At 61.3% G+C, this 113,569-nt stretch carries 104 protein-coding genes and 2 tRNA genes (1 of these 106 cut by a window edge); 50 read left to right on the forward strand and 56 right to left on the reverse strand.

Going from position 1 to position 113,569, the window contains the following annotated elements; all coding sequences use genetic code 11:
* Positions 1-13 precede the first annotated feature (13 nt).
* A complete protein-coding gene (locus tag KYK83_RS06385) occupies positions 14-571 on the forward strand; it encodes a TlpA family protein disulfide reductase (protein ID WP_234036408.1) in 558 nt (185 codons plus the stop codon).
* Here the strand turns inward: KYK83_RS06385 and KYK83_RS06390 are convergent.
* The gene (locus tag KYK83_RS06390) at positions 514-1,779 is read right to left on the reverse strand and encodes an FAD-dependent oxidoreductase (protein WP_222827732.1); all 1,266 of its coding nucleotides are present in this window, start codon (positions 1,777-1,779) and stop codon (positions 514-516) included. The genes KYK83_RS06385 and KYK83_RS06390 overlap by 58 nt on opposite strands.
* A gap of 42 nt (positions 1,780-1,821) precedes the next feature.
* A tRNA-Val gene (locus tag KYK83_RS06395) sits at positions 1,822-1,897 on the reverse strand.
* Positions 1,898-1,982: 85 nt separating this feature from the next.
* Between KYK83_RS06395 and KYK83_RS06400 the strand changes: the two genes are divergently transcribed.
* A complete protein-coding gene (locus KYK83_RS06400; protein ID WP_222827612.1) occupies positions 1,983-2,960 on the forward strand; it encodes an asparaginase in 978 nt (325 codons plus the stop codon).
* 1 nt (position 2,961) lies between these two features.
* Here the strand turns inward: KYK83_RS06400 and KYK83_RS06405 are convergent, their stop codons facing one another.
* From KYK83_RS06405 to fmt, 3 genes are all read right to left on the reverse strand, one after another.
* Positions 2,962-4,074 (reverse strand): zinc-binding dehydrogenase, encoded by a 1,113-nt coding sequence (locus tag KYK83_RS06405; RefSeq protein ID WP_222827613.1) that lies wholly within the window; start codon positions 4,072-4,074, stop codon positions 2,962-2,964.
* An 83-nt stretch (positions 4,075-4,157) separates the two neighbouring features.
* Positions 4,158-4,907, reverse strand: a complete 750-nt coding sequence (truA, locus tag KYK83_RS06410) for a tRNA pseudouridine(38-40) synthase TruA (protein WP_222827614.1) — start codon at positions 4,905-4,907, stop codon at positions 4,158-4,160.
* Positions 4,904-5,812: a methionyl-tRNA formyltransferase gene (gene fmt / locus KYK83_RS06415; protein ID WP_222827615.1), complete on the reverse strand. Its 909-nt coding sequence runs from the start codon at positions 5,810-5,812 to the stop codon at positions 4,904-4,906. Before fmt ends, truA begins: the two co-directional genes overlap by 4 nt.
* Before the next feature lie 53 nt (positions 5,813-5,865).
* Between fmt and recR the strand changes: the two genes are divergently transcribed.
* The 5 genes from recR (at position 5,866) to KYK83_RS06440 (ending at position 10,303) form a co-directional block, all read left to right on the forward strand.
* Positions 5,866-6,462: a recombination mediator RecR gene (gene recR / locus KYK83_RS06420; RefSeq protein ID WP_222827616.1), complete on the forward strand. Its 597-nt coding sequence runs from the start codon at positions 5,866-5,868 to the stop codon at positions 6,460-6,462.
* A gap of 62 nt (positions 6,463-6,524) precedes the next feature.
* Positions 6,525-7,091, forward strand: coding sequence for a peptide deformylase (locus KYK83_RS06425; protein ID WP_196846607.1), 567 nt, complete (start codon positions 6,525-6,527; stop codon positions 7,089-7,091).
* 219 nt (positions 7,092-7,310) lie between these two features.
* Positions 7,311-8,762 carry a DNA recombination protein RmuC gene (locus tag KYK83_RS06430; RefSeq protein WP_222827617.1) on the forward strand — a complete coding sequence of 484 codons (1,452 nt, stop codon included), beginning with the start codon at positions 7,311-7,313 and terminating at the stop codon, positions 8,760-8,762.
* 108 nt (positions 8,763-8,870) lie between these two features.
* On the forward strand, positions 8,871-9,944 hold the full coding sequence (locus KYK83_RS06435; protein WP_196846605.1) for a PAS domain-containing protein: 1,074 nt from the start codon (positions 8,871-8,873) through the stop codon (positions 9,942-9,944).
* Positions 9,941-10,303 (forward strand): response regulator, encoded by a 363-nt coding sequence (locus KYK83_RS06440; protein ID WP_103022629.1) that lies wholly within the window; start codon positions 9,941-9,943, stop codon positions 10,301-10,303. Before KYK83_RS06435 ends, KYK83_RS06440 begins: the two co-directional genes overlap by 4 nt.
* A 13-nt stretch (positions 10,304-10,316) precedes the next feature.
* On the opposite strand, the gene KYK83_RS06445 is transcribed toward KYK83_RS06440, so the two are convergent.
* From KYK83_RS06445 to KYK83_RS06475, 7 genes are all read right to left on the reverse strand, one after another.
* The gene (locus KYK83_RS06445; protein WP_222827733.1) at positions 10,317-11,120 is read right to left on the reverse strand and encodes a TrmH family RNA methyltransferase; all 804 of its coding nucleotides are present in this window, start codon (positions 11,118-11,120) and stop codon (positions 10,317-10,319) included.
* 19 nt (positions 11,121-11,139) lie between these two features.
* A complete protein-coding gene (locus KYK83_RS06450; protein WP_222827618.1) occupies positions 11,140-11,418 on the reverse strand; it encodes an HPr family phosphocarrier protein in 279 nt (92 codons plus the stop codon).
* A complete protein-coding gene (locus KYK83_RS06455) occupies positions 11,415-11,840 on the reverse strand; it encodes a PTS sugar transporter subunit IIA (protein ID WP_103022631.1) in 426 nt (141 codons plus the stop codon). The genes KYK83_RS06450 and KYK83_RS06455 overlap by 4 nt, the downstream gene beginning before the upstream one ends.
* 71 nt (positions 11,841-11,911) lie before the next feature.
* Positions 11,912-12,808 carry an RNase adapter RapZ gene (rapZ, locus tag KYK83_RS06460; RefSeq protein WP_103022742.1) on the reverse strand — a complete coding sequence of 299 codons (897 nt, stop codon included), beginning with the start codon at positions 12,806-12,808 and terminating at the stop codon, positions 11,912-11,914.
* Between the two features lie 11 nt (positions 12,809-12,819).
* Entirely contained in the window at positions 12,820-13,260 is a 441-nt protein-coding gene (locus KYK83_RS06465; RefSeq protein WP_222827619.1) for an HPr kinase/phosphorylase, read from the reverse strand.
* The gene (locus KYK83_RS06470; RefSeq protein ID WP_196846602.1) at positions 13,257-14,822 is read right to left on the reverse strand and encodes a sensor histidine kinase; all 1,566 of its coding nucleotides are present in this window, start codon (positions 14,820-14,822) and stop codon (positions 13,257-13,259) included. Before KYK83_RS06470 ends, KYK83_RS06465 begins: the two co-directional genes overlap by 4 nt.
* Positions 14,822-15,568 (reverse strand): response regulator transcription factor, encoded by a 747-nt coding sequence (locus KYK83_RS06475; protein ID WP_103022743.1) that lies wholly within the window; start codon positions 15,566-15,568, stop codon positions 14,822-14,824. The genes KYK83_RS06470 and KYK83_RS06475 overlap by 1 nt, the downstream gene beginning before the upstream one ends.
* 189 nt (positions 15,569-15,757) lie before the next feature.
* Between KYK83_RS06475 and KYK83_RS06480 the strand changes: the two genes are divergently transcribed.
* A complete protein-coding gene (locus KYK83_RS06480) occupies positions 15,758-17,356 on the forward strand; it encodes a phosphoenolpyruvate carboxykinase (RefSeq protein ID WP_346729425.1) in 1,599 nt (532 codons plus the stop codon).
* A gap of 140 nt (positions 17,357-17,496) precedes the next feature.
* On the forward strand, positions 17,497-18,342 hold the full coding sequence (locus KYK83_RS06485) for a glutaminyl-peptide cyclotransferase (protein WP_248284296.1): 846 nt from the start codon (positions 17,497-17,499) through the stop codon (positions 18,340-18,342).
* 31 nt (positions 18,343-18,373) lie between these two features.
* Here the strand turns inward: KYK83_RS06485 and KYK83_RS06490 are convergent, their stop codons facing one another.
* The 3 genes from KYK83_RS06490 to KYK83_RS06500 all read right to left on the reverse strand — a co-directional run bounded on the left by KYK83_RS06490 (position 18,374) and on the right by KYK83_RS06500 (position 22,340).
* A complete protein-coding gene (locus KYK83_RS06490) occupies positions 18,374-19,933 on the reverse strand; it encodes a DUF1570 domain-containing protein (RefSeq protein WP_222827621.1) in 1,560 nt (519 codons plus the stop codon).
* A 72-nt stretch (positions 19,934-20,005) separates the two neighbouring features.
* A complete protein-coding gene (locus KYK83_RS06495; protein WP_222827622.1) occupies positions 20,006-21,859 on the reverse strand; it encodes a DUF885 domain-containing protein in 1,854 nt (617 codons plus the stop codon).
* A 37-nt stretch (positions 21,860-21,896) separates the two neighbouring features.
* The gene (locus tag KYK83_RS06500) at positions 21,897-22,340 is read right to left on the reverse strand and encodes a DUF3597 domain-containing protein (RefSeq protein WP_248284297.1); all 444 of its coding nucleotides are present in this window, start codon (positions 22,338-22,340) and stop codon (positions 21,897-21,899) included.
* Between the two features lie 2 nt (positions 22,341-22,342).
* Between KYK83_RS06500 and KYK83_RS06505 the strand changes: the two genes are divergently transcribed.
* The gene (locus KYK83_RS06505) at positions 22,343-22,591 is read left to right on the forward strand and encodes a hypothetical protein (protein ID WP_248284298.1); all 249 of its coding nucleotides are present in this window, start codon (positions 22,343-22,345) and stop codon (positions 22,589-22,591) included.
* Between the two features lie 2 nt (positions 22,592-22,593).
* Here the strand turns inward: KYK83_RS06505 and KYK83_RS06510 are convergent, their stop codons facing one another.
* Positions 22,594-23,253 carry an energy transducer TonB gene (locus KYK83_RS06510; protein WP_222827623.1) on the reverse strand — a complete coding sequence of 220 codons (660 nt, stop codon included), beginning with the start codon at positions 23,251-23,253 and terminating at the stop codon, positions 22,594-22,596.
* A gap of 150 nt (positions 23,254-23,403) precedes the next feature.
* Positions 23,404-24,060 (reverse strand): alpha/beta hydrolase, encoded by a 657-nt coding sequence (locus tag KYK83_RS06515; RefSeq protein ID WP_103022639.1) that lies wholly within the window; start codon positions 24,058-24,060, stop codon positions 23,404-23,406.
* Positions 24,061-24,239: 179 nt separating this feature from the next.
* On the opposite strand from KYK83_RS06515, the gene KYK83_RS06520 reads away from it, so the two are divergent.
* The 4 genes from KYK83_RS06520 (at position 24,240) to KYK83_RS06535 (ending at position 28,679) form a co-directional block, all read left to right on the forward strand.
* Positions 24,240-25,232 carry a cysteine desulfurase family protein gene (locus KYK83_RS06520; RefSeq protein ID WP_248284316.1) on the forward strand — a complete coding sequence of 331 codons (993 nt, stop codon included), beginning with the start codon at positions 24,240-24,242 and terminating at the stop codon, positions 25,230-25,232.
* A gap of 86 nt (positions 25,233-25,318) precedes the next feature.
* Positions 25,319-26,395 carry a cysteine desulfurase family protein gene (locus tag KYK83_RS06525; protein ID WP_222827624.1) on the forward strand — a complete coding sequence of 359 codons (1,077 nt, stop codon included), beginning with the start codon at positions 25,319-25,321 and terminating at the stop codon, positions 26,393-26,395.
* Positions 26,392-26,718: a 2Fe-2S iron-sulfur cluster-binding protein gene (locus KYK83_RS06530; protein ID WP_222827625.1), complete on the forward strand. Its 327-nt coding sequence runs from the start codon at positions 26,392-26,394 to the stop codon at positions 26,716-26,718. The genes KYK83_RS06525 and KYK83_RS06530 overlap by 4 nt, the downstream gene beginning before the upstream one ends.
* Before the next feature lie 104 nt (positions 26,719-26,822).
* Complete coding sequence (locus KYK83_RS06535) at positions 26,823-28,679, forward strand: DUF885 domain-containing protein (protein WP_222827626.1); 1,857 nt, start codon at positions 26,823-26,825, stop codon at positions 28,677-28,679.
* 104 nt (positions 28,680-28,783) lie between these two features.
* On the opposite strand, the gene KYK83_RS06540 is transcribed toward KYK83_RS06535, so the two are convergent.
* On the reverse strand, positions 28,784-29,341 hold the full coding sequence (locus KYK83_RS06540; RefSeq protein ID WP_222827627.1) for a type 1 glutamine amidotransferase domain-containing protein: 558 nt from the start codon (positions 29,339-29,341) through the stop codon (positions 28,784-28,786).
* A 97-nt stretch (positions 29,342-29,438) separates the two neighbouring features.
* On the opposite strand from KYK83_RS06540, the gene parC reads away from it, so the two are divergent.
* Entirely contained in the window at positions 29,439-31,739 is a 2,301-nt protein-coding gene (parC, locus tag KYK83_RS06545) for a DNA topoisomerase IV subunit A (protein WP_222827628.1), read from the forward strand.
* A 124-nt stretch (positions 31,740-31,863) separates the two neighbouring features.
* Here parC and KYK83_RS06550 read toward each other — a convergent pair whose 3' ends face one another.
* The 6 genes from KYK83_RS06550 to KYK83_RS06575 all read right to left on the reverse strand — a co-directional run bounded on the left by KYK83_RS06550 (position 31,864) and on the right by KYK83_RS06575 (position 36,770).
* Positions 31,864-32,424 carry a hypothetical protein gene (locus tag KYK83_RS06550; protein WP_222827629.1) on the reverse strand — a complete coding sequence of 187 codons (561 nt, stop codon included), beginning with the start codon at positions 32,422-32,424 and terminating at the stop codon, positions 31,864-31,866.
* Positions 32,425-32,654: 230 nt separating this feature from the next.
* Positions 32,655-33,833: a CCA tRNA nucleotidyltransferase gene (locus tag KYK83_RS06555; protein ID WP_222827630.1), complete on the reverse strand. Its 1,179-nt coding sequence runs from the start codon at positions 33,831-33,833 to the stop codon at positions 32,655-32,657.
* On the reverse strand, positions 33,833-34,432 hold the full coding sequence (locus tag KYK83_RS06560) for a CoA pyrophosphatase (protein WP_222827631.1): 600 nt from the start codon (positions 34,430-34,432) through the stop codon (positions 33,833-33,835). Before KYK83_RS06560 ends, KYK83_RS06555 begins: the two co-directional genes overlap by 1 nt.
* Positions 34,429-34,977: a DUF1285 domain-containing protein gene (locus KYK83_RS06565; RefSeq protein WP_222827632.1), complete on the reverse strand. Its 549-nt coding sequence runs from the start codon at positions 34,975-34,977 to the stop codon at positions 34,429-34,431. Before KYK83_RS06565 ends, KYK83_RS06560 begins: the two co-directional genes overlap by 4 nt.
* A 27-nt stretch (positions 34,978-35,004) precedes the next feature.
* The gene (locus tag KYK83_RS06570) at positions 35,005-35,532 is read right to left on the reverse strand and encodes a GNAT family N-acetyltransferase (RefSeq protein WP_222827633.1); all 528 of its coding nucleotides are present in this window, start codon (positions 35,530-35,532) and stop codon (positions 35,005-35,007) included.
* A 50-nt stretch (positions 35,533-35,582) separates the two neighbouring features.
* Entirely contained in the window at positions 35,583-36,770 is a 1,188-nt protein-coding gene (locus KYK83_RS06575) for a PQQ-dependent sugar dehydrogenase (protein WP_222827634.1), read from the reverse strand.
* Between KYK83_RS06575 and rnhB the strand changes: the two genes are divergently transcribed.
* The 4 genes from rnhB to KYK83_RS06595 all read left to right on the forward strand — a co-directional run bounded on the left by rnhB (position 36,769) and on the right by KYK83_RS06595 (position 41,290).
* Entirely contained in the window at positions 36,769-37,395 is a 627-nt protein-coding gene (gene rnhB, locus KYK83_RS06580) for a ribonuclease HII (RefSeq protein WP_222827635.1), read from the forward strand. The genes KYK83_RS06575 and rnhB overlap by 2 nt on opposite strands.
* 210 nt (positions 37,396-37,605) lie before the next feature.
* Complete coding sequence (locus KYK83_RS06585; protein WP_222827636.1) at positions 37,606-38,745, forward strand: site-specific DNA-methyltransferase; 1,140 nt, start codon at positions 37,606-37,608, stop codon at positions 38,743-38,745.
* Between the two features lie 99 nt (positions 38,746-38,844).
* On the forward strand, positions 38,845-39,834 hold the full coding sequence (locus KYK83_RS06590) for a GGDEF domain-containing protein (protein WP_196846585.1): 990 nt from the start codon (positions 38,845-38,847) through the stop codon (positions 39,832-39,834).
* A gap of 133 nt (positions 39,835-39,967) precedes the next feature.
* Positions 39,968-41,290 carry a chloride channel protein gene (locus KYK83_RS06595; RefSeq protein ID WP_248284299.1) on the forward strand — a complete coding sequence of 441 codons (1,323 nt, stop codon included), beginning with the start codon at positions 39,968-39,970 and terminating at the stop codon, positions 41,288-41,290.
* A gap of 145 nt (positions 41,291-41,435) precedes the next feature.
* Here KYK83_RS06595 and KYK83_RS06600 read toward each other — a convergent pair whose 3' ends face one another.
* Positions 41,436-44,486 carry a pre-peptidase C-terminal domain-containing protein gene (locus KYK83_RS06600; RefSeq protein ID WP_222827637.1) on the reverse strand — a complete coding sequence of 1,017 codons (3,051 nt, stop codon included), beginning with the start codon at positions 44,484-44,486 and terminating at the stop codon, positions 41,436-41,438.
* Positions 44,487-44,706: 220 nt separating this feature from the next.
* Between KYK83_RS06600 and KYK83_RS06605 the strand changes: the two genes are divergently transcribed.
* Both KYK83_RS06605 and folP read left to right on the forward strand, forming a co-directional pair.
* Positions 44,707-45,018, forward strand: coding sequence for a hypothetical protein (locus KYK83_RS06605; RefSeq protein ID WP_222827638.1), 312 nt, complete (start codon positions 44,707-44,709; stop codon positions 45,016-45,018).
* A 263-nt stretch (positions 45,019-45,281) separates the two neighbouring features.
* Positions 45,282-46,397: a dihydropteroate synthase gene (gene folP / locus KYK83_RS06610; RefSeq protein WP_222827639.1), complete on the forward strand. Its 1,116-nt coding sequence runs from the start codon at positions 45,282-45,284 to the stop codon at positions 46,395-46,397.
* Between the two features lie 20 nt (positions 46,398-46,417).
* Here folP and KYK83_RS06615 read toward each other — a convergent pair whose 3' ends face one another.
* Positions 46,418-47,836, reverse strand: a complete 1,419-nt coding sequence (locus KYK83_RS06615) for a sigma-54-dependent transcriptional regulator (RefSeq protein ID WP_103022658.1) — start codon at positions 47,834-47,836, stop codon at positions 46,418-46,420.
* 186 nt (positions 47,837-48,022) lie between these two features.
* On the opposite strand from KYK83_RS06615, the gene KYK83_RS06620 reads away from it, so the two are divergent.
* The 14 genes from KYK83_RS06620 (at position 48,023) to KYK83_RS06685 (ending at position 60,036) form a co-directional block, all read left to right on the forward strand.
* Positions 48,023-48,148, forward strand: coding sequence for an aa3-type cytochrome c oxidase subunit IV (locus KYK83_RS06620; RefSeq protein WP_196846581.1), 126 nt, complete (start codon positions 48,023-48,025; stop codon positions 48,146-48,148).
* Positions 48,149-48,152: 4 nt separating this feature from the next.
* Positions 48,153-49,280: a Re/Si-specific NAD(P)(+) transhydrogenase subunit alpha gene (locus KYK83_RS06625; protein WP_222827640.1), complete on the forward strand. Its 1,128-nt coding sequence runs from the start codon at positions 48,153-48,155 to the stop codon at positions 49,278-49,280.
* Positions 49,281-49,366: 86 nt separating this feature from the next.
* On the forward strand, positions 49,367-49,951 hold the full coding sequence (locus KYK83_RS06630) for a fasciclin domain-containing protein (RefSeq protein WP_222827641.1): 585 nt from the start codon (positions 49,367-49,369) through the stop codon (positions 49,949-49,951).
* Positions 49,952-50,076: 125 nt separating this feature from the next.
* Positions 50,077-50,361 carry an NAD(P) transhydrogenase subunit alpha part 2 gene (locus tag KYK83_RS06635; protein ID WP_006833497.1) on the forward strand — a complete coding sequence of 95 codons (285 nt, stop codon included), beginning with the start codon at positions 50,077-50,079 and terminating at the stop codon, positions 50,359-50,361.
* On the forward strand, positions 50,361-51,896 hold the full coding sequence (locus KYK83_RS06640) for an NAD(P)(+) transhydrogenase (Re/Si-specific) subunit beta (protein WP_222827642.1): 1,536 nt from the start codon (positions 50,361-50,363) through the stop codon (positions 51,894-51,896). Before KYK83_RS06635 ends, KYK83_RS06640 begins: the two co-directional genes overlap by 1 nt.
* 1 nt (position 51,897) lies before the next feature.
* Positions 51,898-52,242 carry a hypothetical protein gene (locus tag KYK83_RS06645; RefSeq protein ID WP_221597771.1) on the forward strand — a complete coding sequence of 115 codons (345 nt, stop codon included), beginning with the start codon at positions 51,898-51,900 and terminating at the stop codon, positions 52,240-52,242.
* A gap of 53 nt (positions 52,243-52,295) precedes the next feature.
* Entirely contained in the window at positions 52,296-53,489 is a 1,194-nt protein-coding gene (locus tag KYK83_RS06650; protein ID WP_222827643.1) for a parallel beta-helix domain-containing protein, read from the forward strand.
* Positions 53,486-54,514, forward strand: coding sequence for an SO2930 family diheme c-type cytochrome (locus KYK83_RS06655; protein WP_222827644.1), 1,029 nt, complete (start codon positions 53,486-53,488; stop codon positions 54,512-54,514). The genes KYK83_RS06650 and KYK83_RS06655 overlap by 4 nt, the downstream gene beginning before the upstream one ends.
* 171 nt (positions 54,515-54,685) lie before the next feature.
* Positions 54,686-55,375 carry an aspartate/glutamate racemase family protein gene (locus KYK83_RS06660; RefSeq protein ID WP_103022664.1) on the forward strand — a complete coding sequence of 230 codons (690 nt, stop codon included), beginning with the start codon at positions 54,686-54,688 and terminating at the stop codon, positions 55,373-55,375.
* Positions 55,376-55,489: 114 nt separating this feature from the next.
* Complete coding sequence (locus KYK83_RS06665) at positions 55,490-56,650, forward strand: deoxyguanosinetriphosphate triphosphohydrolase (RefSeq protein ID WP_222827645.1); 1,161 nt, start codon at positions 55,490-55,492, stop codon at positions 56,648-56,650.
* Positions 56,643-57,344, forward strand: coding sequence for an NAD(P)H-binding protein (locus tag KYK83_RS06670; RefSeq protein WP_222827646.1), 702 nt, complete (start codon positions 56,643-56,645; stop codon positions 57,342-57,344). Before KYK83_RS06665 ends, KYK83_RS06670 begins: the two co-directional genes overlap by 8 nt.
* Positions 57,345-57,362: 18 nt before the next feature.
* A complete protein-coding gene (locus KYK83_RS06675; protein ID WP_222827647.1) occupies positions 57,363-57,812 on the forward strand; it encodes an ABA4-like family protein in 450 nt (149 codons plus the stop codon).
* A gap of 71 nt (positions 57,813-57,883) precedes the next feature.
* Entirely contained in the window at positions 57,884-59,434 is a 1,551-nt protein-coding gene (locus KYK83_RS06680; RefSeq protein WP_222827648.1) for a fatty acid--CoA ligase, read from the forward strand.
* The gene (locus KYK83_RS06685; RefSeq protein WP_222827649.1) at positions 59,431-60,036 is read left to right on the forward strand and encodes a DUF938 domain-containing protein; all 606 of its coding nucleotides are present in this window, start codon (positions 59,431-59,433) and stop codon (positions 60,034-60,036) included. Before KYK83_RS06680 ends, KYK83_RS06685 begins: the two co-directional genes overlap by 4 nt.
* 47 nt (positions 60,037-60,083) lie before the next feature.
* On the opposite strand, the gene KYK83_RS17405 is transcribed toward KYK83_RS06685, so the two are convergent.
* The gene (locus tag KYK83_RS17405; RefSeq protein WP_255407954.1) at positions 60,084-60,212 is read right to left on the reverse strand and encodes a hypothetical protein; all 129 of its coding nucleotides are present in this window, start codon (positions 60,210-60,212) and stop codon (positions 60,084-60,086) included.
* 116 nt (positions 60,213-60,328) lie between these two features.
* On the opposite strand from KYK83_RS17405, the gene KYK83_RS06690 reads away from it, so the two are divergent.
* Complete coding sequence (locus KYK83_RS06690; protein ID WP_222827650.1) at positions 60,329-60,559, forward strand: hypothetical protein; 231 nt, start codon at positions 60,329-60,331, stop codon at positions 60,557-60,559.
* A 13-nt stretch (positions 60,560-60,572) separates the two neighbouring features.
* On the opposite strand, the gene KYK83_RS06695 is transcribed toward KYK83_RS06690, so the two are convergent.
* The gene (locus KYK83_RS06695; protein WP_196846568.1) at positions 60,573-62,099 is read right to left on the reverse strand and encodes a TadA family conjugal transfer-associated ATPase; all 1,527 of its coding nucleotides are present in this window, start codon (positions 62,097-62,099) and stop codon (positions 60,573-60,575) included.
* 247 nt (positions 62,100-62,346) lie between these two features.
* Between KYK83_RS06695 and glmS the strand changes: the two genes are divergently transcribed.
* Positions 62,347-64,170, forward strand: a complete 1,824-nt coding sequence (gene glmS, locus KYK83_RS06700; RefSeq protein WP_222827651.1) for a glutamine--fructose-6-phosphate transaminase (isomerizing) — start codon at positions 62,347-62,349, stop codon at positions 64,168-64,170.
* A 229-nt stretch (positions 64,171-64,399) separates the two neighbouring features.
* Complete coding sequence (locus tag KYK83_RS06705; protein WP_222827652.1) at positions 64,400-66,604, forward strand: putative bifunctional diguanylate cyclase/phosphodiesterase; 2,205 nt, start codon at positions 64,400-64,402, stop codon at positions 66,602-66,604.
* Positions 66,605-66,636: 32 nt separating this feature from the next.
* Here KYK83_RS06705 and purQ read toward each other — a convergent pair whose 3' ends face one another.
* Both purQ and purS read right to left on the reverse strand, forming a co-directional pair.
* Complete coding sequence (gene purQ / locus KYK83_RS06710; protein ID WP_222827653.1) at positions 66,637-67,314, reverse strand: phosphoribosylformylglycinamidine synthase subunit PurQ; 678 nt, start codon at positions 67,312-67,314, stop codon at positions 66,637-66,639.
* Positions 67,314-67,547: a phosphoribosylformylglycinamidine synthase subunit PurS gene (gene purS / locus KYK83_RS06715; RefSeq protein WP_222827654.1), complete on the reverse strand. Its 234-nt coding sequence runs from the start codon at positions 67,545-67,547 to the stop codon at positions 67,314-67,316. Before purS ends, purQ begins: the two co-directional genes overlap by 1 nt.
* Before the next feature lie 271 nt (positions 67,548-67,818).
* On the opposite strand from purS, the gene KYK83_RS06720 reads away from it, so the two are divergent.
* A complete protein-coding gene (locus tag KYK83_RS06720) occupies positions 67,819-70,029 on the forward strand; it encodes a TonB-dependent receptor (protein ID WP_222827655.1) in 2,211 nt (736 codons plus the stop codon).
* Positions 70,030-70,085: 56 nt separating this feature from the next.
* Here KYK83_RS06720 and KYK83_RS06725 read toward each other — a convergent pair whose 3' ends face one another.
* Positions 70,086-72,962 (reverse strand): M16 family metallopeptidase, encoded by a 2,877-nt coding sequence (locus KYK83_RS06725; protein ID WP_222827656.1) that lies wholly within the window; start codon positions 72,960-72,962, stop codon positions 70,086-70,088.
* A gap of 124 nt (positions 72,963-73,086) precedes the next feature.
* On the opposite strand from KYK83_RS06725, the gene KYK83_RS06730 reads away from it, so the two are divergent.
* Positions 73,087-73,968: a diacylglycerol/lipid kinase family protein gene (locus tag KYK83_RS06730; RefSeq protein ID WP_222827657.1), complete on the forward strand. Its 882-nt coding sequence runs from the start codon at positions 73,087-73,089 to the stop codon at positions 73,966-73,968.
* Here the strand turns inward: KYK83_RS06730 and purC are convergent, their stop codons facing one another.
* The 8 genes from purC to infA form a co-directional block, all read right to left on the reverse strand.
* Positions 73,969-74,772 (reverse strand): phosphoribosylaminoimidazolesuccinocarboxamide synthase, encoded by an 804-nt coding sequence (gene purC / locus KYK83_RS06735; protein ID WP_103024888.1) that lies wholly within the window; start codon positions 74,770-74,772, stop codon positions 73,969-73,971.
* Between the two features lie 114 nt (positions 74,773-74,886).
* Positions 74,887-76,194: a cation:proton antiporter gene (locus KYK83_RS06740; RefSeq protein ID WP_196846562.1), complete on the reverse strand. Its 1,308-nt coding sequence runs from the start codon at positions 76,192-76,194 to the stop codon at positions 74,887-74,889.
* A 130-nt stretch (positions 76,195-76,324) separates the two neighbouring features.
* A complete protein-coding gene (locus tag KYK83_RS06745; protein WP_248284300.1) occupies positions 76,325-77,443 on the reverse strand; it encodes a DUF2279 domain-containing protein in 1,119 nt (372 codons plus the stop codon).
* A gap of 362 nt (positions 77,444-77,805) precedes the next feature.
* Positions 77,806-77,880, reverse strand: a tRNA-Phe gene (locus tag KYK83_RS06750).
* Positions 77,881-77,972: 92 nt separating this feature from the next.
* The gene (locus tag KYK83_RS06755) at positions 77,973-78,161 is read right to left on the reverse strand and encodes a DNA gyrase inhibitor YacG (RefSeq protein ID WP_222827658.1); all 189 of its coding nucleotides are present in this window, start codon (positions 78,159-78,161) and stop codon (positions 77,973-77,975) included.
* Positions 78,151-79,143, reverse strand: a complete 993-nt coding sequence (locus KYK83_RS06760; protein ID WP_346729426.1) for a ribonuclease E/G — start codon at positions 79,141-79,143, stop codon at positions 78,151-78,153. The genes KYK83_RS06755 and KYK83_RS06760 overlap by 11 nt, the downstream gene beginning before the upstream one ends.
* Entirely contained in the window at positions 79,097-79,672 is a 576-nt protein-coding gene (locus KYK83_RS06765; protein WP_222827659.1) for a Maf family protein, read from the reverse strand. The genes KYK83_RS06760 and KYK83_RS06765 overlap by 47 nt, the downstream gene beginning before the upstream one ends.
* A 6-nt stretch (positions 79,673-79,678) precedes the next feature.
* Positions 79,679-79,924, reverse strand: coding sequence for a translation initiation factor IF-1 (infA, locus tag KYK83_RS06770; RefSeq protein WP_007163491.1), 246 nt, complete (start codon positions 79,922-79,924; stop codon positions 79,679-79,681).
* Between the two features lie 204 nt (positions 79,925-80,128).
* Between infA and KYK83_RS06775 the strand changes: the two genes are divergently transcribed.
* Positions 80,129-83,077: a TonB-dependent receptor domain-containing protein gene (locus KYK83_RS06775; RefSeq protein ID WP_222827660.1), complete on the forward strand. Its 2,949-nt coding sequence runs from the start codon at positions 80,129-80,131 to the stop codon at positions 83,075-83,077.
* Between the two features lie 28 nt (positions 83,078-83,105).
* Here the strand turns inward: KYK83_RS06775 and KYK83_RS06780 are convergent, their stop codons facing one another.
* Entirely contained in the window at positions 83,106-84,290 is a 1,185-nt protein-coding gene (locus KYK83_RS06780) for a BaiN/RdsA family NAD(P)/FAD-dependent oxidoreductase (protein WP_222827661.1), read from the reverse strand.
* A gap of 1 nt (position 84,291) precedes the next feature.
* On the reverse strand, positions 84,292-85,614 hold the full coding sequence (locus KYK83_RS06785) for an APC family permease (RefSeq protein WP_248284301.1): 1,323 nt from the start codon (positions 85,612-85,614) through the stop codon (positions 84,292-84,294).
* 28 nt (positions 85,615-85,642) lie between these two features.
* On the opposite strand from KYK83_RS06785, the gene uvrC reads away from it, so the two are divergent.
* Both uvrC and KYK83_RS06795 read left to right on the forward strand, forming a co-directional pair.
* Positions 85,643-87,601, forward strand: coding sequence for an excinuclease ABC subunit UvrC (uvrC, locus tag KYK83_RS06790; protein ID WP_222827662.1), 1,959 nt, complete (start codon positions 85,643-85,645; stop codon positions 87,599-87,601).
* Between the two features lie 167 nt (positions 87,602-87,768).
* Positions 87,769-88,305, forward strand: coding sequence for a hypothetical protein (locus KYK83_RS06795; RefSeq protein WP_222827663.1), 537 nt, complete (start codon positions 87,769-87,771; stop codon positions 88,303-88,305).
* A 30-nt stretch (positions 88,306-88,335) separates the two neighbouring features.
* On the opposite strand, the gene KYK83_RS06800 is transcribed toward KYK83_RS06795, so the two are convergent.
* A complete protein-coding gene (locus tag KYK83_RS06800; protein WP_222827664.1) occupies positions 88,336-90,024 on the reverse strand; it encodes a M28 family metallopeptidase in 1,689 nt (562 codons plus the stop codon).
* Positions 90,025-90,094: 70 nt separating this feature from the next.
* A complete protein-coding gene (locus tag KYK83_RS06805) occupies positions 90,095-92,011 on the reverse strand; it encodes a DEAD/DEAH box helicase (protein WP_222827665.1) in 1,917 nt (638 codons plus the stop codon).
* 267 nt (positions 92,012-92,278) lie between these two features.
* On the opposite strand from KYK83_RS06805, the gene KYK83_RS06810 reads away from it, so the two are divergent.
* The 5 genes from KYK83_RS06810 (at position 92,279) to KYK83_RS06830 (ending at position 99,942) form a co-directional block, all read left to right on the forward strand.
* On the forward strand, positions 92,279-95,167 hold the full coding sequence (locus KYK83_RS06810; RefSeq protein WP_222827666.1) for a TonB-dependent receptor: 2,889 nt from the start codon (positions 92,279-92,281) through the stop codon (positions 95,165-95,167).
* Positions 95,167-96,180: a phytase gene (locus KYK83_RS06815; RefSeq protein WP_222827667.1), complete on the forward strand. Its 1,014-nt coding sequence runs from the start codon at positions 95,167-95,169 to the stop codon at positions 96,178-96,180. The genes KYK83_RS06810 and KYK83_RS06815 overlap by 1 nt, the downstream gene beginning before the upstream one ends.
* A gap of 94 nt (positions 96,181-96,274) precedes the next feature.
* Positions 96,275-96,826: a sigma-70 family RNA polymerase sigma factor gene (locus tag KYK83_RS06820; RefSeq protein WP_346729427.1), complete on the forward strand. Its 552-nt coding sequence runs from the start codon at positions 96,275-96,277 to the stop codon at positions 96,824-96,826.
* Positions 96,819-97,577, forward strand: coding sequence for an anti-sigma factor (locus tag KYK83_RS06825; RefSeq protein WP_222827669.1), 759 nt, complete (start codon positions 96,819-96,821; stop codon positions 97,575-97,577). Before KYK83_RS06820 ends, KYK83_RS06825 begins: the two co-directional genes overlap by 8 nt.
* Before the next feature lie 241 nt (positions 97,578-97,818).
* Positions 97,819-99,942, forward strand: a complete 2,124-nt coding sequence (locus KYK83_RS06830; RefSeq protein ID WP_103024871.1) for a hypothetical protein — start codon at positions 97,819-97,821, stop codon at positions 99,940-99,942.
* Between the two features lie 88 nt (positions 99,943-100,030).
* On the opposite strand, the gene KYK83_RS06835 is transcribed toward KYK83_RS06830, so the two are convergent.
* The 8 genes from KYK83_RS06835 to hisG form a co-directional block, all read right to left on the reverse strand.
* A complete protein-coding gene (locus tag KYK83_RS06835) occupies positions 100,031-100,960 on the reverse strand; it encodes an acyl-CoA thioesterase (protein ID WP_222827670.1) in 930 nt (309 codons plus the stop codon).
* 56 nt (positions 100,961-101,016) lie between these two features.
* Positions 101,017-101,895: a cupin domain-containing protein gene (locus KYK83_RS06840; protein ID WP_222827671.1), complete on the reverse strand. Its 879-nt coding sequence runs from the start codon at positions 101,893-101,895 to the stop codon at positions 101,017-101,019.
* On the reverse strand, positions 101,892-103,067 hold the full coding sequence (locus tag KYK83_RS06845; RefSeq protein ID WP_222827672.1) for a GNAT family N-acetyltransferase: 1,176 nt from the start codon (positions 103,065-103,067) through the stop codon (positions 101,892-101,894). Before KYK83_RS06845 ends, KYK83_RS06840 begins: the two co-directional genes overlap by 4 nt.
* A gap of 125 nt (positions 103,068-103,192) precedes the next feature.
* Positions 103,193-105,358: a sodium-translocating pyrophosphatase gene (locus KYK83_RS06850; protein WP_222827673.1), complete on the reverse strand. Its 2,166-nt coding sequence runs from the start codon at positions 105,356-105,358 to the stop codon at positions 103,193-103,195.
* 147 nt (positions 105,359-105,505) lie between these two features.
* Positions 105,506-106,339 (reverse strand): thiamine-phosphate kinase, encoded by an 834-nt coding sequence (gene thiL / locus KYK83_RS06855; protein ID WP_222827742.1) that lies wholly within the window; start codon positions 106,337-106,339, stop codon positions 105,506-105,508.
* Between the two features lie 23 nt (positions 106,340-106,362).
* A complete protein-coding gene (gene nusB, locus KYK83_RS06860; protein WP_103024864.1) occupies positions 106,363-106,815 on the reverse strand; it encodes a transcription antitermination factor NusB in 453 nt (150 codons plus the stop codon).
* Complete coding sequence (gene hisD, locus KYK83_RS06865; RefSeq protein WP_222827674.1) at positions 106,812-108,101, reverse strand: histidinol dehydrogenase; 1,290 nt, start codon at positions 108,099-108,101, stop codon at positions 106,812-106,814. The genes nusB and hisD overlap by 4 nt, the downstream gene beginning before the upstream one ends.
* The gene (gene hisG, locus KYK83_RS06870) at positions 108,101-108,757 is read right to left on the reverse strand and encodes an ATP phosphoribosyltransferase (protein ID WP_196846545.1); all 657 of its coding nucleotides are present in this window, start codon (positions 108,755-108,757) and stop codon (positions 108,101-108,103) included. The genes hisD and hisG overlap by 1 nt, the downstream gene beginning before the upstream one ends.
* A 36-nt stretch (positions 108,758-108,793) precedes the next feature.
* On the opposite strand from hisG, the gene KYK83_RS06875 reads away from it, so the two are divergent.
* Complete coding sequence (locus KYK83_RS06875; protein WP_222827675.1) at positions 108,794-109,885, forward strand: DUF2332 domain-containing protein; 1,092 nt, start codon at positions 108,794-108,796, stop codon at positions 109,883-109,885.
* Between the two features lie 3 nt (positions 109,886-109,888).
* Here KYK83_RS06875 and KYK83_RS06880 read toward each other — a convergent pair whose 3' ends face one another.
* The 5 genes from KYK83_RS06880 to KYK83_RS06900 are packed head-to-tail and all read right to left on the reverse strand — an operon-like array spanning position 109,889 to position 113,480.
* Positions 109,889-110,791: an alpha/beta fold hydrolase gene (locus KYK83_RS06880; protein WP_222827676.1), complete on the reverse strand. Its 903-nt coding sequence runs from the start codon at positions 110,789-110,791 to the stop codon at positions 109,889-109,891.
* A 2-nt stretch (positions 110,792-110,793) separates the two neighbouring features.
* The gene (locus KYK83_RS06885) at positions 110,794-111,606 is read right to left on the reverse strand and encodes an SDR family NAD(P)-dependent oxidoreductase (RefSeq protein WP_222827743.1); all 813 of its coding nucleotides are present in this window, start codon (positions 111,604-111,606) and stop codon (positions 110,794-110,796) included.
* Positions 111,607-111,616: 10 nt separating this feature from the next.
* Positions 111,617-112,507: a pirin family protein gene (locus KYK83_RS06890; protein WP_222827677.1), complete on the reverse strand. Its 891-nt coding sequence runs from the start codon at positions 112,505-112,507 to the stop codon at positions 111,617-111,619.
* On the reverse strand, positions 112,504-113,235 hold the full coding sequence (locus KYK83_RS06895; RefSeq protein ID WP_346729428.1) for a glutathione S-transferase: 732 nt from the start codon (positions 113,233-113,235) through the stop codon (positions 112,504-112,506). Before KYK83_RS06895 ends, KYK83_RS06890 begins: the two co-directional genes overlap by 4 nt.
* Entirely contained in the window at positions 113,232-113,480 is a 249-nt protein-coding gene (locus KYK83_RS06900) for a BolA family protein (protein WP_196848132.1), read from the reverse strand. The genes KYK83_RS06895 and KYK83_RS06900 overlap by 4 nt, the downstream gene beginning before the upstream one ends.
* 84 nt (positions 113,481-113,564) lie before the next feature.
* Between KYK83_RS06900 and KYK83_RS06905 the strand changes: the two genes are divergently transcribed.
* Positions 113,565-113,569: the 5' end (the start) of a DnaJ domain-containing protein gene (locus KYK83_RS06905; protein ID WP_196846541.1), read on the forward strand. The gene runs 589 nt beyond the window's last position; 5 of the gene's 594 nt are visible here — the first part of the coding sequence; its start codon is at positions 113,565-113,567; its stop codon lies off the right edge, out of view.

Consider the following 113,569-nt stretch of genomic DNA (forward strand, 5'->3'; position numbering starts at 1 on the left):
GTTGGAGTTTTTCGTGTCCCGTACGTCGTTCACGCTAGCCATCGTCCTCGGTCTTGCTGTCGCGGCCTGCGATAGGGGCACGTCGGAAGACGCGCAAGAAAGCAGCGCTTCATCCGTGCCTACCGGAGAAATCGATACCAGTGAGGCCGGCGCGCTGATGCCCGCGGTCAACCTGAGCAACCCGGATGGGCGCACGCTCAATCTCGGGGCGTTGCAGGGCACGCCGGTCCTGCTCAACCTCTGGGCAACCTGGTGTGCCCCGTGTGTGAAGGAAATGCCGCTGCTGGACGATCTGGCAAGCGAGTACGACGGTCGGCTCAGGGTGGTGACGGCGAGCCAGGACATGCAAGGCGCCGAGAAAGTCGCGCCATTCTTCGCCGAAAAGGGTTACGCCCGGCTCGAACCTTGGATGGACCCGGAAAACGAACTCAGCTTTGCGATTGGTGGCGGGGTCATGCCGACGACGGTCCTGTACGATGGTGCCGGTCAGGAAATCTGGCGCGTACAGGGCGATTACGATTGGTCCAGCGAGGACGCACGCGCAGCCATCGACGCGGCGATCGCCGAATAGTCGGGCACTTCCAGGCCAAGTATGGGGAGCGGAAATCCGAACAATCCGCTCATCAGCTGTGCCTGTATCCGCGCCACCGGGCCAAAACGGGAAAGCGGCGCGACGATGCGGTCGCGGATCCATGGCCATAAGTCATCGCTCGATTGAAACAGGGGCGTGAACGCGGCTGTTACAGCCTGATACAGCGCGACATGATCGCGCCGCCAGCTGGCGGACAGTCGTAATCCTTCGGTTAGAGTGCGTCCTTCGCGCAGACCTGCTGCGAGCCCCCATGCATCGAGCAAGGCCATGTTCGCTCCCTGGCCGAGTTGCGGACTTGCTGAATGCCAGGCATCCCCGATTCGTACCAGACGTTCACGATACGGGCGATGCGAGCTGCGATGGGCGTAGCGTGCAAAGGTAAGGTCGTCGTGACAGGAAATTCTGTCCAGGAGGAAATCGGCCTCGGGCCACAGAGTGCGGACCTGGCTTTTCCATACAGCGAGGGGTGAGGACCGCCACTGAGAATACGCGTCACGCTTCAACGACCAGAACAGAGCCACCTCGTCGGGCAAGCCCGGGCTGCGCGAGCCGATTGGCAGTATGCCGATCATCTGGGAGGCGCGGCGATAGCGCTGTTCGAGGAGGTTTTTCGCGTGCCGGTCACTTGGTTCGACAGGAATTGCCGCCCATAGTGCGCCGAACGGGAGCAGGCCCCGCTGCTCGCCGAACTCGATACGTGACGCCCATCCGCTTGCGTCTACGACCAGATCGAAGGGTCCCGCACGGGTGCCGTCACGCGCGATAATATGACGTCTTCGCCCTTCCAATACGCTGTTGTGGATTTCCGACCCGGTGCGAATGGATATGTCCGCTGCGATTGCCCGCGCATACAGCACCGCGAACAGGCTTGCCCGGTGGATACCGATTCCGAACGCCTCACCTGACCCGAGCTTGGAATAGGGGGCGTCCAATGCCGTTCGACCGTGTTCGTCGAGACCGAACAGTGCGTCGATCCGCGCGCCGCGGGCAGCGATTTCATTCGACAGGCCCATTCGGTCGAGAACGGCCATACCCGAAGGTTGCAGCATCAGGCCGGAACCCAGAGGTTGTGGCTGATCGAATCGCTCGAAAAGCGTCACCTGGTGACCATCGCCATGCAACAGGATGGCCGCGGCAAGGCCTGCCGGGCCACATCCAATGATCGCGATGTCGTAAGTCTGGCGGATACCCTCTCCCGCGCTGCCGCCTGTGTGGCCCCTGTCGGGGGATGGTGGGCGCTGACGGGCTCGAACCGCCGACCCTCTCGGTGTAAACGAGATGCTCTACCAACTGAGCTAAGCGCCCGCTCATGTGCGGAGGTGCTGCTAATAGCGTCCAAATCTTCAAAATCAATTGCCGAGATTGCATGGGCGCCGCTAGGCGGCTGCATATGAAGAGCAAGCTCACCGTATTGGCTACCGGAGGCACGATTGCCGGGATAGCTGGCAGTGCCATCGCGAAGGATTATCGCGCGGGAGAGATCGGAATCGAGGATTACCTCGAGCGGGTCGGGGGGCTCGGTCTTGAAGCTGAGCTTTCAGGAACGCAGATCGCGAATATCGATTCGGCCGATGTCGGACCCTCCGTCTGGCACCCGCTGCATGCGCGCGCGATGGAAGCCCTTGCTGACGAGGAATGCGACGGGCTTATCGTTACGCACGGTACCGATACGCTGGAAGAAACCGCTTTCCTGCTCGATCTGACTTTGCCGGCGAACAAACCGGTCTTGGTGGTGGGTGCGATGCGCCCTGCCGATGCTGTGGGCTACGACGGTTTGCGAAACTTCGCCAATGCCGTGCGCGTGGCCAGTGATGCGCAGGCTGCGGGGCGAGGGGTGCTGGTAGTCATGGGCGATCGCATGTTCGCAGCGCGAGACGTCTACAAGGTCCGCACACGCGGCGCCGAAGCGTTTCGTGGCTTCCCGCGCGAATCGGTAGGCATGGTGACACCCGCCTCGCTTGAGTGGTTCGGAGCGCCTTGGCGCAGCGATACGCCGGCTCGGTTCGGCCTGCCGAAAGACCTGCCGGAAGTTGCGATCGTGTATGTTTACGCCGGGCTGGATGCGCAAAGCGTATCCCGCCAGCTAGGCAGCACGACGCGCGGCGTCGTGGTGGCGGGCGTGGGTGAAGGCAACTTGCCGGAATGTGTGCGCCAGGAACTGGTCAGGCTCGCAAGAGAGGGCACACTGGTCGTGCGCGCCAGCCGTGCGGACGAGGGCATGGTCGATCGCGAACCCGACGACGATGAAAACGCTTTTGTTGCTGCTCGTGCGTTGAACCCGCAGAAGGCGCGCATTCTGCTGCAATTGCTGCTGGCGGGCGGCGAGACCGAGCCCGCCGCCATCCAGCGCGCGTTCGACGGACGCTAAGTCAGCCGTTGGGCATAACCAGATATTTCTCGCCGGTTTTCATCTGGCGGTAATCCAGAATCGCTTCCTTTGTCAGCATGCCTTCAAGGTCGACCTTCGACTTGTAGCTGCTGGCAAAGGTGGTGGTCAGATTGTCCAGCACGCGCTTGCGCATTCGGGCGACAGTCTCGCCCCCGGCCATCTGCAGGAACGGCGTCAGTAGCCATCCCGACAGGGTCCACCCGAAACCATAGGAAGGGGTGAGGGTGGTGGGGCCCATGTCCAGCCGGCCATAAATGAACATCCGCTTCTGCTGGTTCGAACCATAGCGCGAATACTCGCTCATCTTCTTTGAAGCGACCTGTTCCATCGCCTTGAAGCAGCTGTCGACCATCTTGCCGCCACCGATAGGGTCGAAGCCGTAGAAGGCGTTGGTTTCGTCGATCGCGGATTTGAGCTGATCCATGAAATCGCCATCCGCAGAATTGACGATGTGCTTCGCGCCGAGATCCTTCAGCAAGTCGACCTGATCGCTCTTCCGCACGATATTGACCAAACCAAGGTCATCTTCCTGGCAGATTTTCACGAGCATCTGGCCCAGATTGGAGGCGCCGACAGTGTGAAGGATTGCTTCCTGACCATCCATCTTCGCGTTCTCCGCAAAACCGAGGGCAGTCATGGGGTTAACGAAGCTCGATGCGCCGTCCTCTGCACTGTGATCGCCCAGCGGCAGGCACATCGAAGCGTCGGCGATTGCATACTGGCTGTAGGCCGTGCCCGGCACGCAGGCGACGCGCTGGCCCATCAACGCCTTGGCCATGTCGGAATCGCCCGTGGCGACCACCGTGCCCGCACCTTCGTTACCGGCTGGCAGGCGCTGGCCGTGGCGCGCTTTCTGCCCGCTGTTGAACGGCTCGGGCATCTTCGCGACGACCTTACCAGGCGAATATTCGGCATTTTCGAAATCCGCAGCGCCGGTCAGAATTGCCAAGTCGCTCGGATTGATCGGCGCGGCCTCCATTTTCACCAGCACCTGATTGCCGGTGGGATCGGGAAACTCGCTATTTGCGATCTCGACGGTGAGGGTGCCGTCGCTCGTCAGCGTGGTGAAAAGTTGTTTGCCTGTAGTCGTCATCCTCGTGCCCTTTCGTTGCGATACGAAACGTATTGGGCGTGTCGCTACGCCGCGAAATCGGCCTTGGCTAGGGTGACGTTAGGTCAAGTATCGTCGGGATAGACGGCCCGAACGAAATAAAGGCCGTGCGGAGGAGCATTGAGCCCAAGCGCTTGTCTATCGCGCGCTTGCAGCGCTTCTGCCACTCGTGTTTCGCGCCACCGGCCCATTCCCACAAGCGCCAGACAGCCGACCATCGATCGTACCTGATGATGAAGGAAACTGCGCGCTGCTGCATGAATGCGGACTTCATCACCATCCCGTTCGACGTCGAGCCGGTCGAGAGTTTTTATCGGGCTTTCCGCCTGACAGTGCACGGATCGGAACGTGGTGAAATCATGTAAGCCAACCAGCGCTTGCGCCGCCCGGTGCATGGCTTCGTGGTCCAGATCCTGCGGCACCTGCCAGAGGCGATCTTTCTCCAAGGTCAGCGGCGCGCGGCGATTCGCAATGCGATAGACATATGCACGGCCAGAGCAGGAAAAGCGTGAATGCCAATCGTCCGCCACCACTTCGCAATGCGTCACCGCTATGGGATCGGGCCGTAAATGAGCGTTGAGCGCCTCCATCAGACGGAAAGGCTCTATCTCCTTTTCGATGTCGAAATGACTGCGCATGGCGAGTGCATGAACACCGGTGTCCGTGCGGCCCGCGCTGTGCAGCCGGACTTCTTCACCAAGAATGCGATAGGCCGCTTCTTCTACTGCCTGCTGCACGCTCGGCCCGTCCTTCTGCCGCTGGAGGCCGAAGAACGGGGTTCCGTCGAATTCGAGGGTCAGAGCAAAACGGGTCAAGCGAGGCGGGTTCCTTTGGCAACCGATTTGCCGCGCAGAAAGGTGTCGAGATCCATTTTCGGTTTGCCAGCACGCTGTAGTTCGACCGGACGAATAGCGCCTTCGCTGCAAGCGATCGTCAGGCGATCGTCGGTCACTTCGCCGGGCGAACCGGCGGCTTCGACACATTCGGCACGCAGCACTTTGACACGGGTTTCGTCGAGCTCGAACCATGCGCCAGGGAAAGGTGACAGACCATGGATGTGCCGGACCACATCCCCGGCGGGACGGTTCCAGTCGATCCGCGCCTCTGCCTTGTCGATCTTGTCGGCGTACGTCGCGTCCCTGTCGTCCTGCTCCAGCGGATGCAGCGCGGTCAGATCGATCAACGTGCCGACCATCAGTTGCGCCCCGATCTCGGCAAGTTCGTCAGTGAGTTCGCCGGTTGTCTTGTCTTCGATAGGGGTTCGCGCGAATGTAATCATCGGGCCGGTATCGAGGCCCGCTTCCATCTGCATGATCGTGACCCCCGTCACCGGATCGCCCGCCATGACCGCCCGGTGAATCGGCGCGGCACCGCGCCAGCGCGGCAGGATAGACGCATGGACGTTGAGACAGCCATGTGTGGGCGCATCGAGTATCGGTTGGGGGAGGATCAGGCCGTAGGCCGCGACGATTGCCACGTCGGCCTTCAGGGCGGCAAAGGCCTCCTGCTCCTCTGCAGACTTGAGCGATTTGGGATGGCGCACCTCGATCCCGAGATCGCTTGCGCGCTGGTGCACGGGTGTTTTGGTCAGTTCTTTTCCCCGCCGACCGCCCGGACGCGGCGGCTGGGTATAGACGCAGACCACTTCATGCGCGGCATCGACCAGCGCCTGAAGCGTTGGCACTGCGAATTCCGGCGATCCCATAAAGATTGTGCGCATGAACGGCTCTTGTGGTCTTTCTCTGTTCTTATCGCGCCCCTATCTGTGCAGCTATGGCATCGCAAGAGATCGAGACGCTGGCTTCCGTGCTGGCACGGCTGCCCGGCCTTGGCCCACGTAGTGCACGCCGGGCGGTGTTGTGGCTGGTCAAACGCAGGGAAAGCGCGCTGCCGGCACTGCTCGAAGCGCTCGCGACCGTTGGCGAGGCGCTCGTCGAATGCGACACCTGCGGCAATGTCGATACGACCAATCCGTGCGCGATTTGCGCCGATCCGCGGCGTGATGTGAAATCGCTCTGTGTGGTCGAAGATGTGGCCGACTTGTGGGCTCTAGACCGGGCAAAGCTGTTTACCGGCAAGTATCACGTACTCGGCGGCAAGCTGTCCGCGCTCGACGGGGTGCGACCCGAAGATCTCAACATCGCATCACTACTGGCGCGTGTGGAGGAAGGCGGAGTGGACGAGATCGTCCTTGCCATGAACGCTACTCTGGAAGGGCAGACTACCGCCCATTATCTTGCGGAAAGGCTGGAGGCCTTCCCCGTGCGCATCACGCAGTTGGCCCACGGATTGCCGGTCGGCGGCGAACTCGATTATCTGGATGAAGGCACGCTTGCTCAGGCGCTGCGGGCGCGCAGACCGATGGGCTGACCGATCACAGTATGCGCCCTATTCAGATTGAATAAACGGCGCGACGCGCATATCTTGCGGCCATGGCGATAAGACAGATTCTCGAAGTGCCGGATCCCCGGCTCAAAACCGTGTCCGAACCGGTTACCGAATTCAACGACGAGCTGAACGAGCTCGTCGCGGACATGTTCGAAACGATGTATGCGGCACCCGGCATCGGGCTGGCGGCGATCCAGGTCGGCGTTCCAAAGCGTGTGCTGGTGATCGACCTTCAGCCGGAAGACGAGGAAGCCGAGGGCGAGGTCTGCAATCACGGCGGCCACGAACATGTCCATTACCCGACCGTCAAAGAGCCGCGGGTCTTCATCAATCCGGAAATCCTCGACCCGGCGGAAGAGCTGGCGAGCTATCAGGAAGGGTGCCTGTCGGTGCCCGACATCTTCGCGGATGTCGATCGTCCGGCCACCTGCCGTGTGCGGTACCAGGACCTCGAAGGCGAAACGCATGAAGAGGATCTTGAAGGCCTCATGGCGACCTGCATCCAGCATGAGATGGACCATCTCGAAGGTATTCTGTTCATCGACCATCTTTCGCGGTTGAAGCGGAACATGGCACTCAAGAAGCTGAAGAAGCTGCGCGAAGCGGCGTAGGCGTTCTACACAATCACGGATTTCGAAGAGGCGATTCGCGGTAGCGGGTCGCCTTTTTGTTGGGCTGGTTGATGAAGTACATTCGCTGGCACCGCTTTTTCGAGAAAAGCGGGCGCGTGGTCGTGCCCTTCGAATAGAGGGACCCGATGCGAACATAACGTCGGGGATTGCTGTAGGAAAGGGCTGGTGTTCCGCATGTGTTCCGCCTAGCCTGCACCCATGGAAATGGCAGTCATTGCAATCGTGGCGCTGCTCGCAGGAGCGGGCCTGGGATGGTTTTTGGGATCGCGGCCCGTGGCCGAATGGAAGGCGCGCCACGGGGAGCGCGATGCGGAAGCGCGCGAGACCGAAGAGAAGTTTCGCAAGGCGATCGTCGATCTGGAAAATGCGACCGTGCGGGCAGGGCGGGCCGATGCGCTCGACGCCGAATTGCGCGATGTGCGCAGGAACCATGAGGCGGCGCTCGACAATCTGCGGCGCAGCAATGGCGAACTGGGCGCCGAACTCGCGACGCTGAAGGAAAAGACCGCCAATTTCGACGAGCAGAAACGGCTGCTGATCGAAGCGCGCGAAGAATTGCTCAAGGAATTCCAGAACACCGGCTCGGCCGTATTGTCGAAGGCACAGGAAGCCTTCCTCGAGCGGGCGAACGAGCGGCTTGGCCATTCGGAAAAGACCAGCGAGGAAAAACTGCGCGCATTGCTCGACCCGGTCGGCAAGCGGCTGGAAGCCTATGAAAAACAGGTCGCGGCGCTGGAGGAAAAGCGCACCGATGCATTCGGCCGGCTTTACCAGCAGATCACCGAAATGCAGCGCGGGCAAGAGGAAGTGCGGCGCGAGGCGCAGCGGCTCGGCAATTCACTGACCAATGCCCCCAAGGCGCGGGGGCGCTGGGGTGAGCGGGCATTGCAGAACGTGCTGGAGCAATGCGGCCTGTCGGAACATACCGATTTCAATCTGGAGCATTCGATCGAAACCGACGAAGGCCGCCTGCGGCCCGATGCGGTGGTCCACGTTCCGGGCCAGAAGAAGCTGGTGATCGATGCCAAGGTGTCGCTGAACGCCTATCAGGCCGCATTCGAGGCGGATGACGAGAACGAGCGTATCAGAAACCTCGATCTGCATGCGAAGTCCATGCGCAATCACGTCCAGACGTTGGGTTCGAAAAGCTATCAGAGCCAGTTCGACGATACGCCCGATTACGTGGTCATGTTCGTCCCGGGCGAGCATTTCGTGGCCGCCGCGCTCGAGCACGATCCCGAATTGTGGGATTTCGCTTTCCGCAACAAGGTGTTGCTGGCGACCCCGACCAACCTTGTCGCCATCGCGCGCACGGTCGCGCAGGTCTGGCGGCAGGACACCATCGCGCGTGAAGCGGTAGAGATCGGCAAGGCGGGGGCGGAACTGTACGATCGCCTGGCAGTGGCTGCCGAACATATGAAGCGCGTGGGTGGCGGGCTGGAGACAGCCGTCAACAATTACAACAAGTTCGTCGGCAGTTTCGAGCGCAATGTACTGTCCGCCGGACGCCGGCTGCACGACAAGGGCATCGAGATCGGCAAGCGCGAGATTGACGAGGTGCCGATAGTCGAGGCGACACCGCGCTATAACGCCGAAGATGCCGCCCTGATCGGCAATGACGGACAGCCGGATCGCGAAGCTGCGGAATAGCCAAGGGGAAAAAACCGGGACCCCACCGGCGTTTTTGGCGTTGCTACTGCAATAGTTACCGGCATATGCCGGGTTAACAGACAGGTTGAAGTAGCAGGAAACCCTTACATGCATCGCGGCAACGGCGATGGGTCGCGCAAAACTTTCGAACAGGCCCAACATACCGGGCGGCCTTTCAATGCTGAGGAGGACAACTTCCCCGGCTCGTCAGGCCTGCTTTTCGAACAGGCAATGGCGCAGACCCGCATGGCGGTTTGCCTGACCGACCCGCGCCTGGAAGACGACCCCATCGTCTTCTGTAACAAGGCGTTCGAAAAACTTACCGGTTACAAGCAGGACGAGATCGTCGGCAGAAACTGCCGTTTCCTGCAGGGCCCCAAGACCGACCAGTCGCAGGTCGCGAAAATCCGCGATGCCATACGCACCGAAGAAGTGCTGGTCGTCGAGCTGCTGAATTACCGCAAGGATGGTTCGACATTCTGGAATGCTCTCCATCTCGGTCCGATTTACGACGAAGAGGGCAAGCTGCGGTATTTCTTCGGCAGCCAGTGGGACGTCACCGACATCCATCTGGCCCGTGCGGAAGAAAAGCACGCCAAGGCGATGGCCCGCGAAGTTTCGCACCGGCTGAAAAACGTCTTTGCTGTAATCGGCGGGATCGTGAACATAACCGGGCGCGCGATGAATGCGCGCAACGTATCGAGCAAGATCAACGAACGCGTCCAGGCACTGGGCCGCGCGTATGAGCCGACGCTGGACGATGCTGCACTGGGCACGATTGAGGTCGGGCAGGCGATCCGGTCGGTATTGAATCCCTACGATCCCGAAGGCGATCGCATCCTGTTCGAAGGCAATGGCGCGCGGACCGAGCCGAATGCGGTTTCCGCCATGGGGCTGACACTGCACGAACTTGCGACCAATGCGTCGAAATATGGCGCGCTGTCCAATGAGGACGGCAAGATCACCGTATCCTGGCATCACACGGAGGACCGGCACGAACGCCAGGCGCTGGTGATCGACTGGAAGGAAACCGGCGGTCCCCGCATTTCGGGCGAGCCGGAAATCACCGGTACGGGGTTCGACATCGCAGAAAGATTACTGGCCTACTCGCGCGGAACGCTCGACCGGACATGGGAGGAAGACGGGTTGCGGGCCAAAATCTCGCTGCCGCTGAAATCATGAAGTGCATTCTGATACTTGAAGATGAGCCATTGATCGCGATGGACCTGCAACTTGCATTTGAAGATGCAGGGGCCGAGGCGGTCGTGACGGTATCCTGCGATGAAGCCTTCGAAGCCATGGACGGAGCGGAGTTCGACGGCGCGGTGCTCGACGTCAATCTGGGCAAGGGGGAAACCTGCGAGCCGGTGGCGGTCGAGCTACGCGCACGCGGCGTGCCGTTCCTGCTGCATACCGGCGACCTCGACCGGGCCGGAGAAGCATTGCGCGATCTGGATGCACCGATACTGGCCAAGCCCAGCGGTGCCGACGATGTCGTGTCGCGTCTGTTCGGCCTGAACGGCCAGCTTCAGCCAGCCTGATTGCGCGGGCGCCTCAGGCGTCGAGCGCTGCCAGAACTTCGTATCCCAGAACAGCCGCGGCTACCGCAGCATTGAGGCTGTCTGCGCGCCCTTTCATCGGCATGGTCACTCGCAGATCGCAGGCCATTTCGTATTCTTCGGGAAGGCCGCGACTTTCATTCCCGACCATGACGAAGCAGGGCGCGGCGTAAGGTGCGCTGCGATAGGGTTGGGCATCACGAAGGCTGGCCGCAACCAGCTGACCCGTGCCTGCCCGCAGCCAGCTTTCGAATTCATCCCAGCGCGCGAGCGCGATGGATTGCGTAAACACCGCGCCCATGCTGGCGCGCACCGCCTCCACACTGAAAGGGTCGGCGCAATCGTCGATCAGGATGACCCCGCCTGCGCCGATGGCATCGCCGGTCCGCAACATCGTGCCCAGATTGCCGGGATCGCGAAGGGCCTGCGCGACGAGCCAGATATCGCTCCGTGACCGGTCGAGAGCGCCGAGCGAGGTATCGAATTCTGCAAATACACCGGCTACCGCCTGCGGATTGTCCTTGCCCGTAATCTTGGAAAGGATGTCCGGCGTGGTTTCGATCACCTCGCCGCCACCTGATTCAACTGCGTCTTCCAGTGCGCTGAGCAAGGGATGCGGATCGCGCCGATCGGCGAGAACGAGTGTTTCGGGCACATGCCCGCATTCGCGTGCATCGGTCAGCAACCGCAGCCCTTCGGCCAAGAACCGGCCCGAAGCCTTGCGGTATTTCTTCTCCCGCAAGGCGCGCAGAGCCTTGACGGTGGGATTGGAAAAACCGGTGATGTGACGGCGGTTCATCTCGCTTGAGGCCATGATCCTACGGCTCTCCGAAGCCATCCTCGACCATGGCGGACAGTTCGGCCATCACCGCTTCGGCATTACCGCCTGCCACGATGATCTCGATCGTGTCGCCCTTGGCCGCACCCAGCATCATCAGGCCCAAAATCGAGCCGCCGGCTGCTTCGTTGTCACCCTTGGCAACGCGAACGGTGCACGTGTCCGGGAGTTCGGCGACCGCGTTGACGAATTTGGCGCTGGCCCGTGCATGCAGGCCCCGCTGGTTGACGACCTCGATTGACCGGCGCAGCTCGCTCAAGAGGCTTTCCGCGCGCTCTGGATATCCTGGCCGAGAAATTCGCTGGCCACGGTGATGTAATTGCGCCCGGCGGTCTGCGCCGCGTGCACTGCATCGACCACATCCATGCTTTTGCGGGCGCCAGCCAGGCGGATCAGCATGGGCAGGTTGATCCCGGCGATGACTTCCACCCGCCCCGTATCGAGCAGCGAGATTGCCAGATTGGACGGGGTACCGCCGAACAGATCGGTCAGAATGATGGCGCCCTTGCCGCTGTCGACCTCTTTGATCGCATTGGCGATATCGGCGCGACGCTGTTCCATGTCATCGTTCGGGCCGATGCATATGGTGGCCACATGCTCCTGCTTGCCAACGACATGCTCCATAGCGTCGATGAAATGTTCGGCCAATTTGCCGTGGGTGACGAGGATCATGCCGATCATGCAGCTTCAGTTCCGTTGCGATGCCCGAAGAGTGTGCCTGCGTGGCCCTTAACCATTCCTTGCCCTTGGGTCTAGCGGCGCTCCAGCCGGTCGGCGGGACGCGACCCAAGGTTGCGATGCAGAACCGTGGGCGAAAATCCATCTTCGCGCAAGACCTCTGCCGCCCGTTCCGCACTGTAAACCGAGCGGTGTCTCCCTCCGGTACACCCGAAAGCGATATTGAGATAGCTGCGCCCCTGGGCGGCATAGCGCGGCATGACTTCGCGCAGCAGATCGATGATGCGGTCGAATGCGGGGGTAAAGGCGGGGTCGGCGGCGATATGTTCGGCCACCGGCGCATCGAGGCCGGTCAGCTCGCGCAGGCCGGGGACCCAGTGCGGATTGTCGAGAAACCGCATATCGAACAGCAGATCGGCCAGAGGCGGCATGCCGCGGGCAAAGCCGAAACTGGAAATCGTGATCGTCATGTGGCGTTCGGTGTCGTCGGCAAAGCGTTCGCGCACGACCTGCTGCAACTGATTGGTTGCATAGGTGGTGGTGTCGACGACGATATCGGCCCAGCGCCGTAGCGGTTCGAGCAGTTCGCGTTCGGCCTTTATGCCGTCCAGCACGGGGCGGCCGCGAGCCATGGGGTGGAGCCGGCGCGTTTCATTGTAGCGCCGTTCGAGTTCCGTACTGCCGCAATCGATGAACAGGGTGGTCAGTTCGACATCGTCGCGCGCCTCGAGTTGTTTGCACAGCGCGATGATTTCCGCCGGGACGAAACCGCGTGTCCGCGAATCGAAACCGATGGCCACGGGCAAGGTGTTGTCCCCGCTATCGACGAGGCTGCCGAGCATGCGGATCGGAAAATTGTCGAGCGCTTCCCAGCCGAGATCTTCGAGCACCTGAAGCGCGGTCGACTTGCCCGCACCCGAAAGGCCGGTGACGAGCAGGATACGCTGCGGAGAGGGCGATTCGTCGGGCATGTACGGCATCTCTATTGTGTTGCACCCGAATTGGGGAAGGGGAGACCGTGATGTGCCAGTGCATATTCCGCGCGCAGGGCCTGCACGGCATCGCCCGGCGCGAAGGGCAGGGACGGAATGTCGACCCCCGCGATCGTTCGCATTGCCGGATCGAGCGGGAAGCGGGGCGCTTCGGGATCGAGCGTAAGGACGAGCGCCAGAGGGGCGCTCGACACGGGCAATTCGACGATACCGACGTTGCGGATTTCGATGAGGCCGCAGGTATTGGGAGGCGGGGAGGCGATCAGCGCCGCGCCGTCATGCGCCAGATGCGCCGCATCGTCGCCGATCAGCACGGCGCCGCGATCGATCAGGGCGAGGGCGAGGGAGGACTTGCCCGATCCCGGCGGACCTTCGATCAGCAAGGCACGGCCACCGATCGCGACAGCCGTGACATTGGCAAGGACCGTCACCGCTTGGCCGGGAGACTGAGCTGGAGGCAGGCACCTTCTTCGCCGTCGGCACGCGATGTCGCGACCAGCGTGCCATCATGCGCTTCCGCAATGGTGCGGGCGATGGCGAGGCCGAGCCCGGAATGGTTGCCGAAATCCTCTTCCTCGGGACGGTCGGAGTGGAAGCGCTGGAACACACGTTCGCGCTTTTCTTCCGGAATGCCCGGCCCTTCGTCGGAAATGGAGAGGGTGATGCGATTGTCGCTGCGAGTGATTTCGGCCACGATCCTGCCGGCCGGCGGCGAAAAGGATACGGCGTTGTCGAGCAGGTTCTGGATGACGCGTTCCAGCCGTGCGGGGACGCCCATGATCGGCACGGACCGGTCGTCACCGGTGATGACGACCATGCGGCCCTCGTTCTCGTCGCGCGTCTCGCGATTGTCGACGATGGTGCGGAGCAGCTGCGCAAGGTCCACCGGCTCGAATTCGGTCCGCGACATTTCCGCATCGATCCGGCTGGCGTCGGAAATCTCGGTCACGAGCCGATCGATCCGGCGCACGTCGTGGATGGCGATATCGATCAATTGCCCGCGCAGCTTGGGGTCTTCCACCTTGGCGAGCGATTCGGTCGCACTGCGGAGGGAAGCGAGGGGGTTCTTTATCTCATGCGCGACATCCGCCGCGAAATGTTCGACCGCATCGATACGCTGGCGCAGGGCCGCGGTCATGTCGGAGATCGAGCGGGCGAGCATGCCGATCTCGTCGCGGCGCTGGGGCAGGCGCGGAACCTCCACCTGGCGGTCGCGCCCCTGCCGCACGCGCACGGCGGCCTGGACCAGCTCGCGCAAGGGACGCACGATGGTCTGCGCCAGAAACAGCGACAGCAGCGTGGAAATGACGAGTGCGAGGAAGACCACGAGCGCGACCGTGGAGCGAGCCGTCCGCACGCGGGCGGTGATGTCGACCGGATTGCGGGTGAGCAGGAGCGTGTCGCCATCGAGCCCGACAGGGGCCGCGGCGTTGATGACATGCGTGCCGTCGGGCGCATCGCGCAGGACGATCTGGGTGAGGCTTTCGCCGCGGGCCCGCAGCAGTTCGGGCCAGTCGTTGATGTCGTCCGTCTCCGGCTCGCGGTAGTCGGGAACGGCCGGCGCGCCGACCACCCGGTCGAACCAGCGGTCCATCCGCAGCGCGAAGGCGTTGGGATCGACATCTTCCTTACGCGCCAGTGCGAAGCTGGGCGGGGCGAGCTTGAAACTGTCGGCTTCGAGCGAACCGTCGGGGCTGTAGACCCGCAGGCGCAGGCGCTGTTCCTTGCCGATCTGGATCAGCAGGGCTTCCTGGCGCTTGGGCGATGCTCCGGCCAGCGCTTCTGCCGTGATCTGCGCTTCGACGAGGGCAAGCTTGAAGCGTTCGTCGAGAAGCTGCTTGCGATAGGCGTCGACATAGATGACGCCGCCGCCCAGCAGGACCAGCGGCAGAATGTTCACGAACAGGATGCGGCTGGTGAGCGAGAGCCGCCGCGACCAGCGCAGCTTTTCCAGCCGCGGATCGCCTTTCAATACGCTACCGATTTCCGACATCAGCCTTCGTTGAAACTGTAGCCTGCGCCGTAAAGCGTTTCGATGGCGGAAAAGGTCTTGTCGACGGCGCGGAACTTGCGCCGCATGCGCTTGATGTGGCTGTCGACCGTTCGATCGTCGACGAAGACATCATCGGGATAGGCGGCATCCATCAACTGGTTGCGGCTCTTGATCACGCCGGGGCGCGTGGCCAGCGCCTCGAGCAGGAGGAATTCGGTCACCGTCAGCGAAACGGCTTCCCCCTCCCACGTGACGTGATGCCGGGCAGGATCCATGTACAGGCGACCACGTTCGAGCACTTCGCCCGGCTTTTCGTCGAACTGTTCGGACAGGATCAGCGGATGGTCGCTGCCGCTGCGCCGAAGGATGGCGCGGATGCGGGCCAGCAGCAGGCGCAGGCTGAAAGGCTTGGCGATGTAATCATCCGCGCCCATTTCGAAGCCGGCTTCCTCGTCGGTTTCGTCATCCTTGCTGGTCAGGAAAATGACCGGGAGCGGCGATTTTTCGCGCAGGCGGCGCAAAAGTTCCATCCCGTCCATCTTGGGCATCTTGATGTCGAAAATGGCTAGGTCGGGCGGATTGGACAACAACGCGCCAAGAGCAGCCTCGCCGTCTGAATAGACGCGCGTGGCAAAGCCTTCGCCCTGCAGCGCGATAGAGACGGTGGTCAGAATATTGCGATCGTCATCGACCAGCGCGATGACCGTCCGGTTGCTTTCGCCCTGCGGCGCGGCATCTGCTGTCATGCTCTCCATAAGGAGAGTGACTAGCGACATTGAAAGGGCAAAACAACGTGGCCCGCGCATACGCCACAACATATTGTTCGATGGCGATTTGACGCCGCGTTACGGCAGGACTATTGGCGTCTGAGAAAGCCACGCATTCGTATGCGCCGGCGATTCCAGAACGAACCCGCACACGCGCCGGAGAATTCAGTGACCTTTTCGCTTTCCCACTCGCTTGCCGCGCAGGGCATCGAGACTTCCGCAACCATCCACCCGAACCTCACGTCGGAAGAGCTGACCGCCGCTGCACTGGAAAATGACGAAGGCCGCAAAGCCAAGCATGGCCCGCTGGTGGTGGAAACGGGCAAGCACACAGGCCGCAGCGCGAAGGACAAGTTCATCGTTCGCGATGGCGAAACCGAAGATACCGTGTGGTGGGACAACAACGCTTCGATGTCGCCCGACCATTTCGCGGCACTCAAGGAAGATTTTCTCAAGGCGGTCGCTGACAAGGGCGACCTCTACGTTGCCGACCTGTTCGGTGGCTCGCAGCCGGAATATCGCGTCAACGTGCGCGTCGTCAACGAACTTGCCTGGCACAACCAGTTCATTCGCACGCTGCTGGTGCGCCCTACCGAGGCTGAACTGGACGGATTCGTGCCCGAGTACACGATCATCGACCTGCCGAGCTTCCGCGCTGATCCTGAACGCCATGGCACGCGCAGCGAAACCGTGATCGCGGTCAATCTCAGCGAAAAGCTGATCCTCATTGGCGGCACGCGCTATGCCGGTGAAATGAAGAAGAGCGTCTTCGGCATTCTGAATTACCTGCTGCCGGTGAAGGGCGTCATGCCGATGCATTGTTCGGCGAATATCGGACAGGACGGTAAGAGCGCCGTGTTCTTCGGTCTGTCGGGCACCGGAAAGACCACGCTTTCCGCCGATGCCAGCCGCACGCTGATCGGCGATGACGAGCATGGCTGGTCGGATACTGCAGTCTTCAATTTCGAAGGCGGCTGTTATGCAAAGATGATCCGCCTGAACCCGGAGGCAGAGCCCGAAATCTACGCCACCACCAAGATGGAAGGCACCGTGCTCGAAAACGTCGTGATGAACGATGCGGGCGAAATCGACCTTGACGACAACAGCCTCGCGGAAAACACCCGCGGGGCCTATCCGCTGTCGTCAATTCCCAATACTTCCGCCGAGAACATGGGACCGCCGCCCAGCAATGTGATCATGTTGACCGCCGATGCGTTCGGCGTTCTCCCTCCGATCGCGCGGTTGACCCCCGATCAGGCGATGTATCATTTCCTGTCGGGCTATACGGCCAAGGTCGCCGGCACCGAAATCGGCGTGACGGAACCCGAAGCGACTTTCAGCACCTGCTTCGGCGCGCCCTTCATGCCTCGCCATCCCAGCGTCTACGGCAATCTTTTGAAAGAGCGGATCGCGAAGGGCGAAGTCGCCTGCTGGCTGGTCAACACCGGCTGGACTGGCGGCAAATACGGCACCGGTAGCCGCATGCCGATCAAGGCCACGCGTGCACTGCTCAACGCCGCGCTCGACGGCAGCCTGAACAATGCGGAATTTCGCAAGGATCCCAATTTCGGTTTCGAAGTCCCGGTCAGCGTCGCGGGCGTGGATGATGGCATCCTCGACCCCCGTTCGACCTGGACCGACAAAGACGAATACGACCGTACCGCGCGCAAGCTGGTGCAGCTCTTCGTCGACAATTTCGAGCCCTTCGCGGCTCATGTCGACCAAGGCGTGCGCGATGCAGCGCCGAACACGGCTGTCGCAGCCTGATGAGATCGGTTCCGCTGTCCAGCGGAACCCGAGCGTTGGAGAGGAGACCCCCGGCCGCTGAAAAGCGGACCGGGGGCCGTTGATTCCGGGCGCCGATCAATTCATGCAAGGCTAAGCCCCGGAAACGGATGGGAGAGATCATGACGCACCGTGCCATCCTGTTCATTGCCGCCGCTTTCATGTGGCTAACCCCGGCCGCGGTTCCCGTGGCGGTAGCTCAGGAGGCTGCCCCGTCAGCAGAGAGAACGCCAGCCCTTGAGGTTTATAGCGGGCCGGCAGTCTATCGCGCAGAAATCGTCGCGACTTATCCGCATGATACCGCAGCGTTCACGCAAGGCCTCGTCTGGCACGACGGGCATCTGTTCGAAAGCACCGGACAGGAAGGGCAGTCCGAAGTTCGCAAGGTCGATCTCGAAACGGGCAAGGTCCTCACCAGAAGCGCCATCCCCGCGGACCAGTTCGGAGAGGGGCTGGCCCTGTCGGGGCGGGAATTCATCAGCCTGACGTGGCGAAACGGTGTGATCCACCGCTGGAATGCAAAAACCCTCAAGCCCGCAGGCTCGAAAGATGGAGTCCCCTTCGAAGGGTGGGGACTTACGACGTCGGATGAAGGCCTCATTCATTCCGATGGCACCGCCACCTTGCGCGTTCTGGACCCAGAAAGCTTCGAGGTTCTGCGCATGGTCCCGGTCACGTTGAATGGCCAGCCCCTGCCAAACCTCAACGAACTCGAGATGATTGACGGTCTGGTCTACGCCAATGTGTGGCAATCCCCCTTCATCGTCGCCATCGACCCGGCCGATGGCGTGATCAAGCGCCTCGTCGACTTGCGAGCTATCGTCGATAGAATCCCGATGACGGACCGCGACACGGTGCTCAACGGCGTCGCCTGGGACCCGAAGAAACGACGCCTTTTCGTGACCGGAAAACGATGGCCGAGCCTATTCGAAATCAACCTGATCGAAACCGAAGCGCAGGTCCGCTAGAGCACATCGAATATTCAAAGTTAGTGCGGCCCTAGAAATCGTCTTCAGCATTGTCATCGCTCGTGCTGGCGACGATTGCCTCGGCCAGATCGAGCACGGGCCGCGGTGACCATTCTGTTCCTTCGGGCACACCTTCCATCTGGTCGATGAAACGCTGGGCCTCGCTAGCCATGTTGCCGCCATGCGGATTGGTAGCGACAGGACCCAATGTATGACGGGCAAGTTCGATTTTTCCCTCGCGCGCCTGCATAAGCCCCGCCCTCATCGCAAGGCTGCGATCGAAGGGTGAAAGCTGTGCAGCCCGTTCCAGTGCATGGCGAGCCGTCTCGTCCGGCTCGACGCCTCGCTGCTCGAAGCTGAGGTAGTAGTATATCAGCGGGAGAGGATGATCATTCTCAAGCCGGTTCAGTGCTGAGAAAGGCTTCATGGCTGCGCTGTAGGCAGCGTCTTCGTCATCGGCCTCCGCTGCCTTGGCGAAAAGCGCAAAGCCTTTCTGGACAAGTGCATTCTTGGCGGTCGGGTCGATCGCCAGAGCTGCATCCGCAGCGGCGATTGCCCGGTCAAAATTGCCAGCATCGTGTTCCGCTTCGGCGAGTGCCGCGAGCACGGCCGCGTCACGCGGAAATTCGGCAGCGACCTTCTGAACTTGTGGCAGTAATTCAAGCGCCTGGTCGCGCGAAACGCCCCGCTGCGATCGAATGCGCAATGGCATGACATCTGCCTCACCCTGCGACAGTTTACTAACGCGGACAGGGTTGCTGGTCAGGACGTCCGCGCCTAGATTCCAAACTTTGATACGGCGCTGATCGAGGTAGCGATCAAGGTCCTTCTGAAGCTCGCCAAGGTCGCCGAAAGCTTGCTCGGCCGCTTCGACCTGGTCGACCCCGTTGGACATGCCCTCCAGATACTTGTGAAGCTGCCCGGTTCGACTCTCGGAAAAATACAGATAGTGGTAAAGCGCCCATGCCCGACCATAAAAGGCGTCGTAGCGCTTGCCTTTCTTCTCTTCGTAAAGCTTTGGGTCGACCAACTCTTCTACGCTCACATCCCGCGCATAGGCCAGTTCTGCTGCGCGGTGACGGGCTGGGCGTCCTATGGAAAGGCCTCCATCCCTTTCAAACTTGGCAGAGGCGAAGAATTCTGCTGCGCCTTCGTCCACCCACCGCGGCATCGCGATCGTCGTATTCGAGATGAAATAGTGGTGAGCATATTCATGCAGCAGGACGGTCATCGACCAATCGGTTTCGCGTCCGCGCATGCGAATGTCCGGCACGAACGCGACGGATGAACCTGCGCGCGGAATATAGAATCCTGCGATTGTCTTTGACTTGTCGTCCGCAAGCTTCCCGATTTCGTTCTGACTGCCGACGACGAATATGGTTAGTCGGTTCGATGGGCTAGGCTTGGTCGCTTCGCGCTTGCTCAGTAGATTGAGGGCGGCATTGTAGCTCTCGAGCGCTTCGCCGAATGCGTGCAAATCCTTGGCCTGATCATCGGCATAGATGACGAAATTGTCGGATTCGGCAACATGCCAGTCGGCATGGGCAGGTACGGAAAAAGCAATGACGAACAAGCCAAGAATGAAACGCATGAAACGACCCCCGTGTATTCAGCAGTTCATAGTATTACATGGGAAAGCAAGGAGATGGAAAAGGAAAAGCCGTTACCTGGATCCAGATGCGATGTACCGGCCGACATTCTTTTCCAGCACATCCATCGGCACGTTGCCGCCGAGGACGACCGCGTCATTGAATGCCTTGAAATCGTAAGCGGCGCCCATGGTTGTTTCCGCTCTGGCACGCTGATCGACGATGCGGCTGTGGCCGAGCTTGTAGCCGGTGGCCTGTCCGGGCCAGCTGCAGTATCGATCCACTTCGCTTTCGACTTCCGCCGGCTTGCTGCCATTGCGTTCGACAAAGAAGTTGACCGCCTGAGCGCGGCTCCAGCCCTTGGCGTGGAGGCCGGTGTCGACCACCATGCGACAGGCCCGGAACGCAAGACTCTGGAGATAGCCGAGGCGGCCAACGACAAATTCGTCATATGCCCCCAGTTCGTCTGCCAGTTGTTCGCCGTAAAGAGCCCAGCCTTCGCTGAAGGGATTGAAGGCCAGCACCGAGCGGATCAGCGGCAGGCGGTTGGAGTATTCGCCTTCCCACACATGGCCAGGGATGGCTTCGTGATAGGTCAGGTCGGCGAGATCGTATTTGCGATGGAGATCGGTAGTCCTCAGGTTTATCCAGAAACGGCCCGGGATCGTGCCATCCTTGCTGCCTGCCCCGCCATAGGCGCCGGGTGCCCCGACCTCTTCCGCCGGCGGGATGCGGCGTACTTCCATGTTGGGATCGACAAGCGTGTGGAAAGCGCGCGGCATCTGGCCGCGAATCCAGTCCAGCCGCTCTGCGATGAAGTCCATGATCTGTTTGCGGCCAGGATCACCTTCGGCAAATTTGTACCGCGGATCTTGCGACAATGCCTGCATCCGATCGCCAACCGAGCCGGAGGTATAGCCGATCTCGCGAAGGATCGGATCCATGCGGGCATGCAATTCTTCGAGTTCTTCGAGGCCCTGCTGGTGGACCTCTTCGGGTGTAAGCCGGGTCGTGGTGCTGGATCGTAACGCCCAATTGTAGAATGCATCGCCCTGCGGCCGGGCGGAAATGCCGGGCTCCGCCGTCGCCACGGCCCGTTCCGCGCGCAGTTCCCGAAGCTGGCGATCGAGTGCTTCTGCGATCGGCCCGGTTTCGAGAATCTTTGCCCGGTTCGCGTGACTTTCAGGCATGCCCATGGCGGTGAGTTTGGCGCGCAGATCGTCGGCAAACAGTTCGCCCTTGCCTGCACTGGCGATGGTCTGTTCCATCTGACCGATTGCCTTGTCGAGCAGGAAATCGGGCGGAACCACGCCCATGCCTCGGGCAGCCTTGATCCGTTCCAGCTCGCCATCGAAGACGGCGGGCATCTGTTCCATACGTTCGATATAGGCGTCGGCATCATTGCCATTTTCGACCTTGTGATCCGATTGCATGAAGCGCGGCAGGGCGAGGTACTGGCCGACATTCTGGATCACGACGTAGGGCGCCGTGCGCCAGTTGCCGACCGGCGTATCGCCATAGGGCAGGGCAAATCCATCGAGCGCCACTTCGTAAGCGCTTTCGACGACTTCCAGATTGGTCAGATTTTCGCTGTCGAGCCCGTCCCGCGGAACGGACCGGACCAGTTCGAGGTCTCTGCGAAGGGTTGCGGCATAGGCTTCCTGCCCAGCAATCGACTGATCTTCGAGCTTGCTGCGCAAGTCGTAATGCCGGCCCGTATCGACACCCAGCGATGTCGCCCGCTCCGGCTCGTGTTCGAGAAGATTATACCCGACGATCTCGAGCAGCCGTTCCACGCCCATGGACTGGGCCTGGGTAACCGCTCCGGTGCGTCCGGTGGTGGCACATCCGGTCAAAGCCAGGGCAGAGGTTGCGCCGAGGCCTGAAAGAGCCTGTCGGCGGGTGATGTCGAAGCGTGTCTGGTTCATGCACGCGGGTGTGCGGCCCGCGTGCAAGTCTGTCAAATCAGTCGAGGAATTCGGCTGGAACCCTGCCGCCGCTTGCGGCCAATTCCTTCATGACGCGCCGGTGCAGCCACATATTGTCTTCCGCACTGCCCGAATAATCCTCGCGCCCCAACTCTACCGCGAGCGCTTTGCGGCTATCGTAATCGCTGTCGACGCCGATCAGCTTCATCAGGTCGACGATCGATGTGCGCCAGTTCAGCCGGTCGGCGCCGGGCATGTTGTCGAGATTGTTCTCGATATCGATGACGGGTCTGGCCTGCTGTTCCACGACCGGAGCATCGGCCCAGGCGTTACCGGTGGGTTGCGGCGTTGCCTTGGTGGCCGGTGTGGTCGCAGGTGTTTCCTGCGGCTTCTTGCCGAAAATCGAATCCTTGATCTTTCCGAATATGCTCAGGGGTCTCCTTGCATCTTCGAACGGGCAAGGGGTGGGCGCGTTCCGCATTGATGTCTTGCGATGAAAGCCGGGGAAGCTATGGCAAGACCATGCTCGACGCCGTGCTCTCCATCACCGTTCTCGCTGCAATCCTGCTGGTCGCGGGCGCCTATTTCATGTGGCGCCGAACCGGGAACGTAAAAAACGCGCTGCTGATGGTCGTGCTGGCCGCCATCGCGCTGATGAACGTGGCGATATGGACCGTTCCCGACGCAGGGGGCAATGCCCCGCTCGACAAGCTCGAGCAGGGCACCCGATAAGCCTAGTTAGGCAATTCCCATTTCACCGCGCTGGAGAAGGTTCCGGCAACCGGCTCGCCGTTCGATCCGCGTGCAGGTTCGAACCGCGCTCTTTTCGTAACCAGTGCACAGGTCGCAGCGTCGAGCTCCGAATGGCCTGTCGACCCGGTTACAGTGCAACTGGTGACCTTGCCGGTAGCCGCAATTTCCAGCCTGAAACGGGCCGTGCCGGTCAATTCGCGCCGGGCCCAGCTTGGGCGGTAATCGTTATCGGTCAGCCAGCGCGCCGGATCGTTGCGCGGCTTTGCGCTTACAGGGTCGAAACTTGGCTGCGGCGTCGGGGTCGGTAATTCAAAGGTTGTTCCGGACGGGACGGTTGGCAGGTTCGGAACAGGGATCGGGGTGGTATCGAACGGCGTATCGATGGGATTGATGTCGATCTGGGTCGGCGGCGCCTGAACAATGGTCGGTGTGGATTCGCTGGTGCTTGGTTCGACTGGATCGGCCGGTGGGGGCGGCGGCGGGATCGGTATGTTGGTCGCCCCGATCTTGTTCACGATTTCCGGCATTGCGCCGCTGACGGTCAGGCCGGCGACTAGCGCGGCACCGATAGCTGCATGAACCCCGACCACCGCTGCCATACTGGCGGGGGAGGGTCGGCGGGACTGGTCAACGAAGGACATGAGTGTTGCTCCTCTTCCAAATCGAAGTCGCTTTTGCGAGTCTTCGGTTGGCGATGTTACAACGTAACAAAAAAGAGGCAAGCGGTATCGTGCGGCATGTGGTTGCGGACCGGATGTGCAATTCGGGAGCGGGCTGTCGGCCCGATCAGATCACTTGATCGGGCAGCTCGGATCGAGGCGGAAGTCGAGGTAATTGTCGACCGACTTCATCAGTTCTTCCTGCTCGTTTTCGAAGAAGTGATTGGCGCGCGGGATTTCTTCGTGATGCACGGTGATATGCTTCTGCGTACGTAGCTTTTCGACCAGCTTGGTAACCGCCTGCGGCTGCACCACAGTATCCTGTGCACCGTGGATGAAAATACCGCTGGCAGGGCACGGAGCGAGGAAGGAGAAGTCGTACATGCTCGCCGGTGCGCCGATGCTGATCCAGCCACGAATTTCGGGGCGACGCATCAGGAGCTGCATGCCGATCAAGGCACCGAAGCTGACACCTGCGACCCAGGTCACCTGCGCTTCCGGATGGATCTGCTGCACCCAGTCGAGCGCGCTTGCAGCGTCCGACAATTCGCCGACGCCATTGTCGAAGCTGCCCTGGCTGCGACCGACGCCGCGGAAATTGAAGCGAAGCGTCGCGAAACCGCGGTTGACGAAGGTCTTGTAAAGACGCTGCGTCATCTGCTCGTTCATGGTGCCGCCGCCCTGCGGATGCGGGTGCAGGATCATGGCCACGGGCGCCCGGGGACGCGGGGCGGGAGAGAAACGGCCTTCGAGGCGGCCTTCGGGGCCGGGAAAGATCACGGTCGGCATGGGAGGGGTACCCTAAGCAAAAGTCGAAGCGCTTGCACCGGACAGGGCTTTGCGCGAAGTGGCGCGCTATATAGGGTTTGTCGTCCAAATCGCAATCATTTCGAGCACGTATCATCCCGAAACGCATCTATCTCGACCATGCCGCCACGACACCGCTGCGCCCCGAAGCGCGTGCGGCGATGGATGAGGGCTTCGCGCTGTGGGCCAATCCATCCAGTCCCCATGCCGAGGGACGCAAGGCGCGCAGCCTCCTCGAGGACGCTCGTGAGCGGGTGAAGGCTCGGCTGGAGTGGAGTGGCGAAGTAATCTTCACCAGCGGCGCGAGCGAGGCTGCGATCATGGCGCTTCGCCATGCAAAGGCAGGTGCGCGCCTGGTATCGACAGTGGAGCATGATTGCCTGCTGCAAGCCGCGCCGGAGGCAGAAAGGCTGCCGGTTCGTAGCGATGGTGCGCTCGATCTCGACGTGCTGATCGAAGCGGTGGAGCGCGGACGCCCACTGGTCGCTGTGCAGCACGTCAATTCGGAGACGGGCAACCGCCAGGACCTGTCCGCCGTTGCCGATATCGTCCGAAACGCCGGCGGACTGCTGTTGGCCGACTGCGCGCAAAGCGCCGGCAAGATGATGCTGCCGCCCTGCGATATGGCGATCGTGTCGGCGCACAAATTCGGCGGCCCGATCGGAGTCGGCGCGCTGCTGGTAACCGATTACGCCCTTCTCGAACCATTGGGTGGGCAGGAGCGTGGCTATCGGCGCGGGACTGAAAACCTGCCTGGCGTGCTCGGCATGGCAGCAGCCCTCGAAGCCTGTGGTGATCCGTACCTCACCCCGGACGTTCTCGAACCGCTCGATGCGCTGGCACATGATTGTCGCGGGATCGGCGGCACATGGCTGTCCGATAGTCTCGCGGAACCAACGCCGTTTATCCGGGCCATCGCGATGCCCAGAATGAGCGCGACAGCACAGGTCATGCGCTTCGACATGGCGCGTATCGCAGTATCGCAGGGATCGGCCTGTTCCAGCGGGACGATGAAGACCAGCCGCGTGCTCGAGGCCATGCAGGTCCAGCCCGAGATTGCGGCAAACACCATCCGGGTCTCGATCGGCTGGAATACCTCCCGCGAGGAAGTTGAACGCTTCTGCGAAGTCTGGCTCGATCTGGCAGGCGCCTAGTTCTCCTTTTGCGGCCAAAGGTGGGTGTGGGGTGGAACTTCGCCATGCACCCTTCGCTTCGCTGGTAATGACTGTATGAGAGTGAAGTGATCTATCTCGACTATCAGGCGACTACCCCGCTCGCGCCCGAGGCGCGGGACGCGATGCTGCGGTGGCTCGACGGGCCCGGCGGTACCGGCTTCGGTAATCCGCACAGCGCGCACCGCATGGGACGCCAGGCGAAAGCGGCGGTGGAACTGGCTCGAGATCAGGTGGCTGCGCTGTTTCCGGCCGGCGGGAAGATCGTGTTCACGAGTGGCGCGACCGAAGCGCTCAATCTAGCGATCCGCGGGTCGGGGCGGGGTGGCACCGTGTCGTATTCGGCGATCGAGCATTCTGCTGTGGGCGATACTGCACAGGCAGCGGGGTCGAGCCACGTCTTGAACGTGGCAAAGGATGGCCAGTGCAACACGCGGCAGGACGTGCCAGACAATACGCGGCTGATCTGCGTAATGCAGGTCAATAACGAGATCGGGACCATCCAGCCGACCATCGAATGGTATCGCAAGGCCAAGGAAAACAATGCGTTGTTCCTGTGCGATGCAGTTCAGGCCTATGGGCGGAGGGAGCTGACCGGCGCAGACATGATCGCCATTTCGGCCCACAAGTTCCACGGACCCAAAGGCGTTGGCGCACTGTGGGTACGCGACGGGCTGGACCTCGAAGAGGTGCAGACCGGCGGCGGGCAGGAGTTCGGTCTGCGATCGGGAACGCTATCGCCGGCATTGATCGCCGGCATGGGGGCGGCGGCACAACGTGCGAATGAGACGTTTGATCAGGACGCCGAACACGTCCGAACACTGTGGAACAGTGCCCGCGAACTGTTTGATGACTGGACGCTCAACGGCAGCGCCGATGCGCGCTGGCACGGCAACCTCAACATCCGCCGAGAAGGACTGGATGTGGGGAGGTTGATGAGCGATGTGCGCGATGTGATGTTTTCCGCTGGCAGCGCCTGTGCCAGCGGATCGGGTCGCCCAAGTCATGTGCTGAAGGCCATCGGCCTATCGGACAAGCAGGCGAAATCCTCGATCCGGCTAGGCTTTGGGCGCTATACCACGCTCGACGAGATCGAGGAGGCCGCTGCCAAGATCAATGCTGCTGCGGAGGCGCAAGGGTTGTGAAAATCGAATTCGTCACGTCGAACGGGGACACCGTCAGCGCACAAGCCCAAGCGGGCGACAACCTCCTGCGTGTGGCGCAGGCGGCGGGCCTGCCGCTGGAAGGGACCTGCGAAGGGCAGATGGCCTGTTCCACATGTCATGTCATCGTTGCGGGCGAATGGTTCGACCGCCTCGAAGAAGCGAGCGAAGAGGAAGAGGACATGCTGGACCTTGCAGCAGGTGTTGCGCGCACCAGCCGCCTGTCGTGCCAGATCGACCTGACCGAAGAGATGGACGGCCTGACTGTTACCATTCCGGCTGAAAGTTGTGACATGCGGCGTTGACCGCCGGTCCCTTTTCGATTGCCCTTGGTCGATTGGCCTTTGCCCCGGTCCCGCTGCCATGTAGCGATGTCGCCACCAAGCACCGGGACTTTTGAGGGATTGTCATGCGTTTCCAGAATACTCTGCTGCTCGCCGCAGCACCTGTCGCACTGTTCGCGGTCACTGCGCCTGCCTTTGCGCAAACCGCCCCAGCCGAGACCAGCGAAGCGTCCAGCGAAAATCACAATGCCGAATTGCGCGCCTGGTTCGATACGAAATACGAAGAGCAGGTGATGGACAGCCCCCTGTGGCTTACCTCGCTGGGTCGCAAGGAACGCTACGGCGAAATCGATGATTTTTCGCTCGCCGCGCAGGACAAGGATCTGGCGTGGAAGAAGGCTACCGTCGAGGAGATGGAGCGTACCTTCGATTACGATAGCCTGAGCAGTGCCGACAAGCTGTCCTACGACCTCTGGAAATACGAGTACGAACAGGCGGCAGAATCGGCCAAATGGCGCGACGATGGCTATGTTTTCACCCAGATGCACGGGGCGCATACCTATCTCCCGACGCTACTGATTTCGCAGCACCGCGTGGATACGGCGCAGGACATGCGCGATTATATTTCGCGTGTGTCGGAAATCGGGCGTGCTCTGGGCCAGCTGGTCGATATCGCGGAACCCCGTGCAGCCGCTGGCGTACGTCCGCCCTATTTCGCGTATGACTTCGTGATCGACGAATCGAAGAAGCTGATTTCCGGTGCGCCATTCGATGATACTGCCGACAACGCATTGTGGGAGGACGGCAAGAAGAAGATCGCCGCTCTGGTCGAAGCTGGCACGATCACCGCTGCCGATGGCGAAACGATGCAGGGCGAGCTCGAAGCTGCGCTGAAGGGCGGGTACAAGGCAGGCTACGACAGACTGATTACGTTCATGACCGCCGACCGCCCCAATGCCCCCGAAATCGGTGTCGGCGTTGGGGTGCTGCCCAATGGGGACGGGTATTACGCCCATCGTCTGTCGAACAGCACGACCACCGATCTGACCGCGGAGCAGGTGCACCAGATCGGTCTTGACGATGTGAAGCGCATTCATGCCGAAATGGAAGCGATCAAGGACCAGGTGGGCTTCGATGGCGATCTCCAGTCGTTCTTCGCCTACATCAAGGAAGACAAGGACAATTACTTCCCGCAGGGCGACGAAGGCGCACAGATGTACATCGACGCTGCGACGGCGGCGCTGGACAACATCGAATCCAAGCTGCCCCAGTATTTCGGTCTGCTGCCCAAGGCCGGGCTGGAAGTGCGGAGGGTGGAGCCGTTCCGCGAGCAGGACGGCGGGGCGCAGCATTACAATTCGGGCACGCCCGACGGATCGCGGCCGGGGATCTATTACGCCCACCTGTCCGACATGAGCGCGATGCCGAAGAACATGCTGGAGGTGATCGCCTATCACGAAGGCCTGCCAGGCCATCACATGCAAATCTCTATCGCCCAGGAACTGACCGGCGTACCGAAATTCCAGACCCAGCAATTCTACGGTGCCTACACGGAAGGGTGGGGCCTGTATTCGGAGCGTTTTGCCAAGGAAATTCCGGGCACGTATCAGGACCCGTATTCGGACTTCGGGAGGCTGAGTTCGGAATTGTGGCGCGCGATCAGGCTGGTCGTGGACACAGGGCTGCATTCCAAGGGCTGGACCGAAGATCAGGCCATTGCCTATTTCACCGAGAATTCGCCCCAGAATGCGGAAACGATCCGCAACGAGGTGCGGCGCTATCTGGTCATGCCGGGGCAGGCGACAAGCTATAAGATCGGGATGAACAAGATCCTCGATCTGCGTGCTAAGGCGGAAACCGAACTCGGCGACAAATTCGACATTCGCGGGTTCCACGATGTGGTGCTGGGCGACGGCGCTCTGCCGCTTTCGTTGCTGGAACGCCGCGTCGATGCTTGGATCGCCGAGCAACAAACGAGCTGACGAACATACGCTGTCTGGGACTTTCGGCAGAAGAACGTAGTCCCAAACGAAAAGCCCCGCCGCAGTGATGCGGCGGGGCTCTCGTTGTTACAGGGTATTTAGGTTCAGGCGGCTTCGAGCTCTGCCTTGTCGACCGTTTCGCCGAGCATTTCGATCAGTGCCTTACTGAAGGCCGGAATATCGTCCGGGTTGCGGCTGGTGATCAGGTTGCCGTCCTGGGCAACTTCCTGATCGACCACGTTGGCGCCGGCATTCTTCAGATCGGTGCGGATCGATTTGTAGCAGGTTGCCGTCTTGCCTTCGACGATGCCGGCTTCGATCAGCATCCAGGGGGCATGGCAGATAGCTGCAATCGGCTTACCCGCATCGTTGAATTCACGCACGATCGCGACTGCGCGGTCGTTCACGCGGAGAAGGTCGGGATTGATCTGGCCCCCGGGGATCAGCAATGCATCGAAATCGGAACAGTCTGATACATCATCGATAGCCTTGTCGACCTTGACGCTGTTGCCCCAGTCATCCTGGTCCCAACCCTTGATTTCACCGCTTTCGAGGCTGACGACGACGGTTTCGATACCGGCCTTTTCGAGGTTCGCTTTCGGCTTTTCCAGTTCGGACTGTTCGAAGCCATCGGTGGCGAGGATCATTACGCGCTTGCTCATGGGAAACTCCTTGATTTGCTGTTACTCATGCAATGCGTGGGGAAAGCGGGTTGTTCCGTTCTTCTAGGCGGGGCGTGGCGGTGGTAGGGCGAGTGTCATGGCCGCCAATGAAACCACGCTCGACAGTGACAAAGACCCGTTCGACGCGATCGTCGACGCCCCGTTCGACAGCGCTCTGTCCGAAAGGTATCTGGTCTATGCACTGAGCACGATCACCGCACGATCGCTGCCGGACCTTCGCGACGGGTTGAAGCCCGTGCATCGCCGCCTGCTGTGGGCGATGCGCCAGCTGAAGCTCGACCCTTCCAGCGCGTTCAAGAAATCCGCACGCGTAGTGGGGGATGTGATCGGCAAGTATCACCCACACGGCGATGCCAGCGTCTACGATGCGATGGTCCGGCTCGCGCAGGATTTCGCGCTGCGATATCCACTGGTCGAAGGGCAGGGCAACTTCGGCAATATCGATGGCGATAACGCCGCCGCCTATCGGTACACCGAAGCGCGGCTGACGAAGACCGCGCTGCGGCTGATGGAGGGGCTCGACGAAGGCACGGTCGAGTTCATTCCTACCTACAATGGGGAAGAGCAGGAGCCGGAGATATTCCCCGGCCTGTTCCCCAATCTGCTTGCCAACGGCGCGAGCGGCATCGCGGTGGGCATGGCGACCAACATACCCAGCCACAATGTCGCAGAGATCGTCGACGCGACGCTTGAAGTAATCGACAACCCGCATGTCGAACATGCGCGGCTGATGGAACTGTTCAAGGGCCCGGATTTCGCCACCGGAGGCATCGTGGCCGAAAGCGCGGAGCTTGTTGCTGCGGCGTATGAAACCGGCCGCGGGTCATTCCGTGTGCGCGGGCGTTTTCACGCGGCAGAAGCAGCCAGCGCGGAGGATCGCGAAGCGGGGATCGAGCGGATGGGTGGCGGGCAATGGCAGCTCGTGATCAGCGAGATCCCCTATCAGGTGGCCAAGGGCAAGCTGATCGAACAGATCGCGCAGGCAATCGCCGACCGGAAGCTGCCGATCCTGGAAGACGTGCGCGACGAGAGCGATGAAAAGATCCGCATCGTGCTGGTCCCGCGCAGCCGCAATGTCGACCCCGAGCTGCTCAAGGAAAGCCTGTACAAGCTGACCGATATGGAAACGCGGTTCGGGCTCAACCTCAACGTGCTCGACGCCAGCCGAACGCCGATGGTGATGGGGCTGAAGGAACTGCTGAATAACTGGATCGCCAGCCAGATCGACATTCTGCAGCGCCGCAGCCAGCACCGGCTGGACCAGATCGCGCGGCGGCTGGAGTTGGTCGAAGGGTATATCATCGCCTTCCTCAACCTCGACCGGGTGATCGAAATCATCCGTTACGAGGATGAGCCCAAGGTGGTGATGATGGAGGAGTTCAGCCTGACCGACCGGCAGGCCGAAGCGATCCTGAACATGCGGCTGCGCAGTTTGCGCAAGCTTGAGGAAATGCAGCTTCGCCAGGAAAAGGACGATCTGCTCAAGGAACAGGATGAACTGGAAAAGCTGCTCGGCTCGCCAGCACGCCAGCGCACGCGCCTGAAGCGCGATCTCAATGCGCTGCGCAAGGAATATGGCGAAGACACTGCATTGGGGGCCCGCCGCACCAGCATTCGGGAAGCGGCGCCCGCGGTCGAATTCAGCATGGACGCGATGATCGAGAAGGAGCCGGTAACGGTGATCCTGTCGCAGAAGGGCTGGATCCGCGGTGCAAAGGGACATCTGCCGCTGGATCAGGATTTCAAATACAAGGAAGGCGATGGCCCGGCCTTCGTGATCCATGCGCAGACTACCGACAAGCTGCTGCTGGCGACCGACAAGGGGCGGTTCTTCACGATCGGCGCGGACAAGCTGCCCGGCGCGCGCGGCTTTGGCGAACCGGTGCGCAATACCCTGGATATCGATGCGAGTGCGCATATCGTGGCGCTGATCGTCCACAAGCCGAAACAGCGCCTGCTGCTGGTGGCGGACACGGGCAAGGGCTTCGGTACGACCACCGACGAATTGCTCGCCGAAACACGCAAGGGGCGGCAGGTCGTCAATCTCAAGGGCGATGCGAAGATGGTGGTGGCGCGGACGATAGAAGAAGGTCACGACCACGTCGCCTGCGTGGGGGATAATCGCAAGCTGGTGGTCTTCAATCTCGAGGAACTGCCCGAACTTGCCCGCGGCCAAGGTGTAACCTTGCAGCGTTATCGCGACGGTGGCCTGTCCGATGCCACCACCTTCACTCTGGCAGAAGGGTTGAGCTGGACCATGGGCGGCAAGGAAGGTCGCACACGCACGGAAGGCGAGATGTGGCAATGGAAGGTGGCCCGCGGCGGGGCAGGGCGGATGCCGCCGCAGGGCTTCCCGCGCGATAACAAGTTCACCTGACGCAGCGGTTCCGATGACTGCCGCGGTACAGGTGAATTGACCGCATGAGAAAAGGCCGGAAGCGCTTGCGCACTCCCGGCCTTTCGCGACCCTGAAACAGGCTCAGGGATTATTCGCTAGACGATTACTCACCGGCACTTTCGGCTGCGGGTGCCGAGGCGCCCATGGCCGCATCGATCTGCGCGTTGGTGAGCAGCGCCATCAGGGCGCCGGTCGGGCTGGCGGCGAAATGTTCGCGCAGCAGGGTGACCTTCTTGGTCTCGTCGCCGCCACGGGCGATGATCACATTGTCACCGTTGATTTCGAGAACGGTGCCGAGCGGCGCGTTCTTGGCAGTGACGGCATTGGCACCGACGACCAGGGCAGCATCACGCTTGGCGACGGCTTCCTGATGGGCCGCCTGAAGCATGCTGACGATCTGCGCCTTGGTGGCGTTGAGCGAGGTTCCGTTGTCGTTCGTGCCGAACGCATTGGCCGGAACCGGAGCGCGCATGTCGTCGACCACGAGGATCACGGTGTCGCCCTGAACGGCTTCGATGGTGCCGATTTCGGCGCCGTCATTGCCATACACGGTTGCGCCAGCTGCGACGGAAGCGGTGGCTTCCTGCGCGACGGCAACGCCGGGGGCGACGGCTGCGGTGGTGGTGAGGGCGACGGCGGCAAGCGCCAGCTTCGCGATTTTCATATAAAACTCCAAGGCTTGTTATTCGAAATACGCGGCTCCCCCACACGCGAAACGCGCGATCGAGCCGATCAAGAATGGAAAGAGCGGGCGAGAGTGTGGTTCCCGACACCCGCAAGTCCCCCCACGGGAGAACGGGTACTGTATGTCACGGACTGCGTTTTTTTGCAACCGCGAGGCCTTTATGCTGCAGTGCACCTTAAGCGACGCTGAAGCGCATAAAGGGTGGATGTTCAGCGAGCGGCGAGTTCCTCGTCGAGCAATTCTTCTACCCTGGTGCGCGGCGGGAATTGTTCATCCACCCATCGCTTTTCGATCCGCTGCAGTATGCGCGCGACTTCGGGCCCCTTGCCCACGCCGCGTGCCACGATCTCGCCGCCTTTCAGCGGAAAGCGGGGCGCTTCCCAGCCGATGATCGACGACGGGTCTTTTCCTGCGATCAGCAGGCGATCAAGCGCGCAATCCTTGCCAACGTCATAAGCCAGGCCGCGAGGACGATCACCGTCGCGGGCATCGCGGCGGGCCACGCACATCAGGCGATCGCGCTGGCTGCGGGACAGACGCAGGCGGGCCGATACAGCCTCTGCAACCGGCGGCACGGCGGGCAAAAGCGCAGCCATCCGCCGCATGGCATCGGGTTCTATGTCGGAGGCCCTTTCCGCCTCGATCAGGCGGCCAAGCTGATCCACCTCGCGCCTGCCGCATTCGGGCAGCACTTCCTGCAACACCCCGAGGGCGCGCATCTTCGCAATTGTCGCGGACGGATCGGGAAGGGCGAGAAGGTTCTGCATTTCCCAGCCCACGCGTTCGCGGCTCAGGCCCTTGAGGGTCGGGGCGAGGGCGCTGCACGCGGCCGTGGCCTCTTCGTCCCAGCCATCACCGAAGCGCGTGGCGAAGCGGAAATAGCGCAATATGCGCAGGTGATCTTCCTGTATGCGCGTTTCGGCATCGCCGATGAAGCGCACACGCCTGGCGGAAAGATCGGCAAGGCCGCCGAAATAATCCGAGATTTCGAGGGTTTCCGGGTGGGCATACAGCGCATTGATGGTGAAATCGCGCCGCGCCGCATCGTCTTTCCATTCGTGGGAGAAGGCGATCGTGGCGCGCCTGCCGTCGGTCGCGACATCGCGCCGCAGCGTGGTGATCTCCACATTTCCGTCGTCGAAGATCGCGGTCACGGTGCCGTGGTCGATACCGGTGGGAATAGTGCGGATACCGGCATCCTTGCAGCGATCGATGACGGTGGCGGGCAGATGCCGCGTCGCCGCGTCGATATCATGCGCGCGATAGTCCAGCATCGTGTCGCGTACGCAGCCGCCGACCCAGCGAATATCGTCAGCGCCCAGCGTTTCGACGAGCTTGGCCAGGCTCGCGCGCTGCGTCCATTCGGCCTTTGGCAGATGTGCCGTCATCAATGCGCCTCCAGCCACGCTATCCGGCGGGACAGGTTCCAGCAGATGGCTGCCGTCACACCCCAGATCCGGTAACCATCATGATTCATTTCCAGATATTCGCGCGTAGCCCCTTTCCAGAAAACCGAATCGCGGTTCCATTGCGAAGCGTCCATGAGCTTTTCGAGGGGACATTCGAACCAGCTTTCGACTTCACGCGGGTCCGGGCGGATGGAAAGATCGCGCGGCACTGTGGCAAGAACTGGGGTGATATCGAACCCGGTACCGGTTTGATAGCGGTCGGTCGTGCCGATCAGCCGGACATTCTCAGGCTCGATCGCCAGTTCTTCCCATGCTTCGCGTAACGCCGCATCCACCGCGCTTTCGCCGGCTTCGACCTTGCCCCCGGGGAACGCGACCTGTCCGGGATGATCGCGCATGGTCCGCGGCCTCTGCGTCAGGATGACCGTGGGATCGGGTCGCTCGGTCACCGCGATCAGGACGGCTGCGTCGGCGGTGCGATCAAGGTCGGCGAAGCGGCTGTCCGACATGAGTTCGCCGACATCGCGCGCATGGCCCTGTTCGAACAACTGGGTAAGACGGTCGAAGATCTCGCTCATGCAGGCAGAAGCGAAAAAGTCTCGCCGCCGCTCTTCACGGTCCAGTCGTCACCGCGCTCGAGCGCGATGCGGGCGAGTTGTTCATAGGTCGAACGGTTTAGCCGCGCCTCGCAACCGCGACGGACATGAATGAAGAGCGATGGACTGTCGGCATCGCCAGCCGCGCGTATCGGATGATCCGGCCCGGCGACGACCAGTTCGTCGGTGTTCAGCCGAAAGGCGAGGTCGCCTTCGGTTTCGCTGACATCGGTGGCGATGAAGCAGGCATCTTCCACCTCTATCGACAGTTTCTGATAAGGCACGACGAGCCAGTAGCTGCCGTCTTCTTCGCGGTTCAGCAGGCCCGCGAAGGCGCGCACCATGCCGGGGCGCTTGATCGCCGAACCCTCGTGATACCAGGTTCCGTCGGCACCAATGCGCATGTGACTGTCATCGATATTGTCGGGCGACCATTGTTCGACCGGCGGAAGCTTTCGCTCCGCAACGGCCTCGGCAATCTGTGCCAGCGACATGCCGGCGAGTTCTGGGGGCGGGGTATAGGGCATCGTGGAACAGCCGATGCCAGATAGCGACTAGTTCGCCAAGCTCCACGGGCCCAGCATTCCTTCTGCGGGCAGGATTGCCGGATTGCCGCTGCGCGCCAGCAAGCGGTGTTTTTCGAATGGACCCGGGCAGTGCCAGCCCTGCGTGTGCGTAGCGGTGAACTGCCAGCGATCGTAATAGTCGGGATCACCGATCATCACCTGGGGCAGGGGGGAGGCGCCATCTTCGAAACCCGCGTCGATCGCGCCGAGACTGGCGGCCATCAGCGCCTTGCCGAAACCTTCGCCCTGCCGTCCCGGCATGACTGCAACTGGACCCACCATGATCATCGGGTGCGCGCGTCCGCGCGGGTCCGTCAGCGCGACCGGCCAGAGCTGGATAGTACCGGCCAGATAATCGTCATCGTCGAGCGCGGCAAAGCTCAGCGCGTCAAGCCAGTCGGTCCCTTCGCGGATGCGATAGGCCGTGCGGGCATGCCGCCCTTCGCCGAAGGAGGCATCGAGCAATTCTTCGACCATCTGCGGGTCGATAGCGGAAAGGGGAACGAGCGTCGCCATAAGGGCGCGCCGATTAGGGCGCGCCGCAGGCCAAGTCGATCAAATTCGCCTTAGCCTGGTGTTAGTTTGAGCAGCCGCCCGCCTTCCTTGTCTTCGAGCACCCAGATCGCGCCGTCTGGACCCTGTACGATTTCACGCAGACGTTTTTCAAACGGTATGCGCTGCGTTTCGCGCGCGCTTTCACCGTCGATCGTCACGACGACGAGAGCGGAAGGCTTCATGGCCGCAATCACCGCCGCGCCCTTCCAACCTGCGAACTGATCACCGGAATAGAAGATGAAATCGCCCGGCGCGATTACCGGAGTCCAGTTGACTGCCGGCTTGATGAAATCGTCTCTCGTGGAATTGCGGGGTATCGGTTTGCCATCGTAGTGATCGCCGCCAGAGACCTCGGGCCAGCCGTAATTCCCGCCCGATTGCACGAGGTTCAATTCGTCACCGCCAGCGGGGCCGTGCTCCAGATCCCACAGGCGACCCTGGCCATCGAACTGCAGGCCGAGGATGTTGCGGTGTCCCCACGACCATAGCTGTGCGCTGATACCGCCTTCGCCAGCAAGCGGATTGCCTGCTGCAGTCGATCCGTCGAGGTTGAGGCGAACGATGGAGCCGAGATTATTCGACGTATCCTGTGCAGGCTGCATTTTCTGGCGGTCGCCGCTGGCTACGAAGAGGTAGCGTTCGTCCGGGCTGAAGGCGAGGCGGTGCGAATAGTGCCCGCGGCCCGTTACCTTCGGCGCCTGCCGCCAGATTACCTCCAGCCCCTCGATTGCACAGGCATTCGTCTGCGCGCATTCCAGAGTTCCACGGCCGACCACGGCCCCGCGCGTATCGCCTTCGCCCGCTTCGGCCCAGCTCAGATAGATCGTGCGGCGATCCAGGCTGCTCGAGGATTCGGACGGCAGGAAAGCTATGTCCCCAAGCCCGCCCTGGCCGCCATAATCAACCTCGGGCCCGCCTGTTACGGTCCCCTGCGTACCGTTTGCCGTATCTACGAATTTGATCGTGCCCCCACGTTCCGTAATGAACAGCGTATCGGTGCCTGGCGCAAATTCAGCCGCCCACGGCTCGTCGAAGGTGCCGTAGTCCTGCGCGTTCAGATCCTGGCCGCTGGATACGGAGATGGTTTCCGATGGCATGGGCGTTGATTGGGTCTGCGCGCTATCCCCGGAAGCAGCATTGCCGCAACTTGCGAGCAGAGCCATAGGCGATAGGGTGGCAGCAAGGACGAACTGGCGCATGTATCATTCAACTCCCGATTGTGGCCTCGGTGCTGCGCCGCTGATCGTCGGTGTGGACGAGGCGGGCCGCGGGCCGCTGGCAGGGCCGGTGGTGGCGGCCGCGGTGGTATTGTGCAACCCGGCACCTCCGGGTCTCGACGATTCTAAAAAGCTTTCGGCCAAGCGCCGTTCCCTGCTTGAGCCGCAAATTCGTACACGATGCGTCTGGGGGCTCGCCGTGGTCGAGCCCGAAGAGATCGACCGGATCAACATTTTCCAGGCCACCATGCTGGCGATGACGCTGGCGGTAAGCCGGCTGGTCGACGCCATGGGCTGCGAGCCGGAAGAGGTTTTGATCGATGGCAACATGACGCCGCACGGTCGCCATTCCGAATGGCGCTGGGCAGGGGCGCGGCCCATCGTGGGCGGGGATGGCAAGGAGAAGTGCATCGGCGCCGCCAGCATCCTCGCCAAGGAACATCGCGACCGTCTGATGCGCGAAGCCGCCGAAACCCACCCGCATTACGGCTGGGACCGCAATGCCGGATATGGCACGGCCGAACATATGGAAGCGCTGCGCATGCACGGGCCCACGCCGCTGCACCGTCGCAGCTTCGCCCCGGTGTCGCAGATGGCGCTGCTCTGACATCTGCCGTATCGGGCCAGATTGAGTCCTGCGTGCCACACCCCACAATATTGAGTCCGCATATTTCGCATGGACTCAATATCTTGTGACGGACACCTTCTGTTCTCTGTAAGAAACCCAACGTTAACCATCGTGGCTTAGGTTTTTCGTGCTTGACGCGGAGTCCGCTTGGACTCACCCTGTGGATAACTAAGGACAGGGACGAATACCATGGGGGTCATCGAGACCACGAAGAGTCGCGTAAAAGCGGCGGTTAAAATTGCGGATGTACCGAAGGAATTGCTGCCCTTGGGGCGCATCTTGAACGGTGACTGCGTGGAAGCGATGCGTTCGCTGCCCGATGCGTCCGTGGACCTCGTTTTTGCCGATCCGCCTTACAATCTCCAGCTGGGCGGCGATCTAAACCGGCCCGATGGCAGCCATGTCGATGCGGTGACCGATCACTGGGACCAGTTCGACAGCTTCAAGATCTACGACGATTTCACCCGCGACTGGCTGACGGAAGCCAAGCGCGTGCTCAAGCCCGATGGGGCGCTGTGGGTCATCGGCAGCTATCACAACATTTACCGTGTCGGCGCGATCCTGCAGGATCTGGGCTTCTGGATCCTCAACGACATCGTCTGGCGCAAGTCGAACCCCATGCCCAATTTCAAGGGCACCCGGTTCACCAATGCGCATGAAACGCTGCTGTGGTGCAGCCAGGGCGAAAAGGCCAAATACCACTTCAACTATCGCGCCATGAAGACGCTGAACGATGAATTGCAGATGCGCAGCGACTGGGTTCTGCCGATCTGCAATGGTGGGGAGCGGTTGAAGGAAGGCGGCCATAAGGTCCACCCGACCCAGAAACCCGAGGCATTGCTCTATCGTGTGCTGCTGTCGACGACCGAACGCGGCGACGTGGTGCTCGACCCGTTCTTCGGCACCGGCACTACCGGCGCCGTAGCCAAGCGTTTGGGGCGCGAATGGATCGGCTGCGAACGCGAAGCCAATTATCGCGATGCGGCCCTCAAGCGGATCGAGAAGGAACTCCCACTCGACGAAAGCGCGCTGACCACGATGCAGAGCGCGAAAGCCGCGCCGAAGGTCGCTTTCGGGGCACTGGTCGAAAACGGCTTCATCAAACCGGGCACGCAGGTGTTCGACAAGAAACGCCGCTGGGTCGCAAAGGTCCGCGCCGACGGCTCGCTGGCTTATGAAAAGCAGACCGGTAGCATCCACGGGCTGGGCAAAGACCTGCAAGGCGCACCCAGCTGCAATGGGTGGACCTTCTGGCATTATGAAAATGGCGGCGAGGTAAAGCCCATCGATGCGGCCCGTCAGCTGTATCTGCTGGCTGTGGAAGACTGACGCACGATCCGCGCGGTTTTTTGCAAGAATTTACCAATCGACTGTATTGCCGCACCCGGCCTCACGCAGGCCGGGCAGGCAAACTGTAATGGCAGGCAGATGAAACAGGACACTATCGGCAGCAAAGTCCTGGCGTTTCTCGCCGGCAATCTGCTCGATCCCACTCCGTTCAACTATCGCTTCGGCTATCTTTATCTCAACCGGACCAGCAAGGTGATCGTCGAGGAAACCGACACCTATATCGATAGCGGCATGCGTATGACGCAGGAAGCTGTCGCCGAAATCATGCAGAAATTCGCCCAGGCTTCGGAAGATCCGGCAGAACGGATCGCCGCACGTGACGAGGCGCTCGACTTATTTCTCGACGCCGCAGGTGAACTGGCGCGTGAAACGCAGCGTCAGGCGGGCGACGTGGGCCGCGACATTGCCGAGGAAAGCCAGGTGATCCGCGAAGGGGCAGAAGGCGAAGATCTGACCAGCGCAATCGGTCGCATCGTCGATCGGGCGGCCCAGGCCGAACGCGAACTGGCCAATTCATCCAACCGGATCGACAGGCTGCAGCGCGATCTCGAAGAAGCGCGCAACAAGGCGCTGGTCGATGAACTGACCGGCATCGCCAACCGCCGCGCGGCCCGGACGACCATCCAGGATCTCGAAACGCGCAAGGTTCGCTATTGCATCGCGATCATCGATGTCGATCATTTCAAGTCGATCAACGACACCTATGGCCATACGGTCGGCGACCGGGCCCTGAAACTGGTCGCGACCGCGCTGGAGGAATCGCTCGCGCCCTGGCCGGTGGCTCGCTGGGGCGGGGAGGAATTCCTGGTGATCGCCGAAATCCCCGACCCTGCGAGGATGGTCGAAAAGGTGCAGGCTGCCAAGGATGACCTGGCCTTTCGCAAACTGAGGCTGCGCGAAACCGACGAGCCGATGAATCCGATCACCTTCTCTGCCGGCGTGGCGGGCTGCTCGAGCACCAGCGAGCAAACCCTGCGGCGCGCCGACAATGCATTGTACAAGGCGAAGCAAAGCGGCCGCAACACAGTACTGATCGCGCCGGAGACAGGACGCGTAGGAGACGCTTGACGGTGGCTCGGGAACAAGACTTTCGGCATCCTACAATAACTGGCTAGACCGCACGACTGCACATCGACGGCGTTGAAGGCACAGCGCGGGGCCCGCTGGACTAATTGCGTCGCCGCCCATAGAGAGCGCTTCGATGGCGCTCATTCCCCGCAGACCCCGGTTTCTGACAGGCAAGATGCCGCAGGAACTGGTTGGTGCGGACGATTGGCACAGGCGCATCGCCATGCTGGTTTCGGCGATACTGATCGGCCTGGCCGCGCTGCTCTTTGCCAAACTGGGCGATGGCGCGCAGGCAATGTTCGCCTCGCTGCGCCGTGATTACGTCTATCTTCCGCTGGTCCTGACCCCGCTGACGTTCCTGCTCGTGTCTGTGCTGACCCGTCGTTTCGCCCGTGAGGCGCGCGGTTCCGGAATACCGCAGGTCATGGCCGCCAGCCGCCAACCGATGGGGCGTATCGCTCGCGCATTGCTTTCCTTGCGCGCTGCACTGGCAAAGATCGTCCTGACAGTCGTTGCATTGCTGGGCGGCGCATCGGTCGGGCGCGAAGGGCCGACGGTGCAGCTGGCCGGTGCGATAATGGTACAGGTCCATCGGCTGTTTCGCCTGCGCGTGACGCCCGGCGTGGTGATCGCGGGCGGTGCTGCCGGCGTTGCGGCCGCGTTCAATACCCCGCTGGCCGGAATCGCCTTCGCGATCGAGGAACTGGCCGTCGCCTACGAACAACGCGTTGCGGTCCTCGTCATGGGCGCGGTCATGATCGCCGGGCTCACGGCGCAGGGGCTGGCGGGCGACTACATCTACTTCGGCGAACTGGAGGGCAGCCTTCCGATCACCACGGTGCTGGTCGCTGCGCCGCTTGCAGGCCTGCTAGGCGGGCTTTTGGGAGGATTGTTCTCTCGTCTTTTCCTGATGCTGCGCGGCCCGGATGGGCGTTGGGCTGCCTTGCTCGACCGCAGGCCGATGATCACCGCGCTAGTCTGTGGCATCGTAGTAGGATTGCTGATCTTCGTCACCGATGGGGATGCAGCCGGAACAGGCTATGAGCCGACGACCGCTCTGCTCGAGGGGCGAGAGGGCGACTTCTGGTTCGGCCCGGCCAAGTTCTTCGCTGCGCTGGCGACCAGTGCGAGCGGAATTCCGGGCGGGATTTTCGCGCCCTCGCTGGCGGCGGGTGCCGGGTTCGGACAGTGGCTCACCCCGCTTTTCCCAAGCGAACAGGCGGGGCTGATCGTGCTGCTCGGCATGGCGGGATATTTCACCGGCGTGGTCCGCGCACCTCTGACGGCGGTGATCATTCTTGGCGAAGCGACCGGCAGCAGCCATGTCATCCTGCCGCTTTTCGCCACTGCACTGATCGGAGACTGGGCCGGCAGCATGGTGTGCCGCGAAAAACTCTACATCGTCCTCGCACGCGGCTTCCTGCCGCAGCAACCGCGCGAAGATCGACCAGACTGACCCGCTGTGTTCGAGCGCTTCCGCGCGCTACGACGTGCGGCATGATCCAGTTGAACGCCTCGAGTGCAGCCTTGTCGTCCAGATGACGGGCAAGAAAAAAGCCCCGGTCCAGTGGACCGGGGCTTTCTTGTAGGTTTGGCCGGATTTACCCTGCCGGAGCGACAGTCGACCAGACGATGTCGTTCGCATCCGTGTTCTCGAACAGGGCCACGAAGTTTCCATCGACCGAAAGAAGCGTGCTGTTACCGACTTGTTCGAACACCACGTCGGCATCTACGGTGTTGAACAGTTCGACCGTATCGCCCGCTTCGTAATCGCGAACCAGGTTGAACCCGTTGCCGACATCGTCGCCGTTGAAGGCGAAAACATCGTCACCATTGCCCCCGAACAGGGTGTTGGATCCTGCGCCCCCGTAGAGGTAGTCATTGCCGGCATTGCCGCGCAGTTCGTCGTTTCCGGCACCCCCGAACAACTGGTCGTCGCCTCCACGGCCAAAGAGGATATCGTTCCCGTTGCCACCGGTCAGGATGTCGCGACCTTGTCCGCCGTCCAGCCGGTCGTTGCCTTCGCCGCCGTCAAGGGTATCGGCACCGGCACCGCCTTCGATGGTGTCATCGCCCGCACCGCCGGAGATGATATCGTCACCGCCGTTGCCGTTGATGACGTCGTCGCCGTCGCCACCATCGATGGTGTCGTTACCGTTCCTGGCTTCGATGAGATCATCGCCTGCGCCGCCGTAGACGATATTGTCCCCCTGACCGGTGATGATGACATCGTCGCCACCAAGGCCGTCGAGGATGTTGCTGTTGTTGTCACCCACCAGCACGTCGTTGAACTGGCTGCCCTGAAGGCCTTCGATGCTGCGATAGGTGTCGCCTTCCGAATTGGTACCATTCAAGAGCGAGGCGGTTACGCCGGTTTCGGACTGGATATAGCTCGCAATGTCCGTACCCCTTCCGCCATCGAGCAGATCGGAGCCGCCGCGTCCGATGAGCACGTCATCGCCGCCGTTGCCATACAGTTCGTTGTTAAGGCCGTTGCCCAGCAGTGTGTCGTTGCCGCTGCCGCCTTCCGCATTCTCGATTTCGACGCCACGGGCGATAGTGATGCCCCCGAAAACACCGTCGACATAGGAGACGACGCCGCCGCCGGTCGGGGTGTAGTCGATCGTTGCCGCCAGCAGATCGATCTGCGCATTGCGCTGACCGCTATACTTGATCGTATCGTTGCCGCCGGTGTCCCAGATGGTCTCGTAATATGTGCCTTCGACGTTTTCGTCTTCGAGGACATAGACGTCATCGCCCGTCGCATGCGGATTGATGATGCCATAGCGTTCCTGAAGAACGGCTATATCGAATGCACTGAGTGTACCCGACCAGCCGTGTCCGATCCCGTCCAGGGTGAAGGGAGATGGGCCGTTCGGTCCGGTATCGAACGCGTCGTTATACGACATCACCGTATAAACGCCCTGGTTGAGGTCGAAGATGCCGTAAGATCCAGACGGGCCGGTCACGCCGACCATAACGTCCGATCCGCCGCCGGTATCGTGGGGATGGGCCACACCATGAGCGTGGCCGAATTCATGCAGCACTACTGCGAAGGCATAGCCACCCTGTTGCAGGGCCTCTTGGCCGGGAAGGTTCCAGCCGCCGCTCAGGACATTGAATACGCCGACACCCTGGGCATCGCCATAAGCCGGATCCTGCGGGAAGAAATAGGCCCCGTATTCCGCAGATTCAGTTTTGAGCAGACGGAACGTCGCTTCGTCGGCGTCTTCGGTAATCCGGTATTCGTATCCCAGGATATTCTCATATTCGCCGAGCGCCGACATGACCTGATCGACTTCGTAATCGTTCCAGTCGATGGTCACCATGGGGCCACCGTCGTCACCGGTCTGATTGAAGTTCTCGTCGGAATCGCCGAAGTAGACGTAGACTACCCCGTCTTCATTCGGAGTGATATTCTCGGCATTGACCCAATTGAGGGAATCGAGCGGATCCAGATCTGCAAGGGCAGTTTGCTGTGCCGTGATCGAATACCCGCCGGTCTGCCCGCCGTAAGCCACCACATCGATGTAGTAGGTGCCACCTTCTTGCGCGAGGAAGCTGGCCCTCGAACTGATATCGTTGGGGAAGTTGATGTCATCATTGGACGCGACCACATTGCCGTCGGCATCGTAAATGGTGATGATCGTGTCCAGTTCGCCCGCTGGCACATTCAGATAGCTGGTGTTGTAATCTGCACCGCCTGTCAGCTCGAAGCTGTAGATCTGACCTGCCTGGGCTTCGAACGTGTATGTGTCGATCTCGCCGAAGCCGGCTACCGGACCCGTCCCCGAATCGATGAAGCCATAGGTAATGCCATCGGTCGAGATGGTGACCGCGCCATCGAAGGTATCGGGCACTTCGTCAGTCGCGGCCTGCTGAACGACGTCGACAGTATAGCTGCCGGTAGCAGTCTGACCGGGATTGGCAAAGCCTGCCACCCCTATGGTGTATTGGCCCGTATACTCGGCGGTGAAGGTCAGCAGGGAATTGACGCCTGCGCCGCCATCATCGTCCGAATTAACAAGGATGCCTTCATTGTCCAACAGCGCCAGGAACGTATCGGGAAGCGGGTTGTCGCCCGCTCCGTACAGGCTGATCATGTAGGTCTGGCCTGCGACAACATCGATGGAGATGAAGTCGACCTCTCCTTCGACGGCGATGTCTCCATCGGTGGAACTGACTATTTCAGCTGCGATGGGATTGGCGCCACTCGCGGCGGCGGTCGATCCGGAAGCGATCGACGGAGCAGAGCGAGCTTCCGAAAAATCGGCGAACAAGTCCGCACCCGGCTTGCTCTCATGCTCATGCGATCCCCCTTCGAGGGGATGAAAATGCTCGCTCAGATAATAGTATTTATCGAGCAAGTCCGAAGAAGACATGGATGGTGAGAACATGGAAGCGGCAGCGACAGTATTACCAACCGCGCCATTTGAACTGCCGCCTCCGGCGTTTGCGCCATTGCCACTCGCGATATCCAGGAGCAGCGGACGGAACTGCGCGGAAATAGCGGAAGGCGACGTCGATGAAAGCTGAGCGGACGTCTGCGCGGAATGTGAAGAAGGAGTGTAGCCTGATCGGACGGTATTAAATCCAAGGTAGTCGTGATCGAAGGCTTGCCGCCCGAATAAATTCTCGAGGCCAATACGCATATGATACTCCCCTTTTTCCGCTGATAATATTGAATCCAAGCACGATTCGCGCTATTTCTGCGAAGGGTCAGCATCCACTATCATTCAAGGATGGCAACAGATTCTTAATAATATTTTTCTTGAGACACGATGGACCGTGCTTTTATTCGCATCAGTCGCGTCGTCGGCTTGCGCACAACCAACGCCGCAGCAAATCGCGAAAACAGACGCGGGACAGGACATGGAAAAAAGCAACACAGAAAAAGTTAAAGCGGCAATGGCGGCCAGTGCCGGGCAGAAGGGCGCGGACATCGGGGCGGTGGATTCAGGGGAAGATGATCAAGGCGTTGCAGACCTCCCGTTCTCTAGGGGCAAGACCTTCACATCGCTCGATGAATATCTCGCTCACCTCAAGGAAGGTGGCGCGGTCGATCTGCCATGGTGGCGTGAAATCCAACCTGGCGTATACGAATATGTCACGAACAAGACCGATGCTGAACGCAAAACAGCCACACGCGAAGAACTGATGGAGCGGTTCGGATTCGCACGCTGATTTTCACCTAATCGTGCTGTCTTCTGTGGCTTGCTCGACATTCCCGTGAAGGGTTGGCTTTTCGCCTGAGACTGGAAATTTGCCACAACGCGCTATTGCTTCCGGGTCTGTCCTACTCACGCATTGCAGGCTAGACCTTGCGGAATGAACCTCTTCGGCATTCCGCTTGGCGTATTTCGCACCCACCCAATTCGAAGATCTTTTTTAGCTCCTGAACGGTGTAACACCCGGTCCATGTCTCAGGTTTTGAGGGACAAAGCTGAATGAGTGACACTGTCTATATCCGGCCCGTCGGCCTCGTGTCAGGTCCGCAGAGTGAGCATGGCAATGCGATCCGGCTTGCGGGCAGCATGGTGTATGCCAGTCGCTTTGCCGTCATTCTGCGCCGCGATGGCGTTGTGGCGGAGCGCTGGCTGGCAGCTCCCGATAGCATGGCCGAAATCTTGGGTCGGTTGCCCGACGAGTGTGCGGCGGAGGCGGAAACGCAGTGGTCCAATCTCGCGCTTGTGCAGCCGCCCCTGGAGCTTGGCGCACGAACGATCCGGCTCGACCAGCCGCAGGTTATGGGCATCCTCAACGCGACACCCGACAGTTTCAGTGACGGGGGCCGGTTCCTCGATGACCGCGAGGCGGGGCGCGATCACGCGGCCACTATGGTCGAGGCGGGCGCTGCGATCATCGATATCGGCGGCGAAAGTACCCGCCCGGGTGCAAAGGCCCTTTGGGAAGGGGACGAGATTGACCGCATTGTGCCGGCCATCGAAGCCTGTGTCGGCATGGGCGCCGCGGTCAGCATCGATACGCGCAAGGCTGCCGTGATGGAGGCGGCGCTGGCGGCGGGCGCGCATCTGGTCAACGACGTGTCCGGCCTCGCGTATGATCCGCGCAGCGCGGAGGTCGTGGCTCAGGCCGGTTGTCCGGTCGTCCTTATGCACGCGCCGGGTGCGGGCGGGGACGATCTTCACCACGGCGGGGAATATTTCAACGTCGTCTTCGACGTGTTCGACGCCCTGCGCGAGCGACGCGATGCGGCGCTGTCGGCGGGGATCGAGGCCCGCAACATCCTGCTCGATCCGGGTATCGGCTTCGGCAAGAGCCTGGCGGACAATCTCGCCTTGATGAACGCGTTGCCCCTGTTCCACGCGCTCGGGCACCCGCTCCTGCTCGGCGCCAGCCGCAAGCGAATGATCGGTGCACTTTCGAACGAGGCAGAGGCTGGCGAACGACTTGGCGGCAGCGTCGCGCTGGCGGTGAAAGGCATGGATGCAGGCGTTCAGATCATGCGCGTGCACGACGTCGCCGAAACGGTCCAGGCGCGCAATGTATGGCGGGGCCTGCGCGATGCGGCGCTGACCGATTTCGCCGACCTGCCCGGCTGATCGCTTCTCTTACGAGTCGATCAGGCGGCGTCGTCGATCCCGAGTTCGGCGAGTTTGCGATACAATGTCGAGCGGCCGATGCCGAGCCTGCGAGCCACCTCGGTCATGCGCCCGCGATAATGGCCGATGGCGAGACGGATGATATCGGCCTCGATCTCTTCCAGTGGCCTGACATGTCCGTCTTCGGTGTACAGCAGGACACCCAGGCCCCGGGCCCGGCTCTCGCCGCGGTCGGCCTTGTCGCCGATCAGGGCGGCCAGCTTCTGGAAACTGTGCGCGGTCAGGGCTTCGCGCTGTTCGAACACGCAGGCCCGGAACAGCACAGCCTGAAACTGGCGGATGTTTCCCGGCCAGTCATAGGCTTCGAGCAGGCTGAGCGCGCTGTCTGCGATAGAATGATGTTTGAGGCCGGGCCGCTCACCGATGAGGCTGAGGAAGTACCTGGTCAGCGCCGGTATGTCGCCCAGCCGTTCGCGCAGCGCCGGCAAGCGGATGCGCGTGGCAGAAAGCTGCTCGAACAGTTCCTTGGAAAACTCGCCATTCGCCGTCAGCTTGTCGAGCGGAAGCGTTGAGGTGGCAAAGATACGCAGATCGATCTTGAAGCCATGGGAGGCGCCCGTCGGGCGAACGATACCGCTGGCAAGCACGCCGGCAAGCCGTTGTTGCTGGTCTGCGGGGAGGCGATCGACATCGACCAGGATCAGTGTTCCGCCATCGCAATATTCGATAAGCCCGGTCTGGCGGTCGAACGCGCCCGCAAAGGCTCCCTTTTCGTGTCCGAACAGCAGCGATTCGAGCGATGCGGGAGGCATTCCTCCGCAATGGACCACGCGCATGATCGCCTTGGCCCGGGTACTGGCGGCATGCATTGCCCGCGTCAGCATGTCCTTGCCGGTGCCGCGCTCGCCCTCGACCAGCACATGGGCGTGGCCGCGCGAAGCAGTGGCTGCCTTGGCCAGCGCGGTACGGAACGGTGCCGCCGAACCGACCATGGCATCGAAATCGACCGGGTGCGGCAGTTTCTCTGCCAGGGGTTGAAGCTCGGCGTCGGGTAGTTCGGAATGATCCGCCCTGTCGAGCGCCTGCAGCAGGCGATTGGGGCCGAGCGGTTTGACCAGAAAATCGGTCGCGCCCGCCCGCATGGCCTCAACCGCGAACAACGGTGAATTATCGGCCGTCAGCGCCAGAAGCGGCGTATCGGGGCGCGCATCGCGCAATTCGCGGATCAGGTCGCGCGGCGCATTTCCGTCGGTCCATTTGTCGAACAGTATTGCGTGGACCTGATCAGATTCCGGAGACGCCAGCATTTCGAGCGCTTCTTCGCCACTCGTGAAACTGACGACGCGCCAGCCTGCGCGTGCGGCGAGGGTTGCGACGAGCCGGTTCTGCGCCGGTTCGTCGTTGATCAGCATCAGCAGGCGTGGTTCCTGTGTTGCCATCTTGGTTCGCAATGCTCCCTCGGTCCCCGGACATGGTACATATCCGTTCGCATATGTCTTACGCGCGGCGGGTTAATTGCCAATTAAGGCTGTTCCAAGCGGTATTTGGCAACAGCGGGGTTGAGCAGCGCGCACCACCGCGATAGATCGACTTCAATATCAAACTCCATGATGGGAATACGAAAGATGGACTCCGCCAACGACATGAAGGCGCACAGCAGGACTTACGGCTCCTTTATCGGTACGCTCAAATGGTCCGTGCCGCTGATTGCCCTGATTGCCCTGTTCGTCGTCATCCTGATTTCAGACTAGGCGCATGGCGCTACGCATCGCGGTGATGAAAGAACGCGCTCCCGGTGAAAGCCGGGTGGCGCTGACACCCGAAACGGCGAAGAAGTTCGCTGCGCTCGGGGCCACTGTCGCAATCGAACAAGGTGCCGGGTTCGGCGCCTCGATCACCGACGATGCGTATCGCGAGGCGGGGGCTGAAGTCGGCACCTCGGCCGATGTTATCAGCGGGGCCGATATCGTCCTCGGCGTTCAGGCCCCCGATCCGACGCAGCTAACGGGTGTGAAACCCGGTGCGTGGGTTGCAGCGACGTTCGATCCGTTCCGTAATGGCGAGCTGGTTGCGGCCTATGCTGGGGCGGGGCTGGAAGCCTTGAGCATGGAATTCATGCCGCGCATCACTCGTGCGCAGAGCATGGACGTTTTGTCGAGCCAGTCGAACCTCGCCGGATACAAGGCAGTGCTTACTGCCGCGAATACCTATGGCCGTGCATTTCCTATGATGATGACCGCTGCCGGTACCGTTCAGGCGGCCAAGGTTTTCGTAATGGGTGTGGGGGTGGCCGGTTTGCAGGCAATCGCTACGGCGAAGCGGCTCGGCGCACAGGTAAGTGCAACCGACGTACGCTCCGCGACCAGGGAGCAGATTCAATCGCTGGGGGCGAAACCGATCTTCGTCGAAAATGTCGCCGGTATCGAGGGCGAAGGCTCGGGCGGTTATGCCACCGAGATGAGCGAAGAATACCAGAAAGCTCAGGCCGAACTGGTTTCCGCACACATCGCGAAGCAGGACATCGTCATTACGACTGCCCTTATCCCGGGCAGGCCTGCGCCGCGATTGATCTCGGACGGACAGATCGCCAGCATGAAACCGGGCAGCGTGATCTTCGATCTCGCCGTGGCGCAGGGCGGCAATGTGGAAGGTTCGGTGCCTGACCAGACGGTAGAGAAGCACGGTGTGAAAATCGTTGGCTACGCGAACACCGCCAATCATCTCGCTGCTGATGCCTCGGCGTTATTCGCGCGCAACCTCTACAATTTCCTCTCCGCTTTCTGGGACAAGGAGACGGGACGTCCCGTGCTGGACGAAGAAATCGGCGATGCCGTTCGGCTGACAAAAGACAACAAGGTCGTGAACTCCAGACTGGCAGGCTGAGCTTCCCGCGACTCCTTCAAAATAAAAGTGCATCCGATCTGCACATGGCCGCGTAACTGTTCCTGTAGAAACAGGAGCATCCCACTATGAACTATCCAAAGAAATTCGCCTTCGCCGCTCTCGCAGCGATGAGCGTCGCCACGGCCGGCTGCATGAGCATGGGCGATAACATGGCGATGGACGAACAGGTGGCTTACGTGGACGGTGCGGCAATGTACCCCACGATGAACATCATCGAAAACGCGGTAAATTCGCCAATTCACACGACATTGGTCGCTGCAGTAAAGCAGGCGCAGTTGGTCGATACGCTTTCCGGGCCCGGACCGTTCACCGTATTCGCACCCACCGACGAAGCCTTCTCGCGCGTTCCTCAATCCATGCTCAATTCGCTCATGATGGACAGCAATCGTGCTGCCTTGCAGAAGGTGCTGACCTATCATGTCGTACCCGGACGCATCACGGCTGCCGATCTCATGCAGCGGATCCGCGCTGGTAACGGCACGGCAACGCTGACCACGGTCGAAGGGGAGCCGCTCACCTTCACCATGCAGGGCGGAAATGTGATGATCAAAGGTATGAACAACAGTTCGGCTACGGTGACGCAAGCCGACGTCATGCAGTCGAACGGCGTGATCCACGTGGTCAACGGTGTGCTGACACCCTCGATGTAATTTGACCTGTATCGAATAGCGGGGCCGCGGATGCATCGAGCATTCGCGGCCCATTTCGTTTGGCGCTCGACTTGCCATGCCCTGCTTGCAATAAGGCAGGGACAAAGAGGGAAGGGGACGTCGCCTTGGATTTCATAAGCATCCTGTCGATCTTCGTGCTGGCATGCTTCGTCGGCTATTACGTCGTCTGGTCGGTCACGCCCGCGCTGCACACGCCCCTGATGGCGGTGACCAATGCGATCTCTTCGGTCATTATCGTCGGTGCGCTGATCGCGGCGGCGGCGGCCGACGTGCCGGGGGCTAAATGGCTGGGGCTGCTCGGCATCGTGCTCGCCAGCGTCAATATCTTCGGCGGCTTCGCGGTAACGGCCAGAATGCTGGCGATGTACAAGAAGAAGGAGAAGAAGTGATGCGCCACCTTCTCCTAGCCACACCCTTTGCGCTACTCGCGACCCCCGCAGCCGCCTCGACTGGCGAGCCGGTGAACCCTTGGGTAGCGCTGGCTTACCTCATTTCGGGTGTGTTCTTCATCCTCGCCCTGCGCGGCCTGTCGTCGCCCGCAACGAGCCGGACGGCCAATCGCTTCGGCATGGTCGGCATGCTGATCGCCGTAGTGACGACACTGGTGACGCATGTCCCGGGATTGACGATAGTTGTCTACGACGATGGACCGACCCAAACCTGGTTCGAGCTGGATTGGGCTACGACTAGTCAAATCCTGATCGCCATCGCGATTGGTGCTGCGATTGGTCTCGTGACGGCGCGCCGCATCGCTATGACTGCGATGCCGGAACTGGTCGCGGCATTTCATTCGCTCGTCGGTCTTGCCGCAGTGCTGGTGGGCTGGGCGGCCTATCTCAACCCTGGTGCGTTCGGCTTACTGACCGAAGCTGGAATTGCGGCGGTGTCCAAGGTCGAGATGGGCCTCGGCATTGCCATCGGGGCGATCACGTTCTCGGGATCGGTTATCGCCTTTGCCAAGCTCAGCGGAAAGATGAGCGGTTCGCCAATCCTGCTGCCCGCGCGGCACGTAATCAACCTTGGGGTCTTGGCTGCGATCATCGTGCTCACCGCGCTTTTCGCCATGGCAGGGCCCGACGAGACACCGCCGCTGATCGTTGCGCTGACCGTGCTCGCTTTCGTCATCGGCTTCCTGCTGATCATTCCCATCGGCGGGGCGGACATGCCGGTCGTGGTCTCGATGCTGAACTCCTACTCGGGCTGGGCGGCGGCGGCGATGGGCTTTACGCTTGGCAATACGGCGATGATCATCACCGGCGCGCTGGTCGGCAGCTCGGGTGCGATCCTCAGCTACATCATGTGCCGGGCGATGAACCGCAGCTTCATTTCGGTAATCGCAGGCGGGTTCGGAGCGGATGACGGCGGCGGCGCTTCCGGCGAGCCGCGCGAACAGCGCCCGTACAAGCAGGGCAGTGCGGCCGACGCCGCCTTCATGCTGGAACAGGCGGAAAAGGTCATCATCATCCCGGGTTACGGCATGGCGGTTGCGCAGGCACAGCACGCGCTGCGCGAAATGACCGACGTGCTGGAGGAAAAGGGCGTCGAGGTGAAGTTCGCTATCCATCCCGTCGCCGGCCGCATGCCGGGTCACATGAACGTGCTGCTGGCCGAAGCCAGCGTTGATTACGACAAGGTGTTCGAACTGGAGGACATCAATACCGAATTTGCGCAGGCCGATGTGGCTTTCATCATCGGGGCCAACGACGTGGTCAATCCGGCGGCCAAGACCGACAAATCTTCGCCCATCTATGGCATGCCCGTGTTCGACGTGGACAAGGCCAAGCAGGTCTTCTTCATCAAGCGGTCGATGGGCGGCGTCGGCTATGCCGGGGTCGATAACGATGTGTTCTACATGGATCAGACGATGATGCTGCTGTCCGATGCCAAGAAGATGGTCGAAGAAATCGTGAAGGCGCTCGACTGACATGAAACGGGTCGCGATTATTCTTGCGGTTCTGGTTATCGCCGGGCTGATCCTGTGGGCCACCGTTGGCGGCGGCTTCCAGGGCTCGGTGGAAGATAGGCTCGAGGATGAAATGGTGGCTGCCGGACTGCCCCAGCCCATGGCAGAGTGCATGGCAGGCCGCATGGCGGACCGGCTTTCGATCGGCCAGCTGCGCAAGCTCGAAAGCCTCCGGCCCGAGGAAGGCGAAGCGGATATTCCGCTGAACATCGCCGAATTTCTCGAGCGGGTACGCCGCGTGGACGACCCCGAAGTGCTGGAAGTTTCCGCCACGTCCGCTGCCATATGCGCCTTCGGGGCCGGCTGAGACGCTTGCAATCGTTCGACCTTGCGCCACAATGCGTTGCAAGGGAGAGACTCATGACCATCAGACTGCCGCTTGCCGCTGCATTGCTCGCCTGTGCAATGCCCGCATTCGCCGCGACGCATAATGTCGCCCCGGGCGAAGACGCTCAGAAGGCCTTGCAGGAGGCGCTCATCCTTGCAGAGCCCGGTGACGAGATCGTCCTTGCGGCGGGCCGCTATACCGTCACCGATGGCCTCAGCCTCGATGTCGACAATGTCACGGTCCGCGGTGCGGGAATGGACGGCACGGTTCTCGATTTCACCGGCCAGCAGGGTTCGGGCGAAGGGCTGCTGGTCACCAGCGACAACGTAACCATGCGCGATTTCGCGCTGGAGAACCCCAAGGGCGACGGTATCAAGTCCAAGGGCGCCGACAACATCGTCTATCACCGCATTCGCGTCACATGGACGCGCGGCCCGCACGCGGAAAACGGGGCCTACGGGATTTATCCCGTCGAAAGCACCGGGGTGTTGATCGACGGCGTGAAGGTCACCGGGGCATCCGATGCCGGCATCTATGTGGGCCAATCGAACGGCATCACGGTGCGCAATTCGATCGCCGAAGCAAATGTTGCCGGGATCGAGATCGAGAACAGCCGCAATGCCCTGGTCGAACATAACGTCGCGACGCGCAACACCGGCGGCATTCTGGTGTTCGACCTGCCGGCGCTACCGGTCATGGGCGGCGGCAATGTAATCGTGGCCAACAATCTCGTGGTCGCGAACGACACGCCCAATTTCGCCCCTCCCGGCAATATCGTCGCGAGCGTGCGCCGGGGCACCGGCATCCTGATCATGGCCAATGACAAGGTCCTTATCGAGAACAACATCCTTTCGAGAAATCCGACCGCTCCGATCATAGTCATCGCTTATACCCAGAGTTTCGACGACGAGCGGTACAATCCGCTTCCGCGAGATGTCGTGATCGGCGAAAACCTCTATGACGGCGGCGGTTACGACCCCCAGCTCGACGGGGCGGAGATGTTGCTCGGCGCGTTCGGGGGCGAGTTGCCGCCGGTGCTGTGGGATGGGCTTGGCTCCGTGACTGCGGTCGAGGATACCTCCGGCTGGAGCCTCAATCTCACCGAAGTGGGCAAGGGGCTCGATGCGGCAAGGCCCGGGCCGTTGACCGTTGCAGCGCCGACTGGCGAATTCGACAGAAACGGCATTGGCGCGCCCGCCGAACTGGACGACCGGCTGGGGGCATGAAACCGGCTGTCGCCCTGCTCGCGAGCGCATGCTTGGCGCTGGCCGGGTCCGTTGCGGTGCGGGCGGAACTTCTCCAGCCGGCAAACGCGCGCGCACAGGTGAACGATGTGGCGGTGCTGCAGGGTTTGCCGCAGAACTTGTCCGACTTCGGCTTCTTCGAAAACCAGACTGAACAGCAACCGGGGCAGGGGGTCACGCCTTACCGGCTCAATACACCCCTGTATTCGGACGGCGCCGAAAAATTGCGTTTCGTCTATCTGCCCGGTGGCGCGGCGATGAAAGCGCAAGGCGAGGGACTGCTCGACATTCCGGTAGGAGGGGCGCTGATCAAGACATTCGCATTCGATCAGAATGGCGGGCGCCGCCTGATCGAAACGCGTGTGCTGCTGCATCGCGCGGATGGCTGGCTGGCACTGCCTTACGTCTGGAATGACGAACAGACCGAGGCGCGGCTGGCCATTGCAGGTGCGCGTGTCGATGTCACCACACCGGGCGGGGAGGCTATCAGCTACCGCGTTCCGAATAAGAACCAGTGCAAGGAATGCCATGGCCTCGGGGGTGCGGTTACGCCGATCGGACCCAAGGCGCGAAACCTGTCGCGCGAATGGCTCGGCAAAATGGTCGCCTCGGCCCATCTCGATGCGGTTCCGGATGGATCGGACCAGTTGCCGATCTGGGAAATGCGCCAGAGCGCGGATCTGGCCGATGCCGCGCGTGGCTATCTGGACGTCAATTGCGCGCATTGCCATCAGCCCAATGCGACAGCTTCCAACAGCGGGCTGGACCTGCGTTGGGAACAGAAGTCACCCGATGCGATCGGGATCGGCAAACGCCCGGTTGCCGCCGGTCGCGGGGCTGGCGGCCACATGTTCGATATCGTGCCGGGTTCGCCTGACACATCCATCCTGACCTATCGCATGGCCAGCGCCGAGCCCGGTGTTGCGATGCCCGAGCTTGGCAAATCCACAGTCGATGACGACGGGCTGGATATTGTACGACGCTGGATCGCACAGATGAGACCGTGATGCGTGCACGCTCGTCTGCTGGCGGGAATACCTCGTTTTGGGCCTTCTTGGGCACACTGGCGCAGAAGCATGGAAAAGCGATGGAACCGCCTCTGGCGCAACCCGTTCTAACCCCCTGATACGTGGGCAAACTGCGATCAGGTTGATTTCAGGGCGGAAAAGGACGGACGGTTGCGGAAACTCGGCATTATCGGGGGCATGAGTTGGATTTCCACTCGGGCATATTACGAACGGATCAATAAAATCGTGCAGAAGAAGGCGCCGCCGATGGCGAGCCCTCCGATGCTGATCGAAAGTCTGGACTATGCGCCAATCGCGGCGGCCAAGAACGCCGACGATTGGGACAGCATCGCCTCGACGCTGGTAGAATCTGCCCGGCGGCTGGAAGCTGGCGGAGCCGAAGGGCTCGTCATGGCTGCCAATACGATGCACAAGGTCTATGATCGCCTGACCGAAGCCGTCTCCATTCCGGTGCTCCACATCGCCGATTGCGTTGGCAAGGCGATGGAGGAAGACGACTGCAAGAATGCCGCGCTTCTGGGTACCCGCTTCGTGATGACGGAAAGCTTCTATCGCCAGCGTCTCGTTTCGCATGGCGTGGACCTGCTCGCGCCCGATCAGGGTGATGTCGAACTCGTCGACGGGATCATTTACAAGGAACTCATGCTCGGCCGGGTCACACGCGATGCCGAACGCGCGCTCAAGACCATCATTACGATGAAGGAAAAAGAAGGGGCGGAAGCCATCGTGCTCGCCTGCACCGAACTCGAACTCGTCGTCGATACCGACGCCAACGTACTCCCGGTCTACAATTCCACCGATATTCACTGCCGGGCTGCGGCCGATTGGATTCTGTCCTGACCTGATCCGAACGACGAACCCGGCCTCTGCGCCGCACAACCTGCCGAAAATCCGCCGGGTTCGCTTTTCGTTCACGTTGTCGCCCCCCTGCCGCTGACCTAAGCGTCGCCGCGCATGCACACAGCACCCTACGCATCCGATCCCGCCGCAAGTCGCGGGCGCGAGTTTCCCGAGGAACGAGCAGGTTCGCGCGGCCCCCGCAGCGAATTCCAGCGTGACCGCGACCGGATTGTCCATTCCATCGCATTCCGGCGCCTGCGATCGAAGACGCAGGTCTTCATCGCACCGGATGGTGACCACTACCGCACCCGCCTGACACACAGTCTGGAAGTGGCCCAAGTCGGTCGGGTAATCGCACGCGAACTGGGCCTTAACGAAGATCTGACGGAGGCGCTTTGTCTCGGGCATGATATCGGACATCCGCCGTTCGGACATGCAGGCGAAAAGGCGCTCGAACAGGCGATGGTCCATGCGGGCGGTTATGATCACAATGCTCAGGGCCTGCGCACCCTTGCCCGGCTCGAAGGTCCCTATTGCGACCATGATGGCTTGAACCTGACGTGGGAAACGCTTGAAGGTCTGGCCAAGCACAACGGCCCCGTGGCGGCTCCCAGCTGGGCGCTTGCTGAAATCGATCAGGCCTTTTCGCTCGAACTGTCGACCTGGCCCTCGCTCGAAGCGCAGGTCGCCGCTGTTGCGGACGATATCGCCTATGACAATCACGACATAGACGATGGTCTGCGCGCAGGTTTCCTCTCGCTCGACGATCTGCTCTCGCTCGACTGGCTTGCCGATCAATGGCGCGAAGTCGAACGGCGGTTTCCTCACGCCCCGCGCGATCGCCAGCAGCGCGAGCTCGTCAGGACGCAGATCGGGTTGATGGTAAACGACGTGATCACGCAAACCCGCGCGCAGACCAGCGGGATCATGAGTGTCGACGAAGTGCGCGCAGCAGGGCGCCAACTGGCCACTTTCACTCCGGCGATGCGCGAGCACGAGCGCAGGCTCAAGCGGTTCATGTACGATCGGCTGTATTATCACGATGAACAGATCGCGACGGCTGAACATGCGCGGGACGTTATTGCGCGCCTGTTTGCAGCCTACCATCAGGATGAGACCAATCTGCCTTCACCGTGGCTTGCATCGCTGCCGAAACAGGAACCGGAGCGCAGCCGCCATATCGCCGATTTCATCGCCGGTATGACCGATCGCTACGCCATCGATCAGTGTCGGCGCATTTACGGTCGTGCCCCTGAGGGACTGAGCAATGTCTGATACGATCCGCATCGCGTTGATCGGCGCAACGGGGCTGATCGGCACGACGGTTATCGGTCAATGCATCGGGCGCGAGGATGTTCGCCTGACGGGCATTGCGCGGCGCGAAATGAAGTTGCCTCGCGGTATTCGCATGGAACTTTTCGTCGCTGAACCTGCCAAGTGGGGCGAAGTAATCGAGGCGATACGGCCCACGGCTCTGATTTGTGCGCTGGGTACGACGTGGAAGAAAGCTGGCGAGGAAGAAACGGCGTTCCGCGCCGTCGATCATGATCTGGTTCTGGAAACTGCGCAGGCTGCGAAGAAACTGGATGTAGAACGTTTCATCCATGTCAGCTCTGCAGGCGCAGATCCAATGTCGAGCAAGTTCTATCTGAAAGTGAAGGGTGAGGTCGAACGGGAACTGACCAAGATGCGTTTCGGCCGCTTGGACATACTGCGGCCCGGACTTCTGGTCGGAAAGCGCGAAGGCGATCGCCGTCCAGCGGAACGGTTTGGTATCGCGGCGGCGCCTTTGGGCAACCTCCTGCTGCACGGCAGCTACCGTCGGTTCCGCGCAATCAGGTCCGATAGTGTCGCCCAGGCTGCGCTTGCGCTTGCAAAGCGGGCGGCGAGGGGCCGTTTCGTCCATGACAATGACGGCATACTGCGCGCAGCGAAGACGTTACCGCAGATCGAACACGAAGCGAGTTAGAGCCTAAGGAGATCCGGCATGTGGGATACGGTTTTCAGCACTGCGAACCTGCTCGCCATGGCCATGTGGGCAGGATTGATACTGCTTCCGCGCTGGCCGGCATTGCTGGCTGCTGTCCTTTACGCAGGGGTCGGCCTGTTAAGCTTTGCGTATCTCGTCGGGCTCGTGGGCATCCTTACTGGAACGTTCGATCCGGGTGGCTCAAGCGGCTCGGCCGGCTTTTCGACGATCGAAGGCGTACGCGCGATTTTCGCCAGCGATGGAGGTGTGACCATCGGGTGGATACATTACCTCGCCTTCGACCTCTTCGCCGGCTTGTGGATCGCGCGCGATGCCGACGCGAAGAACTTCTCCCGGCTTGTCCAGGCACCGATCCTGGTGGCCACCTTCATGGCCGGGCCGGTGGGGCTGTTTCTATGGCTCGTAATTCGGGAAAAACGCGCCCGGTCGGCCGGTCGCTGGAAGTGACGCGAAACAGGTTGCACGAAGCAACCGAGATGGCATGATGCTGCAAAAGCTGTCAAAAGCGGAGAGGCTTCATGACTGAAACGCAAAAGCTCACATTCGATGAGCTCATCCACCACTGGGCGCTTGAAAAACCGGATCAGGTTGCGCTCGAACAGGATGGCGATGCGCTGACCTTTTCTCAGCTCGAGGAGCGGTCGCGCAGAATTGTTTCCATGCTGCGAACGCACGGGCTGGCCAAGGGCGACAGGATTGCCTGGCTGGGCAAGAATGCGCGCCATTATTTCGAACTGTTCTATTCAGCTGCGCGCATGGGCGTGGTCATGGTCCCCATAGGCTGGCGACTTGCTGCACCGGAGATCGCCTATATCATCGAAGACACCGGGGCGCGGCTGCTGTTTACCGGGGAAGGGTTCGATGATCTTGCTGCCCTGGCTTGCAGCAAGATCGAAAGCCCACCCCAGGTAATCGATACGGTCGGCGCGCAGGCCGAAATTGCTTCTGCACCCGCCGACGATTTTACAGGAGCCGGGCCTCAGGACGCAGTCCTCCAGCTCTACACATCTGGCACCACAGGGAATCCCAAGGGCGCGGTCCTGACGAATGCCAATCTCTTTTCGCTACGCCAGCCAGCGGAAGAGGCGGCCCAACCATGGTCGAGCTGGGATGATGATGAAGCGATCCTCATCTGCATGCCATGCGCGCACATCGGCGGAACCGGTTTGGGGATCATGGCGCTGGCTGCCGGCATACGCGGAATTGTGCAGGCCGAATTCACACCCGATGGCGTGCTGGACGGGTTTGAACAGGGTATCACCAGGCTCTTCATCGTCCCGGCCGCGCTGCAGATGGTCGTTCACCATCCGCGCGCCAGGAACACCGATATGTCGGGGGTTAAATACGTCATGTATGGCGCGGCACCGATCCCCCTCGATCTGCTACGCGAAGCCGTCCAGACCATTCCGGATGCGGGCTTTTTGCAATGCTATGGCATGACGGAAACAACCGGCACGATCGCGATGCTGCCACCGGAGGACCATTGTCTCGAAGGCAACGAGCGCATGAAATCGGCGGGCAGGGCGGTCCCGGGAGCAGAGCTCAAGGTGGTGGGTGACGACGGCGAGGAACTACCCATCGGCGAGGTGGGCGAGCTGATCTGCAAAAGCCCCTCGAACATGGCTGGCTACTGGAACCTTCCAGACGCGACGACGGCGGCGCTCAAGGACGGCTGGATGCATACAGGGGATGCCGCCTATATGGACCGGGATGGCTATGTGTACATCCAGGACCGCATGAAGGACATGATCATATCGGGCGGCGAGAACGTCTATCCGGCGCAGGTGGAAAGCGCGATCTACGGTCATCCGGCGGTGGGAGAGGTCGCGGTGATCGGAGTGCCAGACGAAACCTGGGGCGAAGCGGTCAAGGCCTGTGTGGTGCCGAAGCCGGGCCAGGTGCTGGATCCCGACGACGTCATTGCCTTCACGCGCGAGCGACTGGCCGGTTTCAAGGTACCCAAGACCGTGGATCTCATTCCGGAAATGCCGCGCAATGCCAGCGGCAAGATCCTGCGGCGCGAGCTGCGGGCCCCTTACTGGCAAGGGCGGGACAGGCAGGTCAATTGAAACGTCATGCACCCGCTACGGCCCGCAACTCGGGACCGATTGCCGACGTGCTGGCGCAGGAACTGCCCGCCAGCGGACTGGTCCTCGAAATCGCCAGCGGCACGGGCGAACACGCCCTGTTCATGGCCAGCCGCTTTCCCGAACTGACCTGGCAGCCGAGCGATTTCGATCAGGAAGCGGTGGCCTCGATCGACGCGTGGGCCAGCGAAGCAAAGCTCGCCAACCTGCGGCCCGCAATCCAACTCGACGCATCCCATCCCCCCTGGCCTGTTGGAAATGCAGACGCCATCCTATGCGTGAATATGGTTCACATCAGCCCCTGGAGAGCGACAGAAGGCCTCTTTGCTGGAGCAAGCCGTATCCTGACCGGCAACGCCCCTCTGATCCTGTACGGCCCCTATATCGAGAACGATGTCGATACGGCGCCCTCGAACCTCGAATTCGACGCCAGCCTGAAAGCCCGTAACCACGAATGGGGCCTCCGGCAGATCTCAGACATGGATGATCTGGCACGCGCCGAACGCCTTCACCGTACCGCGCGGCACCCAATGCCCGCGAACAACCTTATGCTGGTCTACAGGCCCACTCCCCACCCCAAATGAAAACGCCCGCCAGTGGCGGGCGTTTTCGATGTGGGGTGGTCAGGCCTTTAGATTTCGTCGTCCACCGTGTTCGCAGCGGATTCGAGATCGTCACCGGCACCGCGAACGGTGTTGCAGGCTGCAGCGGTCAGCGTCATCGAAGTGATGCCGAGTGCAAGCAGGATTTTCTTGATCATGGTTCTTCCTTCCCGAAAAGGCGCCCTGATTGGGTTCCGGGTACAGAACGGGAGATGATGCAACCGGTTCCCGGGGCAATTGAACCTGAGCCGCAGCATATCCATATGCTCGCGCCATGGCCGAGCCCGACTTTCTTCTTTTTGCCAGCGATGCCGAACTCGCCGCGTTCTGGGGCGGTCTATTCCTGCTCATTGCATTGATCTGCATGTTGATGGAACGGCGCAGGTCCAGGCGCCGCGAAATCAACCGCGTCGGCTGGATGCCATGGACCGGGCTTTTCTTGGTTTTTGCCGTGTTCGGAGGTGGTCTGCTGGCACTATCCGTGCCGGTAATCTTGCGTGGATAGTGATCAGTAACCGTTAAAGACAGGCTTCGAGATAAGCCTGGTCGAAGCCGAATTGCCGCGCTTTTTCGAGCGTATAAGGGCGCAGGCCAGATGAGCGGAATTCACCCAGGATCTTGCCATCTTCGCTCTCGTCCAGATATTCGAATTTGAACAGTTCCTGGGTAACGATCACATCGCCTTCCATCCCGATCACCTCGGTGATGTTGGTTGTGCGGCGCGAACCATCGCGAAGGCGCTTCACCTGCACGATGAGGTCGACAGATTCCGCAATCTGGCGCGAGATGGCTTCTTTCGGAATCTTGATGTCACCCATCAGAATCATGTTTTCCATACGGCCGAGACATTCGCGTGGACTGTTCGCGTGAAGCGTACACATCGAGCCGTCGTGGCCGGTGTTCATGGCGGCGAGGAGGTCGAAACATTCCGCGCCGCGGATTTCGCCGAGAATGATACGGTCCGGACGCATACGCAGGGCGTTCTTCACGAGATCGCCGATGGTGATGGCGCCTTGCCCCTCAAGGTTCGGGGGGCGGGTTTCAAGTGGCAGCCAGTGCGGCTGCTGCAGGCGCAACTCGGCCGCGTCCTCGATAGTGAGAACGCGCTCACCTGGATCGATCATCTTCGACAGGGCATTGAGCATGGTCGTCTTGCCCGAACCGGTACCGCCCGAAATGACGATGTTCATCCGGCATGCGCCCGCAATCTTTAGGGCGGTACACATCTTTTCGCTCATCGAACCGAAGTCCTTGAGCATGTCGAGCGTGATCGGCTTTTCGGAGAATTTACGAATGGAAATGGCCGTGCCGCGCAGACTGAGCGGCGGCACGATGACGTTGACGCGCGATCCATCCTTGAGGCGCGCGTCGGCCAGAGGTGTGGTCTGATCGACGCGGCGGCCGACCTGGTTCACAATACGCTGGGCAATCTGGAAGAGGTGGGTTTCATCGCGGAACTTTATCGGCGCGATGATCAGTTTGCCCTTCTTCTCGATATAGGTCTGGTCGGGTCCGTTCACCATTATGTCCGACACGTCGGGATCATTCAGCAACTCTTCGAGCGGGCCAAATCCCAGCAGCTCGTCGACCAGCACCTTTTCGAGCGCAAATTGTTCGCGGCGGTTTAGCGTTACCTTCAGCTCGGCCAGCACCTCCATGATGATCGGACGAAATTCTTCCGACAGTTCATCCTTGGACAAGGTGGCGGCGGCTTCCGGGTCCACTCGTTCGAGCAGGCGCGGGAGGACCTGCTCTTTGATCTTGTGAACGCTTGCTTCGAAACCCCCGACCTGACTCTCGCCAGAGTGGGTGGTGTTCATGCGCTCGTCCAGGCGGGACATCGCGTCGCTACTGCCGGCTGACATGCCAGTTGCCGTTGGCGCGTTTGCAGGAAGGGGCGGGAACTGTTCGCCGCCCGAAGATCCGGAATCCTTCGACTGCTCAGGCGTGGCTGTACCTCCACGCATGGGTTTCGCTACGCCAAATTGCGGACGCGCACCGGCACCCATTCCTGCCGGTCCGTTTTTCCGTCCGAATGCGCTCATTGTCGGTAACCCCCGAGGTATCTCTTGATTCGCCTGGCGCAACCCTGCCCATTCGCGGCAAAGCCCGTGTCTTGAAGCTTGGTGAATAAAATGGAAACCTTGATTTTTCCCTAATGTCTGGTGGTCGGAACCATGACCTCGGTCTGCAGCGAAAGGGTCCGGAAGCAAAACATTAGTAGGGCCAATTGATTGCACAGTGAGAACCGCTAAGGCTGCGCCGCGCAGCGCTAATCGGAGTATGCAATCCATGTGTGGAATTATCGGTATTGTCGGCAACAAACCTGTGGCGGAACGCCTCGTCGATGGTTTGCGCAGGATGGAATACCGCGGATACGATAGCGCCGGGATATGTACGATACATGAGGGCGCGCTCGTTCGGCGCAGAGCCGAAGGCAAGCTCAACAACCTCATTGCGGAATTGGCGGACAATCCGGCCCCGGGCGAGATCGGCATTGCTCATACGCGCTGGGCAACGCACGGGGCGCCGACCGCGAAGAACGCCCATCCACACGCGACGGAGCACGTCGCGCTCGTTCACAACGGGATCATCGAGAACTTCAAGGAATTGCGCGCCGAACTGCGCGATGCAGGTCGTACGCTGGAAAGCGACACGGACAGCGAGGTCGTAGCTCACCTTGTTTCGGAACTAGTTGAAAACGGCCGCAGCCCGCAGGAAGCTGTTGCAGATGTCCTGCCCCGTCTGCGTGGAGCCTTTGCGCTGGCGATAGCCTTCCGCGATCATCCAGACATTCTGATCGGTGCCCGCAGAGGATCCCCGCTTGTCGTGGGATATGGCGTAAACGAAACCTACATCGGCTCCGACGCGCTGGCGCTCGCGCCGCTCACGCAGGAAATCAGCTATCTCGAAGAAGGCGACTGGGTTGTGGTCACGCGTATTGGCGCGTCGATTTACGATGCGGAAAATACCGCGGTGACGCGTGAAATTTGCAACTCGGGTGCGTCGGCCGCAGCCGTGGAAAAAGGCAATTATCGCCATTTTATGCAGAAAGAGATCTTCGAGCAGCCGACGGTGGTGGCCCAGACGCTCGGTTCCTATCTACGCCAATCGGATAATTCGGTCGCCCTGCCACAATTCGATTTCGATATTTCGCGCATCAAGCGCGTCACCATCGTTGCCTGCGGAACATCCTATTACGCAGGGATGGTTGCGAAATACTGGTTCGAGCAGTTCGCGCGGGTTCCGGTCGACATCGATGTGGCTTCCGAGTTCCGCTATCGCGAACCGGTGCTTGAGGAAGGCGGCCTCGCGCTGTTCATTTCCCAGAGCGGAGAAACGGCCGATACGCTTGCGGCTCTGCGTCATTGCAAGGAAAACGGTCAGACAATCGGCGTGATCGTGAATGTGCCGACAAGTTCGATGGCGCGCGAGGCCGATCTCCTTTTGCCGACCCATGCCGGACCGGAAATTGGTGTCGCATCGACGAAGGCCTTCAGTTGTCAATTGGCTGTCCTTGCAGCTCTGGCGGCACATATGGCGGTCAAGAAGGGCTTGATAAGCCGCGAAGAAGAGCAGGCAGTTGTCGGTCATCTGCTGGAGGCCCCTGCTGCGCTTAATGCCGCGCTCGATCACGATGATGATATCGCCAGCATGGCGCACCTGATCGCGCCGGCACGCGATGTACTTTATCTCGGACGTGGCCCGGACTTTCCACTCGCGATGGAAGGCGCCTTAAAACTTAAGGAAATCAGTTACATTCACGCGGAAGGCTATGCCAGTGGCGAGATGAAACATGGGCCCATAGCGCTGATCGACAGCGAAGTGCCCGTTATCGTTCTCGCGCCGTCGGGACCTCTGTTTGAAAAGACAGTCTCGAATATGGAAGAGGTTCGCGCGCGGGGAGGGAAAATCGTTCTGATTTCCGATGCCAAGGGTTTGGAAGAAGCCGGGGAGGGGTGCCTTGCAACGATCGAAATGCCGCAGGTTCACCCCCTGATCGCACCGCTGGTCTACGCCATCCCGGTCCAGTTGCTCGCTTACCATGTCGCGTGCGTCAAAGGCACGGATGTCGATCAGCCACGCAACCTTGCAAAATCCGTGACGGTGGAGTGACTTATCGACATTTGATCGTACTGATTGCGTTTTTACCGCGTAATAAGGTTTTGCGGCTAACCGTGCTCGTGTGAGCGAGCTGCCCAACAGACAGGACACGAGTGCTACTGCACTCTCTATCCGCCAAGCCATCGGGCTCGAATCGCCCGAAGGCAGCGATTGGGCGCTCATTCATGGGCGGCAATACGCCCTGCTCAGAGAGCGTGTAAGAGCGCGGGCAATACTTCATATGACGGGCTTTATCCTGATCGCAGCCGGGCTTTTCAGCTCGGTCAATACTCTTGTGATCGTTGCCTGGGCTGGTGCCTTGCTAGCAGCCGTCGTTTTTTCCGCTCGCGCAGACATGCGTCTGGCTGATGCCGAGAGTCGGTACGTGGCCGTCGCTGAAATGAAGTCTCATGCTTTTGCGGCGGCGGCGAAAGGGGCGGTGTGGTCATTGGGTATGATCACATGCGCTTTCATTGCGGATCCGGTTCAAACGGAAATCGTGTGGGCCGTGGTCGCGATGCTGATCCTTGGCACAACGGTAAGCCGCTTCAGCGTTCCGCTCAGTGCAATCGCCTTTGCCCTTGCAGCCGGCGTCGGCGGTTTCATTGCGAGTATCGTGACGTTCCAGTTCAGTCTGGCTGCCATCGTCCTCATTTCGACGTTACTGGCGACCTTCGGGGTGATCGAGAGCGCCCGTGTCGCAGTTGCTGCTCGAATTGCGGAAACGGCGATGCAGGAAAAGAGCGAAGTGGTGTCCATGCTGCTGCGCGAATTCGAGGAAGGCCAGGCAGACTGGCTTTGGCAGATCGACACGCGCCGGCGGCTCAAGGCTGTATCACCACGCTTTGCCTTTGCACTCGGTAAGGAACCTCGCGACGTGGAGGGGCAATCCTTTCTGCAACTCATTTCCGGCAGTGGCTGGAAGACGGGATCATTTCCGGAAAGTCTCCACGAGCTTGCCGAGAAGCTGAAGCGGCGGGAAAATTTCTCGAACTTCACCATCCGTGTGTCGATCGAAGGGCAGGACCGCTGGTGGGAATTGTCAGGTACTCCCATTGTGGATGATGTCGGCAATTACCAGGGGTTCCGCGGTGTCGGGTCCGATGTGACCGAACAGCGGGAATCATCGGAGAAGATCGCCTATCTCGCCCGCTACGACACGCTCACGCAGCTGCCCAATCGACGCATGCTAAACGAAGCCTTGGGCGATGCCCTGAAATATTCGGCGGACTGGCGGTCCCGCTGTGCCTGTTTGATGATCGACCTGGACCGCTTCAAGGCCATCAATGATTCGCTCGGACATCTGGTCGGCGATCAGATGCTGGCTGAGGTTGCGGCACGCTTGAAGCCTCTGACTAGAGAAGGCGAGGTTTGCGGCAGATTGGGCGGAGACGAATTTGCTGTCGTGATCCGGGATGCGTCCGACAGGAGCCGTATCGAATGGTTGGCCCGCGCGATTATCGAACGGCTGTCCGAACCGTACAAGATCGAGAACCAGGTCCTTTATGTCGGCGCAAGCGTCGGCTCCGCCTGCGGCCCCCGCGATGGACGCACCGTGGAAGAACTGCTGCGCAATGCCGATCTGGCGCTATACCGCGCCAAGGATGAAGGTGGCGGGATCCACTGCGAGTACGAACCTTCGCTGCATGCGAATGCGGAGGAGAAGCGGCAGCTGGAACATTCGCTGCGCCACGCGCTCGAACGCAACGAGATGCAATTGCATTATCAGCCCGTTGTCGACGCCAATTCGGAAGCGATAGTCAGCTTCGAGGCCCTGATCCGCTGGAACAGCGCGGAGCACGGCTTTGTCAGCCCGGTAAAATTCATCCCGCTCGCCGAAGACACGCGCCTGATCGTGCCGATCGGTACGTGGGTCTTGCAGGAGGCGTGCAGGGAAGCGGCGGCGGAATGGCCCAAGGACGTGAAGGTCAACGTCAACGTGTCGCCCGAGCAGCTGCTCGAACCTGACTTTGCCGCCACGGTCGTGCGTGCGCTGTCGCATAGCGGGCTCGAGCCGCACCGGCTGGAAATCGAGGTTACGGAAAGCATTTTCATGCGCGACGGGGGCGTGGCGCGCAAGGCGCTGGAGCAGTGCATGGCGCTTGGATGCTCGATTGCACTGGACGATTTCGGAACTGGATATTCCTCGCTGGGGTATTTGCGGAAGCTCAAGTTCTCGACGATCAAGGTCGACCGCAGCTTCGTGCAGGGGGCCGCGCAGAAGAGCCCGGAATCGCTGGCGATCATCCGCGCGGTGGTAGCCATGGCGGATAGCCTGGGCATGACGACGACCGCAGAAGGCGTTGAAAACGCTGAGGAAGCGGCGCTGATCCAGCACCTGGGTTGCAGCAAGATACAGGGCTATTACTTCGGCCGACCGATGCCCGCCGAGGATGTCCATCGCCTGTTCGACCGGCAAGGCGGCGAGCGCCTCATCAGCGCGTAATCAGACGATACGCATGTCAATCATACGTATGATCAGGCCGAAACAAGTGTCTTGATGGCGTTTTCGAACAGGGCGAGACCGTCGGTTCCGCCATGCGCTTGTTCGACGGCGCGTTCGGGGTGCGGCATCATGCCGAGCACATTGCCTTCGGCATTCAGAACACCGGCGATGTCGCGCTGCGAGCCGTTGCAGTTTTCGACGTAGCGGAAGGCGACACGCCCTTCGCCCTCGAGCATGTCGAGCGTTTCGTCATCGGCGAAATAATTGCCGTCATGGTGCGCGACGGGAATATCGATGATCTGGCCCGCTTTGTAACCGCTGGTGAACAGTGAGCGGTCGTTTTCCACCTTGAGCGCAACGGTGCGGCAGATGAAATTCTGGCTGGCGTTGCGCATCAGTGCGCCCGGCAGGAGACCGGCTTCGGTGAGGACCTGAAAGCCGTTGCAGACACCGAGGACCGGCACGCCGCGTTCGGCGCGGCGCTTCACGCTTTGCATGATCGGGCTGTTCGCCGCCATCGCGCCCGAGCGCAGATAGTCGCCGTAGGAAAAACCGCCGGGCAGAGCGATGAAATCGAGATCTTCGGGCAAACGGGCATCGCCATGCCACACGCGGATCGGCGCAGTGCCCGAAACCCGTTCGATGGCGACAGCCATGTCGCGATCGCAATTCGACCCGGGGAAGGTGATAACGGCGGCGCGGAAAGCCATCAGTCGACCTTCTCGATGCGGTAGTTTTCGATCACCGTGTGGGCGAGCAGCTTTTCGCACATGTCGGCGAGCGCCGCATCATCGGTGCCATCGGCCACATCGAGTTCGATCAGCCTGCCGATACGCACATCTTCGACCCCGGCAAAGCCGAGCCCTTCGAGCGCATGGTGGACGGCGCGACCCTGCGGATCGAGAACGCCGGGCTTTAGCGAGACATGGACGCGGATTTTCATCGAGCAAGCCTTTCGTGTTGGCGCGCCTATGGCGCACCGTCGCCGAGCGTTCAAGCACCTCGCAGCGATCGCATGGTGATGGCGCTGGGCGTGACATATCCGCGACGGCTGTAGCGCCACTGCAACAATTGTCACGATTCTGCCTTATGGGATGGAGAGGAACTCCATTTCATCTCGCAACCTGCTATTGTGCATGTGCGGCGAAGATTGCCGTACCCCTCCAAATGCCCGCCTTTCCCAGTTGCGCGCTCAAGCAGGACACCTCCTTAAAATGACGATCCGGACCACCGCCGCCCATCTCTTCGGGGCGAGCACTATCGCTTTTGCAGCCTTCGCTGCGCAGCCCGCCATGGCGCAGACCGCCGATCAGGCGGGCACGGAAGAAGCCGCCGATGGGCAGCTCAACACGATTATCGTGACCGCGAACCGCCGTGAGGAGAATCTCCAGGACGTGCCGGTATCGGCCGCGACCCTGGATGCGAGCACGGTCCGCACGATCTTCGATGCAGGCGCCGAAATCACCCCACTTTCGGCCCGCGTCCCGGGCCTGTTCATTGAAAGCTCGAACGGACGCGCTGCGCCGCGGTTTTATATCCGCGGTCTGGGCAATACCGATTTCGATCTGGCAGCATCGCAGCCCGTATCCGTCGTCATGGACGATGTGGTGATGGAAAACGTGACGCTGAAGTCCTTCCCGATTTTCGACGTCGAACGGATCGAGGTTCTTCGCGGCCCGCAGGGCACCCTGTTCGGGCGTAACACGCCGGCCGGTATCGTAAAGATCGACACCGTGAAGCCGGGCGACGAGTTCGCCGTCAACGGGTCGCTGAGCTATGGCACCTTCAACACCGTATCCATCGATGGCGGCGTGACGGTACCGCTAGTACCGGGTCTGGCTTCGCTGCGAGTATCCGGCCTGTGGCAGCAACGCGACAACTGGGTCGACAACGGCTTTACCGGCGAGGAGGACGTGTACGGCGGCTACAGCGAGATCGCCGGTCGAGCGCAGCTGCTGGTCACCCCGAGTGATCGCCTGTCGATCCTCGGCAGCTATGCCGTGCGCGATCTCGACGGTCAGTCCACCCTGTTCCGGGCGAACATCCTTGGTCCGGGTAACAACGACCTGAACGACAATTACGACCGCGACACCGTTTTCTACGATGCGGGCGGGCGTAACGAAGCTGCCTACAAGGCGCAGATCGCCACGGCCAAGGTCGATTACGACGCCGACTTCGCAACGCTGACCAGCATCACCAGCTGGGCCGATACCGAGGGCCGCAGCCGCGGCGACATCGATGGCGGCAATCTGGTTACCGGGCCGGGTTTCATTCCGTTCCCCAGCGATACGCAGGATTCGATCGATCTGAATCAGTTCACCCAGGAAGTCAGGCTTGCGTCCAATTCGAACGGTCCGTTCGAATGGCAGGTCGGCGGGTTCTATTTCGACAGCGATTTCGATGTCACGACCGTCGGTTTCGACTTCCCGCCTCCCGTTACCGTAAACCACACGAACGAAAGCTGGGCGGTGTTCGGCCAGGTCAGTTCGCAAGTGACCGATGCGCTGAAGCTGACGGGCGGCCTGCGCTATACCGAAGATGACAAGGATTTCATCGTCGTAGCGGGTGCGGCACCGCAGTTCACCACTGTTTCCGACGAGCGGCTGAGCTGGGACCTGGCAGCATTCTACGATCTGAGCGGCGACGCCAGCTTCTATGCGCGCGTAGCCAGCGGTTTCCGTGCGCCGACAATCCAGGGGCGCGACGTCGCATTCGGTTCGGCACCGTCGGTCGCAACGTCGGAAAAGATCATGAGCTATGAAGCCGGCCTGAAATCGGAGCTGGCGGATCGCCGCATTCGCCTGAACGGCGCGGTCTATTACTACACGATCAAGGACCCGCAATTCACTGCCGTCGGCGGGGCGGACAATCTGGTCCAGCTGGTCAATGCCGACAAGGGACGCGGATACGGGTTCGAACTGGACAGCGCGTTCCAGGCTACGCCCAACTTCCTGATCACGGCCGGGGTAAGCTGGAACCACACCGAAATCGAGGACAATACGCTGGCGGTCGGCATCTGCGCCCAGTGCACGATCGTGGATCCCACTGTCGTGCTATCGGGCAGCACCCGGGCCCTGGTGGACGGTAATCCGTTCCCCAATGCCCCGGAATGGATTGCGGATCTGACGGCGCGCTATGCCTTCCCGATCGGCAATGCCGGAGAGATCTTCTTCTTCACCGACTGGGCATATCAGGGGAAGACCAACTTCTTCCTGTATGAAAGCGAAGAATTCAATTCGAACAACCAGATCGAAGGCGGTCTGCGGGCTGGCTATGCCAAGGCCGACGGTACGTTCGAACTGGCAGCCTTCGTGCGCAACATCACCGATGCCGACAATGTGAAGGGCGGGATCGACTTCAACAACAATACCGCTTTCGTCAACGATCCGCGCGTGTTCGGCGTATCTGCCCGTATCAATTACTAAAGGCACATCGAACCGATCGAAAAAGGGCCGGGAGGAACGATCCTTCCGGCCCTTTTTCATTCGGCATCCACCAGACTTTCGTGGACGATGCGGATGCGCAGTTCCTGTGCCGGATCGAGATAGCGCAGGGCCGCCTGCTGAAGCATTTCAGGGGTAATCGCGCGTATTCGATCTTCGTAGCTGCGCACGCGATCGAGGCGTTCGGCGCGCAATTGCGCTTCGTCGATGATACCGAGCCACCAGCCATTTTCGCGCCGGCTCAGGGCGATCTTTTCCAGCAGCGGCTTGCGGGCACGTTCCAGAAGATCGGCATCGACGGGCGCGCTGCGGAAATCCTGCGCGATTTCATCGACGACTTCAAAGACTTCGTCCGCCTGCCCCGGTTCGACCACGACCGAGGTCGAGAAAGTGCCGAAGTCGCGGTAAATGTGCGACATGCTCGATCCCGCTGAGGGCGAATAGGAGGCGCCCAGTTCTTCGCGGATGCGGTCGAGCATTTCGAGGCGCATGACGGTGGCGAGCATCTGCATGGTCGCTTCTTCCTGCGCATCATCGTCGTCAGTCGTGGGCCAGTAGGTCATGGCCAGGGCCTGATCCGGCGCGCCGGCATGGGTCAGCACCCGTTCCCTGCGGTCATCGGCAAAATGCGCGACCCGTTCGCTTTCATGACTGTCGAGCGTTGCAGCGCGCGGAGGAAGCGCCCCGAAGCTGGACGCGACCGCACCGATCACGGCATCGCTGTCGAAATCGCCGACAACCGATATTTCCACAGGCGCGGTGCCGATCCGCTGGCTGACGATACGGCGCGCGTCTTCGAGCGTCACCGCTTCCAGCCTGTCTTCCGATGGAACGCCGAAGCGCGGATTGCCATCGGACAGGATCTGGGGGACCTGCGACCGCGCAACGGCCTGCGGGGTCGCATCGAGCTGGGCGATATAGGGCGGGATGAGGGCCTGCCAGCGGGTCAGCATTTCAGGGCGCAGGCCCGGATCGCTGAGATAGGCGGCACTGAGCTGCATCTGCAGTGGCAGGTCGGCCATGGTGCCGATGCCGCGCACGGTAAACATGTCTGCGCCCGCATCGAAACCGTAGGTGACGCGGCGACCGGCAAGGATCTGGCGTAGTTCGTCATAGCCATGCTGGCCGAGCCCGCCCAGCGCACTGACGGCAGACAGGAAGACAGCCTGCGCGATTTCGTCTTCCGGGATGGACAGCTGGCCCGAACCGACGCGGATGGCGAAACGCAGGCGTCCCTTTTCGAAATCGGTTGGCTTGAGGTTCAACCGGACATTGTTGGCAAAGCGGATGGTGCGCACGCCGAGATCGTCGATCACCGTATCGTCCGCAATTGCGGAGGGCGGCCCGAAATCGGTGTAGGCGAATTCCAGCCCGCTGGTGTCGAGCGGGGCGGCGACCGGCTGCGTTTGCGAGGCCCGCCAGACATCGAGGATCGTGTCCTGTGCGTCGGGAATCGCCTGTTTGGTCGATACGTGGATCAAGGGATCGGAGAGAGCATAATGCCGGGCGAAAGCCTGCGAGACCGCCGCCGCGGTGATGGACGGCTTTTGCGCGAGGAACAGGTCGTAGGTCGTCTGGGGGCTGACGAAAATCCGTTCGCGGCGAGCGGTTGAGAGAATACCGTCTGCTAGCTGGCTGTTGCGGCGCGTATCCTGCTGGCTTGCCGCATCGCGGTAGCGCTGTTCGAAATTGGCCAGCTGTTCGGCCAGTTCTGCATCGGTAAAACCGTATTCGACGGCGCGCCGCCATTCCTGTTCGCCCACTTCGAGCGCGCGCTGCCATTCGCCTTCGCGGGCCTGCACCACGAGCTGTGCCTGACGCTGGATGTCGAAGAAATCGGAAGAGGATGCGCTGGCGCCGATGATCGGGGCATCTGCGCCGTTGGCGATCGTCTGCAAACGGCGGTTGAGAATCGCAGTGCCGAGGCTGATCAGGCGCGACTGGTCCGTTTCCGCGACGGTGGGCTTGCGGTCCTGATAGGGGGCGAAGCGATCGATGGTGACCAGATACTGCACGTCGGGATCGACGAAATTCGCCGCAGCGGGTCCGCGGGAGAGATCGAGAGTGCCCTTGTCCACCTCGACCCGGGGCGTGTCCGGGGCCTGCCAGTCGCCGAAGCGGTCCTTGATGGTGGCTTCGACCACGTCGGGATCGAGATCGCCGACAATGACGAGGGCCGCATTGTCGGGACGATAGAAGCGGGAATAGAGGCCGCGCACGGTCGCGCCCGGGGCCGTGTCGATGATCGCATCCGTGCCATCGGCGCGAAAGCGCGTGGCATAGCGGGTGCCGGGCGCGATGAACTGGAAATAGTCCTTGATCCGCCGGATCGAGAAATTGTTACGGGTGCGGGTTTCCGACTGGATGATGCCGCGTTCCCGGTCGACCGCCTCGTCGGCAATGGTCAGTTCGCTGGCCGTTTCGCGCATCAGCATCAGCGCGGTGTCGACCAGATCGGGGTCGGTCCGGGGCAGGTCCAGCTTGTAGATCGTATCTTCGAACCCGGTCGAGGCATTGGTGTCCGCGCCAAAGGCAAGACCGAGCCGTTCGAGCAGCTTGATCATCTCGCCTTCGGGCACATTGGTCGACCCGTTGAAGGCCATGTGTTCGAGCATGTGGGCAAGACCGAGTTCCTGCTCGCCTTCATCGATCCAGCCCACGTCGAAGCCGAACCGGATGACGGCGGTACCCTGCGGCGTACCGTTCCTGAGGATCGCATAGCGCATGCCGTTTTCGAGCACGCCGAAGCGGACCGCCGGATCGGGCGCGATATCGTAAACCGGATGACCCCAGCCGGTCGTCGACTGCACCGTGTCGGCCGGAGGGGCGGGGGGATCATCCTGTGCTGCGATGGGCTGGGTCAGGGCAAGGAGCGGCAGCGCGGCGATCGCGCGGCGAAAAACGGTCGACTTCATGCAGATCACGCTATGGGGGCGAGGGGGCAAAGCCAAGCGGCTTGCGACCAAATTCTGCTGGCGGCATCGCCGGTTCCACCAACTGCGTGTTTGCACCGGCATGGCCCTGCGATAGGGGTGGGGGATGCCTGCGCTCGACCTCGTCTACAATCCCGTTTCGGGCAGTTTCAGCGACGATCATCTGGAGGCCCTGCGTGATGCGCTGATCGAGGCGGGCTTTCGCGTTACATCGATGCCGACGACGGCAGCAGGCGCGCGCCTTTCCGGCGAGGCCGATCTGGTCTGCGTCCATGGCGGCGACGGTACATTGCGCGATACGGTGCAGGCGCTGGGCGAGCGGGCAGGGAGCATGCCGATCTGCGTGGCGCCTTCGGGCACGATCAATCTGGTCGCGCGCGAACTGGGCTATCCGCGGTCGCCCCAGCGCTTTGCCGGGGCCGTGCGCGAGGCGTGGGACCGCGGGCCGGAGAGCTGGGTGCAATCCCCGCTCTACCGGCTGGGTGATATGCCGATCGTGTCCTGCGTTTCCATCGGGCCGGACAGCCACGCCGTTGCGCGGGTGGACGGCAGGCTGAAGCAGCGCATCGGGCGCTATGCCTATGTCGTCGCGCTGGCGCAGCAGATGCGCGAGTGGCCCCGCGACACGATGACCATTCGCGGCGAACTCGCCGATGGGGAGCGGTTCGAATATGAAGCGGAAGCGGCCATCGTGAGCCACGCCGCGCTTTATGCCGGACCGTTCCAGGTCAGCCCGGGAGCCCGGCTGGGCGCGGATTCGGTCGAACTGATCACGGTGAAACGCGCGACGCGGCTGGGCACGATCGCGCTAAGCCTGGGCGTGCTGCTGCGCCTGCCGCTGGCGCGGATGGGGATCGCCGACATCCGCACCTGCCGCAGGATCGAGTTCGATCGCTGCGTGATGCCGGTGCAGGTCGACGGCGATCACATGCCCGAATGCGCTTTCGCCATTGCGCCGAGCGGGCTGACGCTCAGCTACGTCGTCTGATTATTTCTTCGGCTTGGTCGGGGTCCGCAGCCGGCCACGGTGAGCGTTCATGTCGAGCACTTCGCCGGGGCCGCTATCGTCGTTCTGCAGCAGGCCCAGACGGCGCGCGACTTCCTGATAGGCTTCGCTTTCGCCGCCCAGGTCGCGGCGGAACCGGTCCTTGTCCAGCTTTTCGCCGGTGTTGATGTCCCACAGGCGGCAGCCGTCGGGGCTGATTTCGTCGGCGAGGATCACGCGGCTGTAATCGCCATCCCAGATACGGCCGAATTCGAGTTTGAAATCGACGAGCCGGATATCGATCGCGGCGAACATGCCGCACATGAAGTCGTTGATGCGGATCGCCATGCTGGACATGTCCTGCAGCTCTTCATGGCTGCACCAGTTGAAGCAGGCGATTTCTTCTTCCGAGACCTTGGGATCACCCAGGGAATCGTCCTTGAGGCAATATTCGATCAGCGTGTGCGGGAGCATTTCGCCTTCTTCGATGCCGAGACGCTTGGACAGCGTGCCGGCAGCGACATTGCGCACCACGACTTCGAGCGGGATGATTTCCACCTGGCGGACGAGCTGTTCGCGCATGTTGAGGCGACGGATGAAATGCGTCGGGATGCCGATGTGCGACAGGCGGGTGAACACATATTCGCTGATGCGATTGTTGATCACGCCCTTGCCGTTGATCGTGCCCTTCTTCTGCGCATTGAAGGCGGTCGCGTCATCCTTGAAATACTGGATGATCGTACCCGGTTCGGGGCCTTCGTAGAGGATCTTGGCCTTGCCTTCGTAGATCTGGCGGCGACGTGCCATGGGCATGCATTCCTTCGCGCAAAAAAGCGTGCGCCCCGGCAGGTGGAATCGACGCGATCCGCACGCCCCGGGGCGATTGATCCCGCGCTTACCGGAAGGGGGCGGGGAAAGCAATCATGCGGGCGGACTGCCGCGGGCTTCCCGTTCCACGGCGGGCGCGCGATCTTCTTTCAGCTTTTCGATCAGCCGGCCCAGAGTGGCGCGCTGGACCAGAACGCTGAACAGGACGGCGGCGAATGTCGCGGCAAGGATGAGGTCGCGCGTTTCCCCGGGCGGGAGGGAAAGCGCGAGCGCGATCGAAATGCCGCCGCGCAGACCGCCCCACCACAGCACCGGTCCCGCGCCCTTGTCCTGCAGGCGAGCGGCGGGGATCGTCCTGGTGGACACGATGATGCTGATGGCACGGGCCGCCAGCGTAAGCGGGATCGCCGCCAGAGCGAGGATGGCTTCCTCGAAGCCGACGACCAGGACGATCATTTCGAGCCCGATCAGAAGGAACAGCACCGAATTGAGCAATTCGTCGACGAGTTCCCAGAACTTGATGACATAGTCGCGGGTCACATCGCTCATCGCATAGGTAACCCCCTGGTTGCCGACCAGCAGGCCCGCGACAGCCATGGCCAGCGGGCCCGATACATGCAGATAGCTGCACAGGGCATACCCGCCCATGACGATGGCCAGAGTCACCAGCACTTCCAGCGCGTATTCGTCCATCCCCGCCAGAGCGCGGTAGCCGACATAGCCGGCCGCCAGCCCGACAAGGATGCCGCCGCCGGCCTCTATCGCGAACAGCCGCGCACCTTCGGCCAGAGAGAATTCGGTGCCGCTGATGGCAGCGCCCAGCAGAATGATGAAGACGACGATGCCCACACCGTCGTTGAACAGGCTTTCGCCCGCCACCGCGCTTTGCAGGGACTGAGGTACGTTCTCTTCCCTGAGCACACCGAGTACGGACACCGGATCGGTCGGGGCGATCAGCGCGCCGAAGACGAAATACCAGATCGGGGCGACGGGCAGGGCAAGCAGCAGGCCGACGCCCCACATCGCCAGGCCGACGAGCACGGTCGAGACGATCACGCCCACGGTCGAAAGCAGGAGAACCGGAAGCCAGGCGACCTTCAGCCGGTCGAGATCGACATGCAATGCACCGGCGAAGAGCAGAAAACTCAGCATGCCCTGCAGCAGCGTTTCGGTGAAATTCAGTTGCCGCAAGATGTCGGCCACCCAGTCGCCCAGCGTAATCGCGGGAATGAAGGCATTCGCAATCATCAGGCCGATGGCCGTCAATGCCCCCATCACGGTCAAGCCGATGACATGGGGCAGCTTGATGAAATGATGGTTGAACCAACCCAGCAAGGCGGAAGCCACGACGAGGATCGCGGCAATGTCGAAAGCGGAAAGCGCGCTGCTGGTGTCATGCATAGGGCGTGCCTAGCTTGCGCGGGGGTGGAGGGGAAGCGTCGCGGGTAAGGGGCAGGATGCACACCAGCGTCGAACCCGAGTTATGCGGTCATCTTCGCGGAACCGTACGAGGTTCCTCAGCGTCAATACGTTAATCGGTCAGGTGAGTATGGACTGCAGTATAGGGGAGCTGGAAATAATCCAGCACTTCGCCCGCCGCTTTCCCGACCCTACTTTTTGAATCCTTGAAGAGCAATTCTCGTAGATTGATACCCAACCCCACAAAAATATGCCGCTTCGGGACGATACCGGCCGCCCTATCTTTCAGGAGGAAATCATCTCCGTGGTAGCCCAGATGCAGTTCGAGGTACCGAAGCGGGCTATTATTGAAGGCTTCGAAGCCAGCCGGCTTGAGCGCAAGGAAATAGCGTTGCTGCTGAAAATGTTCCTTACCGCTAATAGTGTAGATGTCGTCGTTGGGTTCGATCATCAGACGAAAATCCAACTTCTCATCCAATCCGGGAACGGAATTGCGCAATAGAGAAAATCCGGCGCCCATCGTGTTAAACGTCACGTCCTCCCAGGACCAGCCGCTGGTCGGCTCTATGCTGTCGAAAGCTTCTGTCCAAAGCATGACACCCGAAGCAAGAGCCGCAGCCGTGATTTCGATGCCGGGAGCGTCATTCGTATTTCGCTTGAGCCGGCCGTAAAGCAACTCGCTGATCACGTAGGCCGAGTACGCGTGAGCCAATTTATCGACGCCGACATTGTTGGTTGATCTGCCAAACCAGCCCTCGCTTTGAAAGCTTGGCCATTGCGGGTCTTTCAATAGCTTGGGCGCATTGATTGCAGTGTAATAACCGGCGACCGCGGCAAATTCCCATTTGATAGCTTTCACATCCTCGCCGAACGATGCGTAATTCCGGCGCGCAGGATTTTCGAAGCCGTCTCGCGTCGTAACCGTCAATGGAACATGGTTCTCAACCTCCTGATAGTCGACCGTCTCGCGATCAAAGCCGGCAATAGTGGCTTCCTCAAGATAAGCGCCTGGCGCGACGAGCACTCGAGCTGTGTCACTCGACGCAGTGAGTTCGGTCGAAAATGCCTGATCCAGCTCGGCGAAAGTAGATAAAGGCACAATCATCAGTTCATCCCCTGCCGCACTAGCAGATGCACTCGCCGTAATGACCCAAAAGCCGGTCAGTAATGAAACGACACGATGCAATCGCTGATGAAATGTTCGGCCTCTCTCCCTATTAAAAATCGCCATCTATCTGATTCCAAACCCAAAGAACGACCGCATTGTCGCCGCTTCATTTGGATCGCAATAACTTATTGGATTATGTGGGAAGATATTTGCACTTAAACCTGCCGAGAGACGGTGGCATTTCGCCAGCTCCCACCGAACTCTGCTTATTGTCGAGATCGGCGAAGGGGGTATCGAATTGATGATCCGCAAATTGCGATACATTCTCCATTTGCCGCCACCATCCACACGTTGGCAAAAATGAAGTGACCGCCGCAGCGCAGACGAAGTTGCGGGCGCCATCGGTCAAGGACCAACCCGAATGCCCGCCCGTTTGCCGACTAGACCGAAGTCAGGCCATCGAATCCAATTCGCTGTAGAAGAAGTGGTGCCCAGGGGCGGAGTCGAACCACCGACACGACGATTTTCAATCGTCTGCTCTACCACTGAGCTACCCGGGCACACTGCGTCTGCTATGGAGCCTGAAAGGGCCCCGTGAGCAGTGAGAGCGCGCCTATGGCGAAGCTCGTCCGCCTTGGCAAGGGGGGAATTTCTACTCTTCCTTGCCGCCGCTGAATTCCGCCGCGATTTCTTCGGGCAGGGCGGGCCGTCCGGCCACGGAATAGCCGTCGCCAAACCATTTCGATAAATCGCGGTCGCGGCAGCGGCTGGAACAGAACGGCGCGTATTCTTTGCTGCGGGCCCGTTTGCAGATCGGGCAAGGGCGGGATCTAGTCGTCATGCGGAACGATCTGGGCAGTGGCCGCTTCGATCGCAAGCCCCGGATCGATCGCGATGCGCACCGGGCGCGCGGTGCGCCGCTCGAGTTCGGCGATCCATTCGGGCCCGAGCCGTGGCCTCAACGCGGGATGAACGGTCAACAATGTCGCGCCGGGCCCTTCGACCATTTCGGCGCGGCGTAGCGCCATTCGGGCTGCCATACCTATGCGCGAGGTCGCGAAACGATGCAGCAGCGAAGGGCCGTGGAGCCGGGCAACAATCTGAACGAGGCCGAAGCCGTTCATTGCCGTGCGTTCATGGGAAAAACCCGACAACGCCTCTTCGAGCGCCGAATCCACCGCCTTGCGGTCGGATTTCGTCTGGAGGGTTGGAAAATCGATCCCGATCGAGCCGCCAAGATCGAAGAGCGTGAGCCAGCGCGCGATTTGCGGAACTGCGGCGAGGGACAGTTCGCGCGGAGGCAGGTCGCCATCGATATCGATCAGCGTCATGGCCGGCGTCACCGCAAAGAGTAGCGAGCCGCCAGCGAACTCGACCTCGCCGGAGGATGCAGCATGCCAGATGTCTTCCCAGACCCCCGCGGGGAAGCGACGGACCGACCTGGCGTTGGCCAACGGATCAGATGGTGTACCAGCAATCGTTGAAACCGGCCGGGCGGCTGGGAGCTTGAAGCGTCCGCGTTCCGTCATCGCACCGCGCGTTATGGCGAAAAGATAGTTTGCGCCCTCGCTTGCATCACGCGGAAGTTTATCCACCAGAACCTCGCGGCCAGAGGGATGTTGCGCGGTTCCTCGTGCGCCTGTCTTGCGCAGCAGCTTGCCTTCGAATTCATCGCCCGCCTGGATTTCACCCGGCCAGTGGACGCCGGCGGCGAGAGGTGTTTCACCATCAAGCAGCAGGGCCCGGCGTTCGCCGATACCCTCTTCGACCTGCCATTCAGGCAATGTCGAACCCAGCGGCGCGCAGCAATGTGCGCGTTTCATAGAGAGGCAGGCCAACCACACCCGAATGGCTGCCCTGAATCCGGCTGATCAACCCTTCCGCGATGCCCTGAATGGCATAGCCACCTGCCTTGCCTTCCCATTCGCCGCTGGCGAGATAGGCGTCGATTTCGGCGGACGAGAGGCGCTTGAACATTACCACCGTTTCGCTCAGCCGTTCACGGAGGGCGCCGTCCGGTGCGCGAAGGGCGATGGCGGAAAGGACGCGGTGGCGACGACCCGACAGCAGTTCGAGGCATTTGCGGGCCGTGGCTTCGTCTTCGGCCTTGGGCAGGATGCGGCGGCCCGCCGCGACGACCGTGTCGCCGGCGAGTACGTGGCCGCCACCGGATGCGGCAGCCTGCGCCTTTTCGCGCGCCATGCGCTTTGCATAGTCGCGCGGCAATTCGCCCTTATGGGGCGTTTCATCGATGTCCGCGGGATTGATGGCAGCAGGCGTCAACCCGAGACGGGCGAGAAGCTCGCGCCTGCGGGGACTGGCCGATGCTAGAACGAGGGTGGGCTGGCCCACGTGCGCTTATTGGGGGCCGGGGCCGCCGCGACCGGGCATGAAGCGGTAAGTAATGCGTGCCTTGGTGAGATCGTAGGGCGTCAGTTCACAAAGCACTTCGTCGCCGACGAGCACGCGGATACGGTTCTTGCGCATCTTGCCGGCGGTGTGGCCGAGCACTTCATGGCCGTTCTCGAGCTCGACGCGGAACATCGCATTGGGCAGCAGTTCCACCACCCTGCCGCGCATTTCGAGAAGTTCTTCTTTCGCCATGTAGTTCCTTGGACTGTGCCGTTGGTCGATTTGTGTCGCGCGCCCATAGCGGCAGTAGGGACAAAAGGGAAGACTCGGTCGTTAAGCGCGGCGCAAGGCTGGCGCGACATTTTGTTACCCGACATTTCTTGCCTGCCGGCTCCGCCTCGTCCAGCCATGCTGCCGGGGACGGAAGAGAATTGAGACAGGATCACAACGCTTTCCATGCACTATCTCCCCCGTATTTCCGCACTTGCGCTGACCATTGCGCTCGCCACGCCGGCCCTCGCGCAGGATGCCGATCCCGCTCCTGCGACAAGCCAGGACGGATCGCAGGACGAACCGCTTCCCGAAGATGCCATCATCGTAACCGGCGAACGTGTGCGTGGGCAGGTGCAGACCGATGTCCCGCCGGTGGTCGAACTCGATGAAGCGGACATTGCAGCCTACGGTGCGGATTCGCTGGCTGACCTGATCGAGCAACTGGGACCCCAGACGGGATCGGCCAGCGGCCGCGGCAGCGGGCGTCCGGTCTTCCTGGTCAACGGACGGCGCGTTTCGAGCTTCCGCGAGTTCCGCCGCTATCCGCCCGAAGCGATCGTCAAGGTAGAGGTATTCCCGGAAGAGGTTGCCCTGCAATATGGCTATCCCGCCGATCAGCGCGTGGTCAATTTCATCCTGAAGGACAATTTTGCCAGCCGCGAGGTGGAGCTGGAATACGGGCAGCCAACGGCCGGGGGCCGGTCGAGCGGCGAGGCGGAATATTCGCAGCTCACTATCAATGGCGGCGACCGTTTGTTGCTGGGGGCGGAATTCAACACGTCATCCATGCTGACGGAAGCCGAACGCGGGATCATCCAGACCGAAAACAGCGTGCCAACCGTGGCGTCCGATCCGGATCCTGCCGCCTTTCGCAGCCTTGCCTCCGACAGCGAAGGGTTCGAGCTCGAGACAACCTGGAACACCAGTTTCGGCGAAGGCGCGCGGGCGCCGACTTTCTCGATCAACGGCAATCTGGAGCGCAGCGTCACCCGATCGCTGTCCGGGCTGGACACGGTGCTGCTGACCGATCCCGACGGTAACACCGAACTGCGCGCGATCGATGCCGATCCGATCACGCGCCGGACATCTTCGACCACCGCTTCATTGGGCAGTTCGTTGAACGCGCCAGTGGGCGACTGGAACCTTGCCCTGACGCTGGATGCGGCGCGCGGCTGGAGCACGTCGGAAATCGACCGCCGACGCGATACGAGCGGCCTGGTGGCAGCGGCCGCTGCGGGCGAGATCGACATTACGGGTGATCTGGGGGCCGTTCCCAGCGCTGGCTTCGATGAGGCGCGCAGCAAGACCTATACGATCGATACACTCGCGACGCTCACGGGGCAGCCGATCCTACTGCCGAGCGGCGAGGTCAATGTGACCGCCAAGGTCGGGTACAAGCTCAATGGAATCGACAGCACAGACACGCGCACGAACGGGCTGGAAACATCGCTCAACCGCCGCCGCGCGCTTGCCGGGGTCAATCTGGGTATACCGCTTGCCAGCGCGCGCGAGGATTTCCTCGGCGCGTTGGGCGAACTCAGTCTGGATCTGGGGGGCGGCATCGACGACCTTTCCGATTTCGGAACGCTGACCAACTGGAATGCCGGATTGAACTGGCGGCCGTCTGAAAGCCTGTCGCTGCAGGCGAGCTACACCGTGCGCGAGGCCGCACCGAGCCTGACCCAGCTTGGATCGCCGCAGATCGTCGACGTCAACGTCCCGGTGTTCGACTTTGTCACGGGCGACACGGTGCTGGCCAACGTCGTCACGGGTGGCAATCCGGATCTGCTTGCGGAGACACAGCGCGACATCAAACTGTCCGCATCCTACGACTTCGATCTGTTCGACAGGTCCAATTTCCGCGTCGAATATTTCCGCAACCGTTCGGACGACGTGACCGAAAGCTTCCCCGTCCTGACACCCGCCATCGAGGCGGCATTCCCTGATCGCGTGACACGCGTCGATGGGCAGTTGGTGGAACTGGACCGGCGGCCGGTGACGTTTGCCGAACGTAATTCTTCGCGCATCCGCTACGGTTTCAACTTCTTCGGCAAAGTCGGCAAGCCCGCCCCCGAGAGCGAAGGCGGCGGCGGAAGGCGCGGAGGCTTCATGGCGCGCATGGGCGCTGCCGGAGGACAGGGATCGGCACCGGGACAGGGTGGAGCAGGACAGGGCCGTGGCGGGTTCAACAGCGAGCGGTTCGCCGAAATTCGCGCGCAATTCTGCAAGGAAGGCGCAGAGCCCGATATTTCTCAATTGCCGGAACAGATGCAGCAGCGACTGCGCGGCGAAGACGGACAGATCGATCCGGCCCGTGTCGCACAGATGCGCGAACGCTTCTGCAGCGCGGATGGTGCGCCCGATCCGCAGCGAATGGCCGCGATGCGCCAAGCTCTTTGCACAGGTTGGAACGCGGCCGATCCGTCCGCATCCACCCCGGTTGATCTTGCCGCACTGCCCGAACGCATTCGTGAGCGCCTGACGGGCCCCGATGGCCAGATCGACGAAGCCCGGCTGAACGAGTTGCGCAGCCGGGTCTGCGCTTCGCCGCAAGCCGGAGAAGACGGAGCCGACACGCGTACTACCGGTTCGTCCGGAGCTGGTGAGGCGCGAGGAGGCGGCCGCCGTGGTGGTGGCGGAGGACGCGGCGGTCGGGGCGGCGGCGACGGTCAAGGACGCTGGAACCTGTCGCTCTATCACACGATCGAGCTCGAAAATTCGGCGCTGATCGCGCCTGGCATTCCGGAACTCGACCTGCTGAACGGGGACGCCCTGAGCGGATCGGGCATCAGCCGCCATAACTTTACCATGGAAGGCGGGCTGTTCCACAAGGGCATGGGTCTGCGCCTGTCGGGCAATTATGCCAGTGGCACCGATGTGGACACGCTGACGTTCCATGACCTTGCCACTTTCGACCTGCGCCTGTTCATGAATCTCGAGGAGCAGAAGTGGCTCACCGGTGAGACACCGGGCTTTTTCAAGGGAGCGCGCCTCTCGCTTCGGGTCGACAACATCTTCGACGCCCGGCAGCGTGTGACGGATGAGAACGGAATAGTCCCACTGGGCTATCAGCCTGACCTCGTAGATCCGTTGGGACGTGTGGTCTCGCTCGAGCTGCGGAAAGTCTTCTGATTGCTGGCGGGTTGGCGCGGGCGAGCGTTTACAGCGCGTCGCCCGCCGCGACGCCGCTAGCCCAGGCCCATTGGAAATTATAACCGCCAAGCCAGCCGGTCACATCCACTGCCTCACCAATGGCGAACAGGCCGGGAAGGCGCTTCGCTTCCATTGTGCGGGACGACAGTTCGGCAGTGGAGATTCCGCCGACGGTGACCTCGGCCTTGGCAAAGCCTTCGGTCCCGTTCGGATGGAACGCCCAGCGTTTCAACCGCTCACCTGCGCTGCGTAAAGCCTTGTCGGGCACATTGCCGAGGTCGCCTTCGATCCCGATCTTGTCGGCCAGGATATCGGCCAGCCGTGCCGGGAGAGCTTCACGCAAGAGAGTCTTCAAGCCGACGCGCGGGCTGGTGCGCTTTGCATCCATCAGCCACTCAGCTGTCTGGTCGGGCAGGAAATCCACCAGCAGCGGATCGCCTGGTCGCCAGTACGAACTGGCCTGAAGGATCGCCGGACCAGACAAGCCGCGATGGGTGAATAACGCTGCTTCTGCAAAGGAGGCTTTGTTGGCAGTGGCCACAACGGGCGCGGACACGCCGGAAATGTCGCGAAACAGGACCTCTTCACCGCCGAGTGTCAACGGAACGAGCGCAGGGCGGGGCTCCTCCAGCTTCAGGCCGAACTGGCGCGCCAATTCGTAGGCATAACTGGTGGCGCCCATTTTCGGGATGGATGGTCCGCCGGTCGCCATGACAAGAGCGGGCGCGGTTGATGTTTCAGCCGAAGTGGTGACCTTAAATAGGCCGTCGTGTTCGACCGACGCAATTTCCTCGCCGCAGCGGATTTCTACTTCGCCGCCACTCTCACGCGCACGTGCGCATTCCTCCAGTAGCATGGCAACGATCTGCTTTGCCGATCCATCGCAGAACAATTGGCCGAGCGTCTTTTCATGCCACGCGATGCCGTAGCTTTCTACAAGCGAGAGAAAGTCGCGCGAGGTGTAACGCGCCAGCGCCGATTTCGCGAAATGAGGATTGGCACTGAGGTAATTGGTTGGTCCGGCGCCGATATTGGTGAAGTTGCATCGACCGCCGCCCGATATCAGGATTTTCTTACCCGGTTTTTCAGCCCGTTCGAGCACCAAGACGCGCTTGCCCCGTTGGCCGGCACGCGCCGCGCACATCAATCCGGCGGCCCCCGCGCCGAGAATTATCGCGTCGAAACTGGCCATGTCAGCGCGGGGCGAGCGGTTCAGTCGGTCGTTCCTGCCGCGCGACAAAATAGAGCAGCGTTCCCGCCACGACCAAACCGCCGAAAACCTGCCAACTCTGTGCATCGGCATGGGTGCCGACCCAAAGTGTGCTCAACACCGTGAGGATCGACACAAAGCCATGCACCGGATCGATCCTTCCTTCGCGATGTTCGATCACCGGCAGAGCGAAGGCTGCGATGAGGTAGGTGAGGAGGCGGGTCAGCGTGCCCGCCAAAGCCAGCACCAGGAAACCTTCCCACAGCCCGAAGGCGATGCTCGCGGCGCCATAGAACAGGATCGAGTTGACCGGAGTATCAAGCCTTGGCGACACGGCCATAAACCAGCGTGGCAGCATGCCCCGCTCGGCCATGCCGAATGTCATCCTCGGAAGGCTGATGCCGCCTGCGAAATTATTCGCTCCGATGCTGAAGGCCGCGGCAATCACTATGGCGATCGAGCCTGCCGGACCCATTGCCGCATCGGCTGCCAATGCCAACGGGTTTTCGGAATCCGCAGCCACGCCGGGATCGATGGCGATATAGGCCCAGATCACCAGCATGTATAGCAGCGTGACCGCCCCCAGCATCGCGACCAGCGCCAGCGGTACGTCGCGCTTGGGGTTCTTCATTTCGCCTGCGGGCAGCACGACATATTCGAAGCCGATGAAGGCGTAATATGTAAGCAGAACCACGCTTTCGGCATCGGTGAATTCAGGCAGAACCAGCCCCGCACGCGGATCTCCGGCGAATAGCCCGGCAACGATCAAGGCCAACAGTGGCAGAAGCTTCACGGCCGTGAGGGCGCTCAGCGTGGCAACCGAACTTCTCAGGCTGAAGAGGTTCACGATGGTAATGAAGCCAATGAAGCCTGCGACCAGCAGCGGGCGCAGTACCGGTCCGTCAAGCACGGGAAAGAGCGTGGCGAGATAGGAAACCATGACATGCGTGTTTGCCGCCACGGTAACGATGGCGCTGGCATAACGCGCCCAGCCCGCCTGAAAACCGACGAACCGCCCGAACGCCGCTTCGCCATAGAGGATGGGACCACCCGAATGTTCGAACCGCGCCGACAGCCAGGCAAAGGTCAGCGTGAGCGGAAGGAACAGCAGGCCCCCCAGCAGTATCATCCAGGGCGCGAAGTCGCCCACGGCCAAGAACAGTGTGGCGGGCAGGGCGAAGATCCCCGCGCCGATCATGCCGTTCACCGGCAATAGTGAAGCGCCGAACAGCCCCATGGTCCGCGGCGGTGCGAGTGGTTTCCCGTCCATCGCGCGGTGGATGGCCGCAAACGCTGCTTTGCACAAGCACTCGCCTCGCACTATCTGCACCGCCATGTCGCGTACGAAAGCCGGTTCCCCACACGATCCGAGAGGCAAGGAGCGTTTTCACGAGGAAAGCGCGACCAAGGTCGTGGCCAGCGCGCAGCCCGATCTCGAAGCGGGTATCGCGGCGATCCGCGATACGGTGAAAACACTGAAGCCCCGGCCCGGCGTCTACCGCATGCTCGATACGCGAGGTGATGTGCTCTATGTCGGGAAAGCGCGCAGCCTGAAGGCACGCGTGGCGAACTACACGCAGGTAAAGGGGCTGTCCAATCGCATCCAGCGCATGATCAGCCAGTGCCGCGCGATGGAGATCGTCACCACCAATTCCGAAGCAGAAGCGCTGCTGCTCGAAGCCCAGTTGATCAAGCGTTATCGTCCGCCGTTCAATGTGCTGCTGCGCGACGACAAGAGCTTCCCCTTCATCCTGCTGCGCGCCGATCATGCCTATCCGCGGATCATGAAGCATCGCGGTGCGCGCAAGGCCAAGGGCAATTATTACGGCCCCTTCGCCAGCGCCGGTTCCGTCAACAAGACGCTGAACGCGCTGCAGAAGCTGTTCCTGCTCCGCAGCTGCACCGACAGCTTTTTCAACAATCGCGACCGGCCTTGCCTGCTCTACCAGATCAAGCGCTGTTCGGCCCCCTGTGTCGGCCGCATCGACGAAGCGGGCTATGCCAGCCTTGTGCGAGAAGCGAAGGATTTCCTGGGCGGCAAATCGGGCGCTGTTCAGACACAGATCGAAAAACAGATGGCGAGGGCGGCCGAAGATCTGGATTTCGAAACCGCGGCCATCCTGCGCGACCGTTTGCGTGCAGCAACCTTCATCCAAGGTAGCCAGGCCATCAATGCGCAGGGCGTAGGCGACGCGGATGTCTTCGCACTCGCAGCCAAGGGCGGGCAAGTAGGCGTGCAGGCTTTCTTCATTCGCGGCGGGCAGAACTGGGGGCACCGCACGTTCTATCCGCGCAATATCGGCGATCTCGACATGGACGAGGTGTTGTCCGATGTGCTGCTGCAATTTTACGAGGAAGTGCCTCCTCCGCGTACGATACTGGTCGATCGCGAACTTGCCGAACAGGAACTCGTTGCAGAAGCGCTGGCTGAAAAGTCGGGACATGCGGTGGCAATCTCGATCCCGCAGCGTGGCACGCGCCGGAAGTTGATGAGACAGGCACAGCGCAATGCTGTGGAGGCATTGGACCGGCGGCTGGCCGAAAGCGGTACGAAGGCGAAGGTTCTGCGCGAACTGGCCGAATTCCTTGAACTGGATGACGTCCCGCAGCGTATCGAGGTTTACGACAACAGCCATATCCAGGGCACGAAGGCGGTTGGCGCGATGGTCGTGGCAAGTGCGGAAGGGTTCGAGAAGGGGCAGTACCGCAAGTTCAATATCAAGAGCGCGCAGACCAATGACGACTTCGGCATGATGCGCGAAGTGATGAGCCGCCGCTTCCGCAACCTCGCTGAAAATCCGGATGGCGAGGAGGGGAAGGCGAATAGCCACGAAACCGTATGGCCCGATCTCGTTCTGATCGACGGAGGCAAGGGCCAGATGTCATCGGTGCGCGACACTCTGGCGGAGATGGGGATCGAGAATGTGCCCCTGATCGCTATTGCCAAGGGCCCGCATCACGGGCGGGAGGGGCGCGAGGTGTTCCACTTCCCGGATGGGCGGGAAAAGACGCTGCCGGTGAATTCACCGCTACTGTTTTATCTGCAGACCCTGCGCGATGAGGTCCACCGTTACGCCATCGGTGCCCACCGCGCAAAGCGCAGCCGCGCGATCACCGCATCACCGCTGGACGAGATCCCCGGCATCGGCCCCTCGCGCAAGCGCGCGCTTTTGCTACACTTCGGTACGGCGGGAAAAGTAAGAGCGGCCGCGCTAGACGATCTCAAACGCGCGCCCGGCATCAGCGAAGGCGTGGCGCAGCAGATCTACGACTTCTATCACGCCGGCGGGTGAGGCTCAGAACCATTGAAGGCTAACTCCCCGTCCTGGCTAATGGATTTAGTCTTTCAAATCTCAGCGTCGCTGCCGAGCCTCGAAGTCTCATCGGCACAGCGCTGAGTTGGTCGCTTCCTTCGTCCGATACCCCACTGCGACGCCTTGTTGCGCTAGATGCCGCCCTGATGGACTTGCTGGCTGTTGAAGCCCTGTCTGCGCGCTTCGAGGCGCAGTATCCTGACACGGATAAAAGCAATCTGAGAGTGAGCATTGATGATGGCACAAACGGATACCGATTGGTTTTGATTGTTCTCGTGCAACCTGAGAGGGATTGGGCAGCGTTGGTATCCAATCTCTCCGAACTGGCCTGTTCTCTCCACAGTCGTGGATTCTCACCGCACGAGTGGCGCGCCGCAAAGGCATCAACCCTCGCATCGCTTCACGACCGGGCGAGGGCGGTTGGATCAGTTACGAACGTGGCTCTGGCCGGCCAGCTTGCAAACGCCCATTCGCGGGGAATTTGGGTTTTCAGCCCGTCAGAGCTTCTCTTCCATGCAACCAAGATTTTTCCCGACCTTGACGAGTCCCGGGGAAATGTGTGGCTGCGAGATCGGATTATCTCTGGTGTGCAGCATTTGCGTGTCGAGACACCCGCGCTGTCCGCTTACGAAAATCCTACTGAGATTGTTCTCAAAGAATTTGGGTCGCAGAGTTGCGAGTAATCTTATTGCATTTCAATTTGAGAAACACACTTACTCTCGAGGCTTAGGGGCGCCCCTCGCGCCTTCGCTTTCCTCGCGCACTTGCTTGAACTCGGAGCCGTCCTTCCATTCAGGCCAGTGCTCGCTGTTTGCCAGCTCGGCGCCCATATCGCGGAACAGGGCGATGTCCTGCACAGCCCCTGCAAGGTTCCAGTCTTCGCTCCAAGCGTCGCAGGCGGCGTGGTAGCAATCGCCGGTATAGGCATCGACCCACGCCTGACCGGCGTCTGTACCGCCTTCGACCAGATCGGAAGCGCCCGCGATGCCCATCATCAGCATTACCGGCACGCCGCGCTTGGCAAGGCTGAAATGGTCGGCTCGATAGAACAAACCACGTTCGGGCAGGCTTTCCTCGCTTACCGTACGCCCCTGGGCTTGCGCAAAGCGGGCAAGATCGTCTTCCAGCGTACTTTGCCCTTTACCGACCAGGATCACATCCTTCGACCGGCCCGCGGTTTGCAATATGTCCAGGTCGAAATTGGCGACGGTCTTGTCCAGCGGATATATTGGATTGGCGGCATAGTATTCGGATCCGAGCAAACCGCGCTCTTCCGCAGTCCAGAAGGCGAAGATCACGCTGCGTTCGGGCGCGGGGCCACTCTTGAATGCGCGGGCGATTTCAAACAGCCCAGCAACGCCCAACGCATCGTCATTCGCGCCTGCGCGGTAGATGCGGCCCTGTTCGTCCGGTTCACCTTCACCATAGGCGTCCCAGTGAGCGCCGTAGATTATGCTCTCGTCCGGCTTCGATGTGCCGGAGATCTTCGCCAGTACATTCTGGCTCTGAACTACATCGCTCTTTACGGGGAACGATGCGGAAAACGTCGTATCAAGATCGACAGGTTTGAAATCCCTGCGCCGCGCAGCGATGCTCAGTTCGGCCAGATCCTGCCCGGCAGAAGAGAACAGCGTTTCGGCAGTTTCTCCTGAGATCCACCCCTGCAGCGCGAGGCTGGTGATATCATCCTCGGGGCGGACGACATCGTAATTCTCGCCCCCAGGACTCTCCACGACATTCCAGCCATAACCAGCACCCGGTGTTTCGTGGACGATCAATGCACCGATCGCCCCCTGCCGCGCAGCCTCTTCGAATTTGTAGGTCCAGCGGCCGTAATAGGTCATCGTGCGGCCCCCGAATGTGCCCGCGACTTCTTCACCATCCTGGGCATGGAAATCCGGATCGTTCACCAGGAACACGGCGACCTTTCCCTTGAGGTCCACACCCTTGAAATCGTCCCAACCTCGTTCTGGCGCATCGACACCGTAACCGACAAAAACCAGCGGGGCGTTGTCGATAGCGGCCGTATCGGACGGCTGCAGGGTCGACACGTAAATATCTTTCGGGAAGTTCAGACTTTTGGTGGTGCCGCCATGTTCGAACGACAGGGTCTTCGGGGTGCCCAGTCGAGTATGAAGCAATGGCACCTTCTGGGTCCACGTACCGTCTTCGCCGCCCGGTTCCAGTCCCAGTCCCTGCAAACGCCCGATGAGGTAACCGATAGTCCGTTCTTCGCCGACCGTTCCGGGCGCTCGTCCCTCAAACTGGTCGGAAGCCATGGTGCGCACGGTTTCTTCCAGCCGGTCCGGATCGATGCCCGCCGGTTCCCGTTCCGGCTGCTGCGCGATCGCAGAAGTGGTGAAGAACAGGGCAGTCGTTATGGCGAGGCTGCGTAGGATCATTGAGCACTCCGGCTAGGGCAAAGCATTACTCTAGCCGGTGTGTTCATAGGTGCAAGCTCAGCGGCCCACTTCAGGGCTTGGGTGGTTTACCCTTCCCCTTGAAGGGCTTGCCCTTCTTGAAGGGTTTGCCGCCGCCAGGCTTGCTATCGCCCGGTTTGCCCCTGAAGCCGCCGCCGGATTTGCCCTCGCCAGACTTGCCCCGGAAACCGCCACCGGATTTGCTTTCGCTGGTCTTGCCGCGGAAACCGCTGCCCTCTGGTTTCCCATTGCCGGACTTCCCTCTGAAGCCAGCGCCGCCGCCGGGCTTCCTGTTCAGCGGGCGGGCGTGGACTTTGCCACCGCTACCATGCTTGCGGTTCTCGCGCGCTTCGACACGCGGGCCTTCCGGTGCTTCGACGATGGCAATGGCGTCCTGTTCGTCTTCGGGGCTTGCTGTGCGCTGCACGGCATCCGCGAACTTGGCAGCAATGGGACGGGGCACCTGAAACCAGGTTTCATGCTGGCCAATGCGGATCGCACCGATTTCATTCCGCGTGATGTGCCCGCGGCGACAGATCAGCGGTAGGATCCAGCGTGGCTCGGCATTCTGGCGTCGTCCGATGTCCATGCGGAACCACACGACATCTTCGAAGCCGGGACGGTGACGTTCGGCCTTGGCCTTTTCACGCGCTTCGGGCGTGTTGGCGAGCAGTTCTTCCGGCTCGGGCATTTCCGCCCTGTGCGCCTGCACCAGTGCAGCGGCGATATCTTCCGGGGCCATGCGGGTCATGATGTCGGCAGCGAGTTCGCGATCATACTCTTCGATTTCGCGCGGTGCCGTGAGGTTCTCGATCAGACGGGTACGGTCTTTTTTCCGGATGGCTTCCGGAGTCGGCGCATCGATCCATTCGGCTTCGATCTGCGCGCCGCGCAGCATGCCTTCCACCCGGCGGCGGCGGTTGTGGGGAACCACAATGGCGGCGATACCCTTTTTGCCCGCACGGCCTGTGCGACCGGAACGGTGCTGCAACGTTTCCGCGTCGCGCGGTATCTCGACATGAATGACGAGGCTCAAGGTCGGAAGATCGATACCCCGAGCTGCAACGTCGGTCGCCACACACACGCGTGCGCGGCGGTCTCGCAGTGCCTGAAGGGCCTGATTGCGTTCGCTCTGCGAATGCTCACCAGAAAGCGCGACCACGCCGAAGCCACGGTTCTGCAAGGTCGCGTGAAGGCGGCGGACGCTTTCGCGAGTGGCGCAAAAGCAAATTGCCGTCTCAGCCTCGTGAAAACGCAGCAGGTTGACGACCGCGTTTTCGATTTCCGACGGCCCGACAGCAACGCCCTGATAGGCGATATCGCCATGTCCACGCGTTTCGCCGACCAGCGAAAGTCTCAAGGCGTTGCGCTGATAGCGTTCGGCCAGCCGTTCGATCGGGCGGGGCATAGTGGCGGAGAAGAGAAGCGTGCGGCGTGTCTCGGGTGTCGCGTCGAGGATTTCCTCGAGATCTTCGCGAAAACCCATGTCCAGCATTTCGTCCGCTTCGTCGAGTACCACGCCGATAAGGCCCGACAGGTCCAATGCGCCGCGCTCGATATGGTCGCGCAGGCGCCCCGGGGTGCCGACGACGATGGCCGGTCCGCCACGCAGGTTGCGCCGTTCCTTGCTCGCATCCATCCCGCCGACGCAGGTTGCGATGCGCAGGCTTGCACCTGCAAAAAGCCACCCAAGTTCACGGCTGACCTGTAGCGCCAGTTCGCGCGTTGGAGCGACAACGAGCACGAGTGGGGTCTCGCTCAATGGCGAGCCGCCGAGGTCGCTCAGCAACTGGTCGGCAAGTGCCAAACCGAAGGCAACCGTCTTCCCGCTGCCGGTCTGAGCGGAAACGATCAGGTCGCGACCATGCGATTCGGCTTCGGTCACGGCCTTCTGAACGGGGGTGAGCGCCTCGTAGCCACGAGCGGTTAAAGCCTCGCCGATCACCGGCGGGAGGTGGGAAAACGACATTGAATTCTTTCTTTTGGGCGCGGGGCTCGGCAGGGGGTGCCGGCTCGTCGCGGAGCGGGCACGGCCCGCAATCGCGTGCGCCCTACACGCAAATTGCGCGTTTGGCCCGCATTATTTGCACTGACGGTCGGGCGAGCGCTCTAAAGGCCCGGCATTGTGACAAATGAAAGGCAAAAATAGCGCATTTGTCGTCAAACCGCCTCCGTGCGGCAATCAACCGGTCAAACACCGAAGCTAGGCGGCCCTCAACTTACTCGGAGGGCAACCATGAAAATCAGACATTCCCTATTCGCCGGCGCTGCAATCGCCGCCATGTCACTTCCCGTTCTTGCTCATGCTGGCGAGGTTGCCGGGACGGTTTCGGATACCAGCAACACCATTGCGCTGCGCAGTGCGCAGGTCCGCATTGTCGAACTGGACCGCGTGACAGCCACATCGCGAGACGGCTCCTTCCTGTTTGCCGATGTTCCGGCTGGCGATTACACGCTGGAAATTACGTATGTCGGTGCGGAAACCGCCACCCGGTCGATCAGCGTCCCCGCTACCGGCACAGTGCGCGAGGATGTTGCGCTTGCAGGTTTCGGGGACGATGAGATCCTCGTTGTTGGTCAGGCTGCCAACTTGTCCAGCGCGCTTTCGCGCAAGAAGGAAGCCGACGGCATTTCCGATGTGTTGACGCGCGATGCGATCGGCCAGTTTCCCGACCAGAACGTCGCTGAAAGCTTGCGCCGCCTGCCCGGCGTGAACGTGCTGAACGATCAGGGGGAGGGGCGCTTCGTATCGGTGCGCGGCCTCGACCCGGAGCTCGTATCGACCTCGCTCAACGGGGTCCGTTTGCCTTCACCCGAAAGCGATGTGCGCTCGGTCGCGCTCGACGTTATCTCCAGCGACATCATCGAATCGATCGAAGTTAAGAAATCGCTCACTCCCGACATGGATGCCGACACAATCGGTGCTTCTGTCGAAATCCAGACAACCAGCGCTTTCGATCGCAAGAAGGACTTGCTGATCGTCAAGCTCGAAGGGAGTTATAACGATTACGCCGACGCATTGACGCCGAAAGCAAGCCTCGATTTCGCCACGCTTCTTAGCGACAATTTCGGCGTATCCGGCGGCGTTTCGTATTATCGACGCAAGTTTGAGACCGACAATATCGAAGCCGACGACTGGATCGACGAGGGCGGCATCGTTCCTCTCGAACTGCAGTATCGCGACTATGACGTGGAACGCGAACGGATCAGCGGCACCTTGGGCTTCGATTTTCGCGCCAGCGATACCACCGACCTCTACGTCAAGGGAACGTGGAGCCAATTCGACGATCAGGAATATCGCCGCCGGCTGACGTTCGACATGGGCGATTTCGAAGATTACGGACCGACCAGCTTCGCCAATGGCATTGCGACGTTCAACGATGCGACCATTCAAGATCCGGAAAGCGACGATCCTGCCGACACGGTGCGCCAGCGGATCGGCGTAGAACGCGATATCAAGGACCGTTTCGAACGCCAGCGGATCTGGTCTGTCGTTGCAGGCGGAAAGACCGATACGGGAACCTGGTTCGCTGACTACTCTGCCAGCTATGCCCGCGCTTCCGAACGCGAGAATGGCAGCGTCGACCCGGCAGAATTCCGCCAGCGTTTCTCGGACGACGGCCTCGAAATCGGCTTCGATCTGACGGATCCGCGCGTTCCGCTCTACACCGTCAATTCCGATCCGGGCAGCTTCTACGATCCGGCAGCTTACGAACTGACCGATATCGAATACACCGCGCTTTCGGACGCGAGTGACGAGGAATGGGCGGGACGCGTTGACTTCGGGCGCCGGTTCATCACGGACGGGGGTGAATTCACGGTTCAGGCCGGTGCCAAGGGCCGCTGGCGGGACAAGCGTTACAATGCCAACATCGAATTTTACGAGAACGACAGTTTCACGCTGGACCAGGCCCTGGGCTCTGCCACCTATCGCCTGATTTCCCTCGAGCCGATGGCGAGCAACACCGGTGCCAGCGACTTCTTCCGCGCAAATCGTGACGATTTCGAATTCGTCGCACTCGATAGCGCCTTCGATTCAGCGGTGTCTGACTATTCGGTCGGCGAGGACATCATGGCCGGTTATCTTCTGGGCAGATGGGACAGCTCGACACTGCGTGTCATCGGCGGTCTGCGTTATGAACACACCAGCAACGACATTCGCGGCAACCTCGTCACGCTCGTCGAGGAAGGGGGCACTTTGCCTGATGGGGGTGAAGCCGCCGACGACACCGTGCTCGTCGAACCCACCACGATCGACAAGAACTATGGCAACTGGCTGCCCAGCCTGAATGTCCGCTTCGAGCCGACCCGCAACGTGGTTCTGCGCTTGGCCGGATACCGCAGTCTCGTGCGTCCCAAACTGTCGCGCCTTGCGCCTCGTTTCGCTGTCGAACAGAATGATGATGACGAGCGCGAAGGCGAGTTCGGCAACCCCGACCTTCTGCCGTACAAGGCGTGGAATTTCGATGCCTCGGCCGAATATTACATGAGCAGCACGGGTGCGATCACGGCCGGCATCTTCTACAAATCCATCAAGGATTACATCGTGGATGCCAATTTCGAAGGTGACGATCCGCCGTTCAACGGTGTCTACCGCGGGATTGAATTCGACGAAGCGGTCATTCCTCTGAATGGCGATACGGCCGAGGTGTTCGGCGTGGAAATCGGCGTTTCGCAGGCGTTCACCTTCCTGCCCGAACCGTTCGACGGGTTCGTCGTCAGCGGAAACTACACCTATACCGATGCAACGGGCACGGTGTTCACCGATGGCGACATTGCCGATCCTCGCAAGATCACGCTCCCCGCAACATCCAAGCATACTGCCAACCTATCGCTCGGTTACGATAAAGGACCGGTCGATATCCGCCTGTCGGGCACCTACCGCGACAAGTATCTCGACGAACTGGCTGGGACGGCCGAATACGATCGCTTTGTCGACGACCATTTCCAGCTCGACCTGTCGGCCAAATTTCGGGTCACCGATGGTATTCAGATCTTCTATGAATGGGTGAACATCAACAACGCGAAATGTTTTGCTTACAACACGCTCGGCAACCAGCGTAACCTGTTTCAGTACGAGGAATACAACTGGACCATGAAGGGCGGCGTGAGGGTGACTTTCTGATGCGCAGCACACTTCCCATCCTCGCCAGCGTCAGCCTTGCCGCATGTGCGACTACCCCAATGCCCGGCGATCCGGCCGTCCCGGTCTATGCCGTTGCAGAAACCGTGCCGGTAGCGACGGCGAATGAAGACGCTGCCGATGATCCTGCGATCTGGCGCAACGCCGCATCGCCGAGCGACAGTCTGATCGTCGCGACCGACAAGAAGGGCGGGCTCTACGTCTATGGCCTCGACGGCGAGGTGAAGAGCTTCAGCGAACACCCTGCGCTGAACAATGTCGATCTCGTCGACATGGGCGATATGGGCGTGATCGTCTTTGCCAGTGACCGAAGCGATCCCGCAAATGCCGGCATCATGCTTTATCGGCTCGATACGGCGAATGGCGCGCTGACGAAGCTAGGTCGGGTCGCCACCGGTTCGGGCGAGGCTTATGGCATCTGCGGTACACGTCGCGGCAACACCCTTGTCGTCTACACTGCCCCCAAAAGCGGGCGGATCGGGGAATGGGAAATCGCGCTCGACGCGGCGCCTGCCGCACGCGAACTGCGCACCATGCAGGTGCGCACCCAACCCGAAGGCTGCGTTGTCGATCATCGCAACGGTACGCTCTACATCGGTGAGGAGGACGTCGGCATCTGGCGCTTCCGGTCCGATGCAACGACGGGCGAGCTGGTTGCCGAGGTGGACGGGCGCAAGCTTGTCGCCGATGTCGAAGGATTGGCGCTGGTTCCCGACGGCACCGATGGCGGCTGGCTCTATGCGTCCAGCCAGGGCGACAACACCTACATGCGTTATGCTTTGCCCGACATGACACCTGCAGGCCGGTTTCGCATCGCAAAAGGTGCTTTCGGCAGTGCCGAGGAGACCGACGGGATCGAAGCGATGGCAGGCGACTTCGGACCGGCATTTCCCGGCGGGCTGTTCATCGCCCAAGATGGCATGAACGAAGGGAAGGCGCAGAATTTCAAACTGGTCCCACTGGCTGCGATCGAGAAGGCGCTCGCGACCGAGTAAATACCTCGCGGACATGGTTTTCGCTGACAGAACCTTACCTTGACATCGATGCTCCGGTGGCGGACACATCGGTGTCAGGGGGTAGATGAGACGAATGTCGGCTGCGCGCGAGGAATTGAAGGGGGCGATGGCCGGCATTGCTGGCGGCGATCGTAGGGCGCTTAAAACCGTCTACCGCCTGACGTCGGCCAAGCTTTTCGGCACGATCGCGAGGATCGTTCCAGACCGCGAACGAGCCGAGGATGTCCTTCAGGATGTCTATGTCAAAGTCTGGCGCCGTGCCGCGCGTTTCGACAGCCGCAAGGGGAGCCCGATTACCTGGCTATGCACGATCGCACGGAATACCGCGCTCGACGAACTGCGCCGTGACGGTCGGATCGTCGAACGGGCGGAAGCGACGCTGCCCGAAGTCGAAGACACCGATGTTCTTCCCGCCGACGAATGGTTGTGTGCGATGGAAGAGAGCGAGGCTTTGGCGCGCTGTTTGAAAAGGCTGTCGGGTGATCAGCGCCGTTCCATCAGGCTCGCGTTCTTCGATGGCTATTCATATTCCGAGCTTGCTCTCAAAATCGACGTTCCGCTCGGCACATTGAAAAGCTGGATCAGGCGCGGCCTTGCCGGTTTGAAGGGTTGCCTCGGTGGCTGATGACGAAGTAATTCAGTCGGACGACCCGTTCCTGACCGCGGGCGAACTTGCTCTGGGTGTACTCGAGGGCAGTGATCTGGCGGCCGCTCGTCGGTTGCAGCTTTCCGACGTGACCTTCGCGGGGGCGGTCGAATGGTGGGAGGCCCGGCTCGGCGCGATGAGTGAAGGAGCGCAGAGCGCTCTGCCCTCCGATGCTGTATGGCAGGGTATTGTTGCACGGATCGACGCAATTGATGCCCAGCGAGACATGCCGGCCGTAGCAGCGATGGCCCCTGTTAAGGGGCGGGGCCCTGCGGGATGGAGCATTGCGGCTGCGCTCGTTGGCGTGAGCGCAGCCGCAGCGGCCTTGGTTCTCTTTTTGTCCACCCCAGCGACATCACCGATTGCACCGCCGGAAATTGCCGCAGTTGCGGGTGATCAACTTGTCGCCCAACTGACAGATGCGGAAGCTAGTCGCAGTCTTGCGAGCCGCATCGATCCCGAAAGTGGGCAGCTAAGGCTCGCAATCGCCGGTCTGGAAGCGGAACCGGGCAAGACCCCCGAACTATGGGTCATTCCTGCAGGCGGTGCCCCGATTTCTTTGGGCGCAATTCCCCAGCAGGGCAATTTCGCTCGTGACCTGTCGGTCGAGGAAAGCTCGTTGTTGGCGGCGGGAGCAACGCTGGCCGTCACTTTCGAAGACGACACGGGCGAACGGCATGAAACGCCTACCATGCCGATCCTGCTGGCAGGTCCTCTGGCGGAAGTCTGAGCCAAATCTCAAAATAATTCTCTGATACTATTCAGGGCGTTGAGATGCATATTCTTATTTTTCTGCGCGCGAGCGCATCCGATCGGGCTGCACGCAAGTAGCTGTTGGCGTCATCTCGATCGGGATGGCAGCCGAGACCCGTAGGTCTTCGTGCAGAACAAGGTGGAATAACCGCCAGCTGTGGGAGAGGATGGCCCGCGTCGATCGGCTTTCTGGTCCGTTAATGGAAAGAGAAAGCATCATGATCAAGACTTTCGAAAATCGCATCGCAGCCGCGCTTCTGGCCGGTACTGCAAGCCTGGCATTTGCCACGCCTGCGCTGGCAGATGGAACCCCGGAATGTAATGCCGCCAATACAAATTCTACCGAGTGCGGCGTAGATTCGGTTGCGACAGGTAACGGCGGCGTCGCCGTCGGAACAGGTGCCGTAGCCGATGGTACCGATGCTGTGGCGATCGGCAGCGACGATGCCGGAGCAGCCCCCGCTACGGCGACCGGTCCGTCAACCACCGCGGTCGGCGGAGAGTCGGTCGCTACCGGCCCTGGCGCGAGCGCTTATGGCTGGCAATCGATGGCGACCGGTGAACGCGCGACGGCGCTTGGCCATCTTGCGACGGCGCAAGGGGTTCGCTCTGTCGCTGTGGGCGAGAATGCCGATGCCCAGACAGACAATGCGACAGCGATCGGCAATGAATCGATCGCGAATGGCATCGATGCACTGGCTGTTGGTGACACGGCGATGGCAATGGGCAATTCGACCAGTGCAATTGGCGGCGAAAGCGTCGCAACCGGGCCGGGTGCGTCGGCCTTCGGCTGGCAAGCACTCGCAACCGCTGAACGCGCAACTGCTGTCGGGCATCTGGCAACCGCGCAGGGTGTTCGCTCTGTCGCGATCGGTGAGAACGCCGATGCCCAGACTGACAATGCAACGGCGATTGGCAATGAATCGATCGCCAACGGTATCGATGCACTGGCTGTTGGCGATACGGCAATGGCCATGGGCAATTCGACCAGTGCGGTCGGCGGTGAAAGCGTCGCGACCGGACCGGGCGCGTCTGCCTTCGGCTGGCAAGCGCAAGCCAATGCAGAGCGCTCTACCGCCTTGGGCCATCTGGCAACGTCGGATGGCTTCGCGTCGGTCGCAGTAGGTGAAGCTGCCGCTGCGCAGGGTCGTGGCGGCATAGCTATCGGCGGCAACACCGACGGTGGCGCATTCGGTGCCCTCGCAACCGATGACGCTGGCATCGCACTCGGCGGCGACGCCGAAGCTCGCGGCGTAGGCGCTATTTCCATCGGCAGCGATGGCGACGGTGATGGCGATGGCTCGGTAGCTGACGGTGTGGATGCACTTGCTCTTGGTGCAGACGCGACCGCTATGGGCAATTCGACCTCGGCTATCGGCGGTGAAAGCGTTGCCACTGGGCCGGGCGCGTCCGCTTTTGGTTGGCAGTCCTCTGCCGGTGCAGAGCGAGCCACTGCGCTCGGTCACCTCGCTACCGCGCAGGGCGTTCGCTCTGTCGCGATAGGCGAGAACGCCGATGCACAGACTGACTTCAGCACCGCGATCGGCAATGAAGCGATCGCCAATGGAGTGGATGCTCTGGCAATTGGCGATACGGCGATGGCGATGGGCAATTCGACCACCGCAGTCGGCGGCGAAAGCGTTGCGACAGGTCCGGGCGCGACAGCTTATGGCTGGCAGTCATCGGCTGGAGCGGAACGTGCCACGGCGCTCGGCCACCTATCAAATGCATCGGGTGTTCGCTCGGTCGCAGTAGGTGAAGCTGCCGCTGCGGCTGGCGATGGATCGATTGCTGTCGGTAATCTGGCCAGTGCGACGGGCGCGAATTCGGTTGCCATCGGTAATGGCGCCAGCGCGACCAATGATGGACAGGTCGTGGTCGCCTCGCTCGACACAAGCACAGGATCGCAAGTCGGACCCATTGCCGTGGTAACTGCCGATGCCAACGGAACGCTGGGCGTCAGTTCGTCAGCAGGGCTGAGTAATCTTGCCAGCTTCACCGACGTGCAGGCAAACAGCGTGGCGATCGCCGGCAACTCCGCCGCTATCATGGATCTCCAAGGCCAAACCGGTCTCCTGTTCGACCTTGCTGCCGAAAACAGCGTGCAGGCCCGCCGTGCAAACGAAGGCGTGGCAATGGCGCTGGCCATGGAATCGCCAATCATCATGCCGGGTAAGCGCTTCGGCGTAGCGGGCGGCTTCGGCTATTATAACGACCGTGTCGCAGGTTCGGCTTCGGTTGGCCTCCGCGTAAGCGACAGCACCGTGTTTACCGGTGGCCTTGGGGTCGGCTTCGACTCCGGTGAGGTGGGCGCACGCGCCGGGTTCCAGGCTTCCTGGTAATCCATCTGCCAGCTTCCTGAAGGACCAGGAAGGAAGGGCGGGGTGCCATGCATCCCGCCCTTTTTGCGTCTGCACTCGTCGGGTCGGGCTATTCGCCCGTCTTTACCCGTTTCCGCATCATCCCTTCCTGCGCGACACTGGCGACCAGTTCCCCCGCGCGGTTGAAGATGCGTCCGCGGTTGAAACCCCTCCCGCCACCGCTCCATGGGGCATCGGTGGCGTAGAGCAGCCATTCGTCGGCGCGGGCGGGGCGATGGAACCAGATCGCATGATCCAGGCTGGCACCGACGAGTTCGCCTCGCATCCAGCTAAGCCCGTGGGGCAACGCGCTGGTCCCCAACAAGGTATAGTCACTCGCGTAGGCGATAATCGCACGATGCAGTGCAGGGTTCTCGAGGATCGAAGGCAGATCGGAAACAGTACGGAACCAGGTATGCGCTCGGGGCGCGCGCGATTCGCTGTTCATCCAGTGCAACTGATCGACCGTGCGCATGTCGATAGGACGAGGGCGCAGGACGAGCGCGCGTTGCTGTTCGCCCATTCGGTCTCCGGCACGCTCGACCATGTCGCGGCGCATCTCCTGATCGCTCTTGAGTTCTTCGGGCGCTGTCACGTCCGGCATGGCAACATCGTCATGCGACAGGCCGTCCTCCGGTCGCTGGAAACTCGCGGTGAGGTTCAGAATGGCCCGCTGCTCGCCAGTATCATCTGCCTGACTGGCAACGACGCGTCGATTGGCAAAACTGCGTCCATCGAAGTCGCGCGCGGTACGATAGGCGATATCCACGCCCTCCTTCCCGCCACGAAGAAAGTAGGCGTGCAGCGAATGTGCTTCCAGCCCATCGGGTGCGGTCGCTTGCGCGGCTTGCAGGGCCTGGGCAATGACCTGACCGCCAAATACGCGCCCGACCCCGCCAGCTTGCTGCGGGGCGGTAAAGGCGTCTTCGCCGTCGCGGGACACAGTCAGCAGACTGACGAGCTCTGCGACCAATTGTTCAGGGGACTGTTTTTCGCTCACGCCAATGGCTTTGCGGAGGGTTTACGTATCCGTCAAGCGCCCGACTTGTCGGCAAGTCACTTGCCGGAGCGGAAGGTCCTTCGCCAAACCCGGTAGGCCAGTGACTTTGCACGATTGCTGGCTGGCCAGCGCCCCGGCGCACGCGGATCGATGCCCCATTTCCGCACGATGCCGTTAAAGCAGCGGGAATTGGATTCGGCGTAACTCCATTCGCTGCGCCAGGTGATGGAAAGCGAGATGGAACTGGCCGATCCATTGCGTACGAAATGCGGTGCCATGACAGGGACGTAGACGGCCTCTCCCGGATCGATCGCGAAGGCGGTGCCGCCGGGCAGCAAATCGTTGCTCCAGGGCAGTTCGCGCGGTCCGCCGAGGTGATAGCTTTCATGGACCTCATTGGGAGCATAGGTGGGGTTGCCCGCCGGGAACTGGGTCATGACCTTGTTGCCCTTGAGCTGCAGCAAGATGTTGTGTTCCGGATCGAAATGGTAGGGCGTGACAGCGTTCGGGCTGGATATGAAGATGAAGCCCTGCGGTGTCAGCATGGTACCGGTCGTCGCCTCGATCATGGGACGAAGCTCTTCCAGAAGCCCCATAAGCAGAGCGTTATATTCAGGGATTTGCTCGATATTCTTGAGCACGGCCCAGCTGTTGCTGGTGGCGATATGGCGAATGGTTTCGCCGATGGTGAGGCCATTCGAACCTGGCTTTCCATCCACGCCTACCGGCAGATCTCCGCGGTTGTACTCGACGGAACGCTGCGGCAAGGCTTCCGCCAGACCGGCCAGCGCGTCGAGCGCGAGGCGGTCGTCATCCTTCAAGTTATGGCGCAGGACGTGCGGTCTTTCGGGGTAATCACGTCCGAATCGAGCGTATGATTCACCCGAAAACACCCGTGTTCGGCGGGCGGTAAGCGTCTGATCGTGTGCGGTCATCGGTTGTTCTCCGACCTGCGGGCTTCGATTGATGTCAGAATGTCGCCGACCCACCGGCGGATCGCGCCGCCGACCGGAATGGACAGGGAAACGATGTCGCGGCGATCGTCCCAGATCTGTTCGATCATGGGATGTCCGGCAGCCGCGCAGCTATCGGTCATCTCGATTTCTTCACGCTCCAGCAGGGCGAGGTTTTCTACTTGCAACAGCATTCCGGGCGACAGTTTGTAAAGATCCTCGTCGAAAGCCGTCTTGAAGCTGTGGGCGAGGGGGGGCGTGACGAAATTGCAGAGCATCGCCACCGGCTTGCCGTCGATCTGAAATGCCAGCCGCTCCAGCCTTTGCTCCCGGGCCGCGCCGTGAAGGCTTTCACGGAAAAGACAAGCGGTTTGCCGCGCACTGACGAGCGAGGAACTTTCCTGTCCTTTCCAGCCTGCATCTTCGAGCTGAAGAAACTGGTCGATCCATTCGTCCAGACCGTCCTCCCCCGTCGCTCTGGTAAAAATCGTCTGACCGGTTTCCTCCAGCCGCCGCCGCTTGCGGGACAATTCCTTGCGACGCTTCTTTCCGAGGATGGAGGCCAGATGAGCTTCGGGAGACAGACCATGACGAAGGCAGGCCCGGCTAACGCGATGGACAGCCCGGTTGGCCCTTCGTTTCGCCTTGCAGACGCGGTTCAGGGTATCGACGGCAATCCCGTCGGTGGGGAGACACGCGATATGAAGGAACAGGCTCGATCGCCAATTGCGGTCGCTCCAGTCGAGTACGGCCGACCAGAACGTTTTTGCATGATCCCCCGCAATCAACGGTTCCCCGCAAAAGCTATTCGGGTGCATCCAGTTGCCGATGTGGGGCAATGGATGGCCGTGATAGTCGCGGGCCCGGTAAAGTGGCATGAGGCCCGCCAGTTCGCCGTCCACGACCAGTGTCGCCAGATGAACGGTGCCGCGAGGATCGAACTGCTCGAGCGAGGGCAGGACGAACCAGTGTTCGCCAAACGGATTGGGCGTGGCTGCGGACGCGGCAAGACGGCGCCACGATTGCACGAACTCCGGCGAAATGCAGTCTTTCCAAGGGCGTACGGAAAGCCTGTCGGGACCAATGGGGCGTGACCCGACGCTCGCGGGTTCACCACGCCAGCCGTCTTCGATCAGGTCTTCGATCCGCGTCAATTGAAGGCGTCCCCTTGTCGGGCGATAGCATATATCGAAGCGCCTTAAACTTGCTTAATGCGCCAAACGCAAAGGGCGGCGGTACCTGCAGATACCGCCGCCCCGGATTTGGACAGATTACAAGATCAGCCAGTCGCGAGCGCCGCCAGCAGCAGCAGGGCGACGATATTGGTGATCTTGATCATCGGGTTTACCGCCGGGCCTGCCGTATCCTTGTAGGGATCGCCCACGGTGTCGCCGGTCACTGCAGCCTTGTGCGCTTCGCTGCCCTTGCCGCCGTGATGGCCGTCTTCAATGTATTTTTTCGCATTGTCCCATGCGCCGCCACCGGCGGTCATGGACAATGCGACGAAGATACCACCCACGATCACCCCGAGCAGCAGTGCGCCGAGCGCAGCGAAGCCGTTTTCCTGGCCCGCGATCAGCGTGATCACGTAATAGACCACGATCGGGGCCAGTACCGGCAGCATCGAAGGCACGATCATTTCCTTGATCGCCGCCTTGGTGACGAGATCGACCGTGCGGGCATAGTTCGGCTTGCTGGTGCCGGCCATGATGCCCGGATCGCCGGCGAACTGTTCACGCACGTCCTTAACCACATCGCCTGCGGCGCGGCCCACCGCAGTCATGCCCATCGCACCGAACAGGTAGGGGAGCAGCGCGCCCAGCAGCAGGCCGACGATGACGTATGGGTTCTCAAGACTGAAATCGACGTCCGCATTCGGGAAGAATTCGGCAAGATCGGTGGTGTAGGCGGCGAACAGGACCAACGCGGCGAGGCCGGCAGATCCGATAGCATAGCCCTTGGTCACCGCCTTGGTGGTGTTGCCCACAGCGTCGAGCAAGTCGGTCTTTTCCCGCACACTGTCGTCGAGGCCAGCCATTTCCGCGATGCCTCCGGCATTGTCGGTGACAGGGCCATAGGCGTCCAGCGCCACGACCATGCCCGCCAGGGCCAGCATGGCGGTGGCAGCATAGGCAATGCCCATGAGCCCTGCGAGCTGGAACGTGGCGATGATGCCCGCAACGATCAGGATCGTCGGTAATGCGGTCGATTCAAGGCTGATGGCCAGACCCTGGATTACATTGGTGCCGTGGCCGGTTTCCGATGCCTTGGCGATCGATTTTACCGGGCGATAGTTCGTGCCGGTGTAATATTCGGTGATCCAGATGATCAGGCCGGTAATCGCAAGACCGATGAGCGAGCAGTAGAACAGCGACCAGCCGGTGAAACCGCCGATCTGTTCGGAAAGCCCCTCTTCGGCGAGATTGGTACCATCGGCTGCAGCAACGATTTCCGTCACCGTGCTGCCGCCAATGACGGTATCCATGCCGCCAAGGGCAACATTGATTACGATCCAGATCAGCGGGATCGAGAGCAGTGCTGTCACGAGGAAGCCTTTGTACATCGCCCCCATCACATTCGTGCTGCCCTTGCCGAGCTTTACGAAATAGGTTCCGATGATGCTGGTCACGATGCAGGCACCGCCGATCAGCAGCGGCAGCGCCATCATGGGCATCAGCAAATCGCCCAGTCCCTTAAGCAGCAGTGCGGTGAGAACCATGGTCGCACCGACGGTGACGACATAGGTTTCGAACAGGTCGGCCGCCATCCCGGCGCAGTCACCGACATTGTCGCCCACATTGTCGGCGATCACGGCAGGGTTGCGCGGATCGTCTTCCGGAATGCCGGCTTCTACCTTGCCGACCAGATCGGCGCCAACGTCGGCAGCCTTGGTGAAGATACCGCCGCCCAGACGCGCAAAGATGGAAATGAGCGAGGCGCCGAATGCCAGGCCGACCAGGCCGTCGATCACCTCACGGCTGTTGGGTGCGTGACCACTGGGGCCAACGAGGTACCAGAAGAACACCGCGATCGCGAGAAGGGCGAGGCCCGCCACCAGCATGCCGGTGATGGCACCGGCGCGAAACGCGATGGTGAGACCCTGCTGCAATCCGCTTTGCGCAGCGGCAGCCGTGCGGACGTTCGAGCGCACCGAGATATTCATCCCGATGAAGCCTGCAACGCCCGAAAGGATCGCGCCGATCACGAAGCCGGTTGCCGGGATAATGCCGAGGAAGATGAAGACGAGCACCGCCACGACCACACCAACGATGGCAATGGTGGTATACTGGCGCTTGAGATAGGCCTGCGCACCTTCCTGAATGGCCGCGGCGATTTCCTGCATCTTTTCGTTGCCGGCGCCGGAACTGAGCACCTGGCGGCTGGTGACGAAGCCGTACACGACGGCAAGCAGCCCCAGCACAATTGCTATGAAAACAAGGTCCACTGAAATTTCCCCTCCCGATTGATTTTATATGCGGTCTGCGCGGGAAACGCAGAACCATCTGGGCTAGGGGTATAAGGGGCCTATGTTGCGTGACAAGGCCGAAATGCGCAGCAATCTTCGCCTGCTAGCCATCATGCGCGCAAGCGATCAATGCCGGTAACCGAGGCCGTCTTCGGGTGTCAGCATGTCACCATCGAGGAGGAGCCCCGGCGGGCCCGAAAGGACGGTGCCGATGCGGGTGGCCGATACGGGCGATGCGTTACCGTCCGACATGGTGAAGAGCAGCTGATAATCGTCGCCCCAGCGCATGCATTCGTCGCGTCGTTCGGGATCGGCTGCAGGAATGCTGCCGGCCTCGATTTCGAAGCATGTCCTGCTCGCCTGCGCCATACGCCAGCTATCGAGGAGGAGCCCGTCCGACACGTCCATCATCGCACTCACGAGGGGGGCGAGCGACTGGCCTTCCGCCAGTAGCGGCTGCGGCCGGCGATAGGCGAGATCGTTCGTACTGCCGGAACCACGCTCCTCCATACCCAGCATTGCACGCCCCAGAACGCCCGTGACGTAAATGGCATCACCCGCCTGCGCGCCGCGCCGGTCCGGCACAGTTATGCTGCTGGCCTTTCCGATTGCCGTACAGCCCCAGACCCGCCGTCCATCGGCCCTAACCGTATCGCCTCCCAGAAGCGGTACGTCGTAAGCTTCCAGAATTTCTCCAAGGCCCTGTGCAAACCGATCGTCATCGTCGCCCAGCATATGGGACACGAGCACGCCGACCGGTTGCGCACCTTTCGCTGCAAGGTCGGAAAGGTTCACCGCAATGAGTTTCCACGCGATGTCGGCCGGGTCTTCATCCTCGCGCACATGGACGCCCTGAACCAGCGTATCATGCGTCAGGACAAGGCGTTCGCCGCCTATTTCGATGACTGCGGCGTCATCTTCCAGCCCACGGGCTGCCGAATTATCTGCCAGCGCCTTCAGCGCAGAGATGAACCCGGCTTCGTTCAGCGTCCGGCATCCTTGGCCACAGCATCCAGCACGCCGTTGACGAACTTCGCCTCGCGGTCGTCGAAGAAGGCTTTGGCGACATCGACATATTCACTGATCGCGCTGGCCTTGGGCACATCGGGCCGGGCGATCAGTTCGTAGGTTCCGGCACGCAAAATCTGCAGCATCGTCTTGTCGAGCCTTGCCAGCGTCCACCCTTCGGCCAGCCGCGCGGTCAATTTGCCGTCGATCTCTTCGCGCCGGGCCTCGACCCCGCCGACGATGTCGTCGAAGAAGTCGACATCGGCTTCCGCATATTCCTCGTCCTCGATGACGCGGCCAAGGCGGTGCTGGTGAAATTCGTCAAGCAGCTTGGCAAGGCGCGTGCCTTCCATCTGCTGCTGGTAGAGCGCCTGAACGGCGCCGAGGCGAGCGGCGCTGCGGGCCTGGGATCTGGAATTCTGGCTCATTTCAGTCTCGTCGAAATCGATAGGGCGTGCGCGGGGAGACCTTCTGCCTCCGCCAGTTTCACCGCGGCCGGGCCGATGGCCGCAAGGGCAGCTTCGGAGGCGTCGATAAAACTGGTGCGCTTCATGAAATCAAGCACCGACAATCCGCTTGCAAAGCGGGCGCGGCGCCCAGTGGGAAGGACGTGGTTGGGCCCGGCAATATAATCGCCCACTGCCTCGGGCGTGTGTCGGCCCAAAAACACGCTGCCTGCATGGCGCATGGCGTCGAACAGTGATTGCGGTTCGTCGACCATAAGTTCGACATGTTCGGCAGCGAGGCGATCGGACAGGGCAGGGGCTTCGTCGAGGCTATCGACCAGTACGATCAAGCCATGGGTGTCCCAGCTTGCCTTCGCGGTCTTCGCCGTTGGCAATTTCATCAGGGTGATGTCGACCGCATCCTCGACCTGACGGGCAAGGTTTTCGCTGTCGGTAATCAGGATCGATTGGCTCGTCGGGTCATGCTCCGCCTGACTCAACAGATCGGCGGCGATCCAGTCAGGGTTGTTGTTGCCATCCGCGATCACGAGAATTTCGCTCGGCCCTGCCACCATGTCGATGCCGACCACGCCATAAAGCTGGCGCTTGGCTTCCGCGACCCAGGCGTTGCCCGGTCCGGCGATAACATCGACCTTGCCGATCCGTTTCGTACCGTAGGCGAGTGCGGCCACGGCCTGTGCCCCGCCGACGCGCCAGATTTCGTCGACCCCGGCGATATGGGCAGCAGCCAGAACCAGCGGATTGACCTCGCCTTTCGGCGTGGGTGTGGTGACGACGAGACGCTCCACCCCGGCAACCCTTGCAGGGATCGCGTTCATCAGAAGGGAAGATGGATAGGCTGCGCGGCCCCCGGGAACATACAGCCCGGCGGCATCAACCGGCCGCCAACGCGCGCCCAGGCGCATGCCGATATCATCGGTGTAGTCGCGGTCAGAAGGTAGCTGGCCTTCGTGATAGGCGCGGATGCGCGATGCGGCCAGTTCGAGCGCATCGCGCAGATCGGCGTCGAGCGCTTCGTAGGCAGCGCTGCAGTCCTCCAGCGGGATTTGCCAGTCGCTATCCCGTGTCAGGTGATGCCCGTCGAAGCGGGTCGTGTATTCGACCAGCGCACCATCGCCGCGTTCGCGCACTTCGTTGATCATCGTTGCGACATCACGCCCGACCTGGGCGTCGCTTTCGCGCCTGTCTCGCACGACGCGATCGAATTTCCTGGGAAAATCGGCGTCGCTGGTGCGCAGAAACTGCATCAGGCGGCCTCGCGCCGGGCAGCGTCGGCGCGGAATTCCTCGACCAGCGCAGCGACGCGCGGATCGGTCTTCAAGGCGGCGCGGTTGACGATAAGCCGGGCGGAGATGTCCAGAATGCGGCTGGTTTCAACCAGGCCGTTTTCGCGCAGTGTGGTCCCGGTGGAAACGAGGTCGACGATCCGCCCTGCCAGCCCCAGTGCAGGTGCGATTTCCATCGCTCCATTCAGCTTGACGCATTCGGCCTGGATACCCTGCCGCTCGAAATGGCGGCGTGTCAGGTTTGGGTATTTGGTCGCGACACGCAGGTGGCTGGCCCCGTCGACACTGGCTGCGCCTTCCTTCGGCTCGGCAACCGACAGCCGGCAATGTCCGAAATCGAGATCGACCGGCGCATAAAGATCGGCATAATCGAACTCCTCGATCACGTCCGATCCGACGATGCCCATCTGCGCAGCGCCATGCGCGACGAAAGTCGCCACGTCGAATGCGCGCACGCGGATCAGCCGCATATCGTCGCGCGTCGTCGCGAAGGTCAGCGAGCGGTTGGCCTTGTCGTGAAAGGCATCTTCGGGCACCACGCCGGCACGCGCCATGACAGGCAGGGCCTCGTCGAGGATCCGCCCCTTGGGAACGGCGAAGGTCAGGCTGTCGTTCATGGGCTGCGCAAATAGGCAGCAGGAGGCCAAAGGGCAATGACGATCGACAAAGCGGAATATGTCGTGAGCGATCCCAAAGCTACGGGCCCGGATGCGGTTGCGCGGGCGTTCGAAAACCAAGTTGCATATTGCCGGTCCAGCAACGCTGCCATCACGGCTACGGTATGTCAGGCCTTGCGTGACTTGATCGACACCGAACGCGGCGGTGCGGTAATGCGCAGAGTGCGGCGATGGGCGGGTCCGGCGCTGGCCGATGCCCTGCCACTGAGATTGGCTGGGGGGTTGCACGCGCTTCATCTGAGCGGCGAGGAACCGCGTCTTGCGCCGATATACGAAGGGCTGGGGCCGAATAATGCGGCAGAATTGATCGCCGATGCCATAGAGCGGCACGAACCATATTTGATGCCGTGGCTCGATGGGCCCCCGCAGACCAATGAGGCGGGCCGGTCTGCCGGATATGCGGCGGCATTTCTATGGTTGGTCGATCAAGGGCTTCCGGGCGAGTTCGACCTACTTGAAATTGGGTCGAGCGCGGGCATAAATCTGATGATGCGCCGTTATCGCTACGATCTGTGCGGAGTGGCGGTAGGACCGAAGTCTTCGCGCATTCACCTGACGCCGGAGTGGCGCGGCGACCCTCCGCCGGATCGGGATTTCGATATCATCGCCGCCGAAGGTTGCGATGTTGCACCGGTCGATCTGACCGATGAGAAGCAGGCGCTGCGCCTCAAGGCGTTCATCTGGCCCGAATTCACCGAACGGTTCGCCCGGATGGACGCTGCAATCGCGGCGGCTAATACCTTCCCGCCCGAGGTGGCACGAATGCGCGCAGCGGATTTCCTGCGCGATCGCCTTGCCCGGCCCCAGCAGGAGGGTACGACCCGCGTCCTGATGCATTCGGTGGTCTGGCAGTATATCCCGCAAGAAGAGCGGGAAGGGATCGTGGAGATGATGGAACAGTCCGGCCAAGAGGCGAGTAAGGACAAGCCACTTGCCTGGATCAGCCTGGAAGCCAATCGCGATACGCACCGCCATGAACTGACCGTGCGATATTGGCCCGGCGGGCAGGCGTGGCAGAAGCTCGCCACGGCCCACCCCCATGGATCGTGGATTGAGTGGGAGGGCTGACCACTAAGCCGTACGCTCGAGAAACGTCTCCATCGCCTCGTTGACGGCGAGCGGCGCTTCCCAAGGTACGAAGTGGCCGCAGTTGGGCACCTCGACCAGCGTGAAATCTTCAATGCACTCGCGCATACCTGCCGTATTTTCGGGCGGCAGGGCCAGATCGTCCTGCGCCCAGATCACCAGGGCCGGCAGGCGCAGCTTGGGCAGGGCGGGGGCGGTCCAGCCTTCGGGCAATCCGAACGGCGCATCCATCGGGGGCACGTCGATCGGGCTGGCGCGATACCAGTTGAGCATGGCGAAGGCGGCATCACGGTCCTGCCAGTCTTCCAGCAGCATGGCACGTTCTTCCGGCTCCATCCGGTCGGGCGCATCCCATTTGATCTCCTGCATCAGGATCCCGCCAAGCCCGTGTTCGCGCACCAGCGCGTCGTTCTCGGGATCGCGAAATCCACGCATGTACTGGCTGGCTTCGCGCTGAACCTTGCTGGTGTAGAGCAGCTTCTGGAAGACCTGCGGATGCGGTGCATTGGCGATTACCGCGCGGGTCACGCGGCCCGTATCCTGGCCGGCCAGTGCTACACCCCATGCGATCGCGCCGCCCCAGTCATGCCCGACGATGGTGAAGTCCTCAACGCCCAGCGCAGCGGCCAGCAGGAAGATGTCGCCTACCAGCTTGTCGGGCGTGTAGTCAGCCACCGCGGGCGGCTTTGACGATCCGCGATAGCCGCGCTGGTCCGGCGCGATGCAGCGGAAGCGGTCGGAAAAATGCGCGATCTGATGGCGCCAGGTGCGGTGGCTCTCGGGAAAGCCGTGCAGGAAGATCAGCACCGGTGCGTCGCGAGGCCCTTCATCGACCACATCGAGTTCGATCCCATTGCCCAGCGCAATCCGCTTCTGTTCCAGCACCATGGTCACTCCTCCGCTTTCATTTTCTCCATGTAACCGGCGGCAACCATGCCCGCGACCTGATCGAGCAACTGGTCGGGCGTGCGGCGCAATTCGCCCATCGCTTCTTCCATGCCTTCCGCCACGATGATTTCTCGCTGGTTCGCCTCGACCGCGCTGACGATGCGACTGGCCGCTTCGGCCGGATCGATGCCGTTATCGATCACCTTGTCGCTGCGCCCGCGCTTGCTGCCATCCGCGGTCAGCGCATTGCGGCTCACGTCGGTGGCGACGGAACCCGGGCAGACCACGTGGACCGAGATGCCCGATTGCGACAGTTCGGCGCGCAGCGCATCGGCATAGCCGACCAGCCCGAACTTTGCCGCGCAATAGGCGGTACGCATGGGCACGCCGACCTTGCCCGCAATGGAACTGATGAACAGCAGGTGCCCGCTGCCACGCGCAGTAACATGCGGCAGCAGCGCCTGTGTCGCCGCAATCTGCGCGGTCAGGTCGATATCGATGATCTCGCGATAGACGCTCATGTCCGTGTCGACGGCTGCACTGCGCTGCGACACGCCGGCATTGGCCACGAAAATGTCCACGCCCTTCCAGGCGATTGCCTGCTCGGTCGCGGCCTGCATCGCCGTATCGTCGCGCACGTCGAAAGGCAGGACCAGGGATTCGTTCGGCAGCGTGCCTGCGACATCGGCCAGTCTCGCTTCGTCCCGGCCCGACAGGATGATATTGGCGCCCCGGCTTGCCCATTCACTTGCCAGCGCTGCACCGATGCCGCTGCTGGCGCCCGTAATCCAGGCGGTCTTGCCTTCGAAGCTCATCATATCCCCCTTATGGATAGGTCACCGTCTTGGGCGCGCCGTCAGGCAAGGGAATGAATTCCCCGTCTTCGCCCGGCACCGTGCCGAAACGCCCTTCGCGCCAGTCGTCCTTGGCCTGGTTGATGCGTTCGCGGCTTGAACTGACGAAGTTCCACCAGGCGTGGCGCTTGGTGGTGAACGCCTCGCCGCCCATCAGCATGACGCGCGCGCCGCTCCTGCTCTCCAGAGTCATTTCGCGGCCCGGCTGCAACACGGCAAGCTGGTATAACGTCAGCGCGTGCCCATCGACCGACGCCTCGCCGCCCACCAGCATCACCGCGCGTTCGTCGGCATCTTCCTCCAGCGGGATCATGCCGCCCGGCTCCAGCATGATTTCGGCGTAGATCGTGTCGGCATGCGTCGTGGTCGGCGCACGTTCGCCCCACAATTCTCCCATGATGACGATGGCCTTGGCATGTCCGTCCTCGATTACCGGCAGATCGGTCACCGCTTCGAAAGCCGGATCGATTTCCTCGCGCCCGTCCGGCAGGGCGAGCCATGTCTGCATGCCATAAAGCCTGGGGCCGGCCTTGCGCTCCGCTTCGGGAGAACGTTCGGAATGAACGATGCCCTTGCCGGCCGTCATCAGATTGACCTGACCCGGGCGGATCGTGGCAAAGCTGCCGATGCTGTCACGGTGGTCAATGGCGCCTTCAAACAGCCAGGTCACCGTGGCGAGATTGATATGCGGGTGGGGCCGGACATCCATTCCCGAACCCAGATCGAGCTGCGCCGGGCCGAACTGGTCGACGAAGATGAACGGACCCACCATGCTGCGGGATTTGGCCGGCAAGACCCGTCGAACTTCGAACTGGCCCAGATCGTGAGTGGTCGGGGTTAGGGTCTGCTCGAAATTGCTCATGCCGGGTCGAGGTCCTCGTAATGACGGAAGATACCGTCTTCGTTGAAAGCGATACGCCGATCGCTTGCCAGATAAGCTGCAATCCCTTCGATAGTCGAGACTGCATTGCTGCAGGCTATCAGACAGGGGTAGTCGCTCTCCACCGCAGCCATCCGATTGGGGAACGCATAACGCAGCCCTGCGACCAGCTGAAATAACGATGTGTCGACATGCGACCACTTCGTGCCGGCAACGAACGGACCGTCGCAAATGCCGAGGGCGGTCTCGAAATGATCGAAGAATTTGGGAATGCGCTCCTCACGAAATGCCTCGGCAGCCTTGATCGCCGCATCCTTCTGATCGTCGAAATACAGGCCGCCTGCAATCGGATGGTGCACATTGTGCACCTCGGCCACCATGTCGGAAATGGTCAGCTGCAGCTGGATCAGATGAAGGTCCTTCGCCCCGTCGCCAGTGCCCAGATGGTGGCGATCGGTCAGCCAGGTGACGATATGGGCGACCTGCGCGATCGCAAACCCGCTCTCCCGTTCGACCAGATAGGGCGGCGCATAAGGTGCAAATTCATCTGACTTGCTGCGTCGTTCCATATCGTCGACCAGAGCTTCGACGCCATCGTTTCGTGCGCGGTCGCGATAGGTAATACCCGCCGCTTCCATCAACAGGCGAACGAATTCTCCGCGGCCCTGGATAGAGGGCCAGTACCACAGATCGTATTCGGGCCCGCTCACGTTACCGGGGCCGACGCCTGAATGGCGAGGGCATGGACACGTTCACCGGGAATGTCGCCCAGCGCGCGGTTGACCATGCGCTGGCGTTCGAGGCGGGACTTGTCGGCGAAGGCGGGCGCTTCGATGACCACGGTAAAATGCGATTCGCCGCTACCATCGTCTCCGGCATGGCCGGAATGCTTTGCGCTGTCGTTGATTACCTCAAGCCGCGTGGGGCTGAAGGCTTCTTTCAGAAGGTCTTCCATTTCCTGCTGGACTGATCCTGCCACGGGTTCGAATCTCCTTTTCGGGGGTTTCCTTAGCGCACTTCGCTCCCCATCCTAGAACGAATGCG

Origin of the sequence: Qipengyuania pacifica, from assembly GCF_019857205.1 — a bacterium.
GTDB lineage: Bacteria > Pseudomonadota > Alphaproteobacteria > Sphingomonadales > Sphingomonadaceae > Qipengyuania > Qipengyuania pacifica.

What these genes read in the sequence shown, in the direction of transcription:
- KYK83_RS06400 (WP_222827612.1), top strand. Translation starts at nt 1,983, where the DNA reads ATGAAGAGCAAGCTCACCGTATTGGCTACCGGAGGCACGATTGCCGGG.
- KYK83_RS06405 (WP_222827613.1), bottom strand. Translation starts at nt 4,074, where the DNA reads ATGACGACTACAGGCAAACAACTTTTCACCACGCTGACGAGCGACGGC.
- fmt (WP_222827615.1), bottom strand. Translation starts at nt 5,812, where the DNA reads ATGCGCACAATCTTTATGGGATCGCCGGAATTCGCAGTGCCAACGCTT.
- recR (WP_222827616.1), top strand. Translation starts at nt 5,866, where the DNA reads ATGGCATCGCAAGAGATCGAGACGCTGGCTTCCGTGCTGGCACGGCTG.
- KYK83_RS06425 (WP_196846607.1), top strand. Translation starts at nt 6,525, where the DNA reads ATGGCGATAAGACAGATTCTCGAAGTGCCGGATCCCCGGCTCAAAACC.
- KYK83_RS06430 (WP_222827617.1), top strand. Translation starts at nt 7,311, where the DNA reads ATGGAAATGGCAGTCATTGCAATCGTGGCGCTGCTCGCAGGAGCGGGC.
- KYK83_RS06435 (WP_196846605.1), top strand. Translation starts at nt 8,871, where the DNA reads ATGCATCGCGGCAACGGCGATGGGTCGCGCAAAACTTTCGAACAGGCC.
- KYK83_RS06440 (WP_103022629.1), top strand. Translation starts at nt 9,941, where the DNA reads ATGAAGTGCATTCTGATACTTGAAGATGAGCCATTGATCGCGATGGAC.
- KYK83_RS06445 (WP_222827733.1), bottom strand. Translation starts at nt 11,120, where the DNA reads ATGAACCGCCGTCACATCACCGGTTTTTCCAATCCCACCGTCAAGGCT.
- KYK83_RS06455 (WP_103022631.1), bottom strand. Translation starts at nt 11,840, where the DNA reads ATGATCGGCATGATCCTCGTCACCCACGGCAAATTGGCCGAACATTTC.
- rapZ (WP_103022742.1), bottom strand. Translation starts at nt 12,808, where the DNA reads ATGCCCGACGAATCGCCCTCTCCGCAGCGTATCCTGCTCGTCACCGGC.
- KYK83_RS06470 (WP_196846602.1), bottom strand. Translation starts at nt 14,822, where the DNA reads ATGTCGGAAATCGGTAGCGTATTGAAAGGCGATCCGCGGCTGGAAAAG.
- KYK83_RS06475 (WP_103022743.1), bottom strand. Translation starts at nt 15,568, where the DNA reads ATGACAGCAGATGCCGCGCCGCAGGGCGAAAGCAACCGGACGGTCATC.
- KYK83_RS06485 (WP_248284296.1), top strand. Translation starts at nt 17,497, where the DNA reads ATGACGCACCGTGCCATCCTGTTCATTGCCGCCGCTTTCATGTGGCTA.
- KYK83_RS06490 (WP_222827621.1), bottom strand. Translation starts at nt 19,933, where the DNA reads ATGCGTTTCATTCTTGGCTTGTTCGTCATTGCTTTTTCCGTACCTGCC.
- KYK83_RS06495 (WP_222827622.1), bottom strand. Translation starts at nt 21,859, where the DNA reads ATGAACCAGACACGCTTCGACATCACCCGCCGACAGGCTCTTTCAGGC.
- KYK83_RS06500 (WP_248284297.1), bottom strand. Translation starts at nt 22,340, where the DNA reads ATGCGGAACGCGCCCACCCCTTGCCCGTTCGAAGATGCAAGGAGACCC.
- KYK83_RS06505 (WP_248284298.1), top strand. Translation starts at nt 22,343, where the DNA reads ATGTCTTGCGATGAAAGCCGGGGAAGCTATGGCAAGACCATGCTCGAC.
- KYK83_RS06510 (WP_222827623.1), bottom strand. Translation starts at nt 23,253, where the DNA reads ATGTCCTTCGTTGACCAGTCCCGCCGACCCTCCCCCGCCAGTATGGCA.
- KYK83_RS06515 (WP_103022639.1), bottom strand. Translation starts at nt 24,060, where the DNA reads ATGCCGACCGTGATCTTTCCCGGCCCCGAAGGCCGCCTCGAAGGCCGT.
- KYK83_RS06520 (WP_248284316.1), top strand. Translation starts at nt 24,240, where the DNA reads ATGGATGAGGGCTTCGCGCTGTGGGCCAATCCATCCAGTCCCCATGCC.
- KYK83_RS06535 (WP_222827626.1), top strand. Translation starts at nt 26,823, where the DNA reads ATGCGTTTCCAGAATACTCTGCTGCTCGCCGCAGCACCTGTCGCACTG.
- KYK83_RS06540 (WP_222827627.1), bottom strand. Translation starts at nt 29,341, where the DNA reads ATGAGCAAGCGCGTAATGATCCTCGCCACCGATGGCTTCGAACAGTCC.
- parC (WP_222827628.1), top strand. Translation starts at nt 29,439, where the DNA reads ATGGCCGCCAATGAAACCACGCTCGACAGTGACAAAGACCCGTTCGAC.
- KYK83_RS06550 (WP_222827629.1), bottom strand. Translation starts at nt 32,424, where the DNA reads ATGAAAATCGCGAAGCTGGCGCTTGCCGCCGTCGCCCTCACCACCACC.
- KYK83_RS06555 (WP_222827630.1), bottom strand. Translation starts at nt 33,833, where the DNA reads ATGACGGCACATCTGCCAAAGGCCGAATGGACGCAGCGCGCGAGCCTG.
- KYK83_RS06560 (WP_222827631.1), bottom strand. Translation starts at nt 34,432, where the DNA reads ATGAGCGAGATCTTCGACCGTCTTACCCAGTTGTTCGAACAGGGCCAT.
- KYK83_RS06565 (WP_222827632.1), bottom strand. Translation starts at nt 34,977, where the DNA reads ATGCCCTATACCCCGCCCCCAGAACTCGCCGGCATGTCGCTGGCACAG.
- KYK83_RS06570 (WP_222827633.1), bottom strand. Translation starts at nt 35,532, where the DNA reads ATGGCGACGCTCGTTCCCCTTTCCGCTATCGACCCGCAGATGGTCGAA.
- rnhB (WP_222827635.1), top strand. Translation starts at nt 36,769, where the DNA reads ATGTATCATTCAACTCCCGATTGTGGCCTCGGTGCTGCGCCGCTGATC.
- KYK83_RS06575 (WP_222827634.1), bottom strand. Translation starts at nt 36,770, where the DNA reads ATGCGCCAGTTCGTCCTTGCTGCCACCCTATCGCCTATGGCTCTGCTC.
- KYK83_RS06585 (WP_222827636.1), top strand. Translation starts at nt 37,606, where the DNA reads ATGGGGGTCATCGAGACCACGAAGAGTCGCGTAAAAGCGGCGGTTAAA.
- KYK83_RS06590 (WP_196846585.1), top strand. Translation starts at nt 38,845, where the DNA reads ATGAAACAGGACACTATCGGCAGCAAAGTCCTGGCGTTTCTCGCCGGC.
- KYK83_RS06595 (WP_248284299.1), top strand. Translation starts at nt 39,968, where the DNA reads ATGGCGCTCATTCCCCGCAGACCCCGGTTTCTGACAGGCAAGATGCCG.
- KYK83_RS06600 (WP_222827637.1), bottom strand. Translation starts at nt 44,486, where the DNA reads ATGCGTATTGGCCTCGAGAATTTATTCGGGCGGCAAGCCTTCGATCAC.
- KYK83_RS06605 (WP_222827638.1), top strand. Translation starts at nt 44,707, where the DNA reads ATGGAAAAAAGCAACACAGAAAAAGTTAAAGCGGCAATGGCGGCCAGT.
- folP (WP_222827639.1), top strand. Translation starts at nt 45,282, where the DNA reads ATGAGTGACACTGTCTATATCCGGCCCGTCGGCCTCGTGTCAGGTCCG.
- KYK83_RS06615 (WP_103022658.1), bottom strand. Translation starts at nt 47,836, where the DNA reads ATGGCAACACAGGAACCACGCCTGCTGATGCTGATCAACGACGAACCG.
- KYK83_RS06620 (WP_196846581.1), top strand. Translation starts at nt 48,023, where the DNA reads ATGGACTCCGCCAACGACATGAAGGCGCACAGCAGGACTTACGGCTCC.
- KYK83_RS06625 (WP_222827640.1), top strand. Translation starts at nt 48,153, where the DNA reads ATGGCGCTACGCATCGCGGTGATGAAAGAACGCGCTCCCGGTGAAAGC.
- KYK83_RS06630 (WP_222827641.1), top strand. Translation starts at nt 49,367, where the DNA reads ATGAACTATCCAAAGAAATTCGCCTTCGCCGCTCTCGCAGCGATGAGC.
- KYK83_RS06640 (WP_222827642.1), top strand. Translation starts at nt 50,361, where the DNA reads ATGCGCCACCTTCTCCTAGCCACACCCTTTGCGCTACTCGCGACCCCC.
- KYK83_RS06645 (WP_221597771.1), top strand. Translation starts at nt 51,898, where the DNA reads ATGAAACGGGTCGCGATTATTCTTGCGGTTCTGGTTATCGCCGGGCTG.
- KYK83_RS06650 (WP_222827643.1), top strand. Translation starts at nt 52,296, where the DNA reads ATGACCATCAGACTGCCGCTTGCCGCTGCATTGCTCGCCTGTGCAATG.
- KYK83_RS06655 (WP_222827644.1), top strand. Translation starts at nt 53,486, where the DNA reads ATGAAACCGGCTGTCGCCCTGCTCGCGAGCGCATGCTTGGCGCTGGCC.
- KYK83_RS06665 (WP_222827645.1), top strand. Translation starts at nt 55,490, where the DNA reads ATGCACACAGCACCCTACGCATCCGATCCCGCCGCAAGTCGCGGGCGC.
- KYK83_RS06670 (WP_222827646.1), top strand. Translation starts at nt 56,643, where the DNA reads ATGTCTGATACGATCCGCATCGCGTTGATCGGCGCAACGGGGCTGATC.
- KYK83_RS06675 (WP_222827647.1), top strand. Translation starts at nt 57,363, where the DNA reads ATGTGGGATACGGTTTTCAGCACTGCGAACCTGCTCGCCATGGCCATG.
- KYK83_RS06680 (WP_222827648.1), top strand. Translation starts at nt 57,884, where the DNA reads ATGACTGAAACGCAAAAGCTCACATTCGATGAGCTCATCCACCACTGG.
- KYK83_RS17405 (WP_255407954.1), bottom strand. Translation starts at nt 60,212, where the DNA reads ATGATCAAGAAAATCCTGCTTGCACTCGGCATCACTTCGATGACGCTG.
- KYK83_RS06690 (WP_222827650.1), top strand. Translation starts at nt 60,329, where the DNA reads ATGGCCGAGCCCGACTTTCTTCTTTTTGCCAGCGATGCCGAACTCGCC.
- KYK83_RS06695 (WP_196846568.1), bottom strand. Translation starts at nt 62,099, where the DNA reads ATGAGCGCATTCGGACGGAAAAACGGACCGGCAGGAATGGGTGCCGGT.
- glmS (WP_222827651.1), top strand. Translation starts at nt 62,347, where the DNA reads ATGTGTGGAATTATCGGTATTGTCGGCAACAAACCTGTGGCGGAACGC.
- KYK83_RS06705 (WP_222827652.1), top strand. Translation starts at nt 64,400, where the DNA reads ATGACGGGCTTTATCCTGATCGCAGCCGGGCTTTTCAGCTCGGTCAAT.
- purQ (WP_222827653.1), bottom strand. Translation starts at nt 67,314, where the DNA reads ATGGCTTTCCGCGCCGCCGTTATCACCTTCCCCGGGTCGAATTGCGAT.
- purS (WP_222827654.1), bottom strand. Translation starts at nt 67,547, where the DNA reads ATGAAAATCCGCGTCCATGTCTCGCTAAAGCCCGGCGTTCTCGATCCG.
- KYK83_RS06720 (WP_222827655.1), top strand. Translation starts at nt 67,819, where the DNA reads ATGACGATCCGGACCACCGCCGCCCATCTCTTCGGGGCGAGCACTATC.
- KYK83_RS06725 (WP_222827656.1), bottom strand. Translation starts at nt 72,962, where the DNA reads ATGAAGTCGACCGTTTTTCGCCGCGCGATCGCCGCGCTGCCGCTCCTT.
- KYK83_RS06730 (WP_222827657.1), top strand. Translation starts at nt 73,087, where the DNA reads ATGCCTGCGCTCGACCTCGTCTACAATCCCGTTTCGGGCAGTTTCAGC.
- purC (WP_103024888.1), bottom strand. Translation starts at nt 74,772, where the DNA reads ATGGCACGTCGCCGCCAGATCTACGAAGGCAAGGCCAAGATCCTCTAC.
- KYK83_RS06740 (WP_196846562.1), bottom strand. Translation starts at nt 76,194, where the DNA reads ATGCATGACACCAGCAGCGCGCTTTCCGCTTTCGACATTGCCGCGATC.
- KYK83_RS06745 (WP_248284300.1), bottom strand. Translation starts at nt 77,443, where the DNA reads ATGGCGATTTTTAATAGGGAGAGAGGCCGAACATTTCATCAGCGATTG.
- KYK83_RS06755 (WP_222827658.1), bottom strand. Translation starts at nt 78,161, where the DNA reads ATGACGACTAGATCCCGCCCTTGCCCGATCTGCAAACGGGCCCGCAGC.
- KYK83_RS06760 (WP_346729426.1), bottom strand. Translation starts at nt 79,143, where the DNA reads ATGAAACGCGCACATTGCTGCGCGCCGCTGGGTTCGACATTGCCTGAA.
- infA (WP_007163491.1), bottom strand. Translation starts at nt 79,924, where the DNA reads ATGGCGAAAGAAGAACTTCTCGAAATGCGCGGCAGGGTGGTGGAACTG.
- KYK83_RS06775 (WP_222827660.1), top strand. Translation starts at nt 80,129, where the DNA reads ATGCACTATCTCCCCCGTATTTCCGCACTTGCGCTGACCATTGCGCTC.
- KYK83_RS06780 (WP_222827661.1), bottom strand. Translation starts at nt 84,290, where the DNA reads ATGGCCAGTTTCGACGCGATAATTCTCGGCGCGGGGGCCGCCGGATTG.
- uvrC (WP_222827662.1), top strand. Translation starts at nt 85,643, where the DNA reads ATGTCGCGTACGAAAGCCGGTTCCCCACACGATCCGAGAGGCAAGGAG.
- KYK83_RS06795 (WP_222827663.1), top strand. Translation starts at nt 87,769, where the DNA reads ATGGACTTGCTGGCTGTTGAAGCCCTGTCTGCGCGCTTCGAGGCGCAG.
- KYK83_RS06800 (WP_222827664.1), bottom strand. Translation starts at nt 90,024, where the DNA reads ATGATCCTACGCAGCCTCGCCATAACGACTGCCCTGTTCTTCACCACT.
- KYK83_RS06805 (WP_222827665.1), bottom strand. Translation starts at nt 92,011, where the DNA reads ATGTCGTTTTCCCACCTCCCGCCGGTGATCGGCGAGGCTTTAACCGCT.
- KYK83_RS06810 (WP_222827666.1), top strand. Translation starts at nt 92,279, where the DNA reads ATGAAAATCAGACATTCCCTATTCGCCGGCGCTGCAATCGCCGCCATG.
- KYK83_RS06815 (WP_222827667.1), top strand. Translation starts at nt 95,167, where the DNA reads ATGCGCAGCACACTTCCCATCCTCGCCAGCGTCAGCCTTGCCGCATGT.
- KYK83_RS06820 (WP_346729427.1), top strand. Translation starts at nt 96,275, where the DNA reads ATGTCGGCTGCGCGCGAGGAATTGAAGGGGGCGATGGCCGGCATTGCT.
- KYK83_RS06830 (WP_103024871.1), top strand. Translation starts at nt 97,819, where the DNA reads ATGATCAAGACTTTCGAAAATCGCATCGCAGCCGCGCTTCTGGCCGGT.
- KYK83_RS06840 (WP_222827671.1), bottom strand. Translation starts at nt 101,895, where the DNA reads ATGACCGCACACGATCAGACGCTTACCGCCCGCCGAACACGGGTGTTT.
- nusB (WP_103024864.1), bottom strand. Translation starts at nt 106,815, where the DNA reads ATGAGCCAGAATTCCAGATCCCAGGCCCGCAGCGCCGCTCGCCTCGGC.
- hisD (WP_222827674.1), bottom strand. Translation starts at nt 108,101, where the DNA reads ATGCAGTTTCTGCGCACCAGCGACGCCGATTTTCCCAGGAAATTCGAT.
- hisG (WP_196846545.1), bottom strand. Translation starts at nt 108,757, where the DNA reads ATGAACGACAGCCTGACCTTCGCCGTTCCCAAGGGGCGGATCCTCGAC.
- KYK83_RS06875 (WP_222827675.1), top strand. Translation starts at nt 108,794, where the DNA reads ATGACGATCGACAAAGCGGAATATGTCGTGAGCGATCCCAAAGCTACG.
- KYK83_RS06880 (WP_222827676.1), bottom strand. Translation starts at nt 110,791, where the DNA reads ATGGTGCTGGAACAGAAGCGGATTGCGCTGGGCAATGGGATCGAACTC.
- KYK83_RS06885 (WP_222827743.1), bottom strand. Translation starts at nt 111,606, where the DNA reads ATGAGCTTCGAAGGCAAGACCGCCTGGATTACGGGCGCCAGCAGCGGC.
- KYK83_RS06890 (WP_222827677.1), bottom strand. Translation starts at nt 112,507, where the DNA reads ATGAGCAATTTCGAGCAGACCCTAACCCCGACCACTCACGATCTGGGC.
- KYK83_RS06900 (WP_196848132.1), bottom strand. Translation starts at nt 113,480, where the DNA reads ATGGAAGACCTTCTGAAAGAAGCCTTCAGCCCCACGCGGCTTGAGGTA.